Consider the following 84,072-nt stretch of genomic DNA (forward strand, 5'->3'; position numbering starts at 1 on the left):
ATCTCACGGAGGACGAGGAGGAACGGCTGGGGGCGACGCTGCTGCTGCTGCACGACCGCATGGCCGGTCTGTGCGCCCAGTACGGGTTGAGCATGAAGGACCTCAACCTCGACCTCGGCCCTCTGGGGACACTGCTGCCACCCGAAGAGTGACTGCGGTCCGACGGGACGGCCGACCGCCGAAACGACGACTGCCCGGACGGGCCGACCGCCGAAACGACGACTGCCCGGGCGGCCGGCCGGGTACGTCTGGCGACGACACGGACAGCGAAAGGCCGACCTGTGACCAGCCTCCGCCACGTGAGCGCATTCCCCGGCGCACGCAGCCTCGTCGAGGGCGCCCCTGGCCTGCGGGGGACCGAGCGCGGCCTGCGGCCCGCGCGGCTGCCGGAATGGACCCGGCAGCAGGTGCTCGACCCGTTCTTCGAGCTGGAGACAGAACTGTCCGCCGGTGCACGGCTCGCGCTGCGCACAGAGGCCGTCCACCTGGAACTCACTCTGCACGCCGTCCGTGTGCCCGGCCCCGGCGGAGAGCCGGCGCCCGCGGCGCTCGACCTGGTCGTCGACGGCCACCTCCTGCACAGAGTGGCTCTCAACGGCGGAGATCTGATCCTGCCCGCCACGGCGGAGAGCGACGCGGCACTCGTCACCGGCGGGCCGGAGACCATCCGCTTCCCGGACCTGCCCCCGGGCGAGAAGGAGATCCGGATCTGGTTGCCGCACACAGCCGTCTGCGATCTGGTCTCCCTCCGCAGCGACCGGCCGGTCGGGCCGTCCCGGCAGTCCGCGTCCTCGCCGCGCTGGGTCCACCACGGTTCGTCCATCAGCCACTGCGTCGAGGCCGCGGGCCCCACGGGCATGTGGCCCGCCGTCGCGGCGACGGCCCGCGGCCTCCACCTCACCAACCTCGGCTTCTCCGGCAACGCGATGCTCGACCCCTGCGTGGCCCGCACGATCCGTGACCTGCCCGCCGATCTGATCAGCCTCGAGATCGGCGTCAACATCGTCGGTGCGGCGGCGATGCGGCTGCGAACGTTCTGGCCGGCCGTCCACGGCTTCCTCGACACGATCAGGGAGAAGCATCCCGAGGTCCCGATGGTGATCGTCTCCCCCGTCCCGTGCCCGGTCCTGGAGGACCGTCCGGGCCCTCTCGCCGTCGATCCCGCCACCGGCCGGCTCCATGCCGTGGGCGACCCGCGGGACGTCCCGCTCGGTGCGCTCACCCTCTCCGCCGCGAGGGACCACCTCGCCCGTCTCGTCCAGGAACGGCAGCGCTCCGACCCCGCGCTCGTCCACCTCGACGGACGAACGCTCCTGAAGCCGGACGAGACATCGGATTTGCACGACGGGCTGCACCCGAACGCGACCGCCTATCTGCGCATGGGGGCGCGTTTCGCCGAGTTCGTCGCATCGCACTGTGAAGAGTTGCGAATTCTTCACAGAGCGAATACTCGGTGAATTCCGTCAGAGACGGCGCACACGCGCCGCCACACCATGGCCGATCAGCAGATAGATCACGGCAGGCAGGCCGTAATTGAGGAGAACCCGAAGCCCGTCCGTGTCCATTGTGAAAATATCCTGTGACCACCAGGCCAGCCCGTCCGCGACGCCTTCCACGAACCCGACGAAGACGTTGCCCTGGTTGGCCTCGAGCAGGTACAGCAGGATCCACAGGCCCAGGAACACGGCCGCGATGTCGGCAACGGTGTGGATGACGAGCGCCGCCCGCCGCACGGCGGAGCCGTCCCCGCCGCGCCCGTGGGCCTGTTGGCCGGCGACCGGACCGCCGTCGTACCGCTGGTTTTCCGGCATCGGTTCGTAATTGCTCACTGGATTCCCAATCTGAATAGGGGTCGCCGTCCGCGCCTCTCTTCGGAACTGCGCCGCACACGCTGCACGCGTTACAGAGCGGCGACCGCGACAGCGCCCCCTATTTCCCAGGAACACGTTGAATGGACGGGGGATCCTGAGCGACCCGCGCGACATCGGGCGTCCGCTGCGCCTGCCACCGCCCCGTCGCCTTCGAGCCGTCGTCTTCGAGCCGGCGGCCCGGCCTTGTGACGTTCGAGACGACGCGCGAGCTGGGGACGACGACGGCGTCAGGTCAGCCGGAAGACGGGGCCGCGGGGTGTGAACGGCAGGGCTGCGCCCTGGGGGATCAGGAAGGCGTGCTCGCGTCGGATGCGCAGGATGTCGCACCATCCGTCGGTGATGACGAGGACCGGGGCGGTGGGCGGAAAGTCGTCGGCCCGGTGCAACAGGTCGATCCCCGGCTGCAGTTCGGTTCCGCCGCGTCCGCGCACACGTACCCGCCCGGCGATTTCGGTCGGGGGCAGATAGCCCGCGTCGTACGCCGCCGCGTCGCAGAACACGACCCGCGCGGCGGGTACGTCGCGGGCCTCGGCGTACGAGGCGATGGCGCCCAGCGCTTTGCCGAGCAGGGCACTGTTCATCGAGCCCGACGTGTCCAGCACGACGCCGAAGGTGCAGCGGGGCGTCTCCTCGGGAGGGAAGTACCGGCCCGCGCGCGGGATGTCCGGCGTGGAGGCCTGCCGGCGCGCCGGGCGCGCGTAGGAGCGTACGGGCTCGGGCCGGGGCACGTACTCGTCGAACCAGCGGGCGAGCCGCGCGTCCCACGGCACGGGCGGGTGGGCGAGCGCCCGGATCTCCTGGACCAGCCCGGCGGGCAGCAGACCGCGCTCACCGTACCGGTGCAGGTCGAAGCCGTGGACCAGACCGCGCCGGTAGAAGTCGTCCAGGTCGATGTACGGGCGGGCCGCCGTGTGGGGCAGCGGCTCGCCGAGGATGTCGCCCGAGCCCTTGCCGCGCAGGGTCGCGAAACGCCGCCGGCGGCGCAGGTCCGTGGCGATGCGGTCGTACACCTCCTCGACGGACAGGTCCTTCAACTCCGGGTCGTACAGCAGCCCTTCGGGCATGTCGCCGACGTGCATGCGTACGAGCCAGTCGTTCACCACGTAGTCGGCGGCGACGTTGAACAGGTACGGGTCGCGGGCGCCGCAGCGCTCGCCGTGGCGCAGAGCGGCGTGCAGCATCTCGTGGGCGAGGATGAAGCGCCATTCCTCGTCGGTGAAGGTGCGCAGCGGATTGATGTAGATCTCGCCGGCGGTGGAGCTCACGGCGGCGATCGAGATGCCCTGCGCCCGGGCCAGCTCGGCGTCGGCCACGATGCTGAGGCCGGCGGCGAGTCCGCCGAGCAGCGGGTACGAGGAGACGAACCAGTTCAGCGCTCGGTGCCAGGGCCGCTGCGGCACGCGTTCGCCGGTGACCCGGTCGCGGCGACCGCCCGCCACGTCCATGGCGGCGGACACGCTTCGGGTGAGGGCGTGCGCGAAGGCCGTCTCCCAGTCGGGGACGGTGCCGTTCCACTCCCCCCATGCCGTCAGCACCTGGTCGGCATGTTCGCCCGCTGTACCGCAGTGCTCGTACGCGGCGGGAATGCCGTCGCGCCGCCAGCGCGCGGCGAGTTGCTCCTCGTCTCCGCCCGGATATGTCTCGGGGAGGTGGCCCGGAGGGCTGCCGACCGGGAAGGTGAGCAGGAAGCGGTTGACGACCGTGCAGCGGGCCGCGAGGTCGAACCGGTCGGGCTGCTCGCGCCGTCTGTCCTTGGCCGCCGGCACATGGCCGAAGCCCAGATGCAGCAGGCAGTGGGCGAGCGTCCAGGCCCATTGGGCCGGCTCCGCCCGCTTGGTGTGGTGGACGTGGACGACGCCGTTGGAGTCGACGGCCGCAAGGCCCCCGGCCGGGGTCGCGACGCACTTGGCCTGCCGGCAGAAGTCGGCCTCGACAGCGGCGAAGGCCGGGTTCCGCTTCACCAGCGCGAGTCCCGCCGCGAACGCCTCCGTGGCCGGGTCCGGCTTGCCCTTCTTCCCGCCCGTGTTCCCGCCCGCCCCGGCCTTCACCGCCGGGCCTCGACCAGCCTGGGCATGTCCCGAGCGGCCTCGACCAGGAACCAGGCGGGCAGCACCGGCCGGCCGTCGGCGTCGTCGGCGATGACGGTCTGCGCGACCTCGACGGAGATCTCGGCGAGCTGCACGAGCAGCGACTTCGCCCGGTACGCGGTCTGGCGCAGGGACGGCGAGACGTGCTCCTTCTGCCGCGGCAGTTCCTTCACGAGCCGTCCCCGGAACGCCTCCGCGAGGTAGTAGAGGAGGTCCCGGTCCTCGAGCCGGTTGGGCCAGGAGGCGTCGCCCTTGAGGATCGCCTCGATACCGAAGGTGTGGCGCACGATCTTCGCGTAGCCGCAGAAGGAGACGGCGTGCGCGGGCGTGAGCGTGCCGTGCACGACCACCTTCAGGGTCTCCTCGTCGAGGCCGGACCCGAAGGAGTGCAGGGCGTCGGAGAGCATGTGCCAGGAGCGGGGCGTGGAGAACGGCTCCTCGGTCTTGGGCGGCTGCGACCAGAGGTGGTCGGGGCGGTCGGTGAGGTAGTCCGTCACCCAGGGATGGATGCCGTGCTCCCCCGCCCACACCAGCCAGTCCGCCGCCGACGCCTGCAGATGCACATGGGTGAGCCGGTTGACCAGCGCGGAAGCGATCGGCCGCGCCAGCGCGTTGTCCGTGGCCCGGTTGCCGGCCCCGATGACGATCGACCCGGCGGGAAGCTCGTACGATCCGATCCGCCGGTCCAGGATCAGCGAGTAGAAAGCCTTCTGGACATCGGGGGTGGCGGCGTTCAGCTCGTCCAGGAAGAGGCAGTACGGCTCGTCACGGGCGATGGTCTCCGGCGGGCAGAACACCGACCGCCCGTCACGGATCTGCGGCACACCGATCAGGTCCTCGGGCGCGAGCTGCGTCCCCAGCAGACTGACGCACTCCAGACCCAGCGACTCGGCGAACCTCCGCACCAGCGACGACTTCCCGATCCCGGGTGCTCCCCACAGGAACACGGGCCGCACGGTGGCGAGCCCCAGCAGCAGTTCGGGGATCTGGGCGGGAGTCACGGTGACGGCAGCCTGCACGCGGAGGTGTTCCTTCGGGGCTCGGGAGATCGGGTCCGCCCAGTGTGGGCGGATCGAACACCTCGCCGCAGCCGAATTTCGCGTGCCCGCCGTGGCCGTCAGGGCACCGCAGGCCCGTTCAGGTCCAGTTCCACGCGCACGGTCTTCCCCACCGGCACCCGGTCGAGCACCGCCCAGCGGTCCGCCAGCGCCTCCACGAGCAGCAGCCCGCGTCCGTTGTCGGCGAGCGGACGCGGGACGGTGAGGTGCGCGGGGGGCCGGCGCTCGCCGCGCGTGTCCGAGACCTCGATGCGCAGCATGTCCGGCGTGCGCGTGAGCCGCAGTTCGACGTCCCGGCCCGGCACGCGGCCGTGCGTCACTGCGTTCGCCGCCAGCTCGGCCACGAGGAGCGCGACGGTGTCGGAGGCGTCCGAACCGTGCGGGGCGCCCCAGGCGTGGAGCTGGTGCAGGGCCAGATGCCGGGCGAGCCGCGCGCCGAGCGGAGTGGAACTGAAGCGCTGGGTGAACACACGTACGGTACCGGCCCGTTGGGGCGCCATCGGTGGTTGCATACGGCCACCGTGGCGGCCGGTGGCCGCATTCCGCCAGATCAGGAACTCGTACGCAGAGTCAGCGTACGGGTGCTCAGGGTGGACAGTACGAGTAACCCAGCGTGACCATGGGTGAGTTGCCGCAGTTGTACAGGGCCGCCGGGAAGCGCGGGAGGGGCCGCAGATGACGGAGACAGCGAGCACATCGGGCGGGGAACCCGAGGTGTCGGAGAGCCTGAAGTCGTTCGGGGAGGTCGTCAAGGCCTTCCGTAAACGGGCACGACTGACGCAGGAGGAGTTCGCGCCGCTGGTGCGGTACTCGCTCCCCACGGTGGCGTCGATCGAGCAGGGCAGGCGGTTCCCGCCGGTGGACTTCGTGGACCGGGCGGAGGAGGTGCTCGACGCGTTCGGCACGTTGAAGGGTGCCGCACGGCATCTGTCACGGAAGCCGGGCCTGGCGAGCTGGTTCCGCCACTGGGCACAGCTGGAGGCGGAGGCCGTCAGCCTGTATACGTACGAATGCCGTTTGATCCCGGGCTTGTTGCAGACCGAGGCGTATGCGTTGCGGCTGTTCCGGGACCAGCTGCCGCCGCTCGGCGACGAGCAGATCGAGGCGCAGATGACGGCCCGGAAGGAGCGGCAGCGGCTGCTGACGGAGCGGCCCAACACCGCGTACAGCTTCATCGTCGAGGAGCATCTGCTGCGCAGGCAGCTGGACGGTCAGCGCACCACACGGGAGCTGGTGGACCATCTGATCCGGCTGGCAGAGCGCCGCAACATCGAGCTCCAGCTCATGCCGGTGGTACGCGAGAGTCATGCCGGACTGGGTGGCCCCATGCGGCTCCTGGAAACCCCCGACAACCGGTGGCTGGCCTACTGCGAGGGACAGGAGAGCGGGCAGTTCATCACCGACCGCAAAGTGGTCAGCGTACTCAAGATGCGGTATGCCAGGATGCGATCGCAGGCTCTCACCCTCCCAGACTCCCTGAGCCTGCTGCGGCAGATGCGAGGAGCGGCATGAGCAGCACCACCGAACTGGCCTGGTTCAAGAGCAGCTACAGCAGCGGCTCCGGCGACTCCTGCGTCGAGGTCGCCCTGGCCTGGCACAAGTCCAGCTACAGCAGCGGCTCCGGTGACGACTGCGTCGAGGTCGCCACCTGCCCCACCACCGTCCATGTCCGCGACTCCAAGGTCACCGACGGCCCCCGGCTCGCCCTCGCGCCCACCGCCTGGACGGCCTTCGTGCGCCTCGCCTCGGCCGGCATCGCCTGAATCGGCTGTGTGCGCAGTGCAGCCCCGCGCACGGCGGGGCTGCACTGCGGCGCTCCGGCCGGTCACTTCGTGACGGTCGGCTTCTCCGGCTCCAGCGAGTTGCCCGCGGGGATCTTCCCGCAGCTCGTGGGGGCGGTCTCGCCGGCGAAGCGGTCGTCCAGCCAGGCCATCGCGCGCAGCGTCCAGTGGGGCATGGCGCCGACGTGGCTGAGCAGGCCGTACTGCTCGTACTTGATCGACTTGTTGCCGGTGGCGCAGTACTGGCGGGCCAGTGCCCGCACGTCCCCGGCGACCATGACGCCGTCACCCCTGCCGATGCCGGGCGGGTTGTTGAACGTTCCCTCGAGCCGGCCCGCGTTCCCCTGCCCGATGAACCCGGGGACGGTCGGGGTGGCGGCCTGGCCGAGGTTGACCTTGTTGACCGCCTCGGTGAAGGCCGGAATGGAGTTGGGATCCTTGTACTCCGGCTTCACCAACTGCTTCCAGGTCATCCCCGGGTAGTGGCCCAGCGCATCGAGGATCGAGCCGTACTCGAGCTCCTTGTAGACCTTGAGACCCTTCTCGCTCAGATAGGGCTTGATGTCGATGCCGTACGAGCGGGAGACGCCGATGACCGCCATCGGGATCACGCCGTTCCACACCAGGGCACCGTCGACGTACTTCAGATTGTGCGCCGGGGCGACGAGCAGCCCTCCCTCGGCGAAGCCGACCAGCTGCCTGTTCACCTCGGGCGCGTACTCGGGGGCCAGGGCAGCCGCCCAGTTGGTGGCGATCGACCCGCCGGAATAGCCGAACAGACCGAACCTGGTGGCGCCGTGCAGGCCGGTCTCCGCGGCGCGGGTGCTCGCCCGGATCGAGTCCAGCGTGTACGTCCCGTACCCCGGGCCGGCCGCGAAGTCGGCGCTCTGGCCCTCGGTGTCCGGGATGACGAGGTCATAACCCTTGCCCAGCAGCGGCGCCATGACGAGGGCCTCGGCGTTGGCGATGAGGCCGCCGAGGGAGACGTCACCGGCGATGGCCCGGGAGGGGCCGTCCTCCGGGTCGAGGGAGTCGTAGAACGACTGGTACGACACGGCCTTGCTGCCGTCGCTCTTGTGGCTGCGGACCACCGTGGTCACGTTGGCCGAGGGCCGGCCCTGGGCGTCGGTCGAGCGGTAGAGCAGCTGGATGGCCTTCACCGGCGTCGGAATGCCGAGGATGTGGTAGTCCAGCGTGCGCTTCTTCAGTACGTCACCCGGCTTGTACGAGGACAGCGGCTTGCTGCCGTCGTAGCGGTAGAACGGGTCGGACGCCCTGGTGTCGGTCTGTGTGCCGGCAGTGGGTGCGGCCGTCGCTGCCGGTGCCGTGCCGACGGTGAGGGCGGTGACGACAGCGGTGGCCAACAGGCCGGCGGCTCTCCGGTTCATGACTCCCCCGTGCGTGAAGTAGGACACATGTTCTTACTCTCCGGTAAGTTACCGGAAGTAAATTCCGCTGTACATAGACGCGTTGACGAATGTTCAGCTCTCGCGGGGGTGCATGGTCGAGCACCTGACCGGGTGTCGGACCCACGCGGCAGAATGGCGGGATGATCGGCAACCGGATCACCCATCGCATGGCGGACGGCGTCCGCATACCCGGCACCTGGCGGCACGCCTTCATCCGAAACGGCGGCCAGTACTTCCTCACGGACCTGTTCATCTTCGCGGACGGGATCGTCGACTGCTGGGGCTTCGTCACCCTCGACGAGTTCGAGGAGAAGCTGCGCCGAGGATGGGTGGCCACGTCGTTCCCGGAGGGGGCACGCGTGTCCGCGCACGGCCTGGCCGCCTGGAAGTTCGCCGAGCCGCACGCCTGGCTGACGCCCGAGCTGCTGCTGGCCGAAGTGCGGGACACGGTCGAGCAGTTGAACGGTCGCCCCGACTCGACGGCCCGCTGTCTGGCCGCCGTCGACGTCTTCCTCGCCGACCGGACCGAGGAGAACCGGGCCGCCGCCCGCGCCGCCTACCTCGCGATCCCCGAGACGCAGCGCCACTACGCCCTCGGTGACATGGACAACAAGGACTGGCCGCTCCAGGCGCTGATCGCCGGGCCGGGCGGCGAGCTCGAGGACTGGTCCGACGAGCCGCTCACGCAGGAGGACTACGACGACGCGATCGCCTACTTCGAGGAGCGGGCTCGGTCGGCCGCCGGGCGTTCCCCCCGCACCCCGGCGGACGGGCCCGCCACCTCATTCGCCCCGGCCGTCCACCTCTACCAGTCGTATCCGAAGGAGCGGACGGACGACCCGGGCACCGTGGGGCTGCGCAACGACTACCCGGCGCCCGTCGACATCGACGGTGTCACCTACCCGTCCGTCGCCCATGCCTACTGGGCCGTGTCGGTCACCGACAACGACATACGCGCTGCCGTCCTGGCTGCCGACACCCTGTACGCGGCGCGGCGGCTAACCGCCAAGGCCGCCCGCCGCCCCGCCTGGGAGCACGCCCGCACGGCCGTCATGACGTCCCTCCTGCGCGCCAAGTACACCCAGCATCCCGACCTGGCCGAGATCCTCCTCGCCACCGGCGACGCGACCATCGTCTACGACGACTCCGACTCGGGCTACTGGGGCAACGACACCGGCCAGGGCCGCAACTGGACGGGCCGCCTGCTCGAACTGGTCCGCTCCGAACTCCAGGCCCGGCAGGCCGGCATCGCCCTGCCCGGCCAGCGTGTCGGGGCCGGGCAGCATCGGCGATCGCCTGCGCACCCGGGGGCAGCTCACGCCTCCCGTTCCTCGAGTCACCCCGACCCGGACGGGGTGCCTCTACAGTGAGCACGGCAGATCATCACGGCAGCAGACGCGGAGACGGGAGCACCATCATGTCGGCGACGAGCGTCCCTGTACCGAAGCTGCCCGAGATCGTCGGGCCCGACGAGTTCGACGCCCTGGTCATCAGGACCGACTACGGCAGCGAGGCCGCCTGGCACGCGGTGATGGCGGATCTCGCCCAGCCGTGGGGTGACGACGGCGAGTTCGAGGCGGGGGTCCACTTCGTCGACGATCCCGTCTGGGCGAATGCCACCCCGACGAGATCCTCCCCGCGGTCCGCCGGGACGAGGACCTGAGCGTGGTGTTCCTCGCCGACGGCGTGACCATGCGGTCGGAGCACCGCGCGCTGCTGGCGCTCGACATCGACACCGAGGAAGCGGACCTCGACCCGGCCTACTACCAGGAGCTCATCGACTCTCCGCCGCCTCGCGAGTTCCGGACGGCTCCGTCCGGCGTCCATGACATCCATGCGAATCTGTCGATCGCCAACATGGACTTCGAGGAGTTCGCCGAGGCGGCGTCCGCCGACCCCGACGGCCTCTACCGGTCCTTCCGGTGAGCCACCGAGCTCTCCGCCCCCTCAGCCGTCGAGGAACAGGTCCTCCGCATCGGTGACGGTCAGGGCACGGTCCAGCCATCGGTCGAGGGTTTCCAGGTCGGCGCAGTCGGCGATGCGCTCGCGGGTACTCGCCAGCGTCGGAATCTGACGCTTCTCGAGAACGCGGAGGATCATCTGCGCCCGCGCCTCGACCCGTCCGGCCTCCAGGCCTTCTTCTCGTCCCTCTTCGACGCCCTTGAGGTAGGACTCCTCGACGATGGTGCCCCGGCCGGGAAAGAACGTTCCCCTGCTCATCAACTTCCTCCAGACAGTCCGGGCCGGGCTGTCGCCCAGGCCGATCTCCAGCAGTTCGGTGAAGTATTCGGCGGATGCGCCGTCGGCGGATCCGATCGCGGGCCTCCACGGACGAGGGCGCGGGAAACGGGACGCCCAGGATCCGGAAGACGGTCGCCCCTGCGTTCGAGCGGGCGGATCTCGGTGGCGTCCGGCGATCAGAACGCTAGAGACCACCAGCGTTTCCGGATATGCATTTGGCATATGACCACCCGTAGGTGTGACAGGCGGGTGGTCACCCTTGACCGCATCGGCCGCCGACCCGTCGGGGCCAGGCCGACCACCGGCAGCGGGGCATCCCCGAACGAGACGGAGACGACGTCCGGTTGCACGTAACAGCGACCGCCGCCGGTCCGACTCGGGGGCGAAGCCCAGGTGCCGGCCTTCGCCTCCGCCCGCTCGGGCGTCAGACGCGGGCGGTGCCCCCGTCCGTCGCCATGGCCTCGGCGATGCGGCGATTGGTGTCCTGCCAGACGTCCTTCGGCACCTTCGGCAGCACGTCGTCCCAGAGCGGCAGACATGTGCCGCGCAGCTGCATCATGCCCTCCGGCCTGGCGATCAGGAACATGTGCAGATGCGCGCCGCCGTCACCCCACTTGTTGACGTGGACCCGGGCGACGCCGCCCAATGCCCTGATCGCGCGCTCCACGCGCTGGAGCATCCCGCCGAGCTCGGCGGCGCGCTCCGGCGGCAGTTCGTGCAGGTCGTAGTGGCCGCGCGGCTGGAGCAGGACGGTCGCGGGGAGTGCGCCCGGTTCCGGGTCGGCGCCGAGCCGCCAGTGGGCGTCCGTCCACAGGAACTCGCTGTCCGGGCTGCCGCAGGCCTCGCACTCCTCGGCCCCCGCCTCGCCGTGCCGTGGAGGCTCGGGCAGCGTCGGCTCGTCCAGGACCTTGATCCGGAGGTCTCCCTCGTAGGGGAAGACCTCCCAGAACGGGATGCCCTCGGCCGGGAACGGAATCCGCTCCCCGATGGGCAACCGCCTTACGTAATCGCTCGGTTCAAGAATCATGGCCGCAGCTTCGCACACGGTCACAGCGTGCCCGGCTCACTGGTCGCGGCGGTGCACCGTCGTCACCGCCACGACCGCCGCCGCGAGCGCCCAGACCGCATAGACGGTCCACGCCCCGCCGACCGACCACGGGTAGGGGACCCCTTCCGTGGCGTACGGGATGTCGACGAGGCGCTTCCAGGCCGCGTACGGCAACGCGTGTACGAGGACGGCCGACCAATGGCGGTCGTCGCTGAGGACCAGGGGGAGCAGCAGCAGGAGCACGACACTTCCCACCACCGCGCCCGCGCCGTGCCGGATCAGCGTGCCGACTGCGGCACCGACAAGTGCGGACACGGGGGCGAAGAACGCGGAGGCGACGATCACGCGGAGAGCCCCTGGGTGGTCGAGGGCGACGCCGGCGTCCTTGGCGGACAGGATCGCCTGGGTGGAGGCGAACGACACCCCGGCGACGACCGCGCCGAAGACGGTCATGACCGCCGCGACGACACAGACCTTGGCCGCCATCACCGACCTGCGGGCGGGGACGGCCGCCAACGTGGTGCGGATGAGCCCGGTGCTGTACTCACCGGTCACGGCGAGCGCGCCGAACGCGCCGGTCGCCAGCATCATCACCGTGCCCGCATCGGTGCCGAACGCGTGCATCAGCGGGATCCCGTCGGCGATGAACCGGTCCGCGTACCCGGGGTCGTCCTGTGGCCAGTACCGGTAGTTGTCCCAGGTCTTGCCCACGTTGAACGCGAGAACCGCCAGGGCGGCGACCAGCAGGCCCCAGCCGGTGGAGCGCAGCGACCACAGCTTGAGCCACTCGGCGGCGGCGAGGTCGAGGAATCGGGCGCGGGGTTCCGCCGCGTGCGGTGCGAGCGCGGTCGTCATCGGGTCTCTCCTGCCGCGTACTCCACGCTGTCGGCGGTGAGTTCCATGAAGGCGTCCTCCAGTGATGCGGTGCGGGTGGTGATCTCGTGCAACAGGATCCGGTGGTCGAGGGCCAGTTCGCCGATGCGTTCCGCCGTCAGTCCCGTGACGGTCAGCAGGTCGCCCTCCGTACGGACGGTCGCGCCCTCGCCGGTGAGCAGGGACCCCAGCCGGTCGCCGTGCGGGGTGCGGACGGTGACGCCGGCGCCGCTCCCCCGTGCGGCGAAGTCCCTGAGGTTCTCGGCGGCGATGAGCTCGCCCCTGCCGATGACGATCAGTTCCTCGGCGGTGTGCTCCATCTCGGACATCAGATGGCTGGAGACGAACACCGTGCGCCCTTCGGCGGCCAGCCCCCGGAACAACCCGCGTACCCACTTCACGCCCTCCGGGTCGAGCCCGTTGAGCGGCTCGTCGAAGAGCAGCACCGGTGGATCGCCGAGCAACGCACCCGCGATGCCGAGCCGTTGCCGCATCCCGAGGGAGTAACCGCCGATCCGCCGGCGCGCCGCGCCGGCGAGTCCGACCTGTTCCAGGACCGTCTCGACCCGGTCGCGCGGGATGCGGTTGGACCGGGCGAGCGCCGCCAGATGGGCGGCCGCGCTGCGCCCGCCGTGCACATGGCCCGCGTCGAGCAGCGCGCCCACGTGGCGCAGACCCCTCGGCCGGGACCGGAAGGGCCGGCCGCCGACGGTAACCGTGCCGGTGGTCGGAGCGTGCAGGCCCAGCACCATCCGCAGCGTGGTGCTCTTGCCGGAACCGTTGGGGCCGAGGAACCCGGTCACCCGGCCCGGGCGCACGGTGAACGTCATGTCCTTCACGGCCGTGGTCCCGCCGTATCGCTTCGTCAGTTCGTTGACCTCGATCATGCGGCCAACGCTCCCCCGGCCGGACGGCATCCGGCATCGGGCCGGGGCGGACATTCGCGGTGGTCCGTGTCGACCGTGGTTGTACACCCCTGGTCCGATTCCGGGGCAGGCTGCCGCCGTCTACGCTCACGCCATGTCCGCGACACCGCCTTCCCCCTTGTCCGAGGGCACTTCGCCCGCGAAGCCCTGGTGGAGCGCGCCGCCCGGCGTCTGGACGGCACTGGCCTGGTGCGCGGGCCTGGTCTTCACATTCCTCATCCGGCTCCGGCTGCCCGGTGAGGAGGAACCCGCGGTGATCGCCGGGGTGGTGCTCTACCGGTGGGACGGCCTGGTGTTCCTGGCGCTGGCGACGGCCCTGGCACTGGACGGCAGCCGTCTGCTGAGCCGTCGGCCGCTCGCCGCAGTCGGCCGGCTGCTGGCCGCGGCCGTGACGGGGACGATGCCGTTGAGCGTGGGCGAGATTCCGCTGGCGCAGTTCCTGGCCGTCGACGTCGCGCTCTATTTCATCGCCGCCGCCCGGTCACGCCGCACCGGCGGCATCGCCGTCGTCATGGCGCTCGGGACGCTGGCCGGCTTTCTGGCCACGCGGTGGCTGAGCGGCTGGAACACCGGCACCTCCTCGGAGCTTGCCGTGGCGCTCACGGCCGTGGTCGCCTGGCTCATGGGTACGTCCGCGCACCAGTCGCGGGTCCATGCCGACGAGCTGCGCGAGCAGGCCACCGCGCAGGCAGTCGCCGACGAAAGGCTGCACATCGCACGGGAGTTGCACGACATGGTGGCGCACAGCATGGGCATCGTCGCCCTCCAGGCCGGTGCCGCGCGGCGCGTCATCGACACGCAGCCGGCGCGGGCGCGGGAGGCGCTGGGCGAGGTGGAGAGCACCAGCCGGGAGACGCTGGCCGGGCTGCGGCGAATGCTCGGCGCGCTCCGCGAGGCGGAGCTCGTCGACGGCGGCCTGCACCAGGGGCCGGTCCGGGCGCCGGGACTGGCGGACGTGGACCGGCTGGCGGCGTCGACGACGGCGGCAGGTGTCCGGGTCGAGGTGCGATGGCTGGGCGAACGGAGGCCCCTGCCACCGGAGATCGACCGGTCGGCCTACCGCATCGTCCAGGAGTCGGTCACCAATGTGGTGCGGCACGCGGACACCCGGGCGTGCCGGGTGACACTGGACTGCGGCGACGACGAACTGTTGATCGAGGTCGTCGACGACGGCCGGGGCCACGGGGAGAAGGCGGACACCGGGTACGGCCTCGTCGGGATGCGGGAGCGAGTGGGGCTCCTGCACGGCGAGTTCGCCGCCGGTCCGCGCGACGAGGGCGGATTCCGGGTCGCGGCGCGGCTGCCGCTCCCGGCAGGTGTGCGATGACGGTGCGGGTCGTCCTCGCCGACGACCAGCCCTTGGTCCGCGCCGCGCTCCAGATGGTGATCACCGATGCCGAGGGCATCGAGGTGGCCGGCGAGGCCGGCAACGGCGCGGAGGCGTTCGCCCTGGCCGAGGCCCTGCGCCCCGACGTGGTCGTCATGGACATCCGTATGCCCGGCACGGACGGCATCGAGGCGACCCGGCGGATCACCGAGCAGCTCGACGGTACGCATGTGATCGTCCTGACGACCTTCGACGACGACGATTACGTCTATGGCGCGCTGCGCGCCGGAGCAGCGGGTTTCCTGGTCAAGGACATGGCCCTGGACGACATTCTGGCGGCGGTACGGATCGTTGCGGCCGGCGACGGTCTCATCGCGCCTGCCGTGACCCGCCGGCTGATCCGCGACTTCGCGGCGCGTCCCCCGGGCACCGGGCGGAGGCGGGAGCTCACCGGCATCACCGACCGCGAACGCGAGGTGCTGACGCTGGTGGCCGGCGGGCTGTCCAACACGGAGATCGCCCAGACGCTGTTCATCAGCGTCGCCACGGCCAAGACCTATGTGACCCGCCTGCTCTCCAAGCTCGGCGCCCGTGACCGGGTCCAGCTGGTGATCATCGCGTACGAGACGGGTCTCGTCCGCGCGTCGGGGTGAGCTCGCGGCACCGACCGGTGGGGCGGATGTGCGTCCGGGCGACCTCAGATGTCAGGATGAAGCAATGAGTAACAACGTGTTCTTCGACATCACCATCGACGACGAGCCCGCGGGCCGGGTCGTCTTCGCGCTCTTCGACGACGTGGTCCCCAAGACCGCCAAGAACTTCCGCGAACTCGCCACGGGCGAGCACGGCTACGGCTACGAGGGCTCTTCCTTCCACCGCGTCATCCCCGACTTCATGCTCCAGGGCGGCGACTTCACCCGCGGCAACGGCACGGGGGGCCGCAGCATCTACGGGGAGAAGTTCGCCGACGAGAACTTCCAGATCAAGCACACCAAGCCGGGCCAGCTCTCCATGGCCAACGCCGGGCCGAACACCAACGGTTCGCAGTTCTTCATCACGACGATCGTCACCGACTGGCTCGACAACAAGCACGTCGTCTTCGGTGAGGTCGTCGAGGGCATGGACGTCGTGAGGAAGGTCGAGGGCCTGGGCTCCCGCTCCGGTGCCACCAAGGCGAAGATCACCATCGCCAAGTCGGGCGTCGTCGAGGGCTGACCCCGCCGCGTACGCATCAGGGCCCGTCGGCGCGTGCCGACGGGCCCTGTGCGGTCAGGTCATGACTCGTCCGGCTCCAGACGCAGCGAGATCGAGTTGATGCAGTACCGCTGGTCGGTCGGGGTGGGATAGCCCTCGCCCTCGAAGACATGGCCGAGGTGGGAGCCGCAGCGCGCGCAGCGCACTTCGGTGCGGACCATGCCGTGGGAGGTGTCCGCGACCAGTTCGACGGCGTCCGTGTCCTTCGGGTCGTAGAAGGACGGCCAGCCGCAGTGGGACTCGAACTTGGTGTCGGAGCGGAACAGCTCGGCCCCGCACGCCCGGCACGAGTAGGTGCCGGTCGTCCTGGTGTCCGTGTACTCGCCGACGAAGGCGGGCTCGGTGCCGGCCTCGCGCAGGACCGCGTACTCAGCCGGGGTCAGCTCCGCCCGCCACTGCTCGTCCGGCTTCTCCACGTCGTACGCCATCGGTGCGCCTCCTTCAGTTCGACAGGCGGGCCAGGATGTCCGGGCCGAGGTCCGTGACGTCGCCCGCGCCCATCGTGAGAACGAGATCTCCGGGCTTCGCCATTCCCGCGATCACGTCCGGCACAGCCGTTTTGTCGTGCACGGCCGTGACCTCGGCACCGGCGGCCTCGGCCGCGTCGATGATCAGGTCGCTGCTGATGCCGGGGATCGGGTCCTCGCGGGCCGGGTAGATGTCGAGGACGACCGAGGCGTCGGCGAGGGCCAGGGCATGGCCCATCTCGGTGCCCAGCTCCTGGGTGCGGGAGAAGAGGTGGGGCTGGAAGACGACCAGCAGCCGGGAGCCCTCGGCGGCACCGCGCATGGCCTCCAGGTCGGCGGTCATCTCGGTCGGGTGGTGGGCGTAGGAGTCGATGACCTGGACGCCCGCGGCCTCGCCCTTGAGCTGCAGGCGGCGCTTGACGCCCGTGTACGCGCCGATGGCGGAGGCCAGGTTGTGCGCGGGGATGCCGAGGGCGACACCGGCGGCGAGCGCGGCGACCGCGTTGAGGGCGTAGTGGCGACCGGGGACGGACACCGTGAAGGTCAGTAGCTTCCCCTCCAGAAGGACGGTGACCTCGCTGGTCAGACCGCGCGGGGTGATCTTGTGCACCCTGAGGTCGGCCGCCTGCGACTCGCCGTAGGTGACGACCTTCAGGGTGGCCAGGTCGCGGACACGTCGGGTCAGCTCGACGGCGCCCGGCTGGTCGGCGGAGACCACCAGCGTGCCCCCGGGCACGACCTTGCCGACGAAGGTCTCGAAGGACTCGTAGATCTCGTCCATCGAGGCGTAGTTGGCGTGGTGGTCCAGCTCCACGTTGAGGACGATCGCGACCTCGGGGTCGTACTTCTGGAAGCTGCGGTCGCTCTCGTCGGCCTCCGCGACGAAGATGTCGCCGTCGCCGTGGCGCGCGTTGGTGCCCGGGCCGGCCAGGTCGCCGCCGATCGCGTACGAGGGGTCGAGCCCCAGCTCGGTCAGGGCGACGGCCAGCATCGAGGTCGTCGTCGTCTTGCCGTGCGTGCCCGCGACGGCGATCGAGCGCAGCCCGGTCATCAGGGAGGCCAGCGCGTCGGAGCGGTGGACGACCGGTACGGACAGTTCGGCGGCGCGCACGAGCTCCGGGTTGTCGGCGCGGATGGCGCTGGAGACGACGACGCTGGTGGAGTCCTGGGCCAGGTGCTCGGCCGCGTGCCCGATGTGCACCGTGGCCCCGAGGCCGCGCAGGGACTCCGCGGTCGCCGAGTCCCTGGCATCGCTGCCCGCCACCTTCGCCCCGCGCTGGGCGAGGATCTTCGCGATGCCCGACATACCGGCTCCGCCGATGCCGATGAAGTGCGGGCGCTCCATCGCGCCGGGAACGGCGGCAGGGACGGCGGGTGCCATGGTCTTCTCCCCAAGCTGTACGACTACGTGCGGCTGCCCACCTTATTGCCTGTGGCGCTACTCGCTGTGCGCGAAGAGCTTCAGTACCGGCACCCCGACCTTGTGGCGGGCTCTGGAGGCCCAGTCGCGGTGGAAGAACTCCTCGACGTAGTGCGGCTCGGTCAGGACGATCACCTCGTCGGCGTCCGCCTCGTCGACCACCGACTTCAGCCTGTCCAGTGGATGGTCCTCCACGAGGTGGCCGACCGCCTCGCAGCCCGCCGCGCGCAGGACGGCAATCGAGTGTTCCAGCGCGCGCTCGGCAGGTGCCTTGGCCTCCGCTCCCTCGGGCTCCTCGCCCTCCCGGACCGCCTCTCTCAGTTCGCCGACCGCCACGTCGTCGATCGCCCGCAGCAGCACGTCGGCCTGGTCGCCGCGCGGCTGCATGAGCACGACGAAGGAGACGCCCTCCTCGCCGTGCAACGTGGTGACGAACTCCACGTCCTCCGAGGTCAGGGGCTTCTCGATCATCAATACGCTTGTGAACACCTCAGGAGCCCTTCTGCGGAGACTGCCGGAACTGCGGGAACTGCGGGACCTGCGGAATCTGGGAGATTGGGAAGTCTGCGGAAACCATCCTTCCCCGTGCCCGCACGGGGTGCGCATTCAAGTGTGCCCGCCGCAGGCTAAGCGGAACGGTAAATTCCGCTGATTGTCGGAAGCTGCCGTCAAAGGCGTCGATACCGCGTGAACAGGAATCCGGCCTCCTCCAGTACGGAATCCAGGGCGAATCGCGCCGGATCCGGCAACCCCGGCCCGCCCGCGATGCGCTGCGCGTCCCCCACCGTCATCGTCGGCGACACCGTCAGGCACAGCTCATCCAGTACCCCGGCGGCGGCGAACTGACCCAACATCCTCGGGCCGCCCTCGGTCAGCAGCCGCACCAGACCGCGCTCCGCCAGCGCGTGCACCGCCCTGGCGGGCTCCACTCCGGGCCCGTCGCCTGCCACGACGACCTCCGCGCCGGCCTTCTCCGCCTCGTGCATCCGCTCCGGGGAGGCGGCCGCGCCGGTCAGCAGCAGGGTCGGCACCAGCGGCTCGGTGAACAGCGGCAGCGAGAAGTCCAGGTTCAGCGAGGCGCTGACCACGGCGATCGCGGGTACGGGTCCCTGCCCGGCGGCGGCCCTGCGCTCGGCGAAGGCCTCGCGGGCGCGGGCGGGTCGGTAGCCCTCCAGCCGCACCGTCTCCGCGCCCACCACGACGGCGTCGGCCAGGCCCCGCAGGGTGCCGAAGATCCGCATGTCGGCATCGGAGGAGATCGGCTGGGAGCGGCCTTCGTGCTGGGCCGCGCCGTCGAGGGAGGAGACCATGTTGGCGCGCAGCCAGACGCCGCCGCCCCCGCTGCGGGCCTCGGCCGCCCCATGACCGGGGTTGCCCCCGGCGGCCGTCTCGCCGCCCGCTGCCGTACCCCTTTCCGGGTACGCGTAGGCTTCGGCGAGCTCGTCCAGCGACCACTCCCGGTCGTCGGCTGCCGTTGTCTGGTCGGTCACAGGGAACAGGCGTCGCATACGGTGCAGTCTGGCACGGCGCTTACAGTTGAGTACTGTGCCGACCAGCCCGATAGCCGAAGCCGCTCCCCTGTCGCTGTGCGCCCGCGAGCCGCATGTCCCCGCCGACCGCCTGGTTGCGGAGATGGTGCCGCCGCCGCGTTTCGACTCGGTCCGCTTCGACACCTACGTGCCCGACCCTCAGCAGCCCAGCCAGGTCGAGGCGGTCAAGGTGCTGAGCGACTTCGCCTCCGGCCTCGGCGGGGCGCACGCCACCAGCAGCGGCCGGCGGCGTTGGTTCGCCAGGACCCCTAAGAACACAGCTCCCACCGGCCCCCGCGGCGTCTACCTCGACGGCGGTTACGGCGTCGGCAAGACGCACCTGCTCGCGTCGCTGTGGCACGCGACCCCGGCGGAGCCGTCGCTCAAGGCGTTCGGCACCTTCGTCGAACTGACCAACCTGGTCGGCGCGCTGGGCTTCCAGCAGACCGTGCAGACCCTGAGCGGCCACCGGCTGCTGTGCATCGACGAGTTCGAGCTGGACGACCCGGGCGACACCGTCCTCGTCTCCACGCTCCTCGGCCGGCTGGTCGACGCGGGCGTGGCGCTCGCCGCCACCTCCAACACCCTGCCGGGCAAGCTCGGCGAGGGCCGCTTCGCCTCCGCCGACTTCCTGCGCGAGATCCAGGGCCTGTCCGCGCATTTCCGCCCGCTGCGGATCGACGGCGAGGACTACCGTCACCGCGGGCTGCCCGAGGCCCCTCCCCCGTACTCGGACGAGCAGGTCACCAAGGCCGCGTACGCCACCGGCGGCGCGTCCCTCGACGACTTCCCCCACCTGCTGGAGCACCTCGCGAAGGTGCACCCCAGCCGTTACGGGGCGCTGACCGACGGGGTGCGGGCCGTGTGCCTCACCGACGTCCGGCCGGTGCCCGACCAGTCGACCGCACTGCGGCTGGTCGTGCTCGCGGACCGGCTGTACGACCGGGAGGTCCCGGTGCTCGCCTCCGGCCTGCCGTTCGACAAGCTGTTCAGTGACGAGATGCTGAACGGCGGCTACCGGAAGAAGTATTTCCGGGCGATCTCCCGGCTCACCGCACTGGCGCGTGACGCGAAGGCCTTGGTGGCGCAGTAGGTTTGGGCCGTAACCCGATCTGAAGGGAACCATCATGGCCACCACGCGTCAGGCCCACACCGTCTGGGAAGGCAGCCTGCTCGAGGGCAAGGGCGTCGTCACCCTGGACTCCTCCGGTGTCGGCGAGTACCCGGTCACCTGGGCTGCTCGGACCGAGCCCGCCCAGAGCGGCCGGACCAGCCCGGAGGAACTGATCGCGGCCGCGCACTCCAGCTGCTTCAACATGGCGTTCTCGCACGCCCTCGCCGGCGCGGGCACCCCGCCCACCCGTCTGGAGACCAAGGCCGAGGTGACCTTCCAGCCCGGTGAGGGCATCACCGGCATCCACCTCACCGTCGAGGGCAAGGTCCCCGGCCTGGACGAGGCCGCCTTCGTCAAGGCGGCCGAGGAGGCCAAGGTGAACTGCCCGGTCAGCCAGGCGCTGAAGGCCACGAACATCACACTGAGTGCGTCGCTCGCCTAGCACAGTGGCACCTTGAGGCACAGTGGCCCGCACGGTTACGTGTCGCGTTGTCTGCGTGATACACACGTGCGGGTCACATCTCCTGTCCTCCCCCATGGCCTTGGGCATGGGGGCGCCCCCCACAGGGAGTTGCCTTATGTCTGCAACACGACGTGCAGTTCTTGCCCGTACCGGCGCGCTCGGCGCAGGAATCGCCTTCACCGGCGCTTTCTCCGAACTCTTCGCCGGCACCGCCGCTGCCCGTGGACACGGCGGGTACGGACCGCTCGTCCCCGACCCCGGCGGTCTGCTCGATCTGCCGCGGGGCTTCAGCTACAAGGTTCTCTCCCGAGAGGGCGACCAGCTGCGCTCCGGCGAGGGACCGGTCCCGTCCAACCACGACGGCATGGCCGCCTTGGCCGGCCGCCGTGGCCGGGTGCATCTCGTCCGCAACCACGAGAACCGGCACAACGCCAGGATCGGCGTACCGGCCGTCGAGGGCCTGACCTACGACCCCATGGGCAAGGGCGGTTGCACCGCCCTCGAACTGGACGGCCGGGGCAATGTCCTCGGTGAGCGGGTCGCCATCGCGGGCACGGCGGTCAACTGCGCGGGTGGTCCCACCCCTTGGAACACCTGGCTGACGTGCGAGGAGACCGAGGACCGGGCCGGTACCAACGGCTACACCAAGGACCACGGATTCATCTTCGAGGTCGACGGCGCCGATCCGCACCGCACGGGAGCCGTGCCGCTCACCGCGATGGGCCGCTTCCAGCACGAGGCGATCGCCGTCGACCCCAGGAGCGGGATCGTGTACGAGACGGAGGACGCGTTCGAACGGCCCTTCGGTCTCTTCTACCGCTTCCTGCCGGACAGGCCCCTGGGCGGCACGGGTTCGCTCCGCGCCGGCGGCGCCCTGGAGGCGATGCGGGTACCGGGCGTGCCGGACCTGTCGGGGATACAGGAGATCGGTGCGTCGTTCGACCGGGTCGAATGGGTGCCCGTACCGGACAGCCAGGCGAAGCAAACCCCCATCAGGCTGCAGGACTTCGGGCCGAAGGGCATCACCCACGCGCAGAAGCTGGAGGGCTGCTACTGGGGCGGCACGTCGGTGTACTTCGTCTCCAGCTTCGCCCGCAGCTCGGAGGGGTCCGCCGGGGACCACTTCGGCCAGGTGTGGAAGTACGAGCCGCACCGCCGTCGCCTGACCCTGGTCATCGTCTTCGGTCCCGACACCGACGTCCAACTGCCGGGCGAGTCCCCGGACAACATATGCCTGGCGCCCAGCGGCGGGCTGATGGTCTGCGAGGACGGCAACGGCGCACAGCACGTGTACGGGCTGACCAAGCGCGGCGAGGTCTATCCCGCGGCGAGGAACGCGCAGAACATCGGCACCCCCGAGGAGCCCGAGTGGGGCGAGTTCGCCGGCGTCACGTTCTCACCCGACGGGAACACCATGTACGTGAACTGCTACTCGCCCGGCACCACCTTCGCGGTCACCGGGCCGTGGTGCTGAGCGGCTCTGCCGCCATGAGCCGACTCGGCCGCCGCGCCGTCCGGTGGGCGCTCGCTCGCATCAAAGGCTCACGGCCGGCCCGTGGGCTCCAGGGGCCGATCCGTCCACAGGACCTTGCCGCCCCGGCGTAGAGCGGGGCCCGCCGCAGGGGGACGTCCCTCGCGGCCGGCCCCTGGCGACGGGGACGCTGCCGCGCAGGACGTCGTCGATCACGGCGATGCCTGCGAAGCCGGGCACCACGGCCGTCACGAACGCCTCTGCCGTCGCCGTCACGTCGAGCGTCCGCCCGACCGGCTCGCGCGCGTGCTGCTGCGCGGGTCCGGTCCCGGCCAAGCCAAGGGGTTTCACCGCCTGCAGCACCTTTTGCCGGGTGGGCCCGTCGGGACGGGTCCACCCGGCAAAAGGGCTCGGCTGCCGGACTACTCGACGACGATCTCCACCGGCAGGTTGCCGCGGGTCGCCTTGGAGTAGGGGCAGTACGCGTGCGTCTTCTTCAGCAGGTCCTGGCCCGCCTCGCCCTGGAGGTGGTCGGGAAGCTCGACGCGCAGGACCAGGGAGAGGCCGAAGCCGCCGTCGGTCTCGTCCTTGCCGATGCTGACCTCCGCGGTCACCGAGGCGTCCTTGACGTCGATCTTCTCCTGCCTGCCTATGGCACCCATGGCGCTGGCGAAGCAGGCGGCGTACCCGGCGGCGAAGAGCTGCTCCGGGTTGGTGCCCTGGCCGTTGCCGCCGAGGGCCGCGGGGAAGGCGAGCGGCAGGTCGATCTGGCCGTCGGAGCTGACGGCGCGGCCTTCGCGGCCGTTGGCGGTGGCGACAGCGGTGTAGAGCGCGTCCATGGGTGTATCCCTCTTCGTTCTGGTCGGGGTCGGGAAACCGATGCCCCTGAATAGAAGCACACAATTAAGTTGCACACAACCCAATGGCGCGCAGCTTGGTATGGTGGGGGGCATGGAGAAGAAGACGCTGCGGGACGTCCCGGACGAGGACTTCCTCCGCCTTGAGCACCAGATCTGCTTCTCGCTGCACGCGGCGTCGCGAGCCTTCAACGGCGTGTACCGCACGGCGCTGAAGGACCTGGGGCTCACCTACCCCCAGTACCTGGTGATGCTGGTGCTCTGGGAGCACGGCGAACTGCCGGTCAAACAGATCGGCGAACACCTGCGGCTGGACTCGGGCACGCTGTCGCCGCTGCTGAAGCGCCTGGAGGCGACGGGCTACGTCGAGCGCCGGCGCAGCGCGGCGGACGAACGCTCGGTCACCGCCCGGCCGACGGCAGCGGGGAGCGCGCTGCGGGAACGGGCCCTGGGCACGCCGCGGCGCATCGCCGAGGCGACGGGTCTCACGCTGGAACGCATCCGCGCGCTTCGGCAGGAGCTGGACGAGCTGACGACGAGGCTGGACGCGAGCGCGTGACACCTGCGGCGAGCTCGCCCTTCCCCTGCTGCTGACGGCGTGGGGACCCAGGATTCAGGGGCTCGCCCCCCCTACCTCGCCGCGCCTCAATGGCCGGCGGGGCTCGATTTCCGCCCTAGTACCGCAACTCCGCCGCCACCCGGTCGTGCGACGTCAGAGCGTCGTCCGGCACGAACACCACCTCCGCGCCACCGTCCAGTGCCGCTTCCACCAGCTCGTCGACGATGTCCTCACGCACCGCGGGATCAGAGACCGCCGCCGATTCGTCGACCGGCCGCAGGTGCTCGCCGTCGACGCGGACCGTCCGGTGGTAGTTCTCCTCGACCACGACGAGCCCGGCCCGGCCCTCTCGTACCGACTGCCATACCTCGTCGAGGCCGGCCGCGAAGGCATGGCGGCCGATGGCCGCGTCGAGGCGTCGCTCGACGCGGGCCGCCTCCGCACGACGGTGCTCCTCAAGAGCGGGCCGCAGTTCCTTGAGCAGCTCCGGCGCGGGACCGTCGGTGAGTCCGCCCTTGACCACCCGCGCGGCCGGTGACAGGGGGCGCGCGGCCGTCGACGCCTCCTCGAGAAGGGCGAGGGCGGGCGCGAGGCCGACGAGGAACAGCGGCCGCGGCTCCGCTGCGAGTACGGCGGCGAGTGCGGTGTCGACGTCCCGCATGAACTGGCGTGTCGTTTCGTCGGTGAAGTTGCTCGGCACGTCGCCCTGGCGCATCTCGCGCTGCGGGTTGGGCGGTTCCTGCGGCCGCACCTTCGGGAAACCGCCCCCGGTGTGCTGCCGTACGGATGACTCCGAGCCGCTCCACAGCGTGGCCCGGTCCGCGGCCACCACCAGCACCCAGTAGGGCCTGGCCTGGGCCTTGGCGGAGACGAGGTTACGGGTGAGATAGCTGTCGCTGAGTACGACCCGCTCGGGCACGCTGCGCGGCAGGGTCCACAGCTGGTGGTCGTCGGCGCCGGCGAAGATCGCCAGGCCGTCGAGGGACCGCCGCAGGTCGACCCCGGCGACGGCCTGCTCCAGCTGCGCCTTGATGCCGCCCCGCGCCTGCCGGCCCACGGCTTCGTCGGCGTCGAGCCGGCGCCCTGCCTCGGCCATCAGATTCCGCAGCCGCACGGAGTCCTGCTCGTTGTACGGCTCGCGCCGGTGGGTGGGCATGGTCAGGGAAACCGCCGGATAGGCCTTCGGCTCCCGCAGCTTTCGCAGCAGCTCAGGTGTCAGAGCGTCGGTGTCCATGTCTCCCTCTCGGCTCGGCCCGTGCTGGACGGATCCACCTTCCCCCCGCGCCGCACAAGCCGCATCCGGACGGCACATGCCCGCCTGGCGGCTGGGCGCGGGGCGGGCATGGTCGGGGCTCGTCGAGGTGGCGGGGGCTACTTCACCGACCCCGCCATCACGCCCTGCACAAAGTGCCGCTGGAAGGCGAAGAAGACCACCAGCGGGACGACCAGGGACAGGAACGCCCCCGGCGCCAGAACGCCGATGTTGCTGCCGAACTGGCGCATCTCGGACTGGAGCGCCACCGTCAGCGGCTGCGACTCGCTGTCCGCGAAGAGCAGCGCGACGAGCATGTCGTTCCAGACCCACAGGAACTGGAAGATCGCGAGGCTCGCGATCGCCGGGCGCCCGAGCGGGAGGACGAGGCGGGAGAAGATCCGCCACTCGGAGCCGCCGTCCATCCGTGCGGCCTCCAGCATCTCCTTCGGGATCTCGGCGAAGTAGTTCCGCAGCAGGAAGACGGCGAACGGCAGCCCGTAGGCCACGTGGAAGAGGACGACGCCCGCGACCGTCCCGAACAACCCCACCGCGCCGAAGAGCTTGGCGACCGGCAGCAGCCCGATCTGGACGGGTACGACCAGCAGACCGACGACCACCAGGAAGATGGCGTCGCGGCCGGGGAAGTCCAGCCAGGCGAAGGCGTATCCGGCGAGCGCCGCGATGCCCACGACCAGCAGGGTGGTGGGGACGGAGATCAGGACCGTGTTCCAGAAGGCCTCGCCGATTCCGGAGTCCTCGAACAGCGCGGTGTAGTTGTCCAGGGACAGTTGCGACGGGTCGGTCAGCGCCGTCCACCAGCCGTCGGACGCGTTGTCGCGCTCCGAGCGCAGGGAGGAGAGGAACAGGCCCGCCAGCGGAGTGATCCAGACGAGCGCGACCAGGATCAGCACGGCCTGGACGGCGCCGCTGCCAAGCAGTGCGGTGAGCCTGTTCTTGCGCCGGGGGCGGGCGGGCGACGCGAGGGGGACGGGACGGGTGGCGACGGCCCGCTCGGCCGGCCGGCGCTCGACGGTGGTGCGGCCGCTCATGATCGGCTCCTTCGGAAGCGCCGGACGTTGAAGATCATGGCCGGGACGACCAGCAGGAGCAGCAGGACGCTCAGGGCGCTGCCGAGCCCCTGGTCGTTGCCGCCGCCGAAGGACACCAGCCACATCCGGGTGGCCAGTACGTTCGCCTCTTCCTGGACCGGCCCCGGCGCGATGATGTAGACGAGGTCGAAGACCTTCATCACGTTGATCACCAGCGTCACGAAGACGACGGTGAGCACGGGTGCCAGCAGCGGCACGGTGATCTTGCGGAAGATCTGGCCCTCGGTCGCGCCGTCCATCCGGGCCGCCTCCAGCGCGTCGCGCGGGATGGCGGCGAGTCCGGCGCCGATGAGCACCATCGCGAAGCCGGTCCACACCCACAGATAGGCGCCGATGATGGCCGGTGTGACGAGTGCCGGGCCGAGCCAGTTCACGCCCTGGTAGGGAGCGGCGAAGTTCGAGGCGGGCAGCCGGACGGTGTACTCGCCGTCGGCGAGGCCCTCGAAACGGAACGAGCCGTCGGCGGCGGTCGTCGCGCTTGCGGCCACCTTGCCGTCACGCACGGCCTCCACCGTCATGCCGGGAAGGCCCTTCTCCGCCGCGTCGACCTTGCCCAGGGTGCCGCCACCGCCCGGTGCGAAGTCGAGGTAGGCGACGCCGCCGATCTCGTCCGCGCCGGTCTTGTGGACAGCGGCGGGCCGGGCCTCGGACGGCATGGCGTCGGGCGCCACGCCGACGAACCCGAGGGTGACGGAGCCGCCTGGGCGGAGGGCTTCCGTCGTGGTGTACGGGCCGCCGGCCGCTCCGTCCAGGCCCTGGTCCTCGCGGGCGCGGGCCGTCGGGTACGCGGCCGGGTCCCCGAAGGAGTCGTGCACGGCGACGACGGCCGCGTTGATCACACCGCGGTCGGGGTCCTGCTCGTAGGCGAGCCGGAAGATGATGCCCGCCGCGAGGAAGGAGACCGCCATGGGCAGGAAGAGCACCAGCTTGAAGGCGGTGGCCCAGCGCACCTTTTCCGTGAGCACGGCCAGCAGCAGGCCGAGTCCGGTCAGCAGGACCGGTGCGACGACGACCCAGATGGTGCTGTTGCGGATGGCCTTGAGGGTGGCGGGGTCCTGGAAGATCTCGGTGTAGTTCGCCGCACCGACGAACTGCTCACCGCTCGCGTCGAACAGACTGCGCCCGACGGAGAAGACGACGGGGTAGACGACGAGTGCCCCGAGAAGCAGCAGGGCCGGAAGGACGAAGAGGAACGCGAGGCGGCGTTTGTTGCGCTGGGCCCGGCGCCGCGGGTCGGGCGCGGCGCCGGTCTGGGGGGCGCGGGCCCGGGGGGCCCGCGCGTTGAGAGTGTCGGCCATGGCGGTCGGCCTCAGTTCCCGTACGCCTTGGCGGCCGCGGCCTCGAGCTTCGCGGCGGTCGCCTTCGGGTCGGACGGGTCGCGCAGGAAGTCCTGGAGGAGCTTCCACTCGCCCGCGCCCTTGGTGCCGCCGAACGCCGCGGGCGCCTGGTCGGACATGTCGAAGCGGACCGAGTTGCCGGCCGCGACGAGGGACTCGGCCGTGGAGCGGGTGGTGTCGTCGCCGTAGGCCTCGAAGCTGACCTTCGTGTTCGGTGACAGGAACCCGCCGGCGCCGGCCCAGATCTCCGCGGCCTCCGGGGTGGCGAGGAACTCGAGGAGCTTCATGCCGGCCTCGCTGTTCTTGCCGTCCTTCAGGACCACGGCGGCGTCTCCACCACTGACGACGGGGGCCCTGCCGCCGTCGACGGCGGGGAACGGGAAGAACTTCGCGTCCTCGCCGAGCTTCCTGCCGAACTCGTCCTTGGCCATGCCGCCGACGAAGTCCCCTTCGTAGACCATGCCGGCCTTGGGCTCGGGGCCGAAGACCTGCTCGACGGAGGCCGGGAAGTCGGTCTGCAGCGCGCCCTTCGCGCCGCCCGCGACGAGCTGGTCGTCCTTGAACAGTTCACCGAGCGTGGTCAGCGCGGCGACGACGCTCTCGTCGGTCCACTTGAGTTCGTGCTTGGCGAGCTGGTCGTACTTCCCGGGTCCGGCCTGGGAGAGGTAGATGTTCTCGAACCAGTCGGTGAGCGTCCAGCCGTCCTCTCCGGCCACCGAGAAGGCGGGGCGGCCGGAGTCGGCGAGCGTGCGGCCGGTCTTGAGGAGGTCGTCGTACGTCTTGGGTTCGCTGACGCCGGCCTGGGTGAAGGCCTCGGGGCTGTACCAGACGGTGGACTTGTGGGCGGCCTTGAAGTAGAGGCCGTAGTACTTGTCGTCGACGGTGCCGTAGTTCTTCCACACCGGCGCGAGGGAGCCCCTGGCCGTCTCGTCGGTCTTGTCGGACAGCGGCTTGAGCCAGCCCTCCTGGGCGAACTGCTGGAGCACGCCGAGCTGGGGCACCATCACGACGTCGGGGGCGTTGCCGCCCTCGATCTTGCTGCCGACGAAGGTCGAGACGTTGTCGCCGGAGGGGACGAAGACGGTCTTGGCGCCGGTCTTCTCGCTGAAGGCGTCGAGCACCTTCTTGAAGTTCTTCTGCTCGCTGCCGGTCCAGACGCCGGCGACTGTCACGGTCTTGCCGCTGAGCTCACCGCCGCTCGCGGGGCCGGTCGTGCCGCCGCAGGCGGTGGCACCGAGAGCCAGGCCGAGCGCGGCGGAAGCCGCGGCCGTCGTACGCAGGGTGGTGTTTCTGGCGTTTCGTCGCATGGTGAAGGTCCTTCCAAGGGTGAGGGTCACGAGGCGGGGTGGTCGCCGGTCCACCAGGCGGCGGTCGCTCCGGGGAGCACACCGTCGGGGCAGGGGCCGCTGGAGAGCAGAGGGGTTCCGGTCACGGGGGCGGGCACCGGCTCCGTGCCGAAGTTGACGGCGCAGATCAGCCCGTCGCCGCGGGCCATCGCCAGCACCTGCGGGGGCGCGTCGAGCCAGCGCAGGGTGCCTTCGCCCAACTGCGGAAGGCTGCGCCGCAGTTGCAGGCCGTCGCGGTAGAGGTGCCAGAAGGAGCGGGTGTCGGCCAGGGCCCGATCGGTGGCGTGCTCCGCGAACCACTCGGGTTGCGGAAGCCACGGCCGGGCCCCGGCCGCGCCCTGGCTGAAGCCGAACGGGGAAGCGTGGCCGGACCAGGGCAGTGGGACGCGGCAGCCGTCGCGGATGCGCTTACGGCTGCCGGTGCGGTGGAAGATCGGGTCGGTGAGCACCTCGTCGGGGAGGTCCAGGACCTCGGGCAGGCCCAGTTCCTCGCCCTGGTAGACGTAGGCGGCACCGGGCAGCGCGAGCATGAGCAGGGCCGCGGCGCGGGCGCGGGCGGCGCCGAGGCCGCTGCCCTCCACGCCGGGCTCGCCCGCGTAGCGGGTGACGGTGCGGACCTGGTCGTGGTTGTTGAGCACCCAGGTGACGGTCGAGCCGGTGCCGGCGATGTCGCGTATCGCCTCCTCGATCGTCGAGCGGAAGGCGTCCGCGTCCCAGGGGGCGGAGAGCAGGTCGAAGAAGAAGGCCTGGTGCAGTTCGTCGGCGCGGACGTACTCGGCGTGTTCGCGGGCGGTCGGTACGGAGACCTCGCCGACGAGCAGCCGGTCCTTGCCGTCCCGGGCCGCGTACTCGTCGCAGACCGAGCGCCAGCGGCGCCACACGTCGTGGACCTCCGGCTGGTTCCAGGCCAGCTGGTTCACCGAGTCGCGGGCCCGCTCGTCCGCGTAGGGGTCGTCGGAGTCGGGCAGCTCCGGGTGCTTGAAGAGCCCCGCGGCGACGTCGATGCGGAAACCGTCGACGCCGCGGTCCAGCCAGAAGCGCAGCACCTGCTCGAAGTCGTCACCGACGGCCGGGTCGCGCCAGTTGAGGTCGGGCTGCTCCGGGGTGAAGAGGTGGAGGTACCACTCTCCGGGTGTGCCGTCGGGCTCGGTGACACGGCTCCAGGCGGGACCGCCGAACATGGCGCGCCAGTTGTTGGGCGGCTCGTCCCCGCCGGGGCCGCGGCCGGGCGCGAAGTGGAAGCGGGAGCGGGCGGCACCGCCGGGGCCTGCGGCAAGCGCCTCACGGAACCACGGGTGCTCACTGGAGCAGTGGTTGGGGACGATGTCGAGGAGCAGCCTGAGCCCGAGGCGGCGGGCGTCGGCCACCAGCCGGTCGAACTCGGCGAGGTCGCCGTAGACGGGGTCGACGCCGGTGTAGTCGGCGACGTCGTAACCGTGGTCGTGCTGGGGGGACGGGTAGAACGGGCTGAGCCAGATGCCGTCGACGCCCAGCTTCCTGAGATAGGGAAGCCCGGCCCGTACGCCGGCCAGGTCGCCGATGCCGTCCCCGGTACTGTCGAGGAAGCTGCGGACGTAGACCTGGTAGATCACCGCGTCGCGCCACCAGGGGTCTGGGGTGGCGGCGGAGCGGGCGGGGTGGCCGATGCCGGCCGGAAGCGTGCTGAGCATCTCGCGTCGACCTGTTCTGCTGGATGCGAGTGCGCCCCGGATCGGGTGCGCTGTCATGCATGCATGTTAAGTAGCAGCGACTGGAAGGTGTCAACGGTGTGTCCTAAAACTGCGGAAAGCTGGGATAGTTTGTCCCGGAATTCGGTGATCCAAAGAAGAAGAGCCCTACTTAACAGGTAAGTAGAGCTCTCTCGGTGAAAGCGCTGCCGGGTCAGCCCCTGCGGGAGATTGCGGCAAGCTCGCGCGCGAGCCGTGCCACCGCCTGGTCCGGCGTCTGCCGCAGCGCCATGACGTCCTGCGCCACCGCCTGCACGGCCAGGCTCACCTGGTCGTAGCGCGGGCTCTTGGGCCGCGGGACCGCCGACAGCACACTCTCGCGCAACGTCGGCAGATACGGATGGACCCTGATCAGCTCGGGGTCCTCGTAGAGCGCGGCACGGACCGGCGGCAGCGAGCCTTCGGTGAGGACCTGACGCTGGACGCGCTCACTGGTGAGATAGGAGATCAGGTCCGCGGCCGAGGCCGGATGGCGCGAGTGGCTGCTGACGGCGAGGTTGGAGCCGCCCAGCACACTGGTGCCCGGTCCCTCCGGTCCTGGCATCGGCACCACGCCGAACCTTCCCGCGACCTTCGAGTTCTCGGCGCCGGCGTCGGTGTAGACGTACGGCCAGTTACGGAGGAAGAGCAGCCTGCCGCCGGTGAACGCCTGCCGGGACTCCTCCTCCTTGTACTGGAGAGCCTCGCGGGGGATCCAGCCCTCCCGCACCCCGTCCGCCAGGAAGGCGAGCGCCTTGCGGGCGGCGGCGGAGTCGACGGTGACCCGGTCGCCGTCGTCCCGCAGGATCGACCCGTCGGCCGAGTGCACGGCCTCCGTGACGTTGACGGTCAGCCCTTCGTAGGGAAGGAACTGGCCGGCGTAACCGTCCAGGCCGTGCTCCGGGGCGATCGTACGGGCCTGGCGGGACAGGTCGGCCCAGGTGCGCGGCGGCTTCTCGCCCTCGCGCTCGAGGATGTCCTTGCGGTAGTAGAGCAACCCGGCGTTGGTGACGTACGGGACCGCGTAGAGCCGGCCGTCGAAGGTGGCGGTGTCGACGACCGGCCGCAGGAAGCTCTTCAGCGGGAACCGGTCACGGTGCAGCGGGGAGATCCAGCCCGCCGCGGCGAACTCGGACGTCCACGCCACATCGATGTTCAGCACGTCGAAGCGGTCGCTGCCGGATCGCAGCTCGCTGATCATCTGCGCCCGGGTCTCGTCAGCCGAGTCCGGCAGTTCGACCAGCGTCACCCGCTCGTCGGGATGGGCGCTGTTCCAGTCGTCGAGCAGCGGCGAGAGATAGTCGGTCAGATCGCCCGCCGTCACCAGCGTCATGGGCCCGCGCCCCTGGGGGTCCACCGACTCCGCCCGGGCGCCGAAACCGGCATAGCCGGTCAGCAGTACCGCCGCGACCAGGAGTCCTCTACCCGCGGCACGCATCCACCGCATAGGTTCCTCCCAGTGCACGATCCGGCTGCGCTGCCGACCACCGTGGCCTATATATACCCGTTAGGCATGGGCGATACTAGATGTCCAGGCAGAGAGGGCGAGTGCCACAGGCCACACGTCCACTGCACAGCCAACAGGAAACCATGTCAGCGGGAGGGAGGAGGAGCGCGTGCGGCTGCCGCTCCTGGCACTCCTCACCCGTGGCCCCGCGCACGGCTACGAGCTGAAGCAGGGCCTTGAACAGCTCCTCGGCGCCGCGTACCCTCAGCCGAACATCGGCCAGATCTACGTCACCCTGGGCCGGCTGGAGAAGAGCGGTCTGATCGACGGCGAGGACGTCGAGCAGTCGGGCCGGCCCAACAAGCGCACCTACCGGCTCACCGACGCCGGGCGTGAGGCGGTCCAGGCCTGGTTCGAGGAGACCACGGACGAGCCGAGGGTGCGGGACGAGTTCTTCATGAAGCTCGCACTCGCCCCGGAGTCGGGGCTCGCCGACCCGGTCGCCCTGATCAACAAGCAGCGGCGGCAGTACCTCAACACCATGCGGGACCTGTCGAAACTGGCCGCCGCCGAAGACCGGGACAACAGGATCTCCCAGTTGCTGATCGAGGGAGCCATGCTGCATCTGCAGGCGGACCTCGACTGGCTGGAGCGCTGCCAGGAGGAGCTGGAATGAGCGACCCCACAGCGCCGTCGGGCGGTGCCGCAGTCGCACCGATCGTGCGCGCCGAGGGCCTGACCAAGACGCACCACGGCGAAGGCGCACCGGTGCACGCCGTGCGCGGCGTGGACCTGACCGTCCGGCCCGGCGAGTTCGTCGCGGTCACCGGCCCCTCGGGTGCCGGGAAGTCCACACTGCTGCATCTGATCGGCGGCCTCCAGCGGCCCGACAGCGGGAAGCTGTGGCTCGACGGGCAGCGGGTCGACGAGTACCGCGAGGCCCGCTGGGCCGTGCTGCGGCGGCGCCGCATCGGCGTCGTCTTCCAGTTCTTCAACCTGGTCTCCAACCTGACCGTCGCCGACAACGTCGAACTGCCCGCGCTGCTCGCCGGCGCCTCGCCCAGGGCCGCCCGCGAGTCCCGCGCCGAACTCCTCGCCGAACTCGGCCTCGAAGGCCGCGACAAGTCCATGCCCGGCGAGCTCTCCGGCGGCGAGCAGCAGCGGGTCGCCCTCGCCCGCGCCCTGGTCAACCACCCCGCCCTGCTGCTCGCCGACGAACCGGCCGGCAGCCTCGACAGCAAGGGGACCCGGGAGGTCCTGCGGCTGCTCTCCCGCTTCCACCAGCGCGGCCAGACGATCCTGATGGTCACCCACGACGCCCGGATGGCCAGCGCAGCCGACCGTGTCATCAGCTTCTTCGACGGGCGCATCGCGGACGACGCCGAGCTCGGCGCCGGGCGACGCAGCCCGAGCGGCGGGGTGTCCGGCGTGCTCGAACTGAAGGAGTGACCGTGCGGGCCACTCTGCGCTGGGCGCACGCCGACTTCCGCGCACACCGCGGCGAAGCCCTCTTCGTCGTCCTCGCCAGCGCCGGGATCATCGCCTCGCTGCTGCTCGCGGGCGCACTGTTCAGCTACGCCGCCAACCCCTGGCAGCGCATCTTCAACCAGTCCCAGGGCGCCCACATCTGGCTGCACACCCGGGCGGGCGCCGATACGGCCGACCTGTCCGGGCTGGACGGCGTCGCCGCGCTCTCCGGCCCCTACCGGACCGGCGCCACCACCGTCGAGTTGCAGGGCGCACGGGCGGCGGTGGCGCTGCGGGCCGCGCAGACCCGGCCGCCGGAGGTGGGGCGACCGCTGGTGACCTCCGGGAGCTGGCTCGCTCCACCCGACGGCGGCGGCGCGGCCGGCACCGTCGTACTGGAGAGCTCGGTCGCCCGGGCGCTGTGGGCCGAGCCCGGTGACACCGTACGGGTCACCGGCCAGGACGGCGCCGTGAGCAGACTGCGGGTGACGGGCGTCGCCGAGGCGGCGGAACCCCGCTACCAGGCGGGCGGCGGGCCCGGGATCGGCTGGGTGCTGCCGGACACGCTCGACGCTCTCGCCCCGGACGACACCGGGCAGAGCGTGGGCCTGCGGCTGAAGGACGCCGGTGACACCGACTTCATGGTCCAGCGGGCGGTGACCCTGCTCGGCGCGGACCGGGTCGCCCAGGTCACCAAGTGGCAGCAGGCCCGGGCCGAAGCCGGCGGCGACGACCGGCTGCTCGGCCAGCTCTTCGCGGTCTTCGGGCTCGGCGCGCTGCTGGCGGCCGCGCTCGCCGCGTCCGGGGCGATCGGCGCCCGGGTGCGCGGGCAGCTGCGGGACATCGCCGTGCTCAAGGCCGTGGGCTTCACCCCGGGACAGGTGGTACGCGGCTTCCTCGTGCAGCATCTGGCGTTCGCCCTGCTCGGCGTCGCTCTCGGAACGGCGGCGATCGCCTTCCTCGGAGAGCGGATACCGGGCCGGATCGGCGATGCGGCCGCCCTCTGGCAGGATCTGCCCGGCCACGCGGCGCTCATGACCGGCGTCCCGGGCGGCGCGATCCTGCTGATCGCGGCGGCGACCGGGCTCGCGGCCTGGCGTGCGGGGCGGGTCCCGCCGGTCCCGGTGGCCCGCGCCGCACAACCGTCGGCCGCGCCGATGACCGCGCTGGGGCGGCGGGCGCTCGGGATGCGGTTGCCGCCGGCCCTGGTGCTCGGCTGGCGCTCGGCCTTCCCGCGCCGGGGCCGTACGGCCGTCGCCGTGGGCCGTCTCGCACTGCCGCTGGTACTGATCACCGTCGCGCTGGTGGCCTGGTCCACGCTGGACCAGTTCCGCAGCCGGCCCGCCGACATGGGGCTTCCCGCGGCACTGACCGTACGGGCACAGCAGCCCGGCGGCCCCACGGAGGACGAGCTGCTGCGGACCGTGGCCGGCATACCGGAGGTCACCGCCGTCCATCCGGGCGCCGAGATGGCGGCCCTCGTCCCCGGCCAGACCGGCACCATCACGCTGCGCGGGCTCGGCACCGCTCAGCAGCCGTATCCGGCGGCGGTCGCAGAGGGCCGGGCCGCCCGCGGCGCCGACGAGGCGGTCGCGGGGCAGGGACTGCTCGACCTGCTGGGCGTGCGGGTCGGCGACTGGGTACGGATGACGGTCGAGGGCCGGCCGCAGATCCTGCACATCGTGGGCCGCAGCATCGAACCCGAGTCGGGCGGACGGATCATCTCCACGACCCTCGACGCCCTCAAGAACCGAGATCCGCAGTTGCGGCCCGACTTCCACGCACTGGTACTGACCGAGGGCTCGGACCCGCGGACCGTACGGGCCGCTCTCGACGAGGCGGCGGGCGGGACGCTGGAGATCCGTGAGACACCCAACCCCGCCGACCGGCTGGAACCGGTGCGCGGAGTGATCGCGGCCCTGATCGCCGTACTGGCCCTCATCGGGCTGACCGAACTGCTGACGCTGATCGGCGTCGGGGTGCGCGACCGCGGCCGGGACCTGCTCGCGCTGAAGGCGATCGGGCTGACGCCCCGCCAGATCGGCTCTGTCATCGTGATCGGCGCCGGGCTGACGGCGTTGGTGGCGGCCGTGGCGGGGACGACGCTCGGTGCGCTGTCGGGGGTGTGGTTGGTGGACACCCAGGGCAGCTCGAGCGGGATGGGCGCGGGCATCGCCCATCTGCCGCCGTGGCCGGTGCTGGTGGCGGTCGTGGGCGGCGCCGTGGCCGGAGCTGTGGCGGCGGCCTCACTGCCGGCGACGCGGACGGCGCGACGGCGGCTGGCGGACTCGCTGAGCGAGACGCTCTAGACACGGTCCGGGGGCGTGCGGAGTGCCGCACGCCCCCGGATCTGTGGGGAGGAGAAAGGTCTCGGCTCAGTTGCCGTCGAAGTCGCCCTGGTCCTGACCGGCCTCCTGACCGGCCTCGTCCTGACCGGCCTCCTGACCGGCCTCCTGACCGGCCTCGTCCTGACCGTCCTCGTCCTGACCGGCCTCGTCCTGACCGCCCTGCTCCTGGTCCTGGTCCTGACCCTCACCTTGGCCTTGGTCGCCGCCGACGTCACCCGCGCCGATCTGCGCGCCGACCGCAGCCAGTGCCGTCGTCACCGGCTGGAAGAACGTCTCGCCGCCCGACGTGCAGTCGCCGCTGCCGCCCGAGGTCAGCCCGATCGCGCTGCCGTCACGGGTGAAGAGGGCACCACCGCTGTCGCCGGGCTCCGCGCACACGTTCGTCTGGATCAGCCCGGTCACCGTGCCCTCCGGATAGTTCACGGTGGCGTCCAGACCGGTGACCTGGCCGCTGTTCAGACCGGTGGTGCTGCCCATGCGGAACACTTCCTGGCCGACCGCTGCGTCGTCCGCGCCCACGATGTCCAGGGTCTCGCCGTTGCCGAGGTCGACCGTGCTGGGCGCCTCGGTGGCGGGGTCGTCGTACGTGACGAGGGCAAAGTCGCCCTCGCCGGGGAACGTCGCCTCCTGGACCGTACCGATCGGGGCACCGTTCGGGTCCTCGGACCACTGGTCGTCTGCGACGCCGCAGTGTCCGGCGGTCAGGAAGCCGGGCTGCCCGTCGCCGGTGGTGACGTTGAAGCCGAGGGAACAGCGCGACCCGCCGCCGAAGATGGCGTCGCCGCCCTCCAGGAAGGGCTTGAACTCGCCGGCGGTCTTCTGGATGCGGGCCATGCCGGAGTCGAGTGACTTGACGGCGGACTCCAGCCGGTTCCAGCTGTCACCGGCGACCGTGCGGTCCGCAGTGACGAGGACCTGGTTCGTCCTCGGGTCGACGGCCCAGGCCGTGCCCGGGATCGTGGCCTCACGGGCCAGCGTGTCCGCCGCGGACTTCAGCTCGCCCATGCTGTTCTCGACCGGCCGCGCGACCGCGCCGGCCTCGTTGACCTGGACGATCACCTCGTTGCTGTCACCACTGACGTTGACAATGACCTGTTGCTTGTCCGCGTCGTAGTACGCACCTGCATACGCGTCGCCGAGCTCCGGGCCCAGCTGCGAGACCAGGTCCTGGGCCGCCGAGGCGCTCAGCGTTCTCGGCTCCCCCTTCGGCTCGGAACCGGAGCCGGACTGCGATGCGTTGGCGTGGGGCAGCAGCATCGCCGCCGCGGCGACGCCCACCGCCCCCGCTCCTGCAAGCACGGCCTTTCGCTTGGGTATTCGCCTGTGACTCAACTCGCCGCCTCCTGCGGGGATACGGAATCCGGTTGCCGACGACAGACCGGGGGGACGCGTCCGACCGTTGATACGGACGAGGCGGGAGTTGTACTCATCACAACTGCGAAATTCACTGCCTGACGTGATGTCAGCAGCCGTACGTGGAACCGCTCATGAAGGCAACCGGGAGCCGCACCGGCTGCAGTAACGGGCGCCGGCGTCGTCGGCCGGGTGGTCGCAGTCCGGGCAGATCCGGTTCAGCATGCAGGCCGGTTCCCCGCCGGGGGCGGCTGCACGGACGACGGGCGCGTTGCCGATGGTCATGCCAGGGCGACGGCGGTGCACCGTGACGTAGGCGAGGCCGTCGGGGCCGGCGGACAGGGCACGCTCCGTGCCGTGCGGCAGCCAGGCCACGCATCCGGGTTCCAGCTGCTGCGGCTCCCCCTGGGCCACCAGTTCGCCGCCGCCGTCGACCACGCACACCAGCACGTCCAGGTCGGGTTCGACATGGGTGACGCCCTGGGTGCCGGGCAGGAGCCGGACGAGGTTCGCGTCCAGCTGCCGGGCGACAGGATCCAGTCGCCAGAGCGCACCGCTGCGGTCATCCGGGGCCGCCCGCAGATCCGCCTTGCCGGCGAGCACGCCGGCCCTCGGGGGCATTGCCATGCCTTCCTCCAGAGCACACGGGCCATAGGACCCAGAGCATCATTGCACAGTGCAATCCAGCGCCTGAACCGTCATCCGGACTCCTGACAGGGGACGCAACCCCGACGCAGGAGCATGTGACCCCATTCAACGGCCACATGATCATATATTTTCCGACAGTGATCAGATCTGCACGGAGATTGACCGCTTTGGCCTTGGCTGCCCTGGCTGCCGCACTCGCCGGCTGCGGTACTCCCGGCCACCGCCCGGAGGCCGCCCCACGGCCGTCACCGCCGAAACCGTCGCCGTCCACCACGACGGCTGCGCCGACCATGGCTCCCGGGCCGGGCGGCCGTGCTCCGGTGTTCATGCGCGCCACCGGCGGCGGCAGCGCCACGGCGAAGACCGTCGCCCTCACCTTCGACGCCGACATGACCGCCGACCAGGGCCCGCGTGCCGCACGCGGCGAACGGTTCGACAACCCGGCGCTGATCGACGCACTGCGGAAGCTGAAGGTCCCCTCGACCGTTTTCATGACAGGCCGCTGGGCCGAGGAGTACCCGGCCCAGGCGAAGGCCATCGGGACCGACCCCCTCTTCGAAATCGCCAACCACTCCTACAGCCATCACTCCTTCAGCTCCCCCTGCTACGGCCTCCCCGAGATCGGCGCCGAGGACATGCTGGCGGACGTGCGACGGGCCTTCACCGCGTTCGAGCGGGCCGGGGCGCGCAATGTGGTGCCGTACTTCCGTTTTCCCGGCGGCTGCTACGACGACGCCGCGCTGCGGGCCGTGGCGCCGGCCGGGGTCACCACCGTTCAGTGGGACGTCGTCAGCGGCGACGCCTTCGCCACCGACGCCGACGCCGTGGCCGAGCAGGTGCTGGACCATGTGGCGCCCGGGTCGCTGGTCGTCATGCACTGCACCCGCAGCGCCGCGCCCGTCACCGAGGAGGCCGTCCGCCGGATCGTCCCCGAGCTGCGCCGGCAGGGCTACCGGTTGGTCAAGGTCTCCGAGCTGATGCGGCAGTCCGGTCCGGCCGGTCCCCCTCGAACGACGCGGTGACGCGCCGCTGACGGCCGTGAGCGCCCCGGTCCTGTGGTCGGCGGGCCGTTCGGGCACAGGGCCCGGCTCCGATAGCGGGCACGGCGGCCCATGGGCACCATGGCAGAAGGCGGGCGCGCGGCGCCGGCGGCGTACCGCGACCCGCCCCACAGTCGACTGCCGGAGGCCGACCACGTGCACACCCTGCTGCCGGTCCTTTTCGCGCTCTGCGCAGCCCTCAGCAACGCGTTCGCCACCGTGCTGCAACGCAAGGCGGCTCTCGCCGTACCGCGCTCGGAGGGCTTCCGCGCCGGTCTCATGCTCGATCTGCTGCGCCGGCCCGTCTGGTTGGCGGGCATGCTCGCCGTCGTCGTCGCGGGCGTCTGCCAGGCGGTGGCGCTGGGAACCGGGCCGCTGACGATCGTTCAGCCGCTGTTCGTCCTCGAACTGCCGCTCGCTCTGGTCCTGGCGACCCTGCTGCTGCACGGCAGCCTGCCGCGAACCGGCTGGGTGGCGGTGGCCGGTGTCGTGGTGGGTCTCGGCATCGCCCTCGCAGCGGCATCGCCGTCGGGGAACCGTACCGATGTACCGGCGGACCGCTGGGTCATCGCCCTCGCCGTATGCGCCGCGGTGGTCCTCGCGCTCTCCGCCGCAGCCCTGCGCCGCCCGGAGGGCCGTGCCCGCGCGGCCTGCCTCGGCGCGGCCACCGCGATCAGTTACGCCGTCACCGCGGCCCTGATGAAAGAGGCGGTGCACATCCTGGACGACCACGGCCTCGGCGCGTTCTTCACCGCCTGGCAGACCTACGCCTTCGCGGCGGCCGGAGTGACCGCGCTGTTCCTGCTGGAGAACGCGATGCAGGCGGGTCCGCTGGTCGCCTCCCAGCCCGCCCTCACCCTGGGCGACGCGGCCGTGAGCCTGACCCTGGGCATCCTCCTCTTCGAGGAGCACGTCCGCACCGGCTGGTGGCTGCTCCCCCAGGCGGCCGGGGTGGCGCTGGTGGTGGCCGGTGTCATGGCCCTGGCCAGGTTGCCGCTGGCCGAGTCCCTGGTCGCCACCGAAGAGCCCGCCGCCACGGTGCCCTGACCCCGGTCAGCCCTCCCCGCCGGACGGGCGCGCCGCGCGCAGCGCCTGCCGGACCGACCAGACCACGGCCACGAGCGGCACCGCGGCGACCGCGCCCACCACACCCGCGGCCACGGCCCCGCCGACGACCGACAGCGCGACGACCACGGGATGCAGCCGGACGGCCCAGCTCATCACGATCGGGTGCAGCAGATGCCCCTCGATCTGCCCGATGACGACGATGAGGGCGACGACCACGGCCGCGATCAGCGGGCCCTCGGACGCGAGGGCGACCACCGCGGCCACGGAAAGGGCGATGGGTGAACCGACGAGGGGGATGAACGCGGCGAAGAACTCCAGCAGGGCCAGCGGCAGCGCGAGCGGAACGCCGAGGGCGAACAGGGCGATCCCCACCAGGATCGCGTTGGTGGCCGCCACCAGGAGAATCCCGTGGGTGTATCCGGTGAACGTCCGCCAGGCGGCCCGGCCCGCGACCTTCGCGCGCCCCCGGGCGGCAGGCGGCAACTGATCGCAGAACCATCCCCACTGCCGGTCGCCGGAGTGGACGAAGAAGACCGAGCAGAACAGCGCGAGCGCCAGCACGGTCAGCACCTCGACCAGCCGTCCGGCACCGCTCAGCGCCTCGCTGACCACGGTGGACCGGTGACTGGACATCAATTGGCCGATGCGGGACTGGATGTCGGTGAGGGCCTCCGGGTCTACCCGGAACGGGGGCTGCTCCAGCCAGTTCTCGATCCTCTCGATGCCCGCGCGGAACTCCCGTACCAGCGTCGTCCGCTCGCCCGCGACCGCTTCCCCGACCAGGGCGAACACGCCCAGCACGAGCACGATGCTGCCCAGCAGGGAGCAGGCGACGGCGAGCGGACGCGGCATGATGCGTGCGGCCAGACCGGCCACCGGCCGGAGCACGGCGGTGACGACCAGGCCGAGGAACACAGCCACCGCGATCTCGTGGAACCGCCCCAGCAGCGCGAAGACGGCGTAGACGGCGGCGGTCACCACGAGGATCCGCCAGGCGTACGCGGCGGCCGTCCGCAGCGCGTCCGGCACCCGCGACGTCTCAGCGGTGGACGGCGCACCCGTGGGGCGCTCCTGAGGGTCCGGCGACCTGGGGGGCATGCAGATGCGCGTACCACCCGACGCGCCGTGCCCCGCGCGTTCGGTGCATGGTTCGCCCGAAGGCACGCGGGAGGGGCCCGCCGCAGGGCCCGGCGGGTCGATCGGGTCGAGAGGTCAGCCGGAGCAGGCGGTCCGCTCCGCCTCCCGCCATTCGCAGACCGGACACAGCGGCGCGCCCTTGACCGACTCCGGGTACTCGGTCGGCTCACGGCACAGCACGCATTCGGCGAAGGGGCCGTCGGCGGCGGCGCGGGCCCGCTCGGCCGCCCGGCTGCTCTCCGGGGCCTCGCGGTACGGCTGGTGCTCGTCCATACCTCCGACTCTAGCTCGCGGCTGTGCCGCCGTCCGAGCCGCGCAGAGGTGCCAGTGCGGACGCGAGGGGGGCCGCCGCCGCGGCGGTCGGCGCCGCCGTGAGAAGGGACAGCAGCGGCCATGTCACCGTCCCGGTCCGGGCGCCGGTGACCAGGCCGGTCACCGCCTGCTTCGCGGGCGACCCGCTGGTGACCAGCGCCAGCGGCGCCAACAGTGCGGTCGCCGCCGGCGACGATCCGCGTGCGTGCAGCAGCGGCCGGGTGCACAGGGCGCCGACCGCCGTGCCCAGCAGGACGCAGACCGCTGCGGTGAGCATCCCCGCGGCCGTCGCGGGCAGCCGTGGGACCGCCACCCGGTGGTCGGCGCTCGACGGGCCGCTGATCAGCGCGACGACGGTCACGGCCACCGTGCCCAGCACGGCCGCGAAGGCGGCGGCAGCGGCCGTGACGCTGCGTGCGGGCGGCGGCTCCCGTGTTGCGCAGCTGCGCACCAGCCACGCGGTGACGATGCCGGCGAGCAGCCGCAGCAGCGTCGACTTGCCGCTGCCGTTGGTGCCTTGGACGCGTACCAGGGTGCCGGGGCGCAGGTCGAGATCGACCCCGCGCAGCACCCATGGGCCGCCGAGGCCGTGGCGACGGCCCACCTGTCGCAGTTCCGGTTGTGCTCTCAGTTCTGGGACGCCTTCTGCGGGGTGAGCTCGCTGGGCCGGACGATCACGAAGCCCTCGCCCTCCAGCTTGAGCTGCACCGCTTCGCCCGAGCCTCCGCGGATCATCGAGCCGATGGACTGGGAACGGTGCAGCGACGTGTGCAACTGGGCGCTCCAGCCGAGGACAGCGTCCGTGTCGACGAACACCGGCTGCTGGTGGGAGACCGGGATGACGATGGGGCTGCCCTCGCAGATGACCCCCAGCTTGCCGTAACCGGTGAAGACGCTGTTGAAGAGACCACCGCCGGTCATGCCTGCGCCCTTCACCGTCTTGATCTCGTAGGAGAGCGTCGCGTCGAAGCAGAGCACGTTGCGGCCGTTTATGGTCAGCGCGTCGCCCTGTTCGATGTCGACGATGAAGCAGTTGGCCGCCTCGTGCGCGAACCACGCCTCGCCCTGGCCTCGTACGGCCATCAGCGGCAGCCCCTCGCCGGTGACGGCACGTTTGAGCATGCCGCCGATCCCCTGGCCCTTGCGCTCGAACTGGAGATTGCCCCGGAAGGCGATCATCGAGCCCTGGCGCGCGTGCATCTCGCCGTTGACCGCGTACTTGATCGACTTGGCGTTCTGCAGCGTCATTCCGGGCACCGCGGCCTGTTGGGCCATGTTCTCTGTGGAGAAAAGATCGCTCTTCATGGGACGCATCGTGGCCCGGAGGCACTCGTTCCGCCAACAGGCCCCGGGCCGGGGGCTGGCAGACTGACCGGCGTGAGCAGCGAAGACACCCGTGAAATCCGACCCGACAGCCCTTTCAGGCACGCGACCTCCTCCCGCGACGCGGCACCGCAGTTCGTCCTGCCGCTGGTGGTACGCATCGAGAAGACCGCGCCGCCGGCCCGTACGGACGCCCTGGAGACCGCCGCACGGGCCGTGCTCCAGATCCTCGCCGACGAGCGCTCCACCGGTGACGGCGAGTGGGCACGGGCCATGCGGGACTGGCAGGACGCCCGTATCCGCAAAGTCGTTCGGCGTGCGCGGGGCGCGGAGTGGCGCAAGGCCGGCACGCTTCCGGGCATCACGGTGACCGGCACAGCCGTGGACACGGAGGCCGGGACGGCGGCGGAGGTGCGGGTCTTCCCGCCCGTACCGCTCGACGGCTGGCCCAAGGAACTGGCCAAACTCCAGGTGTCCGGCACGGAACTGGAGGAACCGCAGCCACCCGCCGCCCCCGACCCGGCCCACCCGGTGCTGTGGCTGAGCCCCGAGGTGGAGATGTCGGCGGGCAAGGCCATGGCGCAGGCCGGGCACGGAGCCCAACTGGCCTGGTTCGAGCTGTCCGAGGCGCAGCGAGAGGAATGGCGCGAATCGGGCTTCGCCCTGTCCGTGCGCACTGCGGAACCGGCAGACTGGCGCGCACTGACGGTAAGCGGACTGCCGGTGGTGCGGGACGCGGGGTTCACCGAGATCGCTCCCGGCTCGTGCACGGTGGTCGCCGACCACCCGTCGCTGAGAGAACGAGCCAGCCGCTCCAGGGGCCTGCGGCGGGCGGGCCGTTGAACGATCCGGGCCTCGGCCGCTTACTTCAGTACCGTCCGGTGGTTTGACCGGCTTGGGTCTGGTCGGCAGTCGACCGGCGGGCCGACCGCCATTCAGCAGGCGGTCGGCACTCATCATCGCGGGCCCGGTCGGCGCACTCGCCTTCGCATTCCCCTTGTGAACCGCCCCGGTTCACACGGGGCAGGCCTGGGCCTCCGACGGACCCGGGGCGGTTCACAGCAATCACCACTGTCAGTTCTTGATGAAGTCCGGAACCACCTTGGGCGGCCAGACGCCAACCTTCAGTACGCCCATGGAGTAAGCACGGGAGACCAGTGCGGCCCGGTTCGGCACACGTAACTCCCGCAGCAGACCAGTCACGTGGTACTCGATGCCCTGCCGGCTCAGGTGCAGCCGTGAGGCGAGCGGGATGGTCGACAGTCCGGAGGCTATGCCCTCAAGTATGCGGGCGTCGATCGGGCTCAGGAGCTTCTTGTTGCGACCACTTACGGCCGACTCCGAGTCGGCCGAACCAGTTCCCGCGTTGGGCATCATGACGAGGATGGACGACTCGTCCGGGAGCCCGCCGCGCACCATGATGGCCGTCAGCGGGACAGTGAACGTGGCGTCGTCCGGTCCCACCGCGATGACGTCGGCGGCGAACCGGTCGCGGCGGCCCGCGGTGAGGCCGGAGAACTGGCGCATCAGCGGCTGCTGGACGCTCGGATGGACCAGGTCACTGAAGGTCCGGCCGCACAGCTCCGCTGCCGATCTGCCGAACTGCCAGAAGAACTCTTCGTTGGCCTGCTGGATGGTCAGGGCATGGTCGAGCCGGGCCATGCTCAGGCGAGCGTCGCCGGCGAACCCCGTCCGGGGTGGCCGACCGTCCTCGAAGACAGGATCGTGGACGTGGGCCTTCGCGGCGGGAAGGGAAGAAGTGACGGAGCTCGTCTGACGTCGTGTGTTGGTGACCTGCGGCATGATCGCCCTTCGTACGGTGGGGTTGCGGTCCGCATGCACAGCGCACTACCGCCTCGGGTGTTCCGTGGTGGAACGCACTCGCCAACGGATCGCGTCGGGTCGAGTCACTCGCTCATGACAACGTTGGCGAAGACGACGCTTTCCTCGTCGCCCCTGGACAGCGGTACGCCGGCCTGCGCAGCAGTCGGTTCTTCGGTGATGGATGGACGGGGACGAACGGGGGACGGTCTGCACAGCGATGGCCCGCCTGAGCCACCGTCGTCCGGCGGACCGTGTCGACCGCGACAGTGACCCCGCCGGCGGTCGTGCACCGCGGGGACTGGGCCCCGGCGTGATGTCAGGTGGGCCACCCCATGCAGGAGAGAGGGACAGCAGGAACGACAGCAACCCACCACCGCCCATGGCCGTCCTTCAGGTGTTCAAAGGGCTCTTCTTTCTTGCGTGAAGTAACAGCCGGGCAAGGATGCGGATCATGGGGCACGCACGTTCACCGACCCCTTGTCGCTCGAACTATTAGTTGAACCCTAGAGATTCCCTGATGATCCGGTCAACGCGATCCGCCCTGCTAGCGCCGATTCTGTGGGGTTACCCCAGGAAGGTTCGGTCAGCGCCACGAACGCCGCACCTTCACTTCGGTACGGTCACAAACGAGCAGGTCACAGAGGTGGCCCCAATAAAATCGCCCGGTCCTTCGATCGAGTTTCGATCGAAGGACCGGGCGGATGCGCGACCGGTTCAGGTCTCAACAATGAGCGTGTGCGTGCGTGTCGTGCAGAACTGCAGCAAGCTGACGCCTGCCCGAAACTCCGAGTTTACGATAGGAATTCGTAAGATGCTTTTCCACGGCCCGTGCACTGACTCGAAGTTCAGTCGCGATTTCCCGATTGGTGAGGCCGCTGACGGCCAATGCGGCCACGCGGCTCTCGGCGCGGGTCAGCACCGCCGCCGCGGTGCGGGCCGAGGCCATGCGTGCCGCTGCCGCGGGCGCCCACGGCACACCGCAGGACTTCGCCAGTTCTCCCGCCTCGCGCAACAACAGGTCCGACTCCGCGCCACTGCCCAGCGTCTGCCCCAGATCCCGCACAGCCTTGAACAGCTCCAGCTCGTTGACGCAGCCACGGAGCGTCTCGACGGCCTCTCGTAGCAGATCGACGCTCGCGCCCGCCCCTTCCGTCAGCGCCTGCAGACGTAGTGCCCGGCCAATGGCTACCGGCGCTCCCCACTCTTTCGCCCTCGAGTACTCCTCGGCCGCGAGTGTCCGGGCGATGTGGTGGTCACCGAGCCGGTGGGACAGGGAGATCGCCCAAGGTCGCCACGGGAAGAGAACGGGGTTGCGCCACCCGGCGCACTCCAGTTGTCGACCGCAGTGCATGGCGGTGTCCAGTGCCGCGGCGGCATCTCCCGCCCGAGCCTGCTGCGAAATCTGCAAAAGGCTGAGCAGCGCGGCCGGGACCGGCCCCGGCAGTTGTCCTGGCGCCTCCGTCGCCATCCGCGTCTCCGATTGCGCATCGCGTGCCGACAGCGTCAGAGCAGCAAGCACGGCGGCATAGAGACAGCGGCGTTCCTCGCTCACGGCCACATCCAGGTCGACGACGCGCTGCGCCCCTTCACGAGCCTGGGGCAACCGGCCCTGCGCGAGTTGGAACAGCTCGCGCTGGGTACGCCGAACGGCACCGAGCGAGCCGTCATCCCTGCTTGTGCTCTGCTGGGCAGCATTCAGCCAGGGCTCGGCATCCTGTACGGAATCGGCCCCCACCAGGGTCAGCAGGACCAGGTGGACCACCGAACCGTGGCCGGGGGCGGTGGCCGGCTCCCATTCCAGGATGCCGCGGGCCTGCCGGGCGACCTCCGCCGCCTCGCCGTCGGCGCCGAGGGCCGACGCGTACAGCAGCACGGCCAACAGTTCGCGGCCACCGCGCGAGCGGACGAGGGCGGAAGGCTCCAGCGCTCGCAGCCTCGCGACGGCATCCGTGAGTTGCGCGTAGTCGCAAAGGCCCGCGTAGCGCAGCCTCGCCTCCAAACGCTGCGCCTCCTCACTGCCGGCGCCTGCCTGGGCATGAGAGCCACCCAGATCCTCGGCAACCCGTCTGAACAGGTCGATCCTCGCGGGGTTCAGGGGGGTGGTCACACAGGGTGAGAGCCGCAGCGCGGCGGTGGCCCGGTCACGGGCCGTGGGGAGCAGGGGCAAAGCCTGAGCGATGTGGCGTTCGGCGGCGGACGCGTCGAAGGACCCCTCAGCGGCGGCCAGTTCAATCAGGAGCCGGGCCCTCGTCCGGTCCTGCTCGACCGCGTCCAGTAGCGCCCGTTGCAAATACCGGGCAGCCGGCTCCGGCGCGCCTCTGTGTGAGGCAGCGTCCGCCGCGCTGCGCAGCACCGGAACGGACCAAGAGTGCTTGGAAGTGGGTACCTCCATCAGGTGGGCAGCGACCTCTTCCGCCGGGCGACCGTATTCGTACAGGATCTCGGCGGCGGCTTCGTGTCGACGCTGGAGCTCGGCGGAGCTCATGGAACACTCGACCGCTTCGCGCACCGCCGGGTGCGCGAAGCGCCACTGGTCCCCCTCAGCCAGCAGCCCAAGCCGGTGCAGCGCGCGCAGTGCCGTCGCCAGGCCGACGTCGTCGAGGCCCGCGAGCCGGCCGACAAGGCGGCAGTCCTGCTGTCCGTCCCGGGCGGCGATGGCGAGCCCGGCCGCCGCGTCCCTGAACGGTTGCGGTTGCATGAGCAGGCAGCTCGTGATCCGGTCCCGGAGCCGGGCAGAGTGCAGCGAGCGTGCCAGGTGGGCGTTGCGGGCCAGTGGCCGGCAACCGGTCATGGAGAGCTCAGAGAGCCCGGAGAGAAGGAAGAGCGGATTGCCCCGGGAAGTCTCGTGACACGCCCGCACGAACTCCATGTCGGCGGGCTGTCCCAGGTGCTCGCGGACGAGTTCCCCGGTGGCGGCCAGGGACAGCGGTCGGGGTCGCAGGACGTGCGCCGCGGCCGCCGCGACCTCCTCGACCAGCGGGTCGCCCGCACCGGGATCGCCGTCGCGCAGTGTGCACACGAGCAGCATCCGCAGGCCCTCCAGGCGCAGGCCGAGATGTGCGAGCCAGCGCAGCGACCAGGCGTCCGCCCACTGCAGGTCGTCGACGAGGACCAGCAGAGGTGCCGTGGCGCTCACTTCGGCCAGTAGCGAGCGCAAGTCCCGCAGAATCGTTTCGTCCAATGTGTCGGCGCCGTCGTCCAAGACCTGCCGGGCGGCTCCTGCGCCGGCGAACCAGCGTTCCCGGGCCTGGCCGGATGCTTTGGTCAGCACGCTGTCGAACAGCTGGCGTACCACCCCGAAGGCGAAGTCCCGTTCCCCCGCCGCCGCATTGGCCCGTAACACGTGCACCGTCTTCGGATCGACGCGCTCGGACAGTTCACGCAACAGCGCCGATCGACCTATTCCCAGGGGGCCGGCCACCAGAAGGAGTGAAGAGCTCCCTTCGGTGGCAGCGCGCAGAGCACCCCGTGCCACAGTCAGTTCGGCTCCGCGGTCGAGCAGCATCGCTTTCAGTCTCCTTCCGTCGCGCGGACCAGCGCCCGCAGTTCCTGGCGCCCGTTGATGCACAACTTGCGGTACACCTGGGTGAGCCGGAGCTCCACGGCACGGCTGGAGACCCGCAGCACACCGGCGATGTCGCGGTTGCTGCGGCCCCTGCCGGCGAGCAGTGCGGCCTGCTGCTCGCCGGGGGAGAGCACGTCCCAGCCCGGGATCGGCACCGTTTCGGCGGCCGTTCCTGCCAGGGCACGAGCCCGGGCCGCCATCGGGGCGGCCGCATGGGTGGCGGTCAGCGCGCTCAGTTCGGCCAGCGAGACCGCCGCCAGCCGCCGATCACCCCCGGGGGCGGTCAACTCGGTGGCCGTGAACTCCGCGAGCACGCGGGCGTATTCCGGACCGGTCGGTCCGGGCCGCGCTGCTTCCATGGCCGAGCGGAGGGTGGCCAGACGGTCTTTCCGCGCGGCCACCAGGACGCCGGTCAGCTCGGCCCAGGCGACGCTGCTGCCGATGCCCCAGCGCCGCGCGAGCGTCAGCTCCTGGTCGCTCAGGCGCCGGGCCTCGTCCGCATCACCCGCGGCGTGGCAAGCCAGCGCGGTGAGCGAACGCCAAGGCAGCAGAGCGGGGTTGAGATGGTGACGACTCAGCAGCCGGCGGCCGCACTCCTGCAGCTGGTCCCGCGCCTCCTCGGGGCGGCCTGAGCGCAGTGCGACCACGCCCCGGGCGAACAGCAGATGGGGCCAGTACTCGCTGTGCTCGGCAGCGGACGGCATGGGCATGGTGACGCGGTCACGAGCTCGTTCATCACGTCCGCTCTCCACGTCGACGATGGTGCCGATGCCGTGCAGGTGCGGCAGGACGGCCGCCGACCTCACGAGCAGGTCCACCGCCTGCTCGGCCTCACGCAGGTCCCGCTCCGCCTGGGCAAGCCGGCCACCGCGCAGACGGACTTCGCCGCGCAACGCGAGGAGGCGCGGGGCGGCCAGCCGTAGCCGAACGCCGCCGAGTGTGCCAAGCAACCGGTTCAAGCCGGCTTCCGCCTCGTCCAGCGCGTCGGCGAGGCACAGAGCCTTGCAGGCGGCCAGCGTAGGCTGGACGAGCGGGCTGTCGGAGCGGTGGTCGTGGACCAGGGCCGCGCGCGCCAGGCTCCGGACTTCGTCGAGCGCCTCGCCGTACAGGGCCAGTTGCCAGGCGCGCACGGCGGCCTGGGCGGGTGAGGCCGGACGCCTGGGAAGCGGTGGGACCGAGGGAACGGACACCACGCCGTGCTCCTGAGCGGTGGGGTCGGCGGCCCAGAACAGCGCGAGCATGTCCTCCCGTTCGGCGCCGGTCGCCTCCGTCAGCACGTCCGTGAGAGCGCGCCGCACAGCCCGGGTGCCGCCTGCGGTGATGCCGAGGTCCGCGGCGGCCACCCGCACCGCGACGGGGTTGCCGGGCGTGCGGATCAGCCGCTCGATCCGCAGATCGCCTGCCTCAGGCTCGGTGACCAAGTGTACGGCGGCCAGTTCCAGGCCAAGCAGCGCACGCTCCGCGGGGTCCCGCACCTCCTGCGAGGCCCGGCTGAGCAGTACGACGGCGCGCCCGTGCGTGTCGTCCCGGATCGCCCGGTCCGCGTCCCGTCGCAGCGTCCGCACCGCCCAGGGCGCTGCGATCCGGCGGGCGCCGAGCAGCAGGTCGGCCACCGCCCTGTCCTCGGCTCCGGCGCGATGGGCGAGTTCGGCGGCCTGCGTGTGCAGGTCGGTCCGGTCAGCTGCGTTCATCTCCTCCAGGACCCGCGTGCGGAGGGACGGTTCCACCCGCAGACGGCCGCTCGGCAGGCTCTGGATACCGACCGTCTGCGTCAAGGCGGCGCGCAGCCGGTGCTCGTTGAGATGGGGCGCGCGTGCGAGAGCGCAAACGACCGGGAAGTCGAGCAGCTCTCCGCAGACAGCCAGGGCCCGCACCACCGCGCCCCCTTCCGGGCCGAGCGTGTGCATCGCGTGGACGAGGTGATCGCCGCACACCTCGGTGCCGATCGTGTGGAGAAGGGGCACTCGGGCCGCCACCGGCCGGTGCCCCAGGGCAGCGAACCGCAGCAACAAGTCGTGGAGCACATCGGGTCGGCCGCCGCTGATCCTGCCCGCCTCCGTCACGAACCGCTCATCGTTCCCCGGCCCACAGATCCGCGTGACCGCAGCGGCGATCTCGTGCGGTGACAGCGGTGCCAGGGACAGTTGGTGGCAGGCGGCTGGGCCCGGAGCAGAGCCGAGCGCGCTCAGCCGTCCCGGTTCACCGGCCGCCACTTCGCTGCCGCCGCACGCGACGACAAGCGAAAGACCGGCGGATCGGCGCAACAGCGCCTGGAGCCAGTGCAGCGACTCCCGATCGAGCCAGTGCGCGTCCTCGACGGCCAGGACGGTCGGGTGCTCGCGCACGGTGCGCACCACCCTCGCCAGGCCCGGGAAATGACCGGGTCGCGCCGCCCGATGGCTCGTAGCCATGCCGTCGAGTTGGTCCAGCAGCTGTGTCACCACGGCATACGACCGCTCCGCCTCCGACAGGACGGCGCGGGCGTGCAGCACCCGGCGACCGGCCGTTCGTGCCCGGTCCGCGGCCCACCGGACGAGGGCGCTCTGGCCAGATCCGCCTCCGCCCGTCAGCGTGACCAGCACCGGGCCCGCCGTGTCCAGGTCGTCGACCAGCGCCGCCAGGTGTTTCCGTTCCCGTTCACCGGTGCAGGGCAGCAGGTGTGTGGCGGCCGTCGCCGACTGGGCGTGGTGGAACGGGGAGGAGGTGGCCGCACAAGTCATCCGGTGCTCACCCGGCCCTCAAACCTCCGCCCCTTCGTCCCTGGCGCGTCTTCCGCATGGGGGACATTCACGCTCCCTCCAGCACTGATTCGCCCGGGAGCTGCATCGAGCGGCCCTGGACGGCTCGCAGGGCGACGACGAGCCCGTCCCGTCGACGCACCCCGAGCTTGCGGTAGACATTGGTCAGATGGGACTCGACGGTCCGCACGGTGACGAACAGCCGTTGTGCGATCTGGCGGTTGCTCGCTCCGGACACCGCCAGTCCGGCCACCTTGAACTCGGTCGTGGTGAGCAGGCCCCCGGTCGGCCTACCGGTGGCGCCCGGCATCCGTCCTCCGGCGGTGACCAGCAGGTTGCCGGCCGACTCCGCCAGCGTGAGCGCGCCGCAGCCACCGGCCAGGCTCGCCGCTCTGCGCAGCCGGTCCCGGGCGGTGGTCACATCGCCGTGCATGAGGAGGGCTCGGCCGAGGGCGTATTCAGCCCGGGCGCATTCGGCCACAGCGGGTGAGCGGGACAGGTGGTGCACCGACTCGGCGAGCAGATCGATGCCTGCCCGGCCCGCAGTGAGCACACCCCGTGCGAGCGCGGCGAGGCCGAGGGCGCGTGGCGTTCCCCAGCGGCGGGCGCGTTCAGCTCCCTGGTCGGCGAGTTCCCTGCCGTCGGCAGGGTGGCGCATGGCCGCGAGGATGAGGCAGGCCTCCGCCCACCAAGGGGTGACCACGGGATTCACCACACCGGCAGCCTCCTGCGCCCACCCGCACTCGCGCAGCAGCCGAAGGGCCTGCGCGGGATGACCGGCGGCCCAGCGGGCCCGAGCCCGGGCGTACAGGTACAGCTGGTTTTCGATGGCGGAGCCGCTCGTTTCGGCGCGACCGACCCCGTCCAGCAGGCGCTCCGCCCGCTGGGGCTCACCCTGGTCGACGAGAGCAGACGCCAACACCGCACGCGCCTTCCTCATCCACGCGTCGCTGCCCGATTCGCCCACCGCGTCGATCGCCTCGCGGGCCACGGCAGTGGCGTCGACGACGGCGCCGTCGCGGCGCAGCAGAGTGGATCGTGTGGTCAGTGCAAGTACGCGGGTCCAGGAGGTCGGTTCATCGGCAGTGCGGCGCAGCACGGTGTCGAGTGCGGCGTGCGCATCCGCGGTCTCGTCGGCGAGGGCGAGGGTGACAGCGGCGACGACCTGAAGCCAAAGTGGTTGTTTGAGGGGGGCGGCGGCAAGCACCCGGCGGACCTCGCGCACCGCCTTCTCCCGGGAGTGGCCGGACAACGCGTCGTGCAATGCGCCGAGTGCCGCTGTCTGCAGCGGGTCGTTGAGGCCGGTCCGCACCTGGTGCGGCGCTGTTACGGGGCCGCGGGGTTCCCGGCCCGCTGTGTCGGTTCTGCGCCGTCCGATGAGCAGCAGGACGGTCGCCACCTGGTCGCGCAGGTGTACGTCGGTGTGCGAGTCGTTCGTGAGGGTGTCCCGGGCGGCTTCCAGGGCCTCCAGCAGTTCCGCCCGGTAAGAGGCCGGGAGGGGCACGGCCAGGCAGGCCATGGCGTACTGGATCGCGATCCTGGCTCGTGCGGTGGTTTCTGTGACGTCGGCGAGTGCCGCTCGGAACAGCGCAGCCGCAGCCAGGGGGTCGGTGGGGGTCACGGCGAGCGCGAGTCGCAGTCGGACTTCGGCGTCGTCCGGCTCCGCCTCCAGGGCTCGGCGCAGGAAACCGGCCGCGTCGCTGAAGGCGCCGCGCTGCTCGGCCCAGGCAGCGGCATCCCGCAGTACCGCCGCCATCCACGGCTCGTCGACCTGGGGCAGCTCCATCAGGTGCCGGGCCACCTGCTCGGTCGGGCTGCCGGCGTCGCTGAGCAGCAGGGCGGCGCGCGCGTGCAATTCTGCCCTCTGGCTGACACTGAGCGGCTCGAGAAGCGCGTCCCGTACGGCGTCGTGCACCACCTCCGCGCCATCGGGAGACAGGGCTCCGGCGTGGCGCAGCGCTGTCACCGCCTCCTCGGCCGACGCGCGATCCACGTCCGCCAGGGCCGCGACGTACTTGAGGGGTTCGGTGCCGAGCAGCGCAACGGCAGCCGCGGCGCCACGCAGTTCGGCGCGCTCACGGGCGAGCACGCGCCGCACCGACCTGGCCGCCATGCGAGCGCCCAGTTCCACCGCCTGGCGCGCGACCGACTCGTCCGTGCCGGCACCCCGGCGTCGCAGTTCGCGCAGCAGTCGTACAACGGTCCGCGGGTTGCCGCCGGTCACCGCGGCCACGTCCCGGGCCAGTCGCGGGTGCACCGGTGTCCCGAAGACCTGCTCGGCCAGGCTGCCGACGGCGTCGGTACCGAGAGCCCCGAGGTCCATCACGGACACCGCGGGTTGCGCAAGAAGGCCGGCCCAGGCCTCGGGGGCTCGCAGGCGGGCCTCGGAACGCCGTGCAAGGAGGACCAGCAAGGGGTACCCGGCCGCCCTCCGTAGGAGGAAATCCAGCCAGCGCAAGGAGTGTTCGTCGCAGTCGTGGGCGTCGTCGAGCGTGAGAACGAGTGGCCGATGCGCCATCAGACGTAAGGCATGGCCGTGGAGTCGGCGGAACACCGGGTAAGCGGAGGGGAGGCTGAACCGTTGTGCTCCCCCGGGTCGGGGCAGGAACTCAGCCGGATGACCGACACCCCCGTCTGTCTCCTTGCGGTGTGTGGCCTGCGTGCCCGTCGCCGCGAACAAGGCCCGTAATCCGGAATACGCCCCGGCCCCTCCGGTCGTCTCCCCCCAGTGGCCGCGCAGCACCGTCATGCCCCGGCATACGGGCGTACGCAGCAGCGAGTCGAGCAGAACGCTCTTCCCCAGGCCGGAGGGCGCGGTGAGGATCGCGCATCCGGTATCGCCGCGGCGCGCGGCGGTCACCCGTGCGACGAGTGCCGCCAGTTCATTGTCGCGGCCGAGCATTACGTCGTGCTGCAGTATTTTTCCATGGTTAACCACGCAACCCCCTCGCACCCTCAACACACGTTTGAACAACACTGCTCGGCGACCGACCATCTCGCGAATTTGCAGCAAATTGCCGCCCGGGTGAGCAGCGCACCCAAACAGCACGAAGGATATTTGCGCAAGCTTGCGAGGACCGCCGGAGCACCCCCCTGGTTCCGGAGGATACCTCCCTTGAGGAGCCGTGATAGCAGGGGCACGCCGTCATGAAAGTTCCCGTCATCGCCTCACTAATCCTGATTCTATAAACTACGACAAAGGTGACGAACAGTCATAAATCTTGATCTTCCAGCTGAAGAAGTCTAAGGAATTCCCGGTGCAGACCATGAGATTGCATAGGGATGCAATGCGGACCTCGGCCTCGGCAACGGGGGCGCCACGAGCTCCACGACAAGAACGATTCCGCGCCGTCGGCGTTCCGGAAATCGGCCGCCCTCCCGCCAGGGCGTGGCACGGCGCCGCCCGGCAGCTCCCACAACGAATTCAGAGGGGTCGAGGGATCAAAGGGCTCGACGTGACAATCAACACACACCGTCTGAACGACTTCGGCGCCCACCACGCAGGTACTGTTCCCGAAGCTTTGACCCATCCCCCGAGAACGCGACGCGATCCGGCCATTCATTTTCGGCCCGCATCCACTCATCGGCACCGGCTCTCCGTCAATCAACCACCCGGACAAGTCCGCTCAGTGCAGACTTCCAAGTAATCTTCCGGGAACGACACTCCCGCTCCTGAAAATTTCCTGATTCAACTTCCGGCCGCGGTTTCCCCTTCTGGAATCCCATCGAGGAAACGCTTTCCCCTCGCGCCGGACCGCACAGGAGACCGGCCCGCCGACCGCATCCTGGCCTGATTCGACTGGCGGCAAGTGGAACCCCTTCGCCCGGCTTCCCGAAACTCGCCGGGTCGGATTCCCCCATCGGCCCCGTCATCACCGCGGTGTCCGACCCTGACGACGTGCTCGAGCAGACCGCCCTTCAGGCAGAACCGCTGCTGACCTTGTTGGGCGCCCGCCTGCCGGGGCGCGGCAAGGCTGTGCGTGCCTCCCGGGGGCGACATTTCTAGGGTTTTCCCGGATGCCCCTGGCCGAGTATCGAAGGCAACCGTCCCGCCCTCCGCGGCAGGCGGCCGGGGTACCGGACCGACCGACCCACAGGAGACCAGCCGGGCGACGCAGCCGGCTTCGACATGACCCGCGAGTCTCTGCCGGTCCGGCGGCACGTGCGGCTCAACGGGCACCACGGCCCGCCGCGTCGGAGCGGGACGCGGTGCACAGTACCGCCGACCCGTGTCCCGGCCCGGCGATCACCGTGCACAAGGACTGAGTACGCGCACCGTCGCAGCCCCGCTGCCCTGTCGCTGCTCCCCAGCAAGAAAGGACCCGAGCTGTTGAACAGCATGGACGACGACCTGGCCAGGTGGGTCAGGCGATATCACCCGGCGCCCGACAACGCCCCCCGGCTGGTCTGCTTCCCGTACGCCGGCGGGTCGGCCAGCTTCTACCTGCCCATGTCGACCGCCTTCTCCTCCAGCGCCGACGTCATCGCCCTGCAGTATCCCGGCCGACAAGACCGCAGGCTGGAGCCCTGTGTCACCGACATCGGGGAACTGGCTGACCGGATCACCGACAGGCTCCTCCAACTGGACGAGAAACCGACCGTGTTCTTCGGTCACAGCATGGGGGCCGTCCTCGCCTTCGAGACGGCGTGGCGACTGGAGCAGAAGGGCTCAGGAGCCGCGCCCCGCGCCCTGATCACGTCGGGGCGCCGGGCGCCCTCCACCCATCGCGCGGAGAGCGTCCACCGGCGCGACGACGACGGCATCATCGCTGAGTTGAAGATCCTTGACGGTACCGACCAGGGGGTGCTGGGCAACGAGGAGATCCTACGCATGGCGCTGCCGGCCATCCGTGGCGACTACGAGGCGATCGAGAAGTACCGCTGCGACGGACAGCGCCGCGTGAGCTGCCCCATCACAGCTCTCACCGGCGACGCCGACCCGCGCACCACCATCGACGAGGCGACGGCCTGGGAGCGGCACACCGACGGCTCCTTCCGACTGGAGGTGCTGCCCGGCGGGCACTTCTTCCTGACGGGGCAGCAGGCCGCGGTCGTGTCCCTCATATCCCGCGAACTCGCGCAGCGGCGAGGTTAGGGCAAACCTCACCCGCCCCGCATGTCACTGAGGTTCAGGCGAAACTGCGCGGCCCGGGCGTACCGGCCCCGAACGAATTCCAGGGACCGCCGCTCCGGATGGGGCATCGCATTTCAGCCGGGCAACTGCCTCCGAATCTCTGGCATATCCCCCAGTCTTTATTGATCAGGATGGTGGAGCCCGGCGGCTCGGGCTGGTCGACAAGGCCCGCAACCACTGCCGGAGCGGCCCCGCGGAACAGCCCCGCGGGGGAGGATCCTGTCTGCGAAGGTCGGGTACTACCAGCATGTTTGAGAACCAGCACCTGTCACGGCGCCGTCTGCTGGGACTGGCCGCCCTCAGCGGCGCCGCCGTCGCCGGAATGACCACGATTTCCGCCGCCCCACGGGCGGCGGCCGCCGACAAGAGGAATCCGCAGGGCGGCAGCGGCTCGTTCGTACCGGCCGTGGTGATCGGTACGGGATACGGAGCCGCGGTATCCGCGCTGCGGCTCGGAGAGGCCGGAATTCCGACGCTCATGCTCGAAATGGGCCAGCTGTGGAACACGCCCGCCGCCGACGGCAACGTCTTCTGCGGAATGCTCGAGCCCGACCGGCGTTCCAGCTGGTTCAAGTCGCGCACCGAGGCCCCGCTGGGCTCGTTCCTGTGGCTGGATGTGATCAACCGGGACATCGACCCGTACGCGGGAGTGCTGGACAAGGTGCACTACGACCAGATGTCGGTGTACGTGGGGCGGGGCGTGGGCGGCGGTTCGCTGGTCAACGGCGGTATGGCCGTCGTGCCGAAGCGCTCGTACTTCCAGGAGGTCCTCCCGCGGGTGGACGCCGCAGAGATGTACGACCGGTACTTCCCGCGCGCCAACTCCATGCTCAAGGTGAACCACATCGACAAGGGGTGGTTCGAGGAGACGGAGTGGTACAAGTTCGCGCGGGTCTCGCGCGAACAAGCGGGTAAGGCGGGCCTGAGCACCACCTTCGTGCCCAATGTCTACGACTTCGGCCACATGCGGCGCGAGGCGGCCGGTGAGGTGCCCAAGTCCGCGCTGGCGGGCGAGGTCATCTACGGCAACAACCACGGCAAACAGAGCCTGGACAAGACCTACTTGGCCGCGGCGCTCGGCACCGGCAAGGTCACCATCGAGACCCTGCACCATGTCAAGGCGATCCATCAGCAGCCGGACGGCAGCTATGTGCTGTCCGTGGACCAGATCGACGCCGACGGCACGGCCGTCGTCCACAAGGAGATCGCCTGCCGCCATCTGTTCCTCGGCGCCGGCAGTCTCGGCTCCACCGAGCTGCTGGTGCGCGCCCGGGACACCGGCGCGCTGCCCGACCTGAACGCCGAGGTCGGAGCGGGCTGGGGCCCCAACGGCAACATCATGACCGGCCGGGCCAACCACGTCTGGAGCCCCACAGGGGCCCACCAGTCCTCGATCCCCGCCCTGGGCATCGACGACTGGGACAACCCCGCCGCCCCGGTCTTCGCAGAGATCGCGCCGATGCCGGCCGGCCTGGAGACCTGGGTCAGCCTCTATCTGGCGATCACCAAGAACCCCGAGCGCGGCACGTTCGTCTACGACAAGGCCACCGACCGGGCCGTGCTGCGCTGGACCCGGGACCAGAACACGCCCGCGGTCGACGCCGCGAAGTCGCTCTTCGACCGGATCAACAAGGCCAACGCGACGACGTACCGCTACGACTTGTTCGGGCCGCAGCTGAAGAACTTCTCCGACGACTTCAGCTACCACCCGCTCGGCGGCTGCGTCCTGGGCAAAGCCACCGACGTGTACGGCCGGGTCGCGGGCTACCGCAACCTCTATGTCACGGACGGTGCGCTCATACCGGGTTCCATCGGAGTCAACCCCTTTGTGACGATCACGGCGCTGGCCGAGCGGAACATCGAGCGGATCATCGCCGAGGACGTCAAGGCAGCGTCCTAGCCTCCGCGTTTCACCTGCGGCGGCGTCCGGATCCGGGGCGGAAACGCGAAAGTGCCTTCTGAGCTGGGGTGATGAGGCTTGTCCAGCACTTCTGTCACCACAGCGAGAAGACACTTCTGCGTGCACACCACCGGGTCGCGTCCCAAGTCGTCGTCTCTGCCGACGGCCGCGGGGTGATCAGCCACGCCGGATCCCGCCTGCCGGCCGATGTCACCGGCCTGACCGGCGCCTTGGCGGACGCGCTGCGCAGGCCGCGACCGCGTGGTATCGGGCACGCCCCGGGCGGGTCGCGGTCGGTCCGGCGGTGGTACTCGCCGGCGGCGGCGAGGCGATGGCGGACCTCGCCCTGCCGCGGGACCAGGCGGACGTGCTCGGTCCGGCCGCCTCCACTCCCACCGCCCGGCGCCTGCCGGCAGGCATGGATTCGGCCGCACGCGCCCGCCTGCGCTCGGCGAGCGCTGCTGCCCGGGAGGTTGCGCAGCGGGAGTCGGTCGGGGGCCTTCACCCGCTCCTCCGGTGAGCGCACGTCGTGATCGGCGCGGATGCCCATGCGCCCGAGCTCAGTCCGGTATCCGCCCGTCACGCGGGTTGGGTGCGCCGTCCAGGTCGACAGAGCGGTCCGCAGGGTCAGCGGGGCTCCCTGGTCGGGCACGAGCCGGAACCACTGACGGTCGGCCGACCGGGCAGGCCGCGCACCGTCGCCGTCTCCCTCTCACCGCCGTGCGCCACCGATCGGCCGTTGGTGTGCACGGTCACCGACCGGACACCGGGCGCGTGCCACGTGGCCGAGTACGACCCGTCATCGTGATCCGTGACGGTGGCCTCGGTGAACGGGGGCCGCGGCCGCGACGACGGCGGTGGTGGTGGTACGAGGGTCAGGGAGCGGTCGGTGCACGGCCGCGGCCGCAACGAGGTCGCTGCGGCCTGGCGGCCTCGATGCGGAGTCTCACGGCCGCAGGCTACGTACCCCCGTAGGGCGACCACCGGCGTTCCCGGCCGTTCTGCCGAGCGGTGCACGGGGCCCGAGGTCGCCCAGGGAGCACCGGCGGTCACCAGGTGACGGGCAGCTCGTGCACGCCGTAGAAGACCATGTCGTCGCGGAAGCGGAGTTCCTCCACGGGCTTGGCCAGGCGCAGGGTCGGGAAGCGCCGGAAGAGGGTCCCGAAGACGATCTGGAGTTCGATCCGGGCGAGTTGCTGGCCTATGCACTGGTGTGCGCCGAAGCCGAAGGCCAGATGCGGTGCGGGGCGGCGGGTGATGTCGAAGCGCTCCGGGTCCACCACGAAGGCGGGGTCGAAGTCGGCGGCCAGGACGTGCGTGACGACCTGCTCGCCCTTGGCGATGCGCACGCCGCCTATCTCCACGTCCTGGCCGGCGACGCGCTCGGCGCCGAACTGGCCGATGGTGAGGTGGCGCAGCAGCTCCTCGACCGCGTTGCCGATCAGTGACGGGTCCTCCCGGAGCAGGGCCAGCTGGTCGGGGCGGTCGAGCAACAGCGCCGCGCCGAGGCCGATCATGCAGGCGGTGGTGTCGTGGGCCGCGATCAGCAGGGTGCCGGCCGCGTTCATGAGGAACATGTCGTCGATGACGCCGTCGGGGTCCTCGGTGGTGATCAGTGCCGAGATCAGGTCGTCGCCGGGGTCGGCCCGGCGCTCCTGGACGAGCTGGTAGAGCAGTCCGCCCAGGCGCATGCCGGCGGCCTCCGTGGCGGCGGCGTCCTGGTCGACCCGCATCATCGCCTCGGCGATCTCCTGGAACTCCGCCCGCCGTTCGGCCGGGACGCCGAAGAGGTCGGAGATCACCATGGACGGCACCGGGTTGGCGAAGGTCTTCACCAGGTCGACCGGGCCGCCCTGGGCCTCGATGGCGTCGAGGTGTTCGTCGACGATGCGCTGGATGTTCGGCCGGAGCGCCTGCATGCGCCGGACGGTGAACTCTTTGGCGAGCAGCTTGCGGTCGTCGGTGTGCTCAGGGGCGTCCTGCCACAGGAGACTGCCGCGGCCGGGCTTCTGTGTGACGACCCCGTCCTGTGTGTGCAGCGCGTGGGGTACGTTGACGCTGAACGACGGGTCGCGCAGCACGGCGCGCACCTGCTCGTAGCCGGTCACCAGCCACGCTTCGTGGCCGCTGGTGAAGGTGGCCCGGGTCACCGGTGCGGCCGCCCGGATGTCGGCAATGCCGTCCGGCGGCAGGAACGGGCAGCTGCGGACCCTGGGGACGGCGGGGGCGCCGGCGGTGGGCTGGGACATGACTCTCCTTGCGCTTGCTGGTCGGGGGAGGACGTGCGTACGTCGGGAACGGTCAGGCGGTTGGGAGTTCGAGCGTCGTTTCGCCCTGCCGGGGCGCGTTCACGAGGACGGCCATGTTTCCGGAGGGGTGCACGTTGTCGTGCATCATCTGGTGCATGCGCCCGACGTCCTCGAAGCCCTCGCAGGCGGACAGGCAGGGGTCGAGCAGGCCGGCGCCGACCAGCTCGATGACCTCGCGGCACTGGCGGGCGTTGGCGTAGTGCGAGCCCTGGAGGCGCTTGGAGCGCATCCACAGGTGGCGCAGGTCGACGTCGCCGTTGTAGCCGGAGGTGCCTCCGCAGATCACCACCATGCCGGCGTTGTCGCACAGGTAGATCGACGTGGGCAGGGTGTCCTGGCCGCTGTGCTCCAGCACGATCCGCGGGGATCTGCGCTCGCCGAGGATCTCCCAGATCTTCTTGCCGACCCCGCGCGCGCCGCGCAGGAACCGCGCCGACGCCTCGGCGTCCCCGACATCGGGCAGTCGGCCCCAGTGGTCGAAGTCGCGGCGGTTGACGGTGCCCTCCGCCCCGAGGCGGCAGCAGTATTCGGCGCGGTCCTCGTCGGAGACCACGGCGATGGGGATGCCGCCGGCGATCCTGACGAGCTGGATGGCCATGGAGCCGAGGCCGCCCGCCCCGCCCCAGATGAGGACGGGGTCGCCCGGGCGGACCGAGTTGCCCTGCCAGCCGAACAGCTGCCGGTAGGCCGTGGGCCCGGTGAGCAGGAAGGCCGCCGACTTCTCCCACGACAGGCCGGCTGGCTTGGGGTGGCACTGGTACTCGTCGACCCGGCAGAACTGCGCGAACGAACCGTAGTTGGACTCGTAGCCCCAAGCCAGACTGCTCTCCGACATCATGGGGTCCCTGCCCATCCGGATGTCCTCGGCGGTCTCGTCCCACTGGCCGCTGGTGACCACGACGTGGTCGCCCACCTTGACGTTGCGGACGCCTTCGCCGACCGCCCACACCACTCCGGAGGCCTCCGAGCCACCGATGTGGAAGTCCTCCGGCTGTCCCTGGCGCTGCCGCATCCCGATGACGTCGACCGGCTTGCCCAGCGAGGCCCACACGTTGTTGTAGTTGATGCCGGCGGCCATCACGTAGACCAGCACCTGCCCCCGTCCCGCCGCGGGGGTGTCGACGACCTCGGTGCGGAACGCCTGCTTCGGCTGCCCGAAGCGGTTCTGCCGGATCACCGAGGCGTACATCTGCCGCGGGACCTCACCGAGCGGCGGCGTCTCGCCGACCTCGTAGAGCGGCTTCGTCATGTCTCTGTCCCACCTCTGCTCTGTCTGGTCCGGAGTGCTCGCGGTGGTCGCGGGCCGGTCAAGCGGTCGTTTCGTCGAGAGGGGCGGCGGGGCCGGACGGATCCGTGACGATGTCCGCCAACCAGGACCCCACCGCCGCCGCAGTGGTGCCGGCGTGGTCCTCCATCATCGAGTAGTGGTTTCCTGCCACTTCGACGATCGTGTCCACGTGCTCGGGCGGTGCCGCGCGTCGGTCGCCGTCCGCGGCGACCGACGGCATGGGCTCGCTTGCCCGTACGAGCAGGGTCGGCGCGGCGATCTCCGGCGCGGCCCAGTCGTCGAACAGGTGCATGTAGCGGCCCATCGCGGTGAGCTGCTCGCCGCCGGACGTCATGAAGTCCAGGCGCCGCGACTGCGCTTGGGCCATGGCGTTGAGCACCTGGTGGTCGAAGGGGATCTCGCGGCTGAAGCTGTCGACCATCACCACGGCCGCGGGCTTCTCGCCCATGGCCTCCAGGTGGGCAGCCACGCCGTGGGCGATCCAGCCGCCGGAGGAGTAGCCGAGCAGGACGACGGGCTTGCCGCCCGCGCATTCCCGTACCGTCTGCGCGTGCAGGCGCAGCACGGCCTCCACATCGGACGGGACCGGCTCGCCCTTCTCGTAGCCCGGGTGGGTCAGCGCCCACATGTCCAGCCGGTCGCGGAAGGGTGCGGCGAACCGCGCGTACTGGTGCGCCCCGGCCGGTACGACGTACGGCGAGAAGCACATCAGCGCGAGGTGCCGGTCGCCCTGCGAGAACCGCACCGGAGCGGGCCGTTCGGCCAGTTCCTCGGGCCGCTCGAAGGAGGGCCGGAAACGGGCCGCCTCCATCAGCATGCCCATGGCCTCGGCGGCCGTCCCGTTCTCGCTCGCGTGCTGGTAGAGCTGGACCAGCATGTCGCCCTGCCGTTCCTCCGCGGCGCCGCGGCCCGCGCCTGAGAGCTGCGTCAGCAGGTGCTTGGCGAGCCTGGCGGGCGTGGGGTGGTCGAAGGCCAGTCCGGCGGGCAGCTTGAGACCGGTCGCCGCCGACAGGCGCCGGCGCAAGTCGATCGCGGTGAGCGAGTCGAAGCCCAGCTCCAGGAACTGCGCGGTGGGTGGCACGTCCTCGGCCGACGCGTGGCCGAGGACCACGGCGCTCTGGGAGCGGATGTGCTCCAGCAGCCGCTCCTCCTGCTCTGCCGGGGCGAGTCCGGCGAGTTCTTGGACCAATCCCGCTTCGGCGGCGGTCTCCTCGTCGGCGGCCTGCTCGGCCTCCAGGAGCCGCTGTACGTCCGGCAGTTCGGCCAGCAACGGGCTGGGCCGTCCCACGGTGAAGGCGGGCAGGAACCGCTCCCAGTCGATCGGGGCGACGGTCAGGGCCGCCTCGTCGTGCTCGACGGCCCGGTGCAGTGCGGAGATGGCCAGCTCGGGGGCCATGAAGCCCAGGCCCCGCTTCTCGCCGCGCTCCTGGACCGCGTCGTCGACCATGCCGCCGCCGGCCCAGCCGCCCCAGGCGACCGAGGTCGCGGTCAGGCCGCGGGCCCGCCGCCGCAGTGCCAGGGCGTCGAGGAAGGCGTTGGCGGAGGCGTAGGAGGCCTGCCCGCCGCTGCCCCAGACGCCGGCGCCGGAGGCGAAGAGGACGAACGCGTCCAGCTCACGGCCGTCGAGCAGCTCGTCCAAGTGGACGGCACCGGCGACCTTGGAGGCTGCGGCTTCGGCGAACTCGTCGAGACCGGCGTCGACCAGCATGGACGACCGTGCCGTGCCGGCGGCGTGCAGCACCGCGGTGAGCGGGTGCCTGGTCTCCATACCGGCGAGCAGCCGCGCGACCGCGTCTCGGTCGGCGATGTCGCAGGCGGCAATGGTGACTTCGGTGCCCAGCGCGGTCAGCTCCGCGTGCAGTTCCCGCGCGCCGGGGGCGTCGGGCCCCCTCCTGCTGGTCAGCACCAGGTGCTGCGCGCCCGCGCCGGCCAGCCAGCGGGCGAGGTGCCGTCCCACGCCGCCGGTTCCGCCGGTGACCAGGACGGTGCCGCGGGGCTGCCACGGCGTGGCGGGCTCCGCATCGGCGTCCCGCGCCCGGACCAGGCGCCGACCGAAGACGCCGTCGGTGCGTACGGCGAGTTGGTCCTCGTCGTGCTGGGCCAGCACTCCGGCCAGGCGGCGCAGTGCGTGCTCGTCCAGCGCCTCGGGCAGGTCGACCAGACCGCCCCAGCGCCGGGGCTGTTCCAGCGCGGCCACGAGGCCCAGGCCCCACAGCTGTGCCTGGTCGGCGTCGCGCAGCGGGTCGGTGGCTCCGGTGGACACGGCGCCTCGGGTCGCGCACCACAGTGGTGCCTGGACGTCCAGGTCGACCAGCGCCTGCAGCAGGGTCACGGTCGCGGCGAGGCTCGCGGACAGCGTCGGGTGGGCCGGGTGGCGACCGGGCGCGAGGCCGAGCATCGAGAGGACTCCGGCGGGCTGTTCGGCGCCGATTTCCTCGGCAAGTCGGGTCGCTGCGTCCGCGCGGTCACCGTCGACGGGGAGTTCGACGACCCGCACCTTGGCGCCGTGTGCGCCGAGCACCCCGACGACGCAGGGCGCCCACTCCTCGTCCGCCAGGCCGGCGGGGAGGACGGCGAGCCACAGGCCGTCCAGGTCCGGGGCGGGGTGGTCGGTCAGCTGCCGGAAGGAGACGCGGTAGCGCCAGCTGTCCACCATGGACTTCTCGCGGCTGCGCCGGCGCCAGGCGGACAGCACCGGCAGCGCCGGGCCGATGAGGGCGTCGTCCGCCCCGAGCTCACCGGCGAGCCCGGGCAGGTCCGTGTTCTCCACCAGCTCCCAGAACCGGGACTCGACCGGATCGGCGCCCACGGGCGCCGGGTCGGGGCCCTCCAGCCAGTAGCTCTGCCGCTGGAACGCGTACGTCGGCAGGTCCACGCGCCGTTCGGGACGCCCGGCGAAAGGGGCCGTCCAGTCCACGTGCACGCCGTTCACATGCAGTTCGGACACGGAGCGCAGGAAGCGGTCCATGCCGCCCTGGCCCCTGCGCAACGAGGCACCGGTCACGGCGTCGGCACCGGCCTCCTCTGCGATCTCCTGCACGGCGCCGGTCAGCAGCGGGTGCGGGCTGCACTCGACGAACACCCCGTGCCTGTCCTCCAGCAGCGTCCGCACGGTCTGCTCGAACTCCACCGTGCGGCGGGCGTTGCGGTACCAGTACTCGGCGTCCAGGGCAGTGGTGTCCAGCACCGTACCGGTCACCGTGGAGTAGAAGGGGATCTCCGCCGCGCGCGGCGCGACCGGGGCCAGCAGCTCCAGCAGTTCCGTGCGCAGGCCCTCTACCTGGGCGGAATGCCCGGCGCCGGTGGCGCCGCGGACCTTGCGCACGCGTACGCCTTCATCTTCGAGCTCCGACAGCAGCTCGTCGACAGCACCGGGCGCTCCGGAGACGGTCAGGGCGGTGGGCCCGTTGACGGCGGCGACCGACAACCGGTCCCCGTACTTCTCCAGCCTCGCGCGGGCCCGGTCAGCGGGCATCGCGACCGCCAGCATCGCGCCCTTGCCCATCAGCTTGGTCAGCGCGCGGCTGCGCAGGGCCACGATCCGGGCCGCGTCGTCGAGAGTCAGCGCCCCCGCGACGTACGCGGCGGCGATCTCGCCCTGCGAATGGCCGACGACGGCGGCAGGCGTCACACCGTAGGAGCGCCACAGGGCGGCCAGCGACACCATCACCGTGAACAGCGCGGGCTGGGCGACCTCCACCTCGGTCATGCCCGGCGCGCCCGGCTCGGCGCGCAGGACGTCGAGCAGCGGCCAGTCGACGTAGGGGGCGAACGCCTCGGCGCAGGCCTTCGCCTGCTCGGCGAAGACCGGGGAGACGTCCAGCAGTTCCCCGGCCATCTCCGTCCACTGCGAGCCATGGCCGGGGAAGACGAGGACGACCTTGCCGGAGGCTGTTGTGGAGCCCTGGACCACGGTGTCCGCGGGTTCGCCGTCGGCGAGCGCCGCGAGCCCCGCGCGCAGCTCCTGCCGGTCGCGGCCGACGATCACGGCCCGCTGCTCCAGCTGCGTCCGTGTGGTGACGAGGGCGCGGCCGACGTCGGGCAGGGAGAGCCCTTCGGTGCGGTCGAGGTGGTTCAGCAGCCGACGCGCCTGCTCGCGCAGTGAGCCGACGGACTTGGCGGAAAGCGCCCACGGGAACACGTCCACGGCCTGGGCGGCGGGGGTACCCTCCGGGGCTCCCGGGGCCTGCTCGTCCTCGGCGGCGGGCCCGGTCTCCGGGGCCTGCTCGATGATGGTGTGCACGTTGGTGCCGCTCATCCCGAACGAGGAGACGGCTGCGCGGCGGGGGCTGCCCTGGTCGGGCCAGGCGGTCTGCTCGGTCAACAGGCGTACGTTCCCGCTGGACCAGTCGACGCCCGGGGTCGGCTCGTCGACGTGCAGTGTCCGCGGCAGGACGCCGTTGCGGATGGCCATCACCATCTTGATGACGCCGCCGACGCCCGCGGCCGCCTGGGAGTGGCCGATGTTGGACTTCAGGGAGCCGAGCCACAGCGGCCGGTCCTTCGAGCGCTCCTTGCCGTATGTGGCCAGCAGTGCCTCTGCCTCGATGGGGTCACCGAGCCTGGTGCCGGTGCCGTGGGCCTCCACGGCGTCCACCTGGCCCGGGGCGAGCCGGGCGTTGGCCAGTGCCTGCCGGATCACCTGCTGCTGGGCCTTGCCGCTGGGAGCGGTCAGGCCGTTGGAGGCGCCATCCTGGTTGACCGCGCTGCCCCGCACGACGGCCAGGACCTCGTGCCCGTTCCGGCGCGCGTCGGACAGCCGCTCGACCAGGACCAGGCCCACGCCCTCGGCGAAGCCGGTGCCGTCAGCGGACGAGGAGAACGCCTTGCAGCGGCCGTCGGCGGACAGCGCGCGCTGCCTGCTCGACATCGTGAACGCGGACGGGCCGGCCATCACCATCACGCCGCCGGCCAGCGCCATCGAGCACTCGCCGTTGCGGAGCGCCTGCACGGCCAGGTGGAGGGCGGTCAGCGAGGAGGAGCACGCGGTGTCCACGGTGACCGACGGGCCCTGCAGGCCGAAGGCGTAGGAGAGGCGGCCGGCGATCACGCTGGCCGAGTTGCCGCTGGAGAGATAGCCCTCGACGCCGTCGGGCACCTTGAGCGGGCGGGCGGCGTAGTCCTGGTAGCCCGAGCCGATGAACACGCCGGTGCCGGTGGAGCGCACCGTGTGGGGGGCGATCCCAGCGCGTTCGAACGCCTCCCACGTGGTCTCCAGCAGCAGACGCTGCTGCGGGTCCATGGCGATGGCCTCGCGCGGGCTGATCCCGAAGACGGCGGGGTCGAACTCGTCCGCGTCGTGCAGGAAACCGCCGTGGGTGGTGTACGTGGTGCCGGGGTGGTCGGGGTCCGGGTGGTAGAGCGCCTCCACGTCCCAGCCGCGGTTGCCGGGGAACCGGGAGATCGCGTCGCGGCCGGAGGCGACCAGCTCCCACAGATCCTCGGGCGAGCGCACGCCGCCGGGGTAGCGGCAGGCCATGCCGACGATGGCGATCGGCTCGTCCAGCACCGCGGCGGCCGCCGAGGCCGTGGCCTCCTGGTCCTTGCCGCCGGTGACTTCGGCAAGCAGGTGAGCGGCGAGGTCGGCGGCCGTGGGGTGGTCGAAGACGAGGGTCATCGGCAGGGCCAGGCCGGTCACCTCGTTGATCCGGTTGCGGAGTTCCACCGCGGTCAGGGAGTCGAAGCCGAGGTCCCGGAAGGACCGGTCGGCCTCGATCGCGGCCGCTCCGCGGTGGCCGAGGACGGCGGCGGCGTGCGTGCGCACGAGGTCCACGAGGGCGCGCTCCCGGTCGTCGTGCGACAACCCGGCAAGGCTCTCGGCGAGGGCCCCGGAACCGCGGCCCCCCTCGGGGGCGCCCTCCGCGAGTGTCGCGCGCACCTCGGGGAGGTCGCCGAGCAGCGGGCTGGGTCGGCCGAGGGTGAACGGAGCGATGAAGCGCGTCCAGTCCACGTCGGCCACGGTCAGCAGGATCTCGTCGCGGTCGAGTGCGCGCTGCAGGGCGGTGATCGCCGATGCGGGGGTCATCGCGCGGAGCCCGCGACGGCGCAGCCGTTCCTCGTCCTCCCCGTCCTCGACCATGCCTCCGTCGGCCCAGGGGCCCCAGGAGACGGCGGTCGCGGTGAGGCCGCGGTCGCGGCGCTGCCGTGCGAGCCCGTCCAGGAAGGCGTTGCCGGCCGCGTAGGCGGCCTGGCCGCCGCTGCCCCAGACGCCGGCGATGGAGGAGAAGAGGACGAAGGCGTCCAGCTCCTGATCGCCCAGCAGTTCATCCAGGTGGGCCGCGCCGCCGGCCTTCGCGGCGAGCGCGGCGGCGAAGGCGGCCGGGGTCGTGTCCGTCACCATGCCGGCGTCGGCGACTCCGGCGGTGTGCACGACGGCGGTGAAGGTGTGCTTGCTGAGCAGGGCCGCCACGGCGTCGCGGTCGGCCACGTCGCACGCGGCGACGGTGACGCGGGCGCCGAGTGCCTCCAGCTCGGCGCGCAGTACGGCGGCGCCCGGCGCGTCCGCGCCCCGGCGGCTGGTGAGGACGAGGTGTTCGGCGCCGTCGCGTGCCAGCCGGCGGGCGACGTGGCCGCCCAGCGCACCCGTACCGCCGGTGATCAGGACGGTGCCCCGGGGCTGCCAGCGGCCGGCGGCCGGGCGGGCCGGTGCATGGGCGAGCCGCCGGGCGAAGACGCCGGAGGCGCGGACGGCGAGCTGGTCCTCCTCCCACCCGCCCGTCTGCGCCTGTCCCAGCACCTCGGCGAGGCGCACGGCGGCCTGCTCGTCGAGGGTCTCCGGCAGGTCGATCAGGCCGCCCCAGCGCCGGGGCAGCTCCAGGGCGACGGTCCGGCCCAGGCCCCAGACCTGGCTGTGCCGTGCGTTGCGCAGGGCGTCGGAGCTGCTCACGGCCACCGCGCCCGAGGTGAGGCACCACAGCGGGGCGTCGACGCCCGCGTCGCCCAGCGCCTGGACGAGCAGCAGGGTGGGCAGCACGGGGTCGCCGGTGAGGAGCAGGGACAGCACGCCGTCGACCGGACCGAGCCCGGCCAGCTCCCCGGCCAGCCCGGCGCGGTCGCTCGCCGCACCGACGACCAGCGTCTTCGGATCGATGCCGCGGGCGGTGAGCGCGGTGCGGACCGCGGCGATCTGCTCGTTCTCCTTCTCCGGCACGGCCAGCAGCCAGGTGCCGCCGATGCCGGCCGGAGCGAGCTCGCCCAAGCGCTTCCACGACTCGCGGTAGCGCCAGGCTTCGACGGTGGACTGCTCCTTGCGCTGCCGCCGCCACGACGACAGCGCCGGCAGAACGGCGCTGAACGCGTCCTCGGCACCGATGTCCAGGGTCTCGGCGAGGGCGCGCAGGTCCTCGCGCTCCACGGTCTCCCAGAACTCCGCGTCGACCGGGTCCACCACCGCGGCGGCGGCAGTGGTTTTCTGCACGTCCACCCAGTACCGCTCGTGCTGGAAGGCGTACGTCGGCAGGTCGACCTTCCGTGCACCGGAGAAGAAGACGCTCCAGTCCACGGGGACGCCGTGGGTGTGCAGTTGCGCGAGGGCCGTGACGAGCGCCTGGCGCTCGGGACGGTCGGCACGCAGCAGCGGTACGGTGACGGCACCGTCGACGCAGCCCTGTGCCATCCCGCTCAGGACACCGCCGGGGCCGATCTCCACGAACGTCGTCACGCCCAGGTCGCTGAGGGTCTGCACACCGTCGGCGAAGCGGACCGCCTCGCGCACGTGCTGCACCCAGTACTCGGCCGTGTAGGCCTCGACGAGCCGGCCCGTGACGTTGGAGACGACGGGGAGCTGCGGCTCCTCGAAGGTCAGGCCGCGGACGACCTCGCCGAACTCCTCCAGCATCGGATCCATCAACGGCGAGTGGAACGCATGACTGACCTTCAACCGCGACGTCTTGCGGCCCTGCTCGGCGAAGGCCGCGGCGATCGCCAGGGCTGCCGTCTCCTCACCGGAGATCACCACCGATGAGGGGCCGTTGACCGCGGCGACGGCCACCCCGTCGGTGAGGTGCGGCAGAACCTCCTCTTCGGTGGCCTGCACGGCGACCATCACGCCGCCGGCCGGCAGCGCCTGCATCAGCCGGGCGCGGGCGGACACCAGCTTCGCCGCGTCGTCGAGCGACAGCGCGCCGGCCACGTGCGCGGCCGCGATCTCGCCGACGGAGTGGCCCACGACGAAGTCGGGCCGCGTGCCCCAGGATTCGAGGAGCCGGAACAACGCCACCTCGACCGCGAAGAGGGCGGGCTGGCTGCACCCGGTCTGGTGAAGCGTTTCGGCATCGACGTCGACCGGCGCGTCCAGTTGTGCGCACACCTCGTCGTAGGACTTGGCGAAGACGGGGAACGCCGCGTACAGCTCACGGCCCATGCCGATGCGCTGCGAACCCTGCCCCGAGAAGAGGAAGCCGGTCTTGCCGGCGGCTGGGCGTCCCAGCAGCACACGGGACGAGGGGGTCCCTGCGGCCAGGTCCCTGAGTCCGAGAAGCAGTTCCTCGTGGCTCTCCCCCACGACCGCGGCCCTGTGGCGCAGCGCCGCCCGGGTCGTGGCCAGGGACAGCCCGACGTCCTCGGGCCGGGCCTCGCCCTGTGCGAAGGACAGCAGCCGGGCCGCCTGGGCCTGCAGCGCCGCGTCGCTCTTGGCGGAGAGCACCCAGGCCAGCGGGCCGGCGGCGGGAGCCCCTGCAGGCTCCTCGGCTGCGGTCTCCTCGTCGTGGGCCGGGGCCTGTTCGATGATGGTGTGGGCGTTGGTGCCGCTGACGCCGAAGGACGACACGGCGGCACGGCGCGGATGGTCCGACTCCGGCCATTGCATGGCCTCGGTCAGCAGCCGGACCTCACCGGCCGACCAGTCCACATGCGGCGTCGGCTCGTCCACGTGCAGGGTCTGCGGCAGCAGACCGTGCTGCATCGCCATGACCATCTTGATGATGCCGCCGACACCGGCCGCGGCCTGCGAGTGGCCGATGTTCGACTTCAGCGAGCCCAGCCACAGCGGCCGTCCCTCCGGCCGCTCACTGCCGTACGTGGCGATCAGCGCCTGCGCCTCGATCGGGTCGCCGAGCCGCGTGCCCGTGCCGTGCGCCTCCACCGCGTCGACCTGGGCAGGAGACAGGCCGGCCGATGCCAGGGCCTGCCGGATCACACGCTGCTGCGCCGGGCCGTTCGGCGCGGTCAGGCCGTTGGACGCACCGTCCTGGTTCACGGCGCTGCCGCGCACCACCGCCAGCACGCGGTGCCCGTTGCGGCGGGCGTCGGACAGCCGCTCCACCAGGAGCATGCCGACGCCTTCGGCCCAACCCGTGCCGTCGGCGCCGGCGCCGAACGCCTTGCACCGGCCGTCGGCGGCCAGCCCGCGCTGGCGACTGAACTCCACGAAAGCGGTGGGCGTGGTCATCACCTGCACACCGCCGGCCAGTGCCATGGAGCACTCGCCGTTGCGCAGCGCCTGAATCGCCCAGTGCAGGGCCACGAGCGACGACGAGCATGCCGTGTCGACGGTGACCGCCGGCCCCTCCAGGCCGAAGGTGTAGGCGATGCGGCCGGACATCACACTGGCCGAGTTGCCGGTCCCGAGGTGGCCGTCGGACTCGCCGACCACCCCCAGCAGGAGGTTGGCGTAGTCCTGGTAGCCGGAGCCGACGAAGACACCGGTCCGGCTCCCCCGCACCGACTCCGCGTCGATGCCGGCCCGTTCGAACGTCTCCCAGGTGGTCTCCAGCAACAGGCGCTGCTGCGGGTCCATCGCCACGGCCTCACGCGGACTGATCCCGAAGAACCCGGAGTCGAACTGCCCTGCCTCGTATAGGAATCCACCCCGGCGCGTGTACGTCTTCCCCGACGCGTCCGGGTCCGGGTCGTAGATGCCGTCCACGTCCCAGCCCCGGTCCGCCGGGAACTCCCCCACCGCGTCACCACCGGAGACCACCAGCTGCCACAGGTCCTCGGGCGAACGCACCCCGCCCGGATACCGGCACGCCATGCCGACGATCGCGATGGGGTCCTGCTCCTTCTCCTCGACCTCGCGAAGGCGCTCCCGGACCTGGCGAAGGTCCCCGGTGACACGCTTTAGATACTCGAGAAGCCTGTCTTCGTTGCTGCTCATCCGCCCCATCCGTCCTCGGCTGTCGTTAAAGGTAGAGCGCCAAGAACTAGGAAATTTCTAGATCTTGATCGATCAGATCGAAGATGTCGTCGATCGTCGCGTCCTGCAGCTGCCGCTGTGCGTCAGCGGATTCCGCGCCTTGGTCCCCGGCGGAGTTCACCAGGGACAGCAGCTCCTGCAGCCGCCTCCGCACCCCTGACCGGACCGTCTCCTCGTCGGAGGCGGCCGTCGAGATCACCGACTCCAGCCGGTCCAGTTCGGTGAAGACCGACACCCCCGCCGGGCCCGTCTCGCCGGCGAGTTCGCTCCACAGGTACCGGGCGATCGCATCGGGCGTCGGGTGGTCGAAGACCAGCGTCGTTGCCAGGGTCAGCCCGGTGTCGGCAGTGAGCAGGTTGCGCAGCTCGACCGCCGTGAGGGAGTCGAAGCCGAGGTCCCGGAACGCCAGGCCCGGTTCCACGGCCGCGGAGCCGCTGTGGCCGAGAACGGCCGCCGCGTGCGCGCACACCGTGTCCACGAGCAGGCGATGCTGCTCGCCCTCGGACAGCCCGGACAGCTTCTCCTTCAGCGCCGACGGTTCCGCGGCCCGCTCGGCGGGCTCCTCGGCCAAGGCGTCCCTGACCTCCGGCAGTTCGCTCAGCAGCACGCTCGGCCTGCTGACGGTGAACGGGACGACGAACCGCTCCCAGTCCACGTCCGCCACGGTGACCGCAGCATCCCCGTCGCTCAGCACACCGTGCAGCGCGGAGATCGCCCACTTCGGCCTCAGCACCGTCAGGCCGCGCTGCCGCAGCCGCTCCTCGTCCCCGCCGTCGGCGACCATGCCGCCCTCGCCCCACGGGCCCCAGGCGATCGCGGTCGCGGCGAGACCCCGGGCCCGCCGGTGCTGCGCCAGGCCGTCGAGGAAGGCGTTCGCTGCCGAGTACGCGGCCTGACCGCCGCCTCCCCACACACCGGAGATGGAGGAGAAGACGACGAAGGCGTCCAGCTCCTGATCGCCGAGCAATTCATGGAGGTGTACGGCTCCGAGGGCCTTCGCGGCGACCGTGGCCGCGAAGTCGTCGAGACTCGTCTCGGCCAGCATGCCCGCCTCGGCGGTGCCGGCCGTGTGGACGACGGCGTTCACGGGGTGCGCGGCGAGCAGCGCGGCCAGCGCCTCGCGGTCGGCCACGTCACAGGCCGCGACCGTCACACGGGCGCCCAGCGCCTCCAGTGCGGACTTCAGCTCACCGGCGCCGGGAGCGTCGATGCCCCGGCGGCTCGTCAGCACCAGATGTTCGGCGCCCGCACCCGCCAGCCAGCGGGCGACATGGCCGCCCAGCGCACCCGTACCGCCCGTGATCAGCACCGTGCCGCGCGGCGACCACGAACGGCCGGTCCGGCCCGCGGGCAGCCGGGACAAGCGCCGCCCGAACACACCGCGGTCGCGGATCGCGACCTGGTCCTCGGCCGACTGGCCGAGCACCGCGGCGAGGCGACCGGCGACCCGGTCGTCGATCGTCCCGGGCAGGTCGACCAGACCGCCCCAGCGCTGCGCATGCTCCAGCGCCGCCACCCGGCCGAGGCCCCATACCTGCGACTGGAAGGGGTCCGCCACCTCGTCAGCGGGGCCCACGCCCATCGCGTTCCGGGTCGCGCACCACAGCGGGGCCCCGATGCCCGCGTCGCCCAGGGCCTGGACGAGCAGGACGGACAGCGCGACGCCGGTGGTCAGTGCCGCGGCCGCCGGGGCGGGCTCACCGTCGACGGCGAGCAGTGACAGGACGCCCGCCACGGTCTCGTCACCGGCCGCCCCGGTGAGCTGCGCGGCCAGGTCCTTGCGGCCGGTGGCCGGCTCGACCGGGACCGGCAGCGGAGCCAGGCCGCGGTCGGTCAGCCCGCGCAGGCAGGCGGTGACCCAGTCGTCGGCGAGTTGCGCAGCGCCGACCGGAACCAGCCATACACCGTTCCGGGCCGTGCCTTCGGGGTCGGGGATCCCTTTCCAGGTGATGCCGTAGCGCCAGCCGTCCACGGTGGACTGCTCCTTGCGCTGCCGCCGCCACGACGACAGCGCCGGCAGGACGTCGCTGAACGCGTCCTCGGCACCGATGTCCAGGGTCTCGGCGAGGGCGCGCAGGTCCTCGCGCTCCACGGTCTCCCAGAACTCCGCGTCGACCGGGTCCACCACCGCGGCGGCGGCAGTGGTTTTCTGCACGTCCACCCAGTACCGCTCGTGCTGGAAGGCGTACGTTGGCAGGTCGACCTTCCGTGCACCGGAGAAGAAGACGCTCCAGTCCACGGGGACGCCGTGGGTGTGCAGTTGGGCGAGGGCCGTGACGAGCGCCTGGCGCTCGGGACGGTCGGCACGCAGCAGCGGTACGGTGACGGCACCGTCGACGCAGCCCTGTGCCATCCCGCTCAGGACACCGCCGGGGCCGATCTCCACGAACGTCGTCACGCCTAGGTCGCTGAGGGTCTGCACACCGTCGGCGAAGCGGACCGCCTCGCGCACGTGCTGCACCCAGTACTCGGCCGTGTAGGCCTCGACGAGCCGGCCCGTGACGTTGGAGACGACGGGGAGCTGCGGCTCCTCGAAGGTCAGGCCGCGGACGACCTCGCCGAACTCCTCCAGCATCGGATCCATCAACGGCGAGTGGAACGCATGACTGACCTTCAACCGCGACGTCCTACGACCCTGTTGCGTGAAGACCGCGGCGACCGCCAGCACGGCGTCCTCGGCACCCGAAATCACTACGGACTGGGGCCCGTTGACCGCCGCGATACCCACCTGCTCGGTGAGGTGCGCCAGCACCTCGTCCTCGGTCGCCTGCACGGCAACCATCGCACCGCCCGCAGGCAGCGCCTGCATCAACGCAGCACGCGCCGACACCAACCTCGCCGCATCCTCAAGCGAAAGCACACCGGCCACATGAGCCGCGGCGATCTCGCCGACCGAGTGACCGGCCACGTAGTCCGGCCGCACGCCCCAGGATTCGAGGAGCCGGAACAACGCCACCTCGACCGCGAACAGCGCAGGCTGCGTCGACCCCGTCCGGTTCAGCTCCTCCGAATCGACATCCACCGGCGCGTCCAGCCACCCGCACACCTCGTCATACGCATCGGCGAAGACGGGATACGCCTCGTACAACTCCCGCCCCATGCCGAGGCGCTGCGAACCCTGCCCCGAGAACAAGAACCCGACCTTGCCGCCCGGCCGACCTTGGACGATACCGGGAGACGGCATTCCGGCGGCCAGGTAGCCCAGTTCGCGCCGGAAGTCGTCACAGCTCTCGCCGAGAACCGCTGCCCTGTGGCGCAGGGTGCTGCGGGTGGTGGCCAGCGAGAAGCCGACATCGGCAGGTGACATACCTTCCGCCACGAAGGACAGCAGCCGTCGCGCCTGATCGCGCAGTGCTTCGCTGGTCTTGGCGGAGAGCACCCACGGCAGCAGGGCCGGGTCCGGCGTGGTGGTGGTCTCCTCGTCGTGGGCCGGGGCCTGTTCGATGATGGTGTGGGCATTGGTGCCGCTGACGCCGAAGGACGACACGGCGGCACGGCGCGGATGGTCCGACTCCGGCCATTGCATGGCCTCGGTCAGCAGCCGGACCTCACCGGCCGACCAGTCCACGTGCGGCGTCGGCTCGTCCACGTGCAGGGTCTGCGGCAGCAGACCGTGCTGCATCGCCATGACCATCTTGATGATGCCGCCGACACCGGCCGCGGCCTGCGAGTGGCCGATGTTCGACTTCAGCGAGCCCAGCCACAGCGGCCGTCCCTCCGGCCGCTCACTGCCGTACGTGGCGATCAGCGCCTGCGCCTCGATCGGGTCGCCGAGCCGCGTGCCCGTGCCGTGCGCCTCCACCGCGTCGACCTGGGCAGGAGACAGGCCGGCCGATGCCAGGGCCTGCCGGATCACACGCTGCTGCGCGGGGCCGTTCGGCGCGGTCAGGCCGTTGGACGCACCGTCCTGGTTCACGGCGCTGCCGCGCACCACCGCCAGCACGCGGTGCCCGTTGCGGCGGGCGTCGGACAGCCGCTCCACCAGGAGCATGCCGACGCCTTCGGCCCAACCCGTGCCGTCGGCGCCGGCGCCGAACGCCTTGCACCGGCCGTCGGCGGCCAGCCCGCGCTGGCGGCTGAACTCCACGAAGGCCCGCGGGGTGGACATCACCATGACGCCGCCGGCCAGTGCCATGGAGCACTCGCCGTTGCGCAGCGCCTGAATCGCCCAGTGCAGGGCCACGAGCGACGACGAGCATGCCGTGTCGACGGTGACCGCCGGTCCTTCCAGGCCGAGGGTGTAGGCGATGCGGCCGGACATGATGCTCGCGGAGTTGCCCGTGCCGAAGAAGCCCTCGGAGTCGTCGATCGCGTTGAACGCCCGGGCGGCGTAGTCCTGGTAGCCGGAGCCGACGAAGACACCGGTCCGGCTCCCCCGCACCGACTCCGCGTCGATGCCGGCCCGTTCGAACGTCTCCCACGTGGTCTCCAGCAACAGGCGCTGCTGCGGGTCCATCGCCACGGCCTCACGCGGACTGATCCCGAAGAACCCGGAGTCGAACTGCCCTGCCTCGTACAGGAATCCACCCCGGCGCGTGTACGTCTTCCCCGACGCGTCCGGGTCCGGGTCGTAGATGCCGTCCACGTCCCAGCCCCGGTCCGCCGGGAACTCCCCCACCGCGTCACCACCGGAGACCACCAGCTGCCACAGGTCCTCGGGCGAACGCACCCCGCCCGGATACCGGCACGCCATGCCGACGATCGCGATGGGGTCGTCGTCCTCGGCCGGTGCGCCGGCCGTCTCCGGTGCGACCGCGGCGGTGCGGCCGGTGATCTCGGTGTGCAACTGCCGTGCGAGGGCGAGGGCGTTGGGGTAGTCGAAGACCAGTGTGGGGGGCAGCGCGAGGCCGGTCTCGGCGTTGAGCTGGTTGCGCAGTTCGACGGCGGTCAGGGAGTCGAAGCCCAGGTCCTTGAAGGCCCGGTCGGCCTCGACCTCGCCGGCGCCGCTGTGCCCGAGGACGGCCGCGGCGTGCGTGCGGACGAGCTCGACCAGCAGTGTGTGCTGCTCGGTCCCGGGCATCCCGGCGAGGCGGGCGGCCAGCGGCGAGGCGGCGGCCGTGCCGGTCGCGTCGGTGCGGCTGCCGGGGGTCAGGATCCGCTCGGTCTCCGGGAGGTCGCCGAGCAGGGCGCTCGGGCGGCCCACGGTGAACGGCGGGAGGAACCGCTCCCAGTCGATGTCGGCCACGGTCGCGGTCGTCTCGCCGGAGTCCAGCGTCTGGCGGAGGCCGGCCACGGCGAGCGCGGCGGGCATCGGGATCAGGCCGCGGCGGCGCAGTCGTTCGTCCGCGCCGTCGCTCTCGGCCATGCCGCCGCCGGCCCACGGGCCCCAGGCCACGGCGGTCGCGGTCAGCCCCTGTGCGCGGCGTCGCTCGGCGAGCCCGTCGAGCAGGGCGTTGGCTGCCGCGTAGGCGGCCTGGTAGCCGCTGCCCCACACGCCGGCGATGGAGGAGAACAGGACGAAGGCGTCCAGCTCCTGGCCGGCGAGCAGTGCGTCGAGGTGCAGGGCACCGGCGGCCTTCGCGGACAGCACGTCGGCGAAGGAGCCCGGCGTCATGCCGTCCAGCGGCTCCAGGTGGTCCACACCCGCCGTGTGGACGACGGCGTTCACCGGATGCCGGGCGAGCAGTGCGGCCAGTGCCTCGCGGTCGGTGACGTCGCAGGCGGCGACGGTGACACGGGCGCCCGCGGCCTCCAGTTCGGTCTTGAGGGCGGCCGCGCCGGGGGCGTCGGCGCCGCGGCGGCTGGTGAGCACCAGGTGCTCGGCACCGGCACCGGCGAGCCAGCGGGCGACGTGCCCGCCCAGCGCACCCGTACCACCCGTGATGAGCACGGTGCCGCGCGGCGACCACCGGTGTCCGGCCCGGCCGTCGCGGCGGGCGGCGGTACGGGTCAGCCTGCGGCCGAACACTCCACGGGCGCGGATCGCGACCTGGTCCTCGGCCGACTGGCCGAGCACCGCGGCAAGACGGCCGACGACCCGGTCGTCGACGCTCTCCGGCAGGTCGACCAGACCACCCCAGCGCCGGGCGTGCTCCAGCGCGGCGACCCGGCCGAGGCCCCAGACGGCGTTCTGGGCGGCGCTCGGAACCGCGTCCGAACGGCCGGTGGACATCGCCGACCTGGTCAGAGCCCACAGCGGCGCGTCGATGCCCGCATCGCCGAGCGCCTGGACCAGGGCGAGGGACAGCGCGGTGCCGACGGAGAGGGCCGGGTGCTCGGGGTGGGGCCGCTCGTCGGTGCCGAGCAGGGAGATCACACCTTCGACCGGGGTTTCCCGGACGGCGTCGCAGAGCTGCCGCAACAGCGTGCCGCGGTCGGTGGCCGGGTCGGCCACGACGGCGATCAGCCGGGCGCCGCGGGCCGTGAGCCCGTCGGCGACGGCGGCGGTCCACTCGGTCTCCTCGGTGACCAGGAACAGCCAATCGCCCGGCAGTTCGTGGGTCCGGAGACCGCTCAGCGGCTTCCAGCCGGTGCGGTAGGACCAGCCTTCCACCGCGGACTCCCGGCGCTGCTGCCGCCGCCACGCGGACAGCCGGGGCAGCACCGCGTGCAACTGCTCGGCGGGCAGATCGAGGGTGGCCGCGAGGGACTGGGCGTCCTCGCGCTCCACCGTCTCCCAGAACCCCGCATCCACGGCGTCGGTCCCCGCGGCGGTGGCGATGGGCGCGGTGGTCTCCAGCCAGTACCGCCGGTGCTGGAAGGCGTACGTCGGCAGGTCCTCGCGCCGGGCACCGCGGCCGGCGAAGAACGCGCGCCAGTCGACGGGTACGCCGTGCACGTGGAGCTGCGCGACGGCGCCGGTGATCGCCTCGGGCTCGGGGCTGCCGGACCGTAGGGCGGGAACGGTGACCGCGCCGTCCCGGCAACCCTGGACCATGCCGCTCAGCACTCCACCGGGGCCTACCTCCACGAACGTGGTGACGCCCAGGTCGCCCAGGGTGCGGACGCCGTCGGCGAAGCGCACGGCCTCGCGGACGTGCCGGACCCAGTAGTCCGCCGTGTACGCGTCGACGAGCTCACCGGTCACGTTGGAGACGACCGGGATCCTCGGCTTCTCGAAGCGCAGTCCACCGGCGATGCGGGCGAAGTCCTCCAGCATGGGGTTCATCAGCGGCGAGTGGAACGCGTGGCTCACCGTGAGCCGGGAGGTCTTGCGGCCCTGCCGGGCGAAGTCCTCCGCGACGGCCGCGACGGCGTCCTCGTCGCCGGAGACCACCACCGACCGCGGCCCGTTGACCGCCGCGATGCTCACCCGGCCGGTGAGGTGCGGCAGTACCTCGTCCTCGGTGGCCTGCACGGCGACCATCGCCCCGCCGGCGGGCAACGCCTGCATCAGCCGGGCACGGGCCGTGACCAGCGTGGCCGCGTCCTCCAGCGACAGGACCCCGGCCACATGGGCGGCCGCGATCTCGCCGACGGAGTGACCGGCCAGATAGTTGGGCCGTACGCCCCACGACTCCAGCAGGCGGTGGATCGCGACCTCGTGCCCGAACAGCGCGGGCTGGGTGAAGGCGGTGCGGTTCAGCTCGTCGCCGTCCTCGTGACCGTTCTCGCCGAAGGCCACGTCCCGCAGCGGCCGGTCGAGGTGCCGGTCGAGGTGCGCGCACACCTGGTCGTACGCCTCCGCGAAGACCGGGAACGCCTCGTACAGTTCCCGCCCCATGCCGGGCCGCTGCGAGCCCTGCCCGGAGAAGAGGAACCCGACCTGGCCGGCGTCGGCGCGGCCGAGGACGACGCCGGGAGCGGGCGCCCCCGACGACAGGGCCCGCAGGCCCTCGGCGATCCGGCCGCGGTCGGCACCGACCACGGCGGCGCGGTGCTCCAGGGCGGCCCGGGTGGTCGCCAGCGAGAAGCCGACGTCGGTGAGGGACGGCTCGGCGCCTTCCGCGGTGAGGGACAGCAGGCGCTCGGCCTGGGCCCGCAGCGCGGCCTCCGACTTGCCGGACAGCACCCACGGCACGGTCGCCGAGGCGACCTCGACCGGGGCGACGGCGGCCGGCTCCGCCGCCGGGGCCTCGATGATCGTGTGCGCGTTGGTGCCGCTGACGCCGAAGGAGGAGATGCCCGCGCGGCGCGGGCGGTCCGACTTCGGCCACTCGACGGCGTCGGTAAGGAGCCGCACCGTGCCCACCGACCAGTCCACGTGCGGCGTCGGCTCGTCCGCGTGCAGCGTCGGCGGCAGCACTCCGTGCCGCATCGCCATCACCATCTTGATCACGCCGGCGACGCCGGACGCCGCCTGGGCGTGACCGATGTTGGACTTCAGCGAGCCCAGCCACAGCGGCTCGTCCTCGGATCGGTCCTGGCCGTACGTCGCCAGCAGGGCCTGCGCTTCGATGGGGTCACCGAGCGCGGTGCCCGTGCCGTGCGCCTCCACCACGTCGACATCGGCCTCGGTGAGGCCGGCGGAGGCAAGGGCCTGCCGGATCACGCGCTGCTGCGCGGGACCGTTGGGCGCGGTCAGGCCGTTGGACGCGCCGTCCTGGTTGACCGCGCTGCCCCGCACGAGCGCGAGGACGTCGTGGCCGTTGCGCACGGCGTCGCTGAGGCGCTCGACGAGCACCACGCCCACGCCCTCCGCCCAGCCGGTGCCGTCCGCGCCGGCGCCGAACGCCTTGCAGCGTCCGTCGGGCGACAGCCCGCGCTGCCGGCTGAACTCCACGAACGCGGCCGGTACGGCCATGACGTTGACACCGCCCGCGACGGCCATCGTGCTCTCGCCGTTGCGCAGCGACTGGATGGCCAGGTGCAGCGCGACCAGAGACGACGAGCAGGCCGTGTCGACGGTGACCGCCGGGCCCTCCAGGCCGAACGAGTACGCCACGCGCCCGGAGACGACGCTTGCGGCGCTGCCGGTGAGGAGGTGGCCCTCGACGCCCTCGGGGACCTGCGGGAGGCCGGCGCCGTAGCCCTGGAAGGACATGCCGACGAACACGCCGGTGCGGCTGCCCTTCAGCGAGGCCGGGTCGATGCCCGCCCGCTCGAAGGCCTCCCACGAGGCCTCCAGCAGCAGGCGCTGCTGCGGGTCCATCGCGAGCGCCTCGCGCGGCGAGATCCCGAACAGTGCGGCGTCGAAGTCGCCCGCGTCGTAGAGGAAGCCGCCGTCGCGTGCGTAGGTCTTGCCCGGGGTGCCCGGGTCGGGGTCGTAGAGGCCCTCGATGTCCCAGCCGCGGTCCTCGGGGAAGCCCGCGATGGCGTCGCCGCCGGACATCACGAGCTGCCACAGGTCCTCGGGCGAGCCGACGCCGCCGGGGAGGCGGCAGCTCATCGCCACGATCGCGATGGGGTCGTCGTCGGCGGCACCCGCGTGCTGCTCCTGCGGCGCGGCGGTCTGTGAACCGAGCAGTTCGGCGCGCAGGAACCGGGCCAGGGCCGTGGCGTTCGGGTAGTCGAAGACCAACGTGGTGGGCAGCTTCAGGCCGGTGTCGGCCATGAGCTTGTTGCGCAGTTCGACGGCGGTGAGCGAGTCGAAACCGAGGTCGTTGAACGCCCGACCGGGCTCCACGGCCGTAGCGCCGTCATGGCCGAGCACCGCGGCCGCGTGGGTACGGACGAGGTCCACCAGCGTGCGGTCCTGCTCGCCGGCCGGCAACCCGGCCAGCTTCGCGGCGAGCGAGTTGCCGGCCTCGGCGCCGCGAGGGACCGGGGCCTCCAGAGCGTGACGCGCCTCGGGCACGTCGGAGAGCAGGGCACTGGGGCGGGCGACGGTGAACGGGCCGATGAACCGCTCCCAGTCGAAGTCCGCCACGGTCAGGGTGGTCTCGCCGTCTGCCAGCGCCTGCTGCAGCGCGGAGATGGCGAGGGCGGGCTGCATGGGCGGCAGGCCGCGGCGGCGCAGCATCTCCTCGCCGTTGCCGACGCCGGCCATGCCACCCTCGGCCCAGCCGCCCCAGGAGACGGCGAGCGCGGTGCGCCCGCGCGCCCGCCGGTGCTCGGCGAGGGCGTCCAGGTACGCGTTGGCCGCCGAGTAGGCGCCCTGGCCGGCGCCGCCCCAGATACCGGCGCCCGAGGAGAACATGACGAACGCGTCGAGCTCCTGACCGGCCAGCAGGTCGTCCAGGTGCGTCGCACCCGCCGCCTTCGCCGTCACCGTGCCGGCGAAGGCGGCCGCGTCGGAGTCCTCGATCATGAGGTGGTCGCCGACGCCGGCGGCGTGGACCACGGCGTTGACGGGGTGCTCGGCCAGCAGGGCCCGCAGGGCGTCCCGGTCGGCCGCGTCACAGGCCACGACGGTCGCGGTCGCGCCGAGTTCCTCCAGCTCCGCGACGAGTTGGGCGGCCCCGGGGGCGTCGGGGCCGCGGCGGCTGGTGAGCACCAGGCGCTCGGCGCCGGCACCGGCCACCCAGCGGGCGACGTGCCCGCCCAGCGCACCCGTACCACCGGTGATCAGGACCGTGCCGCGCGGCGACCACGTCCGGGCGGGGGCGGCGGCGCGGTTGGCCCGGACGAGCCGTCGTCCGAGGACGCCCGAGGCGCGGACCGCGACCTGGTCCTCGGCCGCCTGTCCGAGGACGGCGACCACACGGGCCGCGGTGCGGGCGTCCAGCATCTCGGGGAGGTCGAGCAGGCCGCCCCAGCGCTGCGGGTACTCCAGCGCCGCCGCCCGTCCGAAGCCCCATACCTGCGCCTGCACCGGCCGGTCCACACGGTCGGAGCGGCCGGTGGCCACCGCGCCGCGGGTGGCGCACCACAGCGGCGCGTCGACGCCCGCGTCGCCGAGTGCCTGCACCAGGCAGAGGGTCGCGGCGAGGCCGTGCGACAGGCCCGGGTGACCGGCCGAGGCGGTCTCGTCCTCGGCGAGCAGCGACAGGACGCCGGCCACGGGGCCGGTGCCGGCCAACTCGCGGGCCAGCGTCGCGCGGTCGGTGCCGGGCCCGGCGACGAGCGTGACCAACTCCAGGCCGCGCTCGCCGAGGGCGGCCTGGACCGAGGCGGCCCACTCGCTCTCCCCGGCCGTCACGAGCAGCCAGGTCCCGGGCGCGCCGGGCTCCGGGAGCGCTCCGAGCGGCTTCCATATGACGCGGTAGCGCCAGCCGTCGACCACGGACTGCTCTCGGCGCTGACGGCGCCATGCGGACAGCCGGGGCAGGAGGGCGCTGAGCGATGCGTCGGCGCCGACGCCCAGGGTCGCGGCGAGGGACTCCACGTCCTCCCGCTCCACGGTGTCCCAGAACCCGGAGTCCGCCGCGTCGGCCGGAGCTCCGGTGGCGGCGGCCAGGTCCTCGTCCCCTTCCAGCCAGAACCGCTCGCGCTGGAAGGCGTAGGTGGGCAGGTCGACGCGGCGGGCGCCGGGGATGAGCGCCTGCCAGTCCGGGGAGACGCCGTGCACGTGCAGTTCGGCGAGCGCGGCGGTGACGGCCTGCTGCTCCGGGCGGTCGGCACGCAGTACGGGCACGGTGACGACGTCGTCGTCGAGGCAGCCCTGCGCCAGGGCGCTGAGGACGCCGCCGGGGCCGATCTCGACGAAGGTGCTCACGCCCAGGTCGTGCAGGGTCTGCACACCGTCGGCGAAGCGCACCGCCTCGCGAACGTGGCGGACCCAGTACTCCGGCGTGTACGCCTCGGCCAGACGGCCGGTCAGGTTCGAGACCACCGGGATCCGCGGCTCATGGAACGTCAGCCCTGCCACCACCCGGCCGAACTCCTCCAGCATCGGGTCCATCAGCGGCGAGTGGAACGCGTGACTGACCTTCAGCCGGGAGGTCTTACGGCCCTGCTGCGCGAAGACCTCGGCGATCGCGGTGACGGCGTCCTCCGCGCCAGAGATCACCACGGACCGCGGGCCGTTGATCGCAGCGATGCCGACCCCGGAGGTCAGGTGCGGGAGCACCTCGTCCTCGGTGGCCTGGACCGCCACCATCGCACCGCCGGCGGGCAGGGCCTGCATCAGTGCGGCACGGGCGGACACCAGCTTCGCGGCGTCGTCGAGCGACAGCACGCCCGCCACGTGCGCGGCCGCGATCTCGCCGACCGAGTGACCGGCCACATGGTCGGGCCGGATGCCCCAGGACTCGAGGAGCCGGAACAGCGCCACTTCGATCGCGAAGAGGGCCGGCTGGGTCGACCCGGTGCGGTTGAGCTCCTCGGAGTCCACGTCGACCGGCGCGTCCAGACGCGCGCACACCTCGTCATACGCATCGGCGAAGACGGGATACGCCGCGTACAGCTCGCGCCCCATGCCGATGCGCTGCGAACCCTGACCGGAGAACAGGAAACCGGTCTTGCTCTCGGTGCGGGCGTGCCCCAGCGTCACGTTCGCCGCCGACTCACCGGCCGCGAGCGCGGCGAGGGCCTGCCGGAACTCGTCCGGGCCCTGCGCCAGGAGCACCGCGCGGTCCTCGAACGTCTCGCGGGAGGCCAGGGTGAGGCCGACGTCGGACGCCGTCCAACCGTCCGAGGCATCGAGGTGGCCGGCCAGCCGGGCGGCCTGCGCGCGCAGCGCCGCCTCGCCCTTGCCCGACAGCACCCATGGCACGAGCGTGCCGGAGTCGGGCGTGGGCGGCGGCTCCGCCGTCGCGGGTGCCTGCT

54 protein-coding genes and 1 pseudogene (1 of these 55 cut by a window edge) are annotated in these 84,072 nt (G+C 71.6%); 21 read left to right on the forward strand and 34 right to left on the reverse strand.

Annotation, left to right across the window (positions count from 1 at the left end):
- Both IE198_RS04040 and IE198_RS04045 read left to right on the forward strand, forming a co-directional pair.
- On the forward strand, positions 1-152 hold the 3' portion of the coding sequence (locus IE198_RS04040; protein ID WP_189882604.1) for a gas vesicle protein K. Its footprint begins 253 nt before the window's first position; 152 of the gene's 405 nt are visible here — the last part of the coding sequence; its start codon lies off the left edge, out of view; it ends in the stop codon at positions 150-152.
- Between the two features lie 147 nt (positions 153-299).
- A complete protein-coding gene (locus IE198_RS04045; protein WP_189882606.1) occupies positions 300-1,457 on the forward strand; it encodes a GDSL-type esterase/lipase family protein in 1,158 nt (385 codons plus the stop codon).
- 6 nt (positions 1,458-1,463) lie between these two features.
- Here the strand turns inward: IE198_RS04045 and IE198_RS04050 are convergent, their stop codons facing one another.
- The 4 genes from IE198_RS04050 to IE198_RS04065 all read right to left on the reverse strand — a co-directional run bounded on the left by IE198_RS04050 (position 1,464) and on the right by IE198_RS04065 (position 5,528).
- Positions 1,464-1,829 carry a hypothetical protein gene (locus IE198_RS04050; RefSeq protein WP_229833715.1) on the reverse strand — a complete coding sequence of 122 codons (366 nt, stop codon included), beginning with the start codon at positions 1,827-1,829 and terminating at the stop codon, positions 1,464-1,466.
- Positions 1,830-2,098: 269 nt separating this feature from the next.
- On the reverse strand, positions 2,099-3,919 hold the full coding sequence (locus tag IE198_RS04055; RefSeq protein ID WP_189882608.1) for a vWA domain-containing protein: 1,821 nt from the start codon (positions 3,917-3,919) through the stop codon (positions 2,099-2,101).
- A complete protein-coding gene (locus IE198_RS04060; RefSeq protein ID WP_189882610.1) occupies positions 3,916-4,977 on the reverse strand; it encodes an ATP-binding protein in 1,062 nt (353 codons plus the stop codon). The genes IE198_RS04055 and IE198_RS04060 overlap by 4 nt, the downstream gene beginning before the upstream one ends.
- 98 nt (positions 4,978-5,075) lie before the next feature.
- Positions 5,076-5,528: an ATP-binding protein gene (locus IE198_RS04065; RefSeq protein ID WP_189882612.1), complete on the reverse strand. Its 453-nt coding sequence runs from the start codon at positions 5,526-5,528 to the stop codon at positions 5,076-5,078.
- Between the two features lie 163 nt (positions 5,529-5,691).
- On the opposite strand from IE198_RS04065, the gene IE198_RS04070 reads away from it, so the two are divergent.
- Complete coding sequence (locus tag IE198_RS04070) at positions 5,692-6,528, forward strand: helix-turn-helix domain-containing protein (protein WP_189882614.1); 837 nt, start codon at positions 5,692-5,694, stop codon at positions 6,526-6,528.
- Positions 6,525-6,779 (forward strand): DUF397 domain-containing protein, encoded by a 255-nt coding sequence (locus IE198_RS04075; RefSeq protein ID WP_189882616.1) that lies wholly within the window; start codon positions 6,525-6,527, stop codon positions 6,777-6,779. Before IE198_RS04070 ends, IE198_RS04075 begins: the two co-directional genes overlap by 4 nt.
- Before the next feature lie 62 nt (positions 6,780-6,841).
- Here IE198_RS04075 and IE198_RS04080 read toward each other — a convergent pair whose 3' ends face one another.
- On the reverse strand, positions 6,842-8,185 hold the full coding sequence (locus tag IE198_RS04080; protein ID WP_189882618.1) for a lipase family protein: 1,344 nt from the start codon (positions 8,183-8,185) through the stop codon (positions 6,842-6,844).
- Positions 8,186-8,346: 161 nt separating this feature from the next.
- Here IE198_RS04080 and IE198_RS04085 point away from each other — a divergent pair, with 161 nt between their 5' ends.
- Together IE198_RS04085 and IE198_RS34950 are read left to right on the forward strand one after the other, a co-directional pair.
- Positions 8,347-9,576 carry an NADAR family protein gene (locus IE198_RS04085; RefSeq protein WP_189882620.1) on the forward strand — a complete coding sequence of 410 codons (1,230 nt, stop codon included), beginning with the start codon at positions 8,347-8,349 and terminating at the stop codon, positions 9,574-9,576.
- Positions 9,577-9,737: 161 nt separating this feature from the next.
- Positions 9,738-10,132 (forward strand): annotated as a pseudogene (locus IE198_RS34950) (DUF6924 domain-containing protein).
- A 21-nt stretch (positions 10,133-10,153) separates the two neighbouring features.
- Here the strand turns inward: IE198_RS34950 and IE198_RS04095 are convergent.
- The 4 genes from IE198_RS04095 to IE198_RS04110 form a co-directional block, all read right to left on the reverse strand.
- Positions 10,154-10,426 carry an RpnC/YadD family protein gene (locus IE198_RS04095; RefSeq protein ID WP_189882622.1) on the reverse strand — a complete coding sequence of 91 codons (273 nt, stop codon included), beginning with the start codon at positions 10,424-10,426 and terminating at the stop codon, positions 10,154-10,156.
- A 445-nt stretch (positions 10,427-10,871) separates the two neighbouring features.
- Positions 10,872-11,474, reverse strand: coding sequence for an HIT family protein (locus IE198_RS04100; RefSeq protein WP_189882624.1), 603 nt, complete (start codon positions 11,472-11,474; stop codon positions 10,872-10,874).
- 36 nt (positions 11,475-11,510) lie between these two features.
- Entirely contained in the window at positions 11,511-12,350 is an 840-nt protein-coding gene (locus tag IE198_RS04105) for an ABC transporter permease (RefSeq protein ID WP_189882626.1), read from the reverse strand.
- Entirely contained in the window at positions 12,347-13,255 is a 909-nt protein-coding gene (locus IE198_RS04110) for an ABC transporter ATP-binding protein (RefSeq protein WP_189882628.1), read from the reverse strand. Before IE198_RS04110 ends, IE198_RS04105 begins: the two co-directional genes overlap by 4 nt.
- Before the next feature lie 133 nt (positions 13,256-13,388).
- Here IE198_RS04110 and IE198_RS04115 point away from each other — a divergent pair, with 133 nt between their 5' ends.
- The 3 genes from IE198_RS04115 (at position 13,389) to IE198_RS04125 (ending at position 15,836) form a co-directional block, all read left to right on the forward strand.
- Complete coding sequence (locus IE198_RS04115; RefSeq protein WP_189882630.1) at positions 13,389-14,621, forward strand: sensor histidine kinase; 1,233 nt, start codon at positions 13,389-13,391, stop codon at positions 14,619-14,621.
- Positions 14,618-15,274 (forward strand): response regulator, encoded by a 657-nt coding sequence (locus IE198_RS04120; RefSeq protein ID WP_189882632.1) that lies wholly within the window; start codon positions 14,618-14,620, stop codon positions 15,272-15,274. Before IE198_RS04115 ends, IE198_RS04120 begins: the two co-directional genes overlap by 4 nt.
- 64 nt (positions 15,275-15,338) lie before the next feature.
- The gene (locus IE198_RS04125) at positions 15,339-15,836 is read left to right on the forward strand and encodes a peptidylprolyl isomerase (protein ID WP_189882634.1); all 498 of its coding nucleotides are present in this window, start codon (positions 15,339-15,341) and stop codon (positions 15,834-15,836) included.
- A gap of 59 nt (positions 15,837-15,895) precedes the next feature.
- Here the strand turns inward: IE198_RS04125 and msrB are convergent, their stop codons facing one another.
- From msrB to IE198_RS04145, 4 genes are all read right to left on the reverse strand, one after another.
- Positions 15,896-16,303, reverse strand: a complete 408-nt coding sequence (gene msrB / locus IE198_RS04130; protein WP_189882636.1) for a peptide-methionine (R)-S-oxide reductase MsrB — start codon at positions 16,301-16,303, stop codon at positions 15,896-15,898.
- Between the two features lie 13 nt (positions 16,304-16,316).
- Positions 16,317-17,723 carry a UDP-N-acetylmuramate--L-alanine ligase gene (gene murC, locus IE198_RS04135; protein WP_189882638.1) on the reverse strand — a complete coding sequence of 469 codons (1,407 nt, stop codon included), beginning with the start codon at positions 17,721-17,723 and terminating at the stop codon, positions 16,317-16,319.
- Positions 17,724-17,780: 57 nt separating this feature from the next.
- A complete protein-coding gene (locus tag IE198_RS04140) occupies positions 17,781-18,251 on the reverse strand; it encodes an indole-3-glycerol phosphate synthase (protein ID WP_189882640.1) in 471 nt (156 codons plus the stop codon).
- 179 nt (positions 18,252-18,430) lie between these two features.
- Positions 18,431-19,270: a pyrimidine reductase family protein gene (locus IE198_RS04145; RefSeq protein WP_189882642.1), complete on the reverse strand. Its 840-nt coding sequence runs from the start codon at positions 19,268-19,270 to the stop codon at positions 18,431-18,433.
- A 28-nt stretch (positions 19,271-19,298) separates the two neighbouring features.
- Here IE198_RS04145 and zapE point away from each other — a divergent pair, with 28 nt between their 5' ends.
- The 3 genes from zapE to IE198_RS04160 all read left to right on the forward strand — a co-directional run bounded on the left by zapE (position 19,299) and on the right by IE198_RS04160 (position 22,342).
- Positions 19,299-20,384 (forward strand): cell division protein ZapE, encoded by a 1,086-nt coding sequence (zapE, locus tag IE198_RS04150; RefSeq protein WP_373299755.1) that lies wholly within the window; start codon positions 19,299-19,301, stop codon positions 20,382-20,384.
- 34 nt (positions 20,385-20,418) lie between these two features.
- Positions 20,419-20,847 (forward strand): OsmC family protein, encoded by a 429-nt coding sequence (locus IE198_RS04155; RefSeq protein WP_189882646.1) that lies wholly within the window; start codon positions 20,419-20,421, stop codon positions 20,845-20,847.
- A 106-nt stretch (positions 20,848-20,953) separates the two neighbouring features.
- The gene (locus IE198_RS04160) at positions 20,954-22,342 is read left to right on the forward strand and encodes an alkaline phosphatase PhoX (protein WP_373299756.1); all 1,389 of its coding nucleotides are present in this window, start codon (positions 20,954-20,956) and stop codon (positions 22,340-22,342) included.
- Positions 22,343-22,761: 419 nt separating this feature from the next.
- On the opposite strand, the gene IE198_RS04165 is transcribed toward IE198_RS04160, so the two are convergent.
- A complete protein-coding gene (locus IE198_RS04165; RefSeq protein ID WP_189882650.1) occupies positions 22,762-23,178 on the reverse strand; it encodes an organic hydroperoxide resistance protein in 417 nt (138 codons plus the stop codon).
- Positions 23,179-23,290: 112 nt separating this feature from the next.
- Between IE198_RS04165 and IE198_RS04170 the strand changes: the two genes are divergently transcribed.
- Complete coding sequence (locus tag IE198_RS04170; RefSeq protein WP_189882652.1) at positions 23,291-23,755, forward strand: MarR family winged helix-turn-helix transcriptional regulator; 465 nt, start codon at positions 23,291-23,293, stop codon at positions 23,753-23,755.
- Between the two features lie 115 nt (positions 23,756-23,870).
- Here the strand turns inward: IE198_RS04170 and IE198_RS04175 are convergent, their stop codons facing one another.
- The 6 genes from IE198_RS04175 to IE198_RS04200 all read right to left on the reverse strand — a co-directional run bounded on the left by IE198_RS04175 (position 23,871) and on the right by IE198_RS04200 (position 31,955).
- Positions 23,871-24,989: a baeRF3 domain-containing protein gene (locus IE198_RS04175; RefSeq protein WP_189882654.1), complete on the reverse strand. Its 1,119-nt coding sequence runs from the start codon at positions 24,987-24,989 to the stop codon at positions 23,871-23,873.
- Positions 24,990-25,126: 137 nt separating this feature from the next.
- The gene (locus IE198_RS04180) at positions 25,127-26,059 is read right to left on the reverse strand and encodes a carbohydrate ABC transporter permease (protein WP_189882656.1); all 933 of its coding nucleotides are present in this window, start codon (positions 26,057-26,059) and stop codon (positions 25,127-25,129) included.
- Positions 26,056-27,417 (reverse strand): ABC transporter permease subunit, encoded by a 1,362-nt coding sequence (locus IE198_RS04185; protein WP_189882658.1) that lies wholly within the window; start codon positions 27,415-27,417, stop codon positions 26,056-26,058. Before IE198_RS04185 ends, IE198_RS04180 begins: the two co-directional genes overlap by 4 nt.
- 11 nt (positions 27,418-27,428) lie before the next feature.
- Positions 27,429-28,763 (reverse strand): ABC transporter substrate-binding protein, encoded by a 1,335-nt coding sequence (locus IE198_RS04190; protein WP_189882660.1) that lies wholly within the window; start codon positions 28,761-28,763, stop codon positions 27,429-27,431.
- 26 nt (positions 28,764-28,789) lie between these two features.
- Positions 28,790-30,472 carry a glycoside hydrolase family 13 protein gene (locus IE198_RS04195; RefSeq protein WP_189882842.1) on the reverse strand — a complete coding sequence of 561 codons (1,683 nt, stop codon included), beginning with the start codon at positions 30,470-30,472 and terminating at the stop codon, positions 28,790-28,792.
- A gap of 211 nt (positions 30,473-30,683) precedes the next feature.
- Entirely contained in the window at positions 30,684-31,955 is a 1,272-nt protein-coding gene (locus tag IE198_RS04200; protein WP_189882663.1) for an ABC transporter substrate-binding protein, read from the reverse strand.
- 169 nt (positions 31,956-32,124) lie between these two features.
- On the opposite strand from IE198_RS04200, the gene IE198_RS04205 reads away from it, so the two are divergent.
- From IE198_RS04205 to IE198_RS04215, 3 genes are read left to right on the forward strand one after another with little or no spacing between them, the layout of a single operon-like run.
- Entirely contained in the window at positions 32,125-32,631 is a 507-nt protein-coding gene (locus IE198_RS04205) for a PadR family transcriptional regulator (protein ID WP_189882664.1), read from the forward strand.
- Entirely contained in the window at positions 32,628-33,404 is a 777-nt protein-coding gene (locus IE198_RS04210) for an ABC transporter ATP-binding protein (RefSeq protein ID WP_189882666.1), read from the forward strand. The genes IE198_RS04205 and IE198_RS04210 overlap by 4 nt, the downstream gene beginning before the upstream one ends.
- 2 nt (positions 33,405-33,406) lie before the next feature.
- Positions 33,407-35,731, forward strand: a complete 2,325-nt coding sequence (locus IE198_RS04215) for an ABC transporter permease (protein ID WP_189882668.1) — start codon at positions 33,407-33,409, stop codon at positions 35,729-35,731.
- Between the two features lie 66 nt (positions 35,732-35,797).
- Here IE198_RS04215 and IE198_RS04220 read toward each other — a convergent pair whose 3' ends face one another.
- Together IE198_RS04220 and IE198_RS04225 are read right to left on the reverse strand one after the other, a co-directional pair.
- Positions 35,798-37,102, reverse strand: a complete 1,305-nt coding sequence (locus tag IE198_RS04220) for a S1 family peptidase (protein WP_189882670.1) — start codon at positions 37,100-37,102, stop codon at positions 35,798-35,800.
- Between the two features lie 153 nt (positions 37,103-37,255).
- On the reverse strand, positions 37,256-37,750 hold the full coding sequence (locus tag IE198_RS04225) for a hypothetical protein (RefSeq protein WP_189882672.1): 495 nt from the start codon (positions 37,748-37,750) through the stop codon (positions 37,256-37,258).
- A 137-nt stretch (positions 37,751-37,887) separates the two neighbouring features.
- On the opposite strand from IE198_RS04225, the gene IE198_RS04230 reads away from it, so the two are divergent.
- Together IE198_RS04230 and IE198_RS04235 are read left to right on the forward strand one after the other, a co-directional pair.
- On the forward strand, positions 37,888-38,793 hold the full coding sequence (locus IE198_RS04230; RefSeq protein ID WP_189882674.1) for a polysaccharide deacetylase family protein: 906 nt from the start codon (positions 37,888-37,890) through the stop codon (positions 38,791-38,793).
- 174 nt (positions 38,794-38,967) lie between these two features.
- Positions 38,968-39,858: a DMT family transporter gene (locus tag IE198_RS04235; protein WP_229833733.1), complete on the forward strand. Its 891-nt coding sequence runs from the start codon at positions 38,968-38,970 to the stop codon at positions 39,856-39,858.
- Between the two features lie 6 nt (positions 39,859-39,864).
- Here IE198_RS04235 and IE198_RS04240 read toward each other — a convergent pair whose 3' ends face one another.
- From IE198_RS04240 to IE198_RS04255, 4 genes are all read right to left on the reverse strand, one after another.
- Positions 39,865-40,977 carry an AI-2E family transporter gene (locus tag IE198_RS04240; protein WP_189882677.1) on the reverse strand — a complete coding sequence of 371 codons (1,113 nt, stop codon included), beginning with the start codon at positions 40,975-40,977 and terminating at the stop codon, positions 39,865-39,867.
- A 114-nt stretch (positions 40,978-41,091) separates the two neighbouring features.
- Positions 41,092-41,289, reverse strand: coding sequence for a hypothetical protein (locus IE198_RS04245; protein ID WP_189882679.1), 198 nt, complete (start codon positions 41,287-41,289; stop codon positions 41,092-41,094).
- 10 nt (positions 41,290-41,299) lie between these two features.
- A complete protein-coding gene (locus tag IE198_RS04250) occupies positions 41,300-41,932 on the reverse strand; it encodes an ATP-binding cassette domain-containing protein (RefSeq protein ID WP_229833719.1) in 633 nt (210 codons plus the stop codon).
- 23 nt (positions 41,933-41,955) lie between these two features.
- Positions 41,956-42,633 (reverse strand): AIM24 family protein, encoded by a 678-nt coding sequence (locus tag IE198_RS04255; RefSeq protein ID WP_189882681.1) that lies wholly within the window; start codon positions 42,631-42,633, stop codon positions 41,956-41,958.
- Between the two features lie 72 nt (positions 42,634-42,705).
- On the opposite strand from IE198_RS04255, the gene IE198_RS04260 reads away from it, so the two are divergent.
- The gene (locus tag IE198_RS04260; RefSeq protein ID WP_189882683.1) at positions 42,706-43,494 is read left to right on the forward strand and encodes a peptidyl-tRNA hydrolase; all 789 of its coding nucleotides are present in this window, start codon (positions 42,706-42,708) and stop codon (positions 43,492-43,494) included.
- A 231-nt stretch (positions 43,495-43,725) separates the two neighbouring features.
- Here IE198_RS04260 and IE198_RS04265 read toward each other — a convergent pair whose 3' ends face one another.
- The 4 genes from IE198_RS04265 to IE198_RS04280 all read right to left on the reverse strand — a co-directional run bounded on the left by IE198_RS04265 (position 43,726) and on the right by IE198_RS04280 (position 53,773).
- Positions 43,726-44,454 carry a helix-turn-helix transcriptional regulator gene (locus IE198_RS04265; RefSeq protein WP_189882685.1) on the reverse strand — a complete coding sequence of 243 codons (729 nt, stop codon included), beginning with the start codon at positions 44,452-44,454 and terminating at the stop codon, positions 43,726-43,728.
- Positions 44,455-45,196: 742 nt separating this feature from the next.
- Entirely contained in the window at positions 45,197-47,980 is a 2,784-nt protein-coding gene (locus tag IE198_RS04270; protein WP_189882687.1) for an ATP-binding protein, read from the reverse strand.
- A gap of 5 nt (positions 47,981-47,985) precedes the next feature.
- On the reverse strand, positions 47,986-50,760 hold the full coding sequence (locus tag IE198_RS04275; protein ID WP_189882689.1) for an AAA family ATPase: 2,775 nt from the start codon (positions 50,758-50,760) through the stop codon (positions 47,986-47,988).
- 67 nt (positions 50,761-50,827) lie between these two features.
- Complete coding sequence (locus IE198_RS04280; RefSeq protein ID WP_308426785.1) at positions 50,828-53,773, reverse strand: AAA family ATPase; 2,946 nt, start codon at positions 53,771-53,773, stop codon at positions 50,828-50,830.
- 1,335 nt (positions 53,774-55,108) lie between these two features.
- Between IE198_RS04280 and IE198_RS04285 the strand changes: the two genes are divergently transcribed.
- Positions 55,109-55,873 carry a thioesterase II family protein gene (locus tag IE198_RS04285; RefSeq protein WP_308426779.1) on the forward strand — a complete coding sequence of 255 codons (765 nt, stop codon included), beginning with the start codon at positions 55,109-55,111 and terminating at the stop codon, positions 55,871-55,873.
- Between the two features lie 286 nt (positions 55,874-56,159).
- A complete protein-coding gene (locus tag IE198_RS04290; RefSeq protein ID WP_189882694.1) occupies positions 56,160-57,812 on the forward strand; it encodes a GMC oxidoreductase in 1,653 nt (550 codons plus the stop codon).
- 1,049 nt (positions 57,813-58,861) lie between these two features.
- On the opposite strand, the gene IE198_RS04295 is transcribed toward IE198_RS04290, so the two are convergent.
- The 4 genes from IE198_RS04295 to IE198_RS04310 all read right to left on the reverse strand — a co-directional run.
- The gene (locus IE198_RS04295; protein ID WP_189882696.1) at positions 58,862-60,061 is read right to left on the reverse strand and encodes a cytochrome P450; all 1,200 of its coding nucleotides are present in this window, start codon (positions 60,059-60,061) and stop codon (positions 58,862-58,864) included.
- Positions 60,062-60,113: 52 nt separating this feature from the next.
- Positions 60,114-61,370: a crotonyl-CoA carboxylase/reductase gene (gene ccrA, locus IE198_RS04300; RefSeq protein ID WP_189882697.1), complete on the reverse strand. Its 1,257-nt coding sequence runs from the start codon at positions 61,368-61,370 to the stop codon at positions 60,114-60,116.
- 58 nt (positions 61,371-61,428) lie between these two features.
- On the reverse strand, positions 61,429-71,505 hold the full coding sequence (locus IE198_RS04305; RefSeq protein WP_189882699.1) for a type I polyketide synthase: 10,077 nt from the start codon (positions 71,503-71,505) through the stop codon (positions 61,429-61,431).
- A gap of 46 nt (positions 71,506-71,551) precedes the next feature.
- The coding region (locus IE198_RS04310; protein ID WP_189882701.1) for a type I polyketide synthase at positions 71,552-84,072 on the reverse strand (12,521 nt) is incomplete at its 5' end.

It is taken from the genome of Streptomyces xantholiticus, assembly GCF_014651015.1.
Taxonomy (GTDB): Bacteria; Actinomycetota; Actinomycetes; order Streptomycetales; family Streptomycetaceae; genus Streptomyces; species Streptomyces xantholiticus.

Coding starts and splice junctions, on each gene's coding strand:
- IE198_RS04100 (WP_189882624.1), bottom strand. CDS start 11,474: ATGATTCTTGAACCGAGCGATTACGTAAGGCGGTTGCCCATCGGGGAG.
- IE198_RS04125 (WP_189882634.1), top strand. CDS start 15,339: ATGAGTAACAACGTGTTCTTCGACATCACCATCGACGACGAGCCCGCG.
- IE198_RS04245 (WP_189882679.1), bottom strand. CDS start 41,289: ATGGACGAGCACCAGCCGTACCGCGAGGCCCCGGAGAGCAGCCGGGCG.
- IE198_RS04265 (WP_189882685.1), bottom strand. CDS start 44,454: ATGCCGCAGGTCACCAACACACGACGTCAGACGAGCTCCGTCACTTCT.
- IE198_RS04255 (WP_189882681.1), bottom strand. CDS start 42,633: ATGAAGAGCGATCTTTTCTCCACAGAGAACATGGCCCAACAGGCCGCG.
- IE198_RS04195 (WP_189882842.1), bottom strand. CDS start 30,472: ATGCTCAGCACGCTTCCGGCCGGCATCGGCCACCCCGCCCGCTCCGCC.
- IE198_RS04105 (WP_189882626.1), bottom strand. CDS start 12,350: ATGACGACCGCGCTCGCACCGCACGCGGCGGAACCCCGCGCCCGATTC.
- msrB (WP_189882636.1), bottom strand. CDS start 16,303: ATGGCGTACGACGTGGAGAAGCCGGACGAGCAGTGGCGGGCGGAGCTG.
- IE198_RS04075 (WP_189882616.1), top strand. CDS start 6,525: ATGAGCAGCACCACCGAACTGGCCTGGTTCAAGAGCAGCTACAGCAGC.
- IE198_RS04145 (WP_189882642.1), bottom strand. CDS start 19,270: ATGCGACGCCTGTTCCCTGTGACCGACCAGACAACGGCAGCCGACGAC.
- IE198_RS04120 (WP_189882632.1), top strand. CDS start 14,618: ATGACGGTGCGGGTCGTCCTCGCCGACGACCAGCCCTTGGTCCGCGCC.
- IE198_RS04240 (WP_189882677.1), bottom strand. CDS start 40,977: ATGCCCCCCAGGTCGCCGGACCCTCAGGAGCGCCCCACGGGTGCGCCG.
- IE198_RS04270 (WP_189882687.1), bottom strand. CDS start 47,980: ATGCTGCTCGACCGCGGAGCCGAACTGACTGTGGCACGGGGTGCTCTG.
- IE198_RS04155 (WP_189882646.1), top strand. CDS start 20,419: ATGGCCACCACGCGTCAGGCCCACACCGTCTGGGAAGGCAGCCTGCTC.
- IE198_RS04095 (WP_189882622.1), bottom strand. CDS start 10,426: ATGAGCAGGGGAACGTTCTTTCCCGGCCGGGGCACCATCGTCGAGGAG.
- IE198_RS04115 (WP_189882630.1), top strand. CDS start 13,389: ATGTCCGCGACACCGCCTTCCCCCTTGTCCGAGGGCACTTCGCCCGCG.
- IE198_RS04110 (WP_189882628.1), bottom strand. CDS start 13,255: ATGATCGAGGTCAACGAACTGACGAAGCGATACGGCGGGACCACGGCC.
- IE198_RS04280 (WP_308426785.1), bottom strand. CDS start 53,773: ATGGTCGGTCGCCGAGCAGTGTTGTTCAAACGTGTGTTGAGGGTGCGA.
- IE198_RS04065 (WP_189882612.1), bottom strand. CDS start 5,528: ATGCAACCACCGATGGCGCCCCAACGGGCCGGTACCGTACGTGTGTTC.
- IE198_RS04225 (WP_189882672.1), bottom strand. CDS start 37,750: ATGGCAATGCCCCCGAGGGCCGGCGTGCTCGCCGGCAAGGCGGATCTG.
- IE198_RS04160 (WP_373299756.1), top strand. CDS start 20,954: ATGGGGGCGCCCCCCACAGGGAGTTGCCTTATGTCTGCAACACGACGT.
- IE198_RS04210 (WP_189882666.1), top strand. CDS start 32,628: ATGAGCGACCCCACAGCGCCGTCGGGCGGTGCCGCAGTCGCACCGATC.
- IE198_RS04200 (WP_189882663.1), bottom strand. CDS start 31,955: ATGCGGTGGATGCGTGCCGCGGGTAGAGGACTCCTGGTCGCGGCGGTA.
- IE198_RS04080 (WP_189882618.1), bottom strand. CDS start 8,185: ATGAACCGGAGAGCCGCCGGCCTGTTGGCCACCGCTGTCGTCACCGCC.
- IE198_RS04085 (WP_189882620.1), top strand. CDS start 8,347: ATGATCGGCAACCGGATCACCCATCGCATGGCGGACGGCGTCCGCATA.
- IE198_RS04185 (WP_189882658.1), bottom strand. CDS start 27,417: ATGGCCGACACTCTCAACGCGCGGGCCCCCCGGGCCCGCGCCCCCCAG.
- IE198_RS04070 (WP_189882614.1), top strand. CDS start 5,692: ATGACGGAGACAGCGAGCACATCGGGCGGGGAACCCGAGGTGTCGGAG.
- IE198_RS04175 (WP_189882654.1), bottom strand. CDS start 24,989: ATGGACACCGACGCTCTGACACCTGAGCTGCTGCGAAAGCTGCGGGAG.
- ccrA (WP_189882697.1), bottom strand. CDS start 61,370: ATGACGAAGCCGCTCTACGAGGTCGGCGAGACGCCGCCGCTCGGTGAG.
- murC (WP_189882638.1), bottom strand. CDS start 17,723: ATGGCACCCGCCGTCCCTGCCGCCGTTCCCGGCGCGATGGAGCGCCCG.
- IE198_RS04180 (WP_189882656.1), bottom strand. CDS start 26,059: ATGAGCGGCCGCACCACCGTCGAGCGCCGGCCGGCCGAGCGGGCCGTC.
- IE198_RS04190 (WP_189882660.1), bottom strand. CDS start 28,763: ATGCGACGAAACGCCAGAAACACCACCCTGCGTACGACGGCCGCGGCT.
- IE198_RS04295 (WP_189882696.1), bottom strand. CDS start 60,061: ATGTCCCAGCCCACCGCCGGCGCCCCCGCCGTCCCCAGGGTCCGCAGC.
- IE198_RS04305 (WP_189882699.1), bottom strand. CDS start 71,505: ATGAGCAGCAACGAAGACAGGCTTCTCGAGTATCTAAAGCGTGTCACC.
- IE198_RS04230 (WP_189882674.1), top strand. CDS start 37,888: ATGATCATATATTTTCCGACAGTGATCAGATCTGCACGGAGATTGACC.
- IE198_RS04275 (WP_189882689.1), bottom strand. CDS start 50,760: ATGACTTGTGCGGCCACCTCCTCCCCGTTCCACCACGCCCAGTCGGCG.
- IE198_RS04290 (WP_189882694.1), top strand. CDS start 56,160: ATGTTTGAGAACCAGCACCTGTCACGGCGCCGTCTGCTGGGACTGGCC.
- IE198_RS04170 (WP_189882652.1), top strand. CDS start 23,291: ATGGAGAAGAAGACGCTGCGGGACGTCCCGGACGAGGACTTCCTCCGC.
- IE198_RS04165 (WP_189882650.1), bottom strand. CDS start 23,178: ATGGACGCGCTCTACACCGCTGTCGCCACCGCCAACGGCCGCGAAGGC.